This window comes from Streptomyces sp. Tu6071 (assembly GCF_000213055.1).
GTDB lineage: Bacteria > Actinomycetota > Actinomycetes > Streptomycetales > Streptomycetaceae > Streptomyces > Streptomyces evansiae.
The window spans coordinates 2,299,385-2,414,727 of the sequence record NZ_CM001165.1 but is presented as its reverse complement, the minus strand read 5'-3'; the positions used below and the strand labels follow the sequence as shown (position 1 = coordinate 2,414,727).

The window sequence follows — 115,343 nt, the reverse complement described above, 5'->3', positions numbered from 1 at the left end:
CACCTGTACGAGGTCCTGGACCATGAGCTGCCGGACTCCGAGTGCGTCAAGTACGAGGACCACTTCCAGGAGTGCGACCCCTGCCTGGAGAAGTACGGTCTGGAGCAGGCGGTGAAGAAGCTCGTCAAGCGCTGCTGCGGGCAGGACGACGTCCCCTCGGACCTGCGCGCCAAGGTGCTCGGACGGATCGAGCTGATCCGCTCGGGCCAGGCGGTGCCCGACGACGACATCTCACTGCCCGGCGCGGTCGAGAGCGGCGTACGGGAGAGCTGAGCGCCCCGGAGGGCGTACGGGAGGGGCCGCACGCCCGCCCGGAGGTGTACGGAGGCCGTGTCCCGAACGGGGCGCGGCCTCCGGCGTACCCGGCTCATCACCGTCCGTACCCTCCTTCACCCGTACGAGGGATACGGGCCCCCGCGCCCCGGCCCCGGGGCCAGGTCTGGATGCGTCCGGACGGGGTAACCCATGGGTAATGAGCGGGCGCCCGGAGGTCCGTGGTTGGATGCGAGAGCGGGAGCCGGGGGCTGCGACGCGCCCGGCTCGCCCGGCGCCGGCGGGGCATCCAGACCCGTGCGGCGGGACAGCGGGCCGCGGCCCCACCATCGACGGCAGCGGGGATGCAGGCGGGAATCGTGAGGATCTTCGGCAAGGGACGGCACCGGCCCTCCGCCTCCTGGCGGCAGGCCACCGATCGCGCGTTCACCCTCATCGGCGACGGCAGGTACGAGGACGCGGGGGCGCTGCTCACGCGCGCCGCCGACCTGGAGCCGTGGCTCTCCGAGTCCTGGTTCAACCTCGCCCTCCTCCACAAGTTCCGGCACGACTGGGAGGCCGCGCGGACCACCGGTCTGCGCGCCGTGGCCCTGCTCGACCGCTCGGCCGGGGCTCCCGACTGGTGGAACGTGGGGATCGCGGCGACCGCGCTCCAGGACTGGCCACTGGCCCGGCGCGCCTGGCAGGCGTACGGGCTGCGGCTCCCCGACGACGCGGAGCCCGGCGGCCCGCCCACCGGGATGGGCCTCGGCAGCGCCGCCGTGCGCCTCTCGCCCGAGGGCGAGGCCGAGGTGGTGTGGGGCAGGCGCATCGACCCCGCGCGGATCGAGGTCCTGTCGGTGCCGCTGCCGTCCTCGGGGCGGCGCTGGGGCGAGGTCGTGCTCCACGACGGGGTGCCGCACGGGGAGCGGATCACGCCCGAGGGGCAGTCCTTCCCCGTCTTCGACGAGATCGAGCTGTGGGCGCCCTCGCCCGTGCCGACGTGGGTCGTGCTGCTCGACGCGGCCACCGAGGACGACCGCGACGCCCTCGAACAGCTCGCCTCGGACGCGGGCTACGCGGCGGAGGACTGGACCTCCTCGGTGCGGCTGCTGTGCCGGAGCTGCTCCGAGAGCCGGATGGAGAGCGACGCGGGGGACGGGGAGCGGGCCGACCCGCACGACCACAGCGAGCCGGGGGCGCCGGGACCGCTCGGGCACGCGACCGCCGGGGGGCGGTGGGTGACGGAGCGGGAGTGCGGGGTGGCCGCGCCGGCCGAGCTGGTGCGGGGGATTCTGGAGACGTGGGTCGCGGACCGGCCGGAGGCCAGGGGGTGGCGGGACCTGGAGGAGGTCTGCTGACCCCGGCGGGGGATGTCCCGGGCTCCGTCCCGGGCCCGCTCCTCAAGCTCCCCCGGTCTTCGGCCGCAAGGTGCCTCCGGAGGGGCTGATTTCCGCGGCTGGGTGGGTTTCAGGGCTGGGCTTTCCAGGATTTCGGTCGCTGTAGGGTGGATCGGCACATCCTGCTGGTCGGTTGGCCGGCTCCCTGAAAGGACATTCCGGAGAAGATGGCGCAGCAGACGACCGGCCTCCCCGTCGACGACGAGGGCTACGTGATCGACACGGCCGACACCGAGGAGCGGGAGAGCGCCTACCGGGAGCGCGGGGAGGCGCTGCCGATCACCGTCGTCGGGAACCCCGTGCTGCACAAGGAGTGCGCGGACGTCACCGAGTTCGGGCCCGAGCTGGCGAAGCTCGTGGACGACATGTTCGCGAGCCAGCGCGCCGCCGAGGGCGTGGGGCTCGCCGCCAACCAGGTCGGCGTGGGCCTCAAGGTCTTCGTCTACGACTGCCAGGACGACCAGGGCGTCCGGCACGTCGGCGTCGTGTGCAACCCGAAGCTGCGCGACCTGCCCGCCGAGCTGCGCACCCTCGACGACTCCAACGAGGGCTGCCTCTCCGTCCCCGGCGCCTACGCCGCGACGCCGCGGACCGAGTACGCCGAGGTCACCGGGCAGGACGAGCACGGCAACGCGATCAAGGTGCGCGGCACCGGGTACTTCGCGCGCTGCCTCCAGCACGAGACCGACCACCTCTACGGCTACCTCTACCTGGACCGCCTCTCCAAGCGGGACCGCAAGGACGCGCTGAAGCAGATGGCCGAGGGGACCCCGCGCTACGCGACCGTCCCCAACGACTGAGCGCCGCACCTTTCCCCACGGCTGCGCTCCCCCCGCACTCGTGCGCCCGCTTGTGCGCCCAGCGGTTGCGCGGGCCGCGCGGCGCGACCTCAGGCGTCCCCCGCCGCCCGTCCGCCCCAGGACGGGCGGCGGGGCATATTCGGCCTCAATATGACATCCATAGATGATCGGATTCCGGACAAAAACGGGCCGGTTGTCGGCACACCTGAGCGATTCCTCGACGGTATCCATTCCCTTCCCGCCACTCCATAGGGCTGAATGGAATGCGCTGTCGATTTGCGACGCGGCGCCTGCCGGGGGACGGGGACCCGGTGCGCGCGCGTCCGGCTCCCGAAAGGGGTTCGCTCGTGCCTGCTTTCTCATCCCGGGCCACCGCCGCCAGGCCGGTGCTCGTGCCGCCCGCGCTGCAACTCCCGGTAGTCGAAAGGGATTTCGCCCGCCGACTCCACAATTATTGGCCAAAGCTTCAGGTGAAGTCGAAGCTGTGGCTCCAGGAGAAACGGCTCATGGCCCCCGCCGCCGCCGAGGCCCTCGCCGACGAGCTGCGCTACACCGACCTCGTCGCCGGCTACTACCTCGGCGCCACCGACGCGATGCTCGGCGCCATCGCCGACTTCAGCAGCTGGTTCTTCGCCTGGGACGACCGGCACGACCGGGACGTCGCCCACGCCCGTACCGCCTCCTGGCGCGACCTGTGCGCGGACCTGCACGCCGCCCTGCGCGACCCCGGCGCCCATCTGCACCACGAGGAGCCGCTGGTGGCGGCCTTCGCCGACTGCCTGCTGCGGATGGGCCAGCCGATGCCCCCCTCGTGGCGCCGTCGCTTCGCCCGCCACATGGGCCCCGTCATCGACGCCTACGACCAGGAGTTCGGCAACCGCCTCAGCCGTACGGTCCCGACCGTCGCCGAGTACCTGGAGCTGCGGCGCCTGACCTTCGCCCACGACATCTGGCTCGACCTCCTCGAAGCCGTCGCCGGGGCCGAACTCCCCGCGACCGTGCGGGAAAGCACCGCGTACCGCACCGCGGGGCTCGCCTGTCAGGATTTCGCCGCCTGGTACAACGACCTCTGCTCGCTGCCGAAGGAAATAGCGGGGGACGAGCTGCACAACCTCGGGATAAGCCTCATCAGGCACGAGGGAATGGAACTCGCGGAAGCCGTTTCCGTCGTGCACGAGAAAGTCGCGGGACGCGTCACCGCATTCCTTGAGGCGGAAAAGGAGTTGCGCGCTCTCGCGGATTCCCTCGCCGAGGGTGAAAACGGTAACGAGGGCGACGGCGACGGAATCGACAGGGAGAGGACGCGGGACGTCCTGATTTCCTGCACGGACAACATGCGGAACTGGTTTCCGTCGGTCTACTGGTTCCACCACGAATCCGGCCGCTATCGCGTCGAACAATGGGAGGACCCCGCGTGCCCCCCGTACCTCCAGGACAACGCACCGGCGCGCACCACCCCGCCCGTGCGCCCCACCGAGACCCCCAGGGTCGGCCGCCAGCGCGGCCCGCACGAGCAGGAGGGCACCGTATGAGCCCGCGTACGCCCCCCACCGCGCCCCCCGAGGGAACCCCGCGCACCGCGCCCCTCGCCGCCGGAGCCCTCCCGCTCCTCGGCCACGCCCCCGCCCTCGCGCGCGGCCCGCTGCCCTTCCTCGAAGGGCTGCGCGCGCACGGCGAGGTCGTACGGATCGCCCTCGGGCCCAAGCAGGTGCTCGCCGTCTGCGCCCCCGACCTCGTCGGCACCCTCCTGACCCGCCCCGAGTTCACCGTCGGCGGGCCGCTGTGGGACACCCTGGAGATCCTGCTCGGCAAGGGGGTGGCGACGAGCAACGGCCCCCGCCACCGCCGCCAGCGCCGCACCATCCAGCCGGCCTTCCGCCCCGAGCGGATCGCCTCCTACGCGCGCGTCATGACCGAGGAGGCGGTACGAACCGCCGGCTCGTGGCGGGACGGGGAGATCACCGACGTGGGCGCGGAGATGTTCCGCACCGGCGTCCGGATCGTCTCCCGCTCCCTCCTGGAGGTCGACGCGACGGGCACCGAACTCGCCGACCGGATCGCGCACGCCCTGCACACCGTCTTCGGCGGCCTCTACCAGCGGATGATCCTCTCCTTCGGGCCCCTGCACCGCCTGCCGACCCCCGCCAATCGCCGCTTCAACGCGGCCCTCGCGGAACTGCACACGCTTGTCCGCCAGTTGGTGCGGGAAGCACGCGCGCACGATTCCGGCGAGGCCGCGCCCGACGACGACCTGCTCTCCGTACTGCTTCACGCCACCGGCGAGAACGGCGCCCCGCTGCCCGACGAGGAGATTCACGACAACGTCGTATCCCTTGTCGTCGCGGCGGCCGAAAATGTCGCGGCGACACTCGCCTGGACCTTTCACCTCCTCGCCCAGCACCCCGAGTGGGAACGCGGGCTGCGGGAGGAAGTGGAATCGGTCGCGCCGGACCGGCCCGTCGATTTCGAGGATCTTCCGAAACTCACCCTCACCCGGAATCTCGTGAGCGAATCCATGCGGATACGCCCGGCGGCATGGATATTCACCCGCAGGGCCGCGAGCGACACCGAACTCGGCGGCTATCGCGTCCCGGCGGGGACCGACGTGCTCTACAGTCCCTGGGCCCTCCAGCACGACCCCAGGTCCTTCCCCGAGCCGCACCGCTTCGACCCCGACCGCTGGCTCCCCGAACGCGCCGCCGAGATCCCCCGGCACGCCTTCATCCCCTTCGGCATCGGCAACCGCAAATGCCCCGGCGACATCTACAGCCTCACCGAACTCGCCCTCGTCCTCGCCAACACGGTCAGGGACTGGCACGTCGAGAACGTCCCCGGGCGCACCGACCCGCGCCCCCGCATCGGCATCACGCTCCAGCCCCGTGCCACGGTGCTCCGCGTCCGCCGCGCCTGAGCCCGCGAGCACGCGAAGGGGCCGGGTCCCGTACGGAACCCGGCCCCCTCTGGGAGCGCGCCCGTCGCGGACGCGGCCTCTCTAGAAGTCGTCGTCGAAGGAGACCGAACCCTCGACCGCGACCTGATAGGCGGACGGCCGCCGCTCGAAGAAGTTCGTCAGCTCCTGCACACCCTGCAACTCCATGAAGGAGAAGGGGTTGCTGGAGCCGTACACCGGCGAGAAGCCGAGGCGCACGAGGCGCTGGTCGGCGACACACTGGAGGTACTCGCGCATCGACTCGGTGTTCATGCCGGGCAGGCCGTCACCGCACAGGTCGCGCGCGAACTGGAGCTCCGCGTCGACCGCCCCGGCGAGCATCTCCTTGACCTCGGCCTCCAGCTTGTCGTCGAACAGCTCCGGCTCCTCCTTGCGGACCGTGTCGACGACGTCGAAGGCGAAGCTCATGTGCATCGTCTCGTCGCGGAAGACCCAGTTGGTGCCGGTCGCGAGGCCGTGCAGCAGGCCGCGCGAGCGGAACCAGTACACGTACGCGAAGGCGCCGTAGAAGAAGAGGCCCTCGATGCACGCCGCGAAGCAGATGAGGTTGAGCAGGAACCGCCGCCGGTCGGACCGCGACTCCAGGCGGTCGATCTTCTCGACCTCGTCGATCCACTTGAAGCAGAACTCGGCCTTCGCGCGGATGGACGGGATGTTCTCCACGGCCGCGAAGGCGGCGGCGCGGTCGTCCGGGTCGGGCAGGTACGTGTCGAGCAGCGTCAGGTAGAACTGCACGTGCACGGCCTCCTCGAAGAGCTGCCGGCTCAGGTAGAGCCGCGCCTCCGGGGAGTTGATGTGCTTGTACAGCGTCAGCACGAGGTTGTTCGACACGATCGAGTCGCCCGTCGCGAAGAACGCGACGAGACGGCCGATGAGGTGCTGCTCGCCGGGCGTGAGCTTCGCGAGGTCGGAGACGTCCGAGTGGAGGTCGACCTCCTCGACGGTCCACGTGTTCTTGATCGCGTCCCGGTAGCGCTCGTAGAAGTCCGGGTAGCGCATGGGGCGCAGGGTCAGCTCGAAGCCGGGGTCCAGGAGGTTCTGGTTGCGCTTCTTCTGCTCGGGCAGGGTGGGGTCGGACATTACTGGCAGGCCTCGCAGGACTCGGGGTTCTCCAGGGAGCAGGCGATCGCCTCGGCGTCGGGCACGCTCTGCTGCACCGGGATGGGTGCGGCCTCGGCGGCCGGGGCACCGGCCGCGCGGGCGATGCGCGTCGCGGGACGCGAGCGCAGGTAGTACGTCGTCTTCAGGCCCTTGTTCCAGGCGTGCGCGTACATCGAGGAGAGCTTGCCGATCGTCGGCGTCTCCATGAACAGGTTGAGCGACTGGCTCTGGTCGAGGAAGGCGGTGCGCTCGGCGGCCATGTCGATGAGCCCGCGCTGCGGCAGCTCCCACGCGGTGCGGTACAGCGCGCGGACCTCTTCGGGAATCCAGTTGAAGCCCTGGACTGAGCCGTTCGCCTCGCGCAGCGCCTCACGGGTGCGCGCGTCCCACACGCCGAGCTTCTTCAGGTCCTCGACGAGGTAGCCGTTGACCTGGAGGAACTCGCCGCTGAGCGTCTCGCGCTTGAAGAGGTTGGAGACCTGCGGCTCGACGCACTCGTAGACACCGGCGATCGAGGCGATCGTCGCGGTCGGCGCGATCGCGAGGAGCAGCGAGTTGCGCATGCCGCTCCTGGCGATACGGGCGCGCAGCGCCTCCCAGCGCTCGGGCCAGGTCCGCTCCACGTCGTAGTGGTCGGGGTGCAGGACGCCGCGCGCGGTCCGCGTCTTCTCCCAGGCGGGGACCGGGCCGTGCTTCTCGGCGAGGTCGACGGACGCCTCGTAGGCGGCGAGCATGATGCGCTCGGCGATACGGGTCGACACGGCCTTCGCCTCGGCCGAGTCGAAGGGCAGCCGCAGCTTGAAGAAGACGTCCTGGAGGCCCATCGCGCCCAGGCCCACGGGCCGCCAGCGGGCGTTGGAGTTCGCCGCCTCGTCGGTCGGGTAGAAGTTGATGTCCACGACGCGGTCGAGGAAGGTGACGGCCGTGCGGACGGTCTCGTCCAGGCGCTCCCAGTCGATCGTGCCGTTGTCGACGAACGCGCCGAGGTTGATCGAGCCGAGGTTGCACACGGCGGTCTCGCCGTCGTCGGTGACCTCGATGATCTCGGTGCACAGGTTCGAGGAGTGGACGACGCTGCCGGGCTCGGCGGTCTGGTTCGCGGTGCGGTTGGAGTGGTCCTTGAAGGTCATCCAGCCCTGGCCGGTCTGCGCGAGGGTGCGCATCATGCGGCCGTACAGCTCGCGCGCCGGGATCGTCTTGCGGGCCAGGCCCTTCGCCTCGGCGGCGCGGTACGCGGCCTCGAACTCCTCGCCCCACAGGTCGGTCAGCTCGGGCACGTCGGCCGGCGAGAAGAGCGACCACTCGGCGTCGGCGGCGACGCGGCGCATGAACTCGTCGGGAATCCAGTGCGCGAGGTTGAGGTGGTGCGTGCGGCGCTGGTCCTCGCCCGTGTTGTCGCGCAGCTCCAGGAACTCCTCGATGTCCGAGTGCCACGTCTCCAGGTAGACGGCCGCGGCGCCCTTGCGGCGCCCGCCCTGGTTGACGGCGGCGACGGAGGAGTCGAGCGTCTTGAGGAAGGGGACGATGCCGTTCGAGTGCCCGTTGGTGCCGCGGATCAGCGAACCGCGCGAGCGGATGCGGGAGTACGCGATGCCGATGCCGCCCGCGTGCTTGGAGAGCCGGGCGACCTGGAGGTAGCGCTCGTAGATCGAGTCCAGCTCGTCCTTCGGCGAGTCCAGGAGGTAGCACGAGGACATCTGCGGGTGCCGCGTACCGGAGTTGAAGAGCGTCGGCGAGGAGGGCAGGTAGTCCAGGCGGCTCATGAGCCGGTACAGGCTCGCGACCTCGTCGACGGCCGGGAGGCTGTCGTCGGCGGCGAGCCCGGCCGCGACGCGCAGCAGGAAGTACTGCGGGGTCTCGACGACCTTGCGCGTGATCGGGTGGCGCAGGAGGTAGCGGCTGTAGAGGGTGCGCAGGCCGAAGTAGCCGAAGCGGTCGTCGCCCCCGGTGTCGACGAGCGCGTCCAGGCGGGCGGCGTGCGCGGCGACGAACTCCGCCGTGCGGTCGCCGATGAGGCCCTCGCGGTGGCCCACGGCGACGGAGGCCGCGAAGCCGCTCGCGCCCTGCCCCGCGGCCTCCTCGACGATCGCGAGGGCCAGCAGGCGGGCGGCGAGCCGGGAGTAGGCGGGGTCCTCGGAGATGAGCCCGGCGGCGGCCTCGGTGGCCAGCTCGCGCAGCTCCGCCTCGTCGGCGTGGGCGCTGCGACCGCGCAGGGCGGCGGCGGCGACCCGGCCGGGGTCGGTGTCGGGGAGGTCGGCGGTGAGTTCCGTGAGGGTCCGCAACAAGGCGGTCCCGGGAAGGTCCTGCTCGGCCGCGACCGATGAGGCGGGATCTGCTGGCGCGATGGTCACTGGGGTGGCTCTCCCTCGCTCGGCTGGGGGCCTCGGGTGCGGGGCGGCGACGGGACGACGGCAGCGCTTTCGGGCACACCGCGTCACGTCCCCGGCCCTTTCCGCGGGGCCCGGACGTCTGGCACCGCGCCCGGGTGGGACGGCGGCGCGCTTTCGGCAGGTCATCGGACTCGCAACACGCCACGGGGCGCGTCGCACACCGTTGCGGGACAGTCCCGGACTCGCACCGGATTCCCCTGCCGACAGCGAGGAAGAGCATACATCTGGGGGGCGGGCGGGAAAGGAGGCCCCAGATGTTGTGTCGGGGGCGGGGACTGTTACGTGCGGGTCAACGGTTGTGGGGTGCCGACAAGGCGTCCTGTGCCCGGTGGGGTGACGGGGGGCGGTGGGGGCGGCGGCGTCGATCGTATGGCTTGAGGGGACCCCACAAGCGAGGTGGGGCGGAGTTTTTACCGGGGGGAGCGGGGCGTGCGCGTGTTCGCATTTCGGTTGCGCAAAGTGAGGAGATGTCAGGGGCATACGAACGCCGGGAGGGGCTGAAAGAATCAGCCCCTCCCGGCGGCCCCCGGCCGAAGGCTGGGGGAGTCCGAGGAGCGGGGTCCGGGGCGGAGCCCCGCGCGAACCCCCGCCCGGGGAGTCAGTGCCCCGCGGTCTCCGGCACCGCCGGCGGAAGCTCCTGCTTCACGCCGGGGTCGCCCGCGTCGGCCACGTAGTCCGAGGGCCGCGTCTCGTCCACGCCCTCCGGCGCCTTGAAGGCCCGCAGGACGAAGGTGAGCACGACCGTGACCACGAGGTTCAGGACGATGGCCGTCATCCCGATGTACCCGATCTCGCCGAGCCCCGGGATCTCCTTCGACGAGCCCCCGAAGTGGTCCTGCGTCGGCGAGGACGTCGACCAGGCCGCCCACGTCCCGTACGCCATCCCGGCCGCCCAGCCGGCGAGCAGCGCCCAGCGGTGGAACCAGCGCGTGAAGAGGCCGCCGACGAGCGCGGGGAGCGTCTGGAGAATCCAGATGCCGCCGAGGAGCTGGAAGTTGATCGCGACTGTCTTGTCCATGCCGAGCACGAAGATCAGCGCGCCGACCTTCACGAGCAGCGAGACGAGCTTGGAGATCCGCGCCTCCTGCGCCGGGGTCGCGTCCGGCTTCAGGAAGTCCTTGTAGATGTTGCGCGTGAAGAGGTTCGCCGCGGCGATCGACATGATCGCCGCCGGGACGAGCGCGCCGATGCCGATCGCGGCGAAGGCGACCCCGGCGAACCAGTCCGGGAACATGTTCTCGAAGAGCTGCGGGATCGCGAGCTGGCCGTTGCTCACCTTGACGCCGCTCGCGATCGCCATGAAGCCGAGGAGCGCGAGCAGCCCCAGCATGAGCGAGTAGAGCGGCAGGATCGTGGTGTTGCGCCGGATCACGTTCCGCTTGCTCGACGAGAGCGTCGCCGTCACCGAGTGCGGGTACATGAAGAGCGCGAGCGCCGAGCCGAGGGCGAGCGTCGCGTACCCCCACTGCCCGGCCTCGCCGGGCGCGAGCGCGCCCTTCGGCTGTCCCGTCGCGGGGTTCTTCTGCGAGAGCGCGTCGCCGGCCTTCGCGAAGATGTCGTCGAAACCGCCGAGCTTGATCGGGATGTAGATGATCGCGACCGCGATGACGAGGTAGATCAGCCCGTCCTTGACGAAGGCGATCAGCGCCGGGGCCCGCAGCCCCGAGGAGTACGTGTACGCGGCGAGTACGGCGAAAGCGATCAGAAGTGGCAGGTCCTTGACAAACCAGTTCGTGTCGTCGCCGCCGCCCACGCCCATGACGTCCAGGACGGCCTGGATGCCGACGAGTTGCAGCGCGATGTACGGCATCGTGGCGAGGATGCCGGTGAGCGCGACGGCGAGCGAGAGTCCCTTGGAGCCGAAGCGGCCCCGTACGAAGTCCGAGGTCGTCACGTACCCGTGCCGGTGCGAGACCGACCACAGGCGCGGCAGGAAGGTGAAGATGAGCGGGTAGACGAGGATCGTGTACGGCACGGCGTAGAACCCGGCCGCGCCGCCCGCGTAGATCGCCGCGGGGACCGCGACGAAGGTGTACGCGGTGTAGAGGTCGCCGCCGAGCAGGAACCAGGTCACCCAGGTGCCGAAGGAACGACCGCCGAGGCCCCATTCGTCGAGGCTCTCCACGCCGGAGCGCCGCCAGCGCGCCGCGAGGAAGCCCATGACGGTGACGACGACGAAGAAGAAGATGAAGACCGCGAGCGCGATCCCGTTGACGCCGTCCTTCACTTGACCTCACCGCCCCGCGGGGCGCGCCGCACGCGCTGGTCGTGCTGCCACAACTTGTAGGCGAGGAAGGTCAGTCCGCTGGAGATGAAGACCCACAGCATCTGGTACCAGTAGAAGAACGGAATCCCGATGAAGGTCGGGTCGATCTTCGCGTACGAACCCACCCACAGCATCGCCACGAAGGGCGCGACGAGACAGAGCCCGACCACGATCCGCAAAGGGGTCACGACCGGCAGCGTCCCGTCACCTCCCCCCGGCTCCGCCGTCGTTCCCGCGTCCCGTGCCATGTTCCGGCTCCCCTCGTTCCCCCGCGCACCTCGGTGTGCGCGGGCACGCGTCGCCGCACGCGACGCGACGGCGGAAATGTAGGGCAGTTACCGGCCAGGCAACACCCCTGTACCGCATAGCGGACGCGTTCGGGCGGTCGCCCGCGCCCGGGGTGTCCGGGGTGTGCGCGGGCGGGGGTTTTTGTCCTTCGGGAGGTATCGGACTTACGGCCGGCGCAGGTTGGCCACGAACTTGTAACGGTCGCCCCGGTAGACGGAGCGCACCCACTCCACCGGTTCCCCGCGCCCGTCCACCGAGTGCCGCGAGAGCAGCAGCATCGGCAGGCCCACGTCGGTGCCGAGCAGGGACGCCTCGCGCGGGGTCGCGAGCGAGGTCTCGATCGTCTCCTCGGCCTCGGCGAGCCGCACGTCGTAGACCTCGGAGAGCGCGGTGTAGAGCGAGGTGTACTTGACGAGCGAACGGCGCAGCGCGGGAAAGCGCTTGGCCGCCAGGTGGGTCGTCTCGATCGCCATCGGCTCCCCGCTCGCGAGGCGCAGCCGCTCGATGCGCAGCACCCTGCCGCCCGAGTCGATGTCGAGCAGCCCGGCGAGGCGCTCGTCGGCCGTGACGTAGCCGATGTCCAGGAGCTGGGACGTCGGTTCCAGCCCCTGGGCGCGCATGTCCTCGGTGTACGAGGTCAGTTGCAGCGCCTGCGAGACCTTCGGCTTCGCGACGAAGGTGCCCTTGCCCTGGATGCGTTCGAGCCGGCCCTCGACGACGAGTTCCTGGAGCGCCTGGCGCACGGTCGTGCGGGACGTGTCGAACTCGGCGGCGAGCGCGCGTTCGGGCGGCACCGGGCTGCCGGGGGGCAGGGTGCGCGTCATGTCCTGGAGGTGGCGTTTGAGGTGGTAGTACTTCGGCACCCGGGCGGTGCGCGCGGGTGCCGAAGGGCCCGCGCCGGCCTTGGTCGCGGCGGCCTTGGTGTCCGGGCCGGATCGCGTCCTGCCCCCGTCGGTGCCCATTGTTCGCGCTCGCCTCTCCGGCTCGGCGGCCGTCATGGGGACCGGCCGCTCCTGGGTGCTTGTGGTGCCGTATCGCTTGTGGTGCGGTGGTGCTTGTGGCGCCGCCCATCGTGGCACGGCTCGCTGGGTACGCTGCCCGCGCGCCCCCCGCGGACCGCCTTCGCGTACGAGCAGGTGTCGGTCCGATAACGGAGCGGACAGCCCCTCTTATACACCCTTGACACCCCTAAAGGTCTAGGCCAAGCTCCGGGGTACTGGTCTACACCATTAACGACCAGGTCCCAGTCCCGCGAGTGCTGCCTTTCGTGTGCCGTCGCTGTGGGTGGGGGGTTGCTGGAATCCCTGAGGAGGGTGGCGTGAAGCGCAAGCTCATAGCGGCGATCGGCGCTGTCGTGATGATCGGTTCGGTCGCGGCGTGTGGCTCGGACGACGACTCGTCGTCGAAGGCGTCGTCGGGCAAGGACGGCTACAAGGGCCAGTCCCTGACGGTCTGGGTCATGGACGGCTCGGCCCCCGACCAGTGGCAGAAGGACCTCACCGCGGCCTTCGAGAAGAAGACCAAGGCCAAGGTCAAGTTCGAGATCCAGCAGTGGAACGGCATCCAGCAGAAGCTGACCACCGCCCTCTCGGAGTCGAACCCGCCGGACGTCTTCGAGGTCGGCAACACCCAGACCCCCTCGTACGCCCAGAGCGGCGGCCTGGCGGACCTCGGTGACCTCAAGTCCTCGGTCGGCTCCGACTGGACCGAGTCGATCAACAAGTCGGCGATCGTGGACGGCAAGCAGTACGCCGCCCCGTGGTACGTCGCCAACCGCGTCGTCCTCTACAACAAGAAGATCTGGAAGGACGCGGGGATCACCGACACCCCGAAGACGCGGGACGAGTTCTACAAGGATCTCCAGCAGATCGGCGAGAAGACCAAGGCCGAGCCGATCTACCTGCCGGGCCAGAACTGGTACCACTTCGTCGGCCTCACCATCGGCGAGGGCGCCGAGCTGGTCAAGAAGGACGGCGACAAGTACGTCTCCAACCTGGCCGACCCGAAGATCACCGCCGCCATGGAGACCTACAAGAAGTTCCAGGCGCTCTCCAAGGCCCCCAAGGACAAGGACGAGGCGACCCCGCAGCAGGGCGAGGTCTTCGCCAAGGGCAAGACCGGCGCCTTCATCGGCATGGGCTGGGAGGCCGGCATCGCCATCAAGGCGAACCCGGCGATCGAGAAGGAGATCGGTTACTTCACGATCCCCGGCGCCACCGCCGACAAGCCCGAGGGCGTCTTCCTCGGCGGCTCGAACCTCGCCGTCGCCGAGGGCAGCAAGAAGCAGGCCCTCGCCAAGGAGTTCCTGAAGCTCGCGCTCTCCGACAAGTTCGAGGGCCAGCTCGCCAAGGAAGGCGGGGTCATCCCCAACAAGACCTCCTTGGAGAGCAACCTCGACGGCAACCCGGCCGCGCAGGCCGCCGCGCCCGCCGCCGCCGGTGGTGGCACCACGCCGCTCATCCCCGCGTGGGCCCCGGTCGAGAACGCCCCGAACCCGATCAGGACCTACATGACGGCCGTCCTCAAGGGGAAGTCCCCGGCGGACGCGGCCAAGCAGGTCGAGGCCGAGTTCAACAAGCGCCTCGCGCAGCAGCAGTAAGCAGCACCCCGGCCGGGGGCCGGGCGGGGGACACCGCACGGACGGTGCGCCCCGCCCCGGCCCCCGGCCCCGCCGCGTACGGGTCCAGGCCGTGCCCGGCGCCGCGTACGTACGAGCCCGGACCCCCCGGACCCCGAGCGGTCCGCGCCGGTCCGCCCCCGTACCCGTAGAGCGGGACACGCCCGTACGAGCAGGACGGCCCCCACGAGCGGGCGCGCGGGCGGCAGGCCCAGAAAGCGAAGGCGAGCATGACAGTGGAGACCCCGCTCCCGGGCACGGACCCGGGACCGGTCAAGGTGAAGACCGGGGGCGGACCCGAAATCCCCTCGGCCAGAGCGGCGAAGGCCGCGCGGCGCAAGGCCCTGACCCCGTACCTCCTGCTGCTGCCCGCCGTGGTGGCGACGCTGGTGCTCCTCGGGTGGCCGCTGGTCAAGAACCTGGTGCTGTCCTTCCAGAACCTCAACATGCGCCAGTTCATCCAGCGCGTGACCGAGTGGACGGGCTTCCACAACTACCAGGACGTGCTCGGCGGCGAGGAGTTCTGGCGCGTCACCCTGCGCTCGGTGCTCTTCACCGGCGTCAACGTCATCCTGATCATGGCGCTCGGCTCGCTGATCGGGCTGCTCCTCGCGCGCCTCGGCCGCCGGATGCGCGTCTTCCTCCTCATCGGCCTCGTCCTCGCCTGGGCGATGCCGGTCATCGCGGCGACCACCGTGTACCAGTGGCTCTTCGCCGAGCGCTTCGGCGTCGTCAACTACGTGCTCGACAAGCTCGGCTGGCACTCGATGGCCGACTTCTCCTGGACGAGCAGCCAGTTCTCGACCTTCTTCGTGATCACCTGGCTCATCGTCTGGCAGTCGATCCCCTTCGTCGCGATCAACCTCTACGCCGCGACGACGACGATCCCGAAGGAGCTGTACGAGGCCGCCTCGCTCGACGGCGCCGGGGCCTGGAAGTCCTTCAAGAACGTGACCTTCCCGTTCCTGCGGCCCTTCCTCTTCGCCACGACCTTCCTCGAAGTCATCTGGGTCTTCAAGGCCTTCGCCCAGGTCTTCGCCTTCAACCAGGGCGGCCCGGACCGGCTCACCGAGATCCTGCCCGTCTACGCCTACATCGAGGGCATGGGCAACCAGCACTTCGGCATGGGCGCCGCGATCTCCTTCCTGACGCTGCTCATCCTGCTCGGCCTCACCTCGTACTACCTCCGGATCGTTCTGAAGCAAGGGGAGGACGAGCTGTGAAGCGCTCACTCTTCGGCCGCGTGTGGCCCAACGTCGTCGCCGTCCTGCTGTTCATCGGCTTCGTCTTCCCCGTCTACTGGATGTTCTCGACGGCCTTCAAGCCGACCGGGGACATCATCAGCGAGACACCCGTCTGGTTCCCGACCGACTTCACCTTCGAGCACTTCAAGACCGCGGTGCACGCCGAGAACTTCGGCCACCTCGTCGTCAACTCGCTCACCGTGACGATTCTCGCCGTCGTCGGCTCCCTGGTCCTCGCGCTCGCCGGGGCCTTCGCCCTGAGCCGGATGCGCTTCAAGGGCCGCAAGGGCTTCGTCATCGGCTTCATGATCGCCCAGATGGCGCCCTGGGAAGTCATGGTCATCGCGATCTACATGATCGTGCGCGACGCGGACATGCTCAACAGCCTCGTCCCGCTCACGCTCTTCTACCTCGTGATGATCCTGCCGTTCACGCTCCTGACCCTGCGCGGCTTCGTCGGGGCGATCCCGGCCGAGCTGGAGGAGTCCGCGATGGTCGACGGCTGCACCCGCCCGCAGGCGTTCCGCCGCGTGATCCTGCCGCTCCTCGCGCCCGGACTCATGTCCACCTCGCTCTTCGGCTTCATCACCGCGTGGAACGAGTTCCCGCTCGTCCTGGTCCTCAACAAGGAGCAGGAGGCGCAGACCCTCCCGCTGTGGCTCTCCTCCTTCCAGACCAACTTCGGTGACGACTGGGGCGCCACGATGGCCGCCTCCTCGCTCTTCGCGGTGCCGATCCTCGTCCTCTTCGTCTTCCTCCAGCGCAAGGCCGTGTCCGGCCTCACCGACGGCGCCGTGAAGGGATAACACCCCATGACCACGCTCACCAGCGCCCCCGACACCCTCACCCGCGACGCCCTCGCCGTCCTCCAGCCCGGCTTCGCCGGCACCACGGCCCCCGACTGGCTGCTGCGCCGCATCGGCGAGGGCCTCGCCTCCGTCGGCCTCTTCGGCCGCAACGTCGCCGGGGACGGACAACTCACCGCGCTCACCGCCCAGCTCCGCGCCGAGCGCGAGGACATCCTCGTCGCGATCGACGAGGAGGGCGGCGACGTCACGCGCCTCGACGTCAACACGGGCTCCTTCATCCCCGGCAACCTCGCGCTCGGTACCGTCGACGACCCGGAGCTGACCCGCTCCGTCGCCGCCGAACTCGGCCGCCGCCTCGCCGCCTGCGGCGTCCGCTTCAACTGGGCGCCCTCCGCCGACGTCAACTCCGACCCGGACAACCCCGTCATCGGCGTCCGCTCCTTCGGCGCCGACCCCGCCCTCGTCGCCCGGCACACCGCCGCCTACGTCGAGGGGCTCCAGTCCGCCGGGGTCATCGCCTGCGTCAAGCACTTCCCCGGGCACGGCGACACCAACGTCGACTCGCACCTCGCGCTGCCCCGCATCGACGCGAGCGCCGAGGTCCTGCGCGCCCGTGAACTCGCCCCCTTCCGCGCCGCGATCGCGGGCGGGACCCTGGCCGTCATGAGCGCCCACATCGTCGTCCCCGCGCTCGACGCCGAGGTCCCCGCGACGCTCAGCCGCCGCATCCTCACCGGGCTCCTGCGCGAGGAGCTGGGCTACGAGGGCCTCATCGTCACCGACGGCATGGAGATGCGCGCGATCGCCGGTACGTACGGCATCGAGCGCGGCACGGTCCTCGCGATCGCCGCCGGGGCCGACGCCATCTGCGTCGGCGGCGGGCTCCACGACGAGGGCACCGTCCTCGCGCTGCGCGACGCGCTCGTCGCGGCCGTACGGGACGGCTCGCTGCCCGAGGAACGCCTCGCCGACGCCGCCGAGCGCGTCCGCGCGCTGGCCCGCTGGACCCGCACCACCCCCGCCGCGCCCCTCGCGCCGCGCCCCGCCGTCGGCCTGGAGGCCGCCCGCCGCGCGGTGCGCGTCCACGGCGACTTCGCGCCGCTGGACACCGCGCCGTACGTGGCGCTCCTGAGCGACGAGGCGAACATCGCCGTGGGCACGGAGACCCCGTGGGGGCCGGCGGAGGCGCTGGCCCGCCGGCTGCCCGGCACGACGGGCGACGCGTACGGGCCGCAGGCGGACGGCACGCTCGTCGCGGACGTGCTCGGCGCCGCCGGGGACCGCCGCCTCGTCCTCGCCGTGCGCGACGCGCACCGCCACCCGTGGATGGCCGCGGCGCGCGACGCCCTGCTCGCGGCGCGCCCGGACACGGCAGTGGTCGAGATGGGCGTTCCGCAGGAGACCCCCGCGGGCAGCCCCTACATCGTCACGCACGGGGCGGCACGCGTGTGCGGCGAGGCGGCGGCCGAAGTGCTCGTCGGGGCGTAGCGGCCTCCGCGTACGCAGAAGGGCCCGGATTCCCCGCGGGGGGAGGAATCCGGGCCCTTCGGCGTACGGGTGCCGCTTCTCAGATGCCCTGCCAGTCCGGCTTCGCCGCCCATGTCGCGCGGAAGTACCCGGCGAGCTTGAGCTTCGAGGCCGCCGCCTCGTCCACGACGACCGTCGCGTGCGGGTGGAGCTGGAGCGCGGAGGCGGGCACGAGCGAGGCGACCGGGCCCTCGACGGACTGCGCGACCGCCTCGGCCTTGTTCTCGCCCGTCGCGAGGAGCACGAGGTGGCGCGCCTCCAGGATCGTGCCGATGCCCTGCGTGATGACGTGGTGCGGGACCTGCGCGATGTCGTCGTCGAAGAACCGCGCGTTGTCGACCCGGGTCTGCTCGGTGAGCGTCTTGATGCGGGTGCGGGAGGCGAGCGAGGAGCACGGCTCGTTGAAGCCGATGTGCCCGTCCGTGCCGATGCCGAGGAGCTGGAGGTCGACGCCGCCCGCGTCCTTCAGCGCCCGGTCGTACTCCTCGCAGGCGGCCTGCACGTCGGCGGCCGAGCCGTCGGGGCCGAGGAAGGCGGAGGGGTCGAGCCCGAGCGGCTCGACGACCTCGCGCAGGACGACGGCGCGGTACGACTCGGGGTGCCCGGCCGGGAGCCCCACGTACTCGTCGAGCTGCGCGATCCGCGCCCGCGAGACGTCCGCGTCGCCGGAGCGCACGAGGCCGGTGAGCGCCTGGTAGACGGGCAGCGGCGTCGACCCGGTGGCCACCCCGAGCAGGGCTTCGGGCTTGCGCCGCAGCAGCCGCGCGATCGCGTCGGCGACAAGCCTGCCGCCGGCTTGCGCGTCCGGGACGATGACAACTTCCACGCTGGGGCCTGCCGATCTGAAAGAGACACGTGTGGTATAGACCAATTTATCAGATCGGGTCGCGGGGCAGAAGGGGCGTCCGGATGGCGAGCGGCACGGTCTCCCGTCGTCCGGATGGCGGGCGACGCGTTCTCCCGTGCCGCGCCGCCCGCCCGCTCCGGCGTCCCCGTGATCCGTCCCGCCAATTCCCGCCCAGGCATGGACAGCGGCGGGGTGCGCCCCTGAAAATGGTCTAGTCCGCGCCTCGCGCGGAATCGGCTTCCGCTCTCCCCGCACAGGAGGGCGGACCGGGGGAACCGCGCTCTCTGCCCTGACCGCGCGGACTTCCCCCAGGGCCACCGGGCACCGCACACCCGGCGGCTCGCGGTCCCGCGTCCTCAGGGGCGTGCGGGCACGCCTTCGGGCTGCGGTGCCGGAGGGGTCGAGGGTCCCCTCGCGGCGCCGCGGCCCCTGGGGGCCGAGCGGGGCACGCGTTCGCGCGGGGCCCGGGTACGCTCGCCGGGTGCCCTCCATGAACGACCTCGTACGCCGGCACACGGCGCTCAGCGACTCCGATCTCGAATGGCTCCACCTGCTGGTCTCGGAGTGGCAGCTGTTGTCCGACCTCTCCTTCGCCGACCTCGTCCTGTGGGTCCCGACCCGGGACGGCACGCGGTACGTCTCGGTCGCGCAGATGCGCCCCAACACGGGCCCCACCTCGTACCAGGACGACATGGTCGGCCACCTCGTGCCGCGTGGCCGCCGCCCCATGCTCGACGCCGCGCTCGACGAGGGCCGCATCGTGCGCGAGGGCGACCCGGAGTGGCGCGAGGAGGTGCCCGTCCGCGTCGAGTCGATCCCCGTGCGCCGCGAGGGCCGCGTCCTCGGCGTCATCGGCCGCAACACCAACCTGCTCACCGTGCGCACCCCGAGCCGCCTGGAGCTGAGCTATCTCCAGAGCGCCTCCGACCTCGCGCAGATGATCGCGGCGGGCGCCTTCCCCTTCCCGGACCAGCAGGTCGACATGGACGCCTCGCCGCGCGTCGGTGACGGGCTCATCCGCCTCGACGCCGAGGGCATGGTCCAGTACGCCTCGCCCAACGCCCTCTCCGCGTACCACCGCCTCGGCCTCGCCACCGACTTCGTCGGCGTGCACCTCGGCCAGGCCACCGCCGAACTCGCGCCCTCCAAGGGCCCGGTGGACGAGGCCCTCGTGAAACTCGCGAGCGGCTGGGCGCCGCGCGAGACCGAGGTCGAGGGAAATGACGCGGTCATTCAGATGCGCGCCATTCCGCTCAAACCCAAAGGCACGCACATCGGTTCCCTCGTCCTGCTCCGAGATGTGACGGAATTGCGCCGCCGCGAACAGGAGTTGATGACGAAGAACGCCACCATCCGGGAAATCCACCACCGGGTGAAGAACAATCTCCAGACGGTGGCGGCGCTGTTGCGTCTCCAGGCCCGCCGCATCGACTCCGAAAGCGGCCGGGCCGCGCTCGAAGAGGCGGTGCGCCGCGTCGGCTCCATCGCGATCGTCCACGAGACGCTGTCCCAGAACCTGGACGAGCAGGTGGAGTTCGACGAGATCGCCGACCGTGTGCTCACGATGGTCGCGGAGATCTCCCCGGGCACCGTCACGGGGCGCCGTACGGGCCGTTTCGGGATACTGGCCGCCGAGGTCGCGACGCCGCTCTCGATGGTCCTCACGGAGGTCATCCAGAACGCCCTGGAGCACGGCTTCGGCCCGGGCGACACGGGCACGGTCGAGGTCGGCGCGGTGCGCGGCGGCGGTACGGGCCGGGACGGCCACCGGCTGCTCATCACCGTGCAGGACGACGGCGTGGGCCTCCCCGAAGGCTTCGACCCGCACCGCTCGGGCAACCTCGGCCTCCAGATCGTCCGCACCCTCGTGGAGGGCGAACTCGGCGGCACGTTCGACATGGTCCCGGCGCCGGAGCGCGGGACACGGGTCGTCCTGGACATCCCGGTGGAGGGCGAGAAGGCGTGAACGGGCCCGCGCCACGGGTGGGTTCACCCGTGAGTGGGGGCGCGGTGGGGGAGTGGTGTTGACGGACGGGGCGGGGAGCGGTGTTGACGTACGGGCGTGCGCGGGGGCTTACGGGGCGCGGGGGTTGACGTAGAGGCTCGCGCGGAGGCGTACGGGGGACGGGGTTGTCGTATGCGCTCGCCCGGACGTGCCCGGGGCGCGGGGGTCGGCGGACGGGCTCGCGCGGAGGCGTACGGCGGACGCGGTTGACGTACGCGGGCCTGCGGCACGGGGGTTGAGCCGTGCGGGCAAGACGAAGGGCCCGGCCGGTCGTCGCTGACCGGGCCGGGCCCTTCGTCGTTCACGCTATGGGGGTCTTGCTGTGGGGTACCGCTTGCGGTGATCGCCTCAAGGGCGTCGACCGCGAACTGCGCGCTGCGGCTCGGGGGCGGGACGTGCGTACACGCTGTACGCGCCGCCAAGCGCCAGGCTCTTGGGGGGCTTTGCTCAGGCGGTCGCGTTGCGCGCCCGGTTGCGAGCGGCGCGGCGCTTCATCGCGCGGCGCTCGTCCTCGCTGAGGCCACCCCAGACGCCCGAGTCCTGGCCGGACTCAAGCGCCCACTGCAGACACTGCTCGATAACCGGGCAGCGACGGCAGACGGCCTTGGCTTCCTCGATCTGCAGCAGCGCAGGACCGGTGTTGCCGATGGGGAAGAAGAGCTCGGGGTCTTCCTCGCGGCAAACGGCGTTGTGACGCCAGTCCATGGCTGCTACCTCTCCTTGGTATTACATGCACGTTGCTTGTGAATGTGAACGCTTTCACGAATCCCACCCGAAGGAAGGGCCGACCAGCCAGTTCTAACCCTGGCGGGGTCCTGGGGAGGGAGGGATTCTGGCTCTCTGTGGGGGCCGCTTGTGGGGCCCGTCCCGATCGCCAAGTAGAGATTCCCAAACCTCCGGGCGGGATACAACCCCTTCCGGAAAGTTTTTTTTGATTCTTTGGTGTCGACTAGGTCACAGCCGTACTTCTATGGGGTGGATCGTGCTCTAAACGTTCGAGTGCAAGGTCTTTGCCTGCTTCCACTCACACAATCACACGCAGTGCACGGCGAACGCCTGTGAACGTCACGCTCGTCCGGAGCCCCAGGTGGTCACCGTCCATCTGAAAGGGCAAAGGGACCTTGGAATGCAAGGTGAACTCACTGAGGTCGTGGAGCGACACCGCGTGTCTGCCCTGCGGGCCGCGTTCGGGCGAGGACCTCAGCAACTGCGTCCCGTACTTCGTGACGGCGGCGGTCGAGAGCCGGCTCAGGCCGAGCACGTCGAGCCCGGTGTCGAAGGAGGCTCCGGGGGAGGCGTAGAGGGGCTTGTTGCCCAGGTAGGTCCACGGGTTGGTGTTGCTGACTATCGACAGGACCAGGTCCTCGATCGGGTCCTCGCCGGTCCGCTCCAGCGTGATCCGGCCTGCCCGGCGCGAGGGCTCGTCCACGAACTGGCGGAGCAACTGCCGTACGTACAGAGCGTGTGTGGAGCGCTTGCCGCGTTCCCGCTTCTGTTCGACCCGGCCCACGACGCCCGCGTCGAAACCGAGCCCCGCGTTGAAGGTGAACCAGCGCGAGGGAACCGACTCGTCCTCGCTGCCGCGCGTCCCGGAGGCGAGTCCGAGGCCGACCGTGCGCTCGGAGCGCTCGTGCAGCGCGTGCAGGATCGCGCCCGTCGCCTCCACCGGGTGGTTCGGCAGCCCGAGCGCCCGCGCGAAGACGTTCGTCGAACCGCCCGGCACGACGGCGAGTCCGGGCAGCGCCTCCGGGGCCGGGCCCTCGTGCAGCAGCCCGTTGACGACCTCGTTGACGGTGCCGTCCCCGCCGAGCGCCACGACGAGGTCGATGTCCTCCGCCTCGGCCGCCTCGCGCGCCAGATCCCGCGCGTGCCCCCGGTACTCGGTGGTCACGGCCTCCAGCTTCATCTCGCTGGCCAGCGCGTGGATCAGCACGTCGCGCGTGCGCGCACTGGTGGTGGTAGCCGCCGGATTGACCACGAGAAGAGCACGCATGAAAGGCAGAGTACCCATCGGTAGCGCCCCCCGCCCCCACGCACCCACCCTCACGCCTGCGGGTGGGTGGGGGAGGGGTGAGGGGGAGGGGTGAGGGGGCGAGGGAGGGGGTGCGAAGAGGAAGGCGGTGCGTGGAGGGAGGGGGCGCGAGGAGGGAGGCGGTTCGGCTTGGCCCTGGTTGAACCCCTGTGCTGAGCCCCTGTGCCCCCCCGCCCCACCGCCGGGAACTCCGCCGCCGCGTTGCGCGTTGTGGGCCCCAGGGGGAGAAACCCGCATGTAAGGGACACCCCTAGGGGGCATCCCCCACACCCGCCCCGCTACCCTGGCACCGTGAGCAGCGAGCAGACTTCCACCGAACCCGCGCACCGCCCCCGGCGTCTCTTCCTCGCCACCCTCGTCTGCGTCCTGGAAGCCCTCGCCCTCGTCGTCGGCGGCCTCTACATCCTCGTCCGGGGCCTGGCCGGCTCCGGCGACCAGGGCGACACGGCGACGGTCGGCCTCATGCTCGTCGTCCTCGGCGCCATCCCGGGGATCGCCGCGCGCGGCCTGTGGCGCCTGCGCCGCTGGAGCCGCGGTCCGGCGGTCATCACGCAGCTCATGGGCCTCCCGGTCGCCTGGACGCTGCTCAAGACCGACAGCATGTTCATCCCGGGCGGCATCGCACTCGCCGCCGCCTCGATCGCGGGCCTCGTCTGCCTCCTCAACAAGGAGACCACCGAGACTCTCGGCATCCGCGCCCCGAGCGACGCCGCGTCCTGAGCGATGCCGCGACCTGAGCGATGCTGCGTCCTGAGTGATGCCGCGACCTGAGGGGCGTCGCGATCCGAGCGAGGCCGCCTCCTGAGCGACGCCGCGACCTGAGCGACGCCGCGACCTGAGGGGCGTCGCCCCCCGAGCGAGGCCGCGTCCTGAGCGATGCCGCGACCTGGGCGGGCGCCCTTCCCGGGTCCTGCCGCGTACCGGGCGACGCACTGTCCTAAGCAGTCCTTCGCCGGACCCCAGCGGTCTTCCCGCCGACCCCGGGCAGCCCTCCCGCCGCCCCCGAGCGGCATCCGTACGGCCTCCAGCGCCCCCCACCGGGCCCCCTACGGAAACACCCCCGCCGCCACCGCGCGAAAGCACTCCACCGGATCGCGCCCGCCCAGCGCCGCGTCCAGGCCGCCCGAGAGGGTCAGCGCCGCGAATCCGTGCGCGAGTGACCATGCCGCGAGGCGGCGTCCCTCCTGCTCGTGCTCCCCGCCCCCGCGCTCCGCGACGCTCGACCGCAGCACGTCCGCCAGTCGCCCGCGTTCCGTGCTCAGCTCCGCGTCGTCCTCGTGCAGCAGCCCCGGCGTGAACATGACGCGGAAGTGCCCGGGATGCTCGCGCGCGAACCGTACGTACCCGGCGCCGCGGGCGAGCAGCCCCTCCTCGGCCGCGAGCGCGTCGGCGAGCAGCCGGTATCCCTCGGTCGCCACGGCGGTGAGCAGCCCCGCGCGGTCGGTGAAGTGGTGCGCGGGCGCGGCGTGCGAGACCCCTGCCCGCCGCGCGAGCGCCCGCATGCTCAGCGCCTCTGGCCCCTGCTCCGCGAGCGTGTCGACGGCGGCCGTCATGATCGCCCGCCGCAGATCGCCGTGGTGGTACTGCTCGCGTTGGCTCATGCGGACACCCTGCCCGGCCCATCTGGCCATTGACAAGTTCCACACCCACTTGGCATCTTGACGGTGACAAGATGCCAAGCCCGTACGGGGGTACGAGATGACGACGCGACCGCACACCACGAAGGACGACCTCCCGCCGGAACCCGCCCGGGTGCGCCAGCTCTGGCACCTCCTGGAGCCCCTGCACGCGGTCGTCTACTACGCCCCCGAGTCCTACGCGGAGGCCGGGGCGCTCGGGCTCGGCACCGACGAGCGCTGGCCGCTCTACTTCGCCTGGCGCGCCGCACCGCTCGGCGCCGTCTCCCCGGCCGTCCTGAGCGCCGTCTTCCACAGCTTCGAACCGGGAATGGTCGAGCGCTACGCGACCGGGACGGACGTGACGCCCGAGGAGGCCCTGGACGGGCGGCTGCGCGCGGTGGACCGGACGTGGCGGGCCCTGCTCGGTGACGCCGTGGACAGCGCCGACCTCGCGGAGGCGGCCCGCCTGGCCCGTACCGCGGCGCAGGCCGCCGTCACCACGACGCACGGCGCCGCCGCGGGCCGTCCGCTCGCCGCCGCGAACGGCGCGCTGCCCTGGCCCGAGGCCCCGCACCTCCAGCTCTGGCAGGCCGCGACGATCCTGCGCGAGCACCGGGGCGACGGCCACGTGGCCGCCCTCGTGGCGGCGGGCCTCGACGGTATCGAAACGCTCGTCACCTTCGCCTCGATCGGGGCGGCGCCCCGCGCGGTCTTCGCCTCGCGCGGCTGGAGCGAGTCGGCGTGGCAGGAGGCGACGACCCGCCTGAGGGACCGCGGCCTCGTCACCCCTGACGGCACGGCGACCGACCAGGGCCGTGCCCTGCGCGCGGAGATCGAACACCGCACCGACACCCTCGCCGCAGCTCCCTGGCAGGCGCTCGGCACCGCGGCCACGACCCGTCTGACCGACCTGCTGGCGACCCCGTGGCTCACGATGATCGGCTCCGGACTGCTGCCGACGGAGAACACGCTGGGCATCGGAAAGGTGTGAGGGCCCCGCCGCCTCGGCGGGCCCCACGGCGGCCCCACGGAACTGGGCTCCGGGCAACCGGGCCCTCGGCGACCGGGCCCTGCGGCGGCCCCACGGCGGTCCTCCGTCAACCAGCCCCGTCGCGCTTCCGGTTGTCTTCTCCGCCTCGGGGCGTCCCGTGGGCGGTCGTCGGGCGACCGCCCCCAGCCGTACCCCTGCGCCGCGCTCCGCTCACTCCTCCACGAGGAGCTTGTCGCGGAGCTGGGCCAGCGTGCGGGCGAGCAGGCGCGAGACGTGCATCTGGGAGATGCCGACCTCCTGCGCGATCTGCGACTGCGTCATGTTCCCGAAGAACCGCAGCAGCAGAATCCGCTTCTCGCGCGGCGGCAGGTCCTCCAGGAGCGGCTTGAGCGACTCCCGGTACTCGACACCCTCCAGCGCCTCGTCCTCCGCGCCGAGCGTGTCGGCGACAGCGGGCGACTCGTCGTCGGTGTCGGGGACGTCGAGCGAGAGTGTGCTGTAGGCGTTCGCGGACTCCAGGCCCTCCAGCACCTCCTCCTCGGAGATGGAGAGCCGCTGCGCCAGCTCGTGCACGGTCGGCGAACGGCCGTGCTGCTGCGACAGCTCCGCCGTCGCGGAGGTGAGCGAGAGCCGCAGCTCCTGGAGCCGGCGCGGTACCCGTACCGCCCAGCCCTTGTCCCTGAAGTGCCGCTTGATCTCGCCGACGACGGTCGGGGTCGCGTAGGTGGAGAACTCGACGCCGCGCTCCGGGTCGAACCGGTCCACCGACTTGATCAGGCCGATCGTCGCGACCTGCGTCAGGTCGTCGAGCGGCTCCCCGCGATTGCGGAATCGCCGCGCGAGGTGCTCCACGAGCGGCAGGTGCATCCGTACGAGCCGGTTGCGCAGCTCCGCGTACGCCGCCGACTCCGGCTCCAGCGTCCGCAGCTGGACGAAGAGCGCCCGCGCCTCGCTGCGGTCCTCGTTCTCCCGCGCGCTGCGGACACGGTGGTGCCCCGCCCGCCCGGGGGCGGCCTCGTCGGGCACGGCCTGCTCGTCGTCCGGCGCGGTGTCCGCGTGAGGTGCGGTGTCCGCGTCCGGCGCGGTGTCGTCGTGCGGTGGGGTGTTCTCGGGTACGGGTGGGGCCGCGTCGATGGCGGCTTCGTCCCGTACGGGCCGTGCGGGCGCCTCGCCCCGTACCGTCGACGGCTCCCCGCCGTGCACCGGCTCTCCGGCCGACGACGGGGCCCGATCCGCGTCGTCCGGCGTGCGCTCCCCCTGCGGGTGCTCCTGCTCGCTCATTCGTCCCGCCCGCTCCACCGCGTCCCTGGGGTCAGGAAGACCCCCTCGCTCGTTCCCCCGTCCGCGGTCGCCCGCCCCGGGCGCTTTCGCGCCGGAGCCGCCCGCCGGGCCCGGAGCCCCACCGGTCCGCGGGGGACCGGCCGGCGTGACCGGTCCGGTCCCGCCCGCGCCGGTCTCGCGCGAACGGTCCCGGGCATCCCGCTTCTTCTCACGCACCGGCCCGCCCCCGTCCCTCTCAGACCGGACCAGGTCCGGCACCACGCTGTTTGTAGAGGGAGATGGACACCGTCTTGTCCTCGGACACCGACGACTCCACCTTCCCCGCGAGCGCGGACAGCACCGTCCACGCGAAGGTGTCCCGCTCCGGAGCCCGTCCGTCCGTGGTCGGCGCCGAGACGATCACCTCCAGGGCCTCACCGATCAGCCGGAACACGCAACGGAGCACGGAGCCCCGCACCGCCTGCTGCAGCAGGATCGCGCATGCCTCGTCGACCGCGATCCGCAGATCCTCGATCTCGTCGAGGGTGAAGTCCAAACGCGCCGCGAGACCGGCCGTCGCCGTCCGCAGCACCGACAGGTAGGCACCCGCAGCCGGCAGCCGGACTTCCACGAAGTCCTCGGTCCCGGGCTCGCCTGCGATAGGGGACACCCTCACCTCCAAGGTGGTACAAGCTCTTTCGGGGCTCCAGGGGTGTGCACCCCCGGATCGCATGCCTCGTCGTTCAGCCGTGACGCTACCGCGCACCCGGGCCCCCTGTCCCGGGGACCCCCGGCCCTCGCGTCACTCATCGTAAGACCGTGGGCACGATCGGTGGGGCGGTGCGGCGCCCTCGATCCGCGCGACGCGATGCCGGGGTGACGTACCCAGCCCCCACCCCATCGAACCTTCCCCGCCCTCTCGCGCTCAGACCTCGTCCGCGCGGGGCGGTCTCGGACAGGTGTTCAGACCAGCGAGTTGTCCACGTAGCACCAGCGCCATTCCTCGCCCGGCTCGAACGAGCGCATCACCGCGTGGCCCGTCTCGTCGAAGTGCGCGGTGGCGTGCCGGTACGGCGAGGAATCGCAGCAGCTCACCCGGCCGCACACGAGGCACTTGCGCAGCTGCACCGGGTGGCTGCCCACCGCCAGGCATTCGAGGCAGGTCTCGCTCAGCGCCTCGGGCTCCGGCTCCGGCAGCCCGGGGAGGTGGGGGCAGTCCTTCAACACCACGTGCTCCTCGTCCGGCGCCCGGCCCCTGCCGGGACGCCACCGACACTCCCGCGGCCACCCGGTGACACCCGCCATTTCGCGCGGACACCTACGTGGAGTGATGCAGGGGGGTCAAGATTGTCAGACTACGACAGACCCGCCCGCCCTGCCCCGCCCGCCACGGCTCCATCACCCGCCCCGTCCCCGGGACGCCTTCGCCTTCGCGTTCCTTCCCCGTCCGCCCCCCTGCCCGCCCCGCCCCCGCGCGCGACACGCACGCCGAACACGCCCGCGCCGCGTTCAGCCCGCCGCGTCCCGCCCCCCTCGCCCGTACCGTTCCCGTCCGTTCCCCCGCCCGCACCGTTCCCGTCCGCCTCCCGCCTCCCCGCTCCCTCCCGCCCCCGCCCCCCTCCCTCCCGAAGGAGAAACCCCGCGCCCATGGACGCCCTGCCCGTGCTGCTCCTCGTCGCCGGAAGCGCCGCCGTGGCGGGAGCCGCGCGCCGCACCCCGATCCCGGCCCCGCTGCTGATCGTCACGGTGGGGCTCGCCGTCTCCTACCTGCCGGGCGTCCCGGACTACGACCTCGACCCCGAGATCGTCCTGCCGCTCCTGCTGCCCCCGCTGCTCTACACCGCCGCCGCCGACAGCTCCTACCTCGGCCTGCGCGCGCACGCCCGCGCCATCGGCCTCCTCTCCGTGGGCTACGTCCTCTTCGCGACCCTCGCCGTGGGCTACGTCATCTACCTCCTGGTCCCCGAACTCCCCCTCACGGCGGCCCTCGTCCTCGGCGCCGTGATCGCCCCGCCGGACGCCGTCGCCGCGACCGCCGTGGCGCGCAGGGTGGGGTTGCCGGCGCGGATCACGACGATCCTCCAGGGCGAGTCCCTCGTGAACGACGCCACCGCCATCACCGCCTACAAGGTCGCCGTCGCCGCGGCGGTCGGCGAGGGCGCGAGCTGGGGCAAGGGGATCGGCGAGTTCCTCCTCGCCTCCGTCGGCGGCATCGCCGTCGGGCTGGTCCTGATGGTCCCCCTGCACTGGCTGCGCACCCACCTCACGGAGGCGCTGCTCCAGAACAGCCTGTCCCTGCTCACCCCCTTCTTCGCCTACGCCGTCGCCGAGAAGTTCGGCGGCTCCGGTGTGCTCGCCGTGGTCGTCGTCGCCCTGTACCTCGCGCACCGCTCCTGGCAGGTCGACTTCGCCACACGGCTTCAGGAGGACGCCGTCTGGCGGATGGTCGCCTTCATCCTGGAGTCCGCCGTCTTCGCCCTCATCGGTCTCCAGCTCCCCGTCGTCCTCGACGACCTCGGTCAGTACGACAGCCCGATCGTCATCTGGTACGCGCTCGCCCTCTTCCTCACCGTCGTCGCCGCCCGCTTCGTCTGGGTCTACCCGGCCACCTACCTGCCCCGCTTCTTCTCCGCCCGCGTGCGCCGCCGCGAACCCGAACCCACGTGGAAGGGGCCCTTCGTCATCGGCTGGGCCGGGATGCGGGGTGTCGTCTCGCTCGCCATCGCCTTCTCCATCCCGGTGAGCGTCCACGACGGCTCGGACTTCCCCGCCCGCAGCCTGATCCTCTTCCTCACCTTCACGACCGTCATCGGCACCCTCGTCGTGCAGGGCGTCTCGCTGCCCCCGATCATCCGGCTGCTCCGGCTCCCGCAACGCGACACCCGCCGCGACACGCTCATCGAGGCACAGGCCCAGAGCGAGGCGTCCACCGCCGCCGAGAAACGCCTCGAAGCGCTCCTCACCGAGGAGACCAACACCCTCCCCGGCCCTCTCCTGGACCGCCTGCGCACCGTCCTGGAACGCCGCAAGAACGCCCCCTGGGAGCGGCTGGGCGCCGTCAACGACGAGGGCGAGTCCGCCGACGACACCTACCGGCGCCTCTCCCGCGAGATGATCGGTGCCGAACGAGCCGTTTTCGTCGAACTCCGCGACCACCGCCGTATCGACGACGAAATGCTCCGCACCCTCCTGCACCGGCTGGATCTGGAGGAGGCGGCGGCGTACCGCGAGGAGACGGGGGACTGACGGCGCGTGAGGACGCCGTGGGTGGGCGGGGGACAGGGGCTGGTGCGGGGACGTGGCAGAGCGGAGCGGCGGGGCGGTGCTCCTTCCGGGCGCCGGGCAAGCGGGCCCGACACCGCGTGGTGGGACGTCGCGCCAGCGCGGACTCAGGACCCCGCCCTCGGTCCCTGGCGGAGCATTGGGCGTCGGCGGAGCGCTGGACCACCGGACCTCCTGAGCCCGTCGCCATGCCCTATCCGGCCGTCAGGTCGTCCAGCTGCCCGGTCGGCGGCTTTCCGCTGTTCACTGCCCCCTGTCCGGCGTTCGGCGGCGGTCCTGGCCGAGCGCGAGGCGTCCCCGTTCGCGCACGGCCCCGACCGCCGTTCGCGCAGGTCCCGACCGCCCCCGGCCCACGACTCAATCGCTCCGCAGGCCGGAACTCCCCAGGCCGGAGCTGAGTCCCGGCCCCGGAACACCTGTGATGACGGCTGCCACGCGGGTGCCCGGGGAGAAGGCGCCCTCCTCGGCGAGGCATGTGAGGGCGTGGAGGAGCTTGGCGACGTAGAGGCGCTCCACCGGGAGGCCGTGGCGGTCCTCGAAGTCCAGGGCGAAGCGGTCGAGCGCGTCCGGCAGGCGGCCGTAGCCCCCGGCGTGGAAGCGCTCGTCCAGGGACCACGTGCCCTGGGCGGAGCCGAAGGCCGTGCTCTGCAGGGACCGCACCTCGTCCGCGAGGAAGCCGCCTTTCACGACCGGGATGCCCAGCGCCCGGCTCCTCGGCCCCAGCCCGGCCGCGATCCCCGCCAGCGTGCCGCCGGTGCCAGAGGCGACCGCGACCACGTCCGCCTGCCCCCGCAGCTCCCGGCCCAGCTCCGCGCACCCCCGTACGGCCGCGGGGCTGCTCCCGCCCTCCGGTACGACGTAGGGACGAGTGACACCCGCCTCGCCCAGCAGCGAGCGCAGCGTCTCCGGTTCCCGTTTGCGCCGGTAGCGGGAGCGGTCCACGAAGTGGAGGCGCATTCCGTCCGCACGGCAGCGCTCCAGCGCGGCGTTGAACGGCCGCGAGGCCAGCTCGTCGCCCCGCACCAGGCCCACCGTCGGCACCCCGAGCAGCCGGCCGACGGCGGCCGTGGCCCGCAGGTGACTGGACCAGGCTCCGCCGAAGGTCACGAGCGTCTGCCCAGGGACCAGCCCCGCGAGAGCCGGGACCAGCTTGCGCCATTTGTTGCCCGGTATCTCGGGGTGCACAAGATCGTCCCGCTTCAGGAAGAGACGCACTCCCCGGCGGGCGAAGGGCGCGTCCACGACCTCCCGCAAGGGAGAGGGCAGGGCGGGCGAGCCCAGCCGCTCGACGAGCGAGTTGGGAACCTCCGGCTGCGAGGCACCGGTGAAGACTGTGGACGGCATCCGTCCATTGTCGTACCCGAATCGCTCGCTTGTACGGACGGGCCGTGCGGAGCCCGCCCCGGCTCAGCGGGGCAGGAAACCGTCGCCGTGCGTGACTATGTGGGACTCCACGGCCTCCAGGGCGCGCTGCGTGGCCGCCGGGTCACCGCTGCCCCTGCGCTCCGCGTAGTACGCGGCGCCGAGCTTCTTCAGCAGCTCGCTGCCCGTGCGCTGGGTCTGCACGTCGTCGTACTTCTGCTTGCCCTGTGCGAGGCCGCGCTGCGCCTGTTCCTTCGCCCGGTCGAGAAAACCCGCCATGAGAAAGACCCCCTTCTGCTTCCGGCGCACCCCGTCCGTGACCTGTCGGCCGGAGTGATCCGACCTTTCACGCCACTTGTCCACGAGTGCGCCATGTGTGTCTGTGTGTGTTCGTGTGTCCGGTCCAACGGCCGCCGGACCGGGCGAGTTCCCGGCCCGTGAAAAAGATCCGCACGAGATGCGGAGGGATGCGTTCCGCATCTCGTGCGAGTTTTTTCGCGCGTCAGGGTTCGAAGGGTTGTTGGGCGGGAAGCACCTCGATAGTTGTTCGCATAGCTTGCGAATAAGTCGTACGGAGCGGAGCCGCACAAGGCGGCCCGCGGTACGACACGAGAGGAGCGAGAGGTGTACGGGGGACACGGGGCCGAGGGGCCGGACAGGAACGGGACGGCCGGGCCGCCGGGTACGGGCGGAGGGGCGGGTACCAGCCGGGGAGGCACCCAGTGGCCGGGTGTGCTGCTCGAAGCGGCGCCGTTCGTCGTCGGGCTCGCTGTCACCGTCGCTATCTTCCTGGGGACGCGGGACAAGCTCGGCGACCGCATCGCCACTCACTTCTCCGGCGGTGGGACGGCCGACGACTGGGCCGCCACGAGCAGTTATCCGTGGGTGTGCCTCGCCCTTTTCGGCGGTCTCGCGCTCCTCTTCGGACTCGGCACCGCCCTCCCCGGCGCAAGCCTTGCCGCCCGGAGCGCGTGGACGGCGACGGGGTGGGGGACGGCCGGCCTGCTCGGTTATCTGCTGAGCGCGGTGCTTGTCGTGAACGCGGGCGCGGTCGCTGACGGGACGGAAGCCCAACTGCCCTGGGTGCAGTTGGTGGCAGGGCTGGGCGCCGCTCTCCTGGCCGCCGCGGCGGGGACGCTGGTGCGGCGTCTGATGCCCTCGGCCTGGCGTGGGCCGGAGCGCGGTCCGCTGCCCAGCGCCGCTGAGCGGTTGACGCTGCGCCCCGGGGAGCGGGCCGGTTGGTCGGCGCACAACACCTCGGCGGTGCTTACCGGGATCGGCGCGGGCACGTTCCTTCTCGGCACGGGGCTGCTCGCCGCCGGACTGGTCAGCGCGGGGCTGCCGCTCCTGCTCGCGGGGCTGCTGACCTTCGCCCTGAGCGCGGTGCGCGTCACCGTCGACCGGCACGGCCTGACGGTCGCCGCCGGCTATCTCCCCTGGCCCCGTACGCGTATCGCCCTCGACCAGGTCGCCACGGCTCGCGCGCAGCACGTGAGGGCGCTGGAGTGGGGCGGCTGGGGATACCGGGTGAGTCCCCGGGGAACGGGAGTCATCCTGCACTCGGGGGAGGCGCTCGTGGTGCGCCGGGAGGACGGGCGGGACTTCGCGGTGACGACGCGGGACGCCCGTACGGCAGCGGCGCTCCTCAATACCCTCGCGGCGGACGCGGACGGCTCCCCACGACCAGGCGGCGGCTGATGCTCTTCCGTACCGATCCCTCGTCACCGGTCCCGCTCGGGGAGCAGATCGCGTCATCGGTCCGCGCGGCCCTCGCGGAGGGCTCCCTCACTCCGGGCGAGCGGCTCCCGGCGGCGCGAGCGCTGGCTGACTCCCTCGACATCAACGTGCACACCGTGCTCCGGGGCTACCAACGGTTGCGGGACGAGGGCCTGATCGAGTTGCGCAGAGGCCGCGGGGCCGTCGTCGTGGAAATGGAAGGCGCCCGCTTCCGCGCCGGCCTCCTCACCCGCGCCGCGGAACTCGCCGCCGAGGCCCGCCGCCTCGGCGTCTCGGAGGAAGAACTCCTCACGCTGGTCCGCCAGTCCTTCGCCCTCGGCCCCGCGCCGGCGAGCGGGGGGTGACGCGCGGAGGCGACGGCAGAGAGGCGAGCGAACCGACGACCGGGCGGGCGCGTCCAGGGAAGGCCCCGCTTTCCCTTCCGCCCTCGGCTCCCGGCATCCGCAGGAGCCGCCGAGGGCCCGGCGCGGAGGTGCCCGCCGGTCGGCTGATTGTTCGCCCGGGAGCGGAACGGCCCAGCCGACCAGCGGTTCGTCGCCGAGCGCCGAGCGCCGAGCGCCGAGCGCCGAGCGCCGAGCGCCGAGCGCGAAGACTGGAGTCCGGGACCCGGGTGCGAGGCTCGACTCGCCGGGGGCCTGGGCCGGGGGCCGAAGCCCGGGAGCGACGGGCGACTCTGCCGGAGCCGGAGCCGGAGCCGGAGCCGGAGCCGGAGCCGGAGCCGAAGCCGAAGCCGGAGCCGGAGCCCGCGCCAGGACCGGGACGGATGCCGGGAGCCGAAGCCGAAGCCCGCACCAGGCCCGGGACCGATGCCGGGAGCCGAAGCCCACGCCTGGCCCGTGACGGGTGCCAATCGCTGGCGGCCAATCACTGCGGGTTGGGCACCGGGCTCCGGGCTCCGGGCACGGGGCCGCCGTCAGCGTCGGATCGTGCGCAGGGACACCGCGTCCTGTTGTTCCACGCTGCTGTCCGTCGCGACGTGGAGGGGGACGAAGACGATCATCCAGTAGAAGCCGAAGAGCCAGCGGCCGATGAGGCGGAAGAAGCCGGGGCGGCGGCCGTCGCTCGCGCGGACCACGCGCAGGCCGGTTAGGAGCTTCCCGAGGCTGGCGCGGACCGCGTAGGTGAGCAGGACGTGGTTGAGGAAGGAGAGGCCGAAGGCCGCGACGAGCGCGGTTCCCCATACGGCGGGGGAGCCGGGGCGGAGCTGTGCGACCCCGTCGACCACCTCCACGCCGGCCGCCACCCCGGCCGCGAGGCCGCAGAGCAGGGCGACGAGGGCGTCGACGACCGAAGCGGAGACGCGGCGCGCCTGCGTGGGGGCCGGGGACAACCGAGGGCCGATTGTGCGTTGTTGGTCAACCACCGTGCTGCTTCCCTACTTCCCCGCTCCGGACTTCTTCTTCTCCGCCTCTTCCTGCTCCACGCGTTTGAGCGCGCGGTCCATCGCCGCGCGCGCGGCGGCCAGGGCGTCTTTTATCTGCTTCTTGTGGCCGGTGAATTCGCCCCGGAAGCGCTCGCTCTTGGGGCCCTTCCAGGTGTCCGTGCCGCAGAGCTTCCCGACGTTGTCGACGGAGTTCTCCAACTGGTCCGCGTACTGCTTGAGCCGGCGCAGATCCTCGCGGCATTCGCTCTCTCGTGACATGGTGTCGGTTCTCTCAGCTCGGGCTGATCAGCTTGGTGATCAGCGCGCGCAAGGTGTTCTTGCCGACCGGGCGCGCTTCGATCCCGGTCAGGGCGTGGGGCTTCTCGACGTAGACCGTCCACAGGGCCTGGTCGGTCGCGTACGTCGTCAGGAGCGGGCCGGGGGTGTCGGCGAGGAGGACGGTCTGCCCGACGACAAGGGCGTTGTCGATGGCCTCGCCGAGCGCCCTGCCCACGTTCTGCTGGCTGATCTGTTCGGGGGTCAGGTGCTGGACGGGGCCGTCCTTGGCGGCGACCTCGAAGGGGTCGACGAAGAGGAGCGCCATGTCCGCGGCGTCCTGCGCGGAGGCGGCGAGGGTGAACATGTGCAGGCCGCCCGAGGTGACGCGTTCCACGAGGTGGAGGTCGTCGGCGTGCACGTAGACGAGCAGGTGGGTCCGGCCGCTCGACGTGTGCTGCTCGACGGCGAGGGCGCGGGCGGCGGTGCGGCGGAGCGTCAGGACCAGGCTCACCTCGGGGGTGATGCGCAGATCGAGATCGACGCCGGAGGGCCGGGAGCCCGGGTCCGTGCCCTCCGCAGGGGTCTCCCCGGACTCCCGCCGTGCCTCGGCGGCGCGGAGCACGGCGTCGAGTTCCTCGATGTTGGCGACCTCGACGGCTTCGCGCGAGACGAGGGAGCGCAGCGCGGTGGCGTAGACCCACTCCCGTTCCTGGCCGGAGAGTTCCGCGATGCGCGGGGTCGGGGCGACGCACTCGGTCAGCGATTCGGGATCGAGGACCGCTATCTCCTCGTCGGTGAGCCGCAGCAGGGGCTGCGTGCCGCCTTCCGCGAGAGCCTCGGCAAGGATTCCGCGAAACTCGTCGAGGTCTATGTCGATTTCAGGGTTCGGCATGATGGCGCGTCCGATTCTCGGTTACCAGAACTTGTATTTCTTGATGGTATTGGGGACCAGATTGGTGACCGCGTTCTTCGCCCCGTCGACAATCTCCTTGCCTTTGTCCACGACATCGCCGCCCCATTCCTTGGTGGCGTTCCACGCCTTCTTGGTGCCGGCCTTGATGTCGTCCCCCCACTTGTCCCACGCCCAGCTGCCGAGGAAGTACGTGCCCGCCACGCCGAGGGCGACCCAGCCGACGACGGGGACGGCCGCGGCGACGGCTGCTGACGCGCCGAGCGCGCCGGCCATCCCCGCGCCCCCGAGCACGGCCACCGCCCCACCCGCTTCGAGGAACCCCATGGTCCGGTCGGCCGCGCCGTACGCGCCCGAGTGCGTCGGGAGGAACATCTGCTTGACGCCGTCCACGACGCTCAGCGGCAGCAGGACCTTGCGCGCGAGGAACCCGGCGCCGGGCGCGTTGCCGAAGAGCTTCGCCGCGTAGGGGATCTTCAGGCGCATCGCGAGCTTGCGGACGCTCTGCTGCCACTTCCAGGGCTCCTTGTACCAGTTGCGGATCTTCTGGTCCTTGAGGAGTTCCCGCAGCAGTTCGCCCCGCTTCGCCGTGATGCGGGCGTCCGGGGAGCCGAAGTACTTGTTCAGTTCCCACACCGCGCGGGCGCCCGCGACGTTCTGGCCCTGCTTCCAGCGCTCGTAGAGGTGGATCGACGCCTCGATGGCCGTGGGGATCTTGAGCAGCTTGAGGGGGGTCTTGATGTCCTTGAGGGTGCCCTCCTTGAACTCCTTCCACGTCTCCAGGGCGCCGGACAGGCTCGCGAAGGTCAGGACCGCCTCGGGGTCGTCCTTGGCCATGCCGAGGCGGCGCCGGATGTCCTTGGCCTCGTCCGTCGCCCAGGAAGCCTTCCTGGGAAATGCGGAAGTCCCCTCGGCCCGCGCGTCCCATTTGGCGAGAATTCCGTTGATCAATCCGCCTTGAATGGTGAGCGTCCCGCCCATGACGTCGACAGCGGCGGCCAGCTTCGGCGCCTGGACGTCGTCCATTCCCTTGAAGCCCACGGTCCTGCTCCTTGAGATTCTCGAGCGCGACGAGGAGAGGGCATCCCCCGGTCAGCCGACGATATCCGCGGAGCGATCGGTTCCACCACGAGAAATATGGGGGCAATCGGTGCGCAGAGCGGGGACGGCTTGCACGAGCCGGGTGATTCGGGCGCTCGGCACGGAGCCCGGCCTGGCCTGCCCGCGTCTCCCACGCCCGCGCCTCCCACACCCGCGCTTCCCACGCCCGCGCTTCCCGCGCCCACGCCTACTCGCGCCCGTCACGCCCGCTCCGCGCCCAACCCCCGCCGCGCCTGCACCCATCACCCGCCGCGCCTGCACCCACCACCCGCCACGCCTGCGCCCGCCACGCCCGCCCCCGTCCAGCCGTGACCCACGACGCCGAACCGCCGCCCCTCCTCCCGCCCCCTCGCCCGACAAAAAACCGCACCCGGCCCCCACGGCCTCAAGGCCGTGCGGAACCGGGTGCGGCTCAATCTCTTCCCTTCGTCCGCCGCCGGGCGGGCCAGGGGTCGAGGGGTGGCTGAGCGGGGGCTCAGGCCTTCTTGGTCTCCCAGAAGATCCTGTCGATCTGGGCGATCAGGTCGAGCGCCTTCTGGCCGGTGGCAGGGTCGTTCGAGCCCTTGGCGGCCGAGAGGGCCTTGAGGGTGTCGTTGACGAGCTGGTGCAGCTCCGGGTACTTCTCGAAGTGCGGGGCCTTGAAGTAGTCGCTCCACAGGACCGAGACGTGGTGCTTGGCCAGTTCGGCGCGCTGCTCCTTGATGATGATGCAGCGCGTGCGGTAGTCGGCGTCCTCGTTGGCCTGGTACTTCTCCTGGACGGCCTTGACCGATTCGGCCTCGATCCTGGCCTGCGCCGGGTCGTAGACGCCGCAGGGCAGGTCGCAGTGGGCGCTGACCGTGACCTTGGGGGCAAACAGGCGGGAGAGCATGAAGCTGTCCTTCCTCGTGATCGTCTTCTCAGGTGGGACATTACTCCGTGAGGACCTGGTTTTCTCGGGTGCCCCCGGGGGCCTAGGCCAAAAGTCCGGGGTGAGACTGGGAGCCGGCCGGTCCTGAGGACGGTGCCGGACGGGCACGAGAGTGGGAGGTTGGCCGATGTCGGAGGCGGAAGGGCGCGTGCGCATAGGGGAATCGAGGATTCCGCTCGGCGTCGCCGAGGTGCGGGGGCCCTCGATGCTGCCCACGCTGCGTCACGGGGACCGCTTGCTCGTCCGGTACGGGGCACGGGTCAGACCGGGTGACGTCGTGGTGCTGCGGCACCCGTTCCAGCAGGACCTGCTCATCGTCAAGCGGGTGGCGGAGCGCCGGGGCGCGGGCTGGTGGGTGCTCGCCGACAACCCCTGGGCCGGGGGTGACAGCAACGACTACGGCGTGGTGCCGCAGGAGCTCGTGCTCGGGCGGGTGCTCGGGCGCTACCGGCCGCGCATGCCGGAGGGCGAGGACGGCCTCGTCGCCGCGACGGCGGGCGGCGCGGAAGTGGTTGGTCCGGGAGCGGGCGGTGCCGAGGCGGGCGGTACGGGGGACTCCGGCCAGGACGCCGCGGGCCTGGACTCCACCGTTCAGGGCCCCCAAGCTCAAGGCCCTCAGGCGCAGGCTTCCCCGGCTCAGGCCTCCTCGGGGCGGCTCGCGACCGCCGTCTCCTTCGTGCGCTGGGGGTTCGGCTCCGTGCGCTCCGTGTCGGGCCCGGTGGCGGCGCGGCGTTTGCGGGCGCGGTAGGCGGCGACGTTGGCGCGGGTCGCGCAGCGGTCGGAGCAGTAGCGGCGGGAGCGGTTGGTGGAGGTGTCCAGGTAGGCGTTGCGGCAGGGCTCGGCCTCGCAGATGCCGAGGCGGTCGACGCCGTACTCGGTGAGGTGGAAGGCGAGGCCCATCGCGGCGACGGCCGCGTACCCGGCGGTCGCGTTCGAGGGGTGCTCGGCGAGGTGCATGTGCCAGCGCGGGCGGCCCGAGGCGTCGAGGTACTCGTGGCCGGAGATCTGCGGCGAGACGGGGTATTCGAGGAGCAGCGAGTTGAGCAGGTGCACCGCCTCGTGCTCCTCGCCGCCGTCGGCCGCCTCGAAGATCGCGCGCAGCCGGGCGCGCACCCCCCGGAAGCGGGTCACGTCCGCCTCGCCCGCGCGCCGGGCCGCCTGCGTGTCCGCGCCGATGAGCGCGCGTACCGCGTCGACCGAGGTCAGCGTGTCCTTGCGGCGTCCCGGTTCCTCGGTGTTCACGAGACGTACGGCGTAGTCCGAGTAATAGGCCAGTTCCACTTGTTGTCCTTACAGGGGCGGACTAGGGTGCGCATGTCGACCGGCCGTAATGGTCGGACATGTGTAGAGGGTATTACTACTTCTGGTGCGGGGCCCGCGCGGATCGCTGCGCGGGTCCCGCGCGGACGCGGTGGAGGCGTAGATGGGTACGGGCGGCGGTGGCACCGACTTCGGGGCCTGGCAGGAGAGCTGGGACCGTCAGCAGGAGTGGTACATGCCGGACCGTGAGGAGCGGTTCCGCATCATGCTCGACATGACCGAGGCGCTCGTCGGCACCGCGCCGCGCGTCCTCGACCTCGCCTGCGGTACGGGAAGTATCACCGACCGGGTGCTGCGGAGGTTCCCCGAGGCCCGCTCGACGGCCGTCGACCGCGACCCGGCGCTGCTCGCGCTCGCGCGCGGCACCTTCGCCGCTGACGCGCGCGTCGACGTCGTGGACGCGGACCTGACGGCGCCGGACTGGTCCGAGGCGCTTCCGCACGCGACGTACGATGTCGTGCTCACCGCGACGGCGCTGCACTGGATGCCCACCGAGGCGCTGCGGACGCTGTACGGGCAGCTCGCGCCGCTCGTGCGCGAGGGCGGCGCCTTCATGAACGCCGACCACATGCCCGACCCCGGGACGCCCCGTGTCAACGCCGCCGAGCGGGCGTTGCGGCACGCCGTGATGGACCGGGCGCGCGAGGCGGGGGCGCAGGACTGGGACGCGTGGTGGGCGGCGCTCGCCGAGGAGCCCGAGCTGGCCGGGCCCGTCGCCGCGCGCATGAAGCTCTTCGGCGCCCACTCCGAGGGCGATACGCAGCCGCCCTCGTGGCACGCGGCGACCCTGCGCGAGGCGGGCTTCGCGGAGGCCCGCACGGTGTGGGCCTCGCCCTCCGACGCGCTGGTGCTCGGCCTGCGCTGAGCGCGCGGGCAGGGGGCAGGGGCAGGGACGGGGGTACGTGGCGGAGCCGGGTGGTGCGGGGCTCGGCGCCTCGGCGTGCGGCCTGCCCCGTACCCGTACTGCCTTTGGCGCTCCGCGCCCCGTGCCACCTACGGCCTCGGGCACCCCGCGCCCCGTGCCACGTACCGTCTCAGGCGCCCCGCGCCCCGTCCCCCGTACCGTCCCGGGCGCCCCGCGCCCCGTCCGTCCCCCGTGCCGCCTCATCCTCCCGTCTGCCGCCTCACAGCACCTTCGAGAGGAAGGCGCGGGTGCGTTCGTGCCGGGGGGCGGTGAGGACCTCGCGGGGGTGGCCCGATTCGACGACGACGCCGCCGTCCATGAAGACGAGCGAGTCGCCGACCTCGCGGGCGAAGCCCATCTCGTGCGTCACGACGATCATCGTCATGCCGCTCTCGGCGAGGTCGCGCATGACGTCGAGGACGTCGCCGACCAGCTCGGGGTCGAGCGCCGAGGTCGGCTCGTCGAAGAGCATCAGCTTCGGCTCCATCGCGAGCGCGCGGGCGATCGCCACGCGCTGCTGCTGGCCGCCGGAGAGCTGCGCCGGGTAGCTGTCGGCCTTGTCCGCGAGGCCGACGCGCTCCAGGAGGGCGCGGGCCTGTTCGCGCGCCGCCGCCTTCGGGACGCCCTTGACCTGCGTGGGCGCCTCGATGATGTTCTCCAGCGCGGTCTTGTGCGGGAAGAGGTTGAAGCGCTGGAAGACCATGCCGATGTCGCGGCGGCGCAGCGCGACCTCGCTGTCCTTCAGCTCGTGGAGCTTCTCGCCGCGCTGCCGGTAGCCGACGAGTTCGCCGTCGACGTACAGGCGGCCCGCGTTGATCTTCTCCAGGTGGTTGATGCAGCGCAGGAACGTCGACTTGCCGGAGCCGGAGGGGCCGATGAGGCAGAAGACCTCGCCCTGCCGGACGTCGAGGTCGATGCCCTTGAGGACCTCGACGGGACCGAAGGACTTGTGGACGGCTTCGGCGCGGACCATGGGCACCTGGCCGCCGGTCGTCATCGTGGGGACGCTGTCGCTCATGCCATGCCTCCGTTCGGGCGGCCCATGGCCAGGACGCTCGCCCTGACCTTCTGCCAGGGGGTCGCGGCCAGGGCGCGGCTGGAGCCGCGCGCGTAGTACCGCTCGATGTAGAACTGCCCGATGCTCAGGACCGAGGTGAGGATCAGGTACCAGGCGGCGGCGAGGAAGAGCATCTCGACGGGCGCGCCCGAGACCTGGCCGATGTCCTGGGCGGCGCGCAGGAGTTCCGGGTACTGCACGGCGGCGACGAGCGAGGTCGTCTTGAGCATGTTGATGACCTCGTTGCCCGTCGGCGGCACGATGACGCGCATGGCCTGCGGGATCACGATGCGGCGCAGGGTCTTCGCGTGGCTCATGCCGAGCGCGTGCGCGGCCTCGGTCTGGCCCTCGTCGACCGCGAGCAGTCCGGCGCGGCAGATCTCCGCCATGTACGCGGCCTCGTTGAGGCCGAGGCCGAGGAGCGCGGTGAGCAGCGGGGTCATGAAGGAGGACCAGTAGTCCTTGTAGAGCGGCCCGAGATTGATGTACTCGAAGACGAGCCCCAGGTTGAACCACACCATGAGCTGCACGAGGACCGGGGTGCCGCGGAAGAACCAGATGTAGAACCAGGCGATCGAGGAGGTCACCGGGTTCTTCGACAGGCGCATGACAGCGAGGACCACGCCGCCGGCGATGCCGATGACCATCGCGACGACGGTCAGGAGCATCGTCTTGCCGAGACCGCTCAGGATGCGGTCGTCGAAGAAGTAGTCGGGGACGGCGCCCCAGTTGATCTTTCCCTGCGAGAAGGCGTAGATCAGCGCGGCGAGGGCGGCGAGCGAGACAAGCGCGGCGACCCAGCGGCCGTAGTGGCGCACGGGGACGGCGCGGATGGCCTCGGCGGGGGCGGTCTTCGTGACGGGGGCCGGTGGGGTGGCCCCGGCCGCGGGTTTGCCCAGGCCGGTGGGCCTGGCGTCCGGGGACCCGGACGCGCGGTCCGGCTCCGGGGGAGTGGTGGGGTCGTCGGGGGACACGAGTGCTGCCTTCGCTCCGGGGGTGGGGTCGGGCGCGGGCGGGGCCCGCGCGGGGCCGGGGTGGCGGGGTCCCGCGTACGGGGACGGCGGCCCGTCCTCGTACGGGGAACCCCGCGCCCCGTCAGGTCACTTGCCCGCGTTGACGGCGGCCTCGGTGACCTTGCCGTCCTCGACGCCCCACTTGGAAATGACCTTGTCGTACTCGCCGTTCGCGATGATCGCGTCCATCGCGGCCTTGATCGCGTCGCGGAGCTGGGTGTTCGACTTGGCGATCGCGATGCCGTACGGGGCGGCCTCGACCTGCTCGCCGACGAGCTCGAAGTCCTTGCCGCCGCCGGAGGTCTTGACGGCCCAGGCCGCGACGGGGAAGTCGGAGGAACCGGCGTCGCCGCCGCCCGCGCGCAGGCGGGTCTGGGCCTGCTGGTCGTTGTCGTACGCCTCGATGGCGATCTTCTTGCCGCCCGCGCACTTCTTCGACTCGGCCTTGGCGAGGTCGTGCGAGACGGTGCCGCGCTGGAGGACGATCTTCTTGCCGCACAGGTCGGACCAGGTCTTGATGCCCTGGGTCTTGCCCTTCGGCGTGTAGATCGAGACGCCGGCCGTGAAGTAGTCGACGAAGTCGACGCCTTCGCCGACCTTCTTGCCCGTGTCGCCGTCCACGCCGTTCTGGCGGTCCGCCGTGTCGGTCATCGCGGACATCGCGAGGTCGTAGCGCTTGGAGCGCAGTCCGGTCAGGAGCGTGTCGAAGGTCGCGTTCTGGAACTCGAACTTGACGCCCAGCTCCTTGCCGAGTGCCTCGGCGAGGTCGACGTCGATGCCGACGACCTTGCCGGACTTGTCCTTGTACTCGACGGGCGGGTACGCGATGTCCGAGCCGACCTTGATGACGCCCTTGTCGCGGATCTCCGCGGGGAGCTTGTCCTTGAGCGAGGAATCGGCGGCCTTCGAGGAACCGGCCGAGGCGGCGGGCTCCTTCTTGTCGTCGTCCTTCGTCTGGTCGCCGCAGGCGCCGAGGAGCAGGGCACCCGCGACCACGACAGCGGCGGCCGTCGCTGCACGGGGCTTCACGGCGAACAGGCGACGCGGGGAGTTGGTGGTCATGAGGGTCCCTCCGGCGGAAGTCTGGAATTGCCGACGGGGGTCACGGTGAACGCGTCTTCGAGTGTCGTGACCCAGTGCGATGCACGGCATCTTGCCATTCGGACAAGACCGCTCAGGGGGTCACCGATGTCAAAATCGGATAACGGGATCGGTCCGGGGGCTTGTGGCCAGGTAACAAGTCGGATGCGCGGATGAGTTGACGGCACATCGATCCGGCACGAATTTTCCGGGTGCGCGGGGGCGCGGAGGTCTGACCTGGGCGGGTATTCCGGGATGCGAGACGCTATGCCGGTTCTCGGCGGGCCCGCGCGGCTTGACGCGTTGTGGGTTCCTTGGGGATTTCCTCGCGTCTTGGGGGGTCTTGAGCGGGCGTGAGGCGGTTCGCGGCGCCGGGCGAGGGGGCCGGGGCGGGTCGCGCGAGGCGGCGGGCCGGGCGGGCGCGGACCGCGTGTGACCCGGCCCTCGTCCGAAAGGACTCGTACGAGGCGGGCGCGATCCGGTAGAAAAGACGGCTACACCCCTCATCAGGGGCCCAGGACGCGTGTGCGGCGCGTCCGCGCGCACGTGCCCGTACCCGTGGCCTATTCCTTCGCGGAAGCGTTTCCCCTCCCGGAAGTGTTCCGCGGAAGCGTGGAAGCCGTGGTTCCCGACCGGGGACCCGGGCCGCCGGCGGGCTGCGCGGTGCCCGCCCGCCCTCCTCACCAGGGGGCGGACACCCTCAACTGACGATGAACGAACAAAGGGGTTCCTCCCATGTCAGCTCAAGCGGACATTGCCGAAGCCACGCCCGGTACCGACGCCAGTGCGGGCGTCGCGGGCTCGGGCGACGGTGCCGCGGACCACCCGGCCGAGGCGGACGCCGCGCGTGCGGACGCGGCCCGCCCGGACGCCGGCCTCCATCCGGCCTTCGCCCTGCACCGGGGCGGCAAGATGGAGATCGCGGCGACCGTCCCGGTGCGGAACCGCGACGACCTCTCCCTCGCCTACACGCCCGGCGTCGCCGAGGTGTGCACGGCCATCGCCGAGCGCCCCGAACTCGCCCACGAGTACACGTGGACCTCGAAGGCCGTCGCCGTCGTCACCGACGGCACGGCGGTCCTCGGCCTCGGCGACATCGGCCCGGCCGCCTCGATGCCGGTCATGGAGGGCAAGGCGATCCTCTTCAAGCAGTTCGCGGGTGTCGACGCGGTGCCGCTCGCGCTCGGCACGACCGACACGGACGAGATCGTCGAGACCGTGGCACGGCTCGCGCCCTCCTTCGGCGGCATCAACCTGGAGGACATCTCCGCGCCGCGCTGCTTCGAGATCGAGCGGCGCCTCAAGGAGCGGCTCGACATCCCCGTCTTCCACGACGACCAGCACGGCACCGCCGTCGTGACCCTCGCCGCGCTCCGCAACGCCGCGAAGCTGACGGGGCGGGAGATCGGGGAGCTGCGCGCCGTCATCTCGGGCGCGGGCGCGGCGGGCGCCGCCATCGCGAAGTTCCTCCTCGCGGCGGGGATCGGGGACGTCGCGGTGTGCGACCGCAAGGGCGTCCTGAGCACCGGTCGCTCCGACCTGACACCGGTCAAGCGGGAGATCGCCGAGCTGACCAACCTGGCGGGGCTGAGCGGTTCGCTGGAGGCCGCGCTGGAGGGCGCCGACGTCTTCATCGGCGTCTCGGGCGGCACGGTGCCGGAGGCGGCGGTCGCGACGATGGCGAAGGACTCCTTCGTCTTCGCGATGGCCAATCCCGACCCGGAGATCCACCCCGACGTCGCGCACAAGTACGCGGCCGTCGTCGCGACCGGGCGCAGCGACTACCCGAACCAGATCAACAACGTGCTCGCCTTCCCCGGCATCTTCGCGGGCGCGCTCCGGGTCCGGGCCTCGGACATCACGGAGCACATGAAGATCGCGGCGGCCGAGGCGCTCGCCGACGTGGTCGGCGCGGAACTCGCCGCCGACTACGTCATCCCCTCGCCCTTCGACGAGCGCGTCGCCCCCGCGGTGACGGAGGCGGTCGCGCGCGCGGCCCGCGAGGACGGCGTCGCACGACGCTGAGGTGAGCGGGGGCGCGGACGCGCGGTGCGCGGACGCGGTGCGCGGGTCGGCGTGGGCGGTGCGCGAATGCGGTGTGCGCGCGGCTCGCGTGTGCGGCGCGCGTGCGTGGCGAAGGGCTCCCGTACGGGTGCGGGTGCGGTCGCGCCGCTACGAGGGGCCCGTCACCGCCGGTGTACGGGCGGACGCCCGCGCCCGCCGGTCCCGGCCCGGTTCAGGCGGATGCCCGTACCGTGCCCGGTTCCTGCTGGGGCGGGTTTCTCGGGGTGCGGGCCGCGTGGTGGGCGGTGGCGGCGGTACGGGGACGGGGCGCCCGGACCGTGCGGGCGGGACCGATCTCGGGGGCGCGGGTGGCCGCGGGCGGCTCCTGCGTCGTACGTACGCGGCCGGGCGCTTCCGTACGTACGGCGTCCGCCGGTTCGGTACGTACGGCGTCCGCCGGTCCGGTACGTACGGCGTCCGCCGGTTCCGTCGGGACGTACCGCGCCGCGCGGGGCGACTCCTTCGCCTCCAGCGCCGCCAAGTGCATGACCGCCCGCCAGAGGGGGGCCCGGCCCAGCGGGCCCCAGGCGATGGTGGTCATTCAGCGGACGGCTCCCCGAGGACGGCCGCGATGCGCGCCGCCGCCCGCGCGAGCTGCTCGCGGGCCGCGTGGAGCTGGGCGGACGTGACGCCGCCGTCGCGTGCCGAGTCCCTGACGTCGTCGCGGAACCGGTCGAGCAGCCGCTCCAGTTCACGCACCGGATCACCCTCGGCGAGCGGCTCCGTGGCCCACGGCGGCGGTACGGGCCCGGGGCCCTCGCCCGTCAGGTCGGCCGCCTCCTCGTCCAGGTCGTCCGCGAGGTGCTTTCCCAGGTCCGGGGACTCCTCGCGGGACTTCTCCGCCCGCGCCTCCCACGGCGCACGGCCACCGCCCCACGCCCCCCAGTGGCCGCCGCCCGACCCCTGGCCGAAGCCGCCCTCGCGCCCGAAGCGGCCGAACTCGCGCGTCAGCTCGCTCAGTCCCTCGCGCAACCCGGTGGGCCAGTCGCCCCGGCTGAAGTGCTCCTGCATCTGCTGCTGGACCTGGCGCGCCATGTGCTGGAAGTGCTCCTGCGCCTCCTTGGCCTGCGCCTTCGCCTTGGCCTGCGCGTCGCGCGCCTGACGGCGGGCCCGCTGCGCGTCCTCACGCGCGCGGCGGCTCTCGTCGCGCGCCTGGCGCGCCTGTTCGCGCCACTCCTGCTTCGCCCGGCGCAGCTCCTCCTTCGCGGCGCGCCACGCCTCGCGCTCGCCCTCGCCGCGCCCCGCTCCCGTACCGCCCGCCGTCTCGGAGCGGCCCGTCTCGGCGCGTACCTCGCGGCGCAGCTCGCCCGCCGCGCCCCGTACGTCGTCGCGGATCTCGGCGGCCAGCTCGGCGACCGACTCGCGGATCTCCAGCTCCAGTTCGGCCAGCTCGCCCCCGCGCGCGGCGAGTTCCGCGCGGCCGGGAGCGGTGATCGCGTACACCTTCCTGCCGCCCTCGGTCGTGTGCGTGACGAGACCCTCGGACTCCAGCTTGGCGAGGCGCGGGTAGACCGTGCCGGCCGAGGGCGCGTACAGCCCCTCGAAGCGCTCCTGGAGGAGGCGGATGATCTCGTAGCCGTGGCGCGGGGCCTCGGCGAGGAGTTTGAGCAGGTACAGCCGCAGGCGGCCGTGGGCGAAGACGGGGGCCATCTCAGAGCACCTTCCTGTCGGGCTGGTCGGGCTGGTCGGGCTGGTCGGTGGGGGCCGGGGGGTCCGGCTCCTCGGTGGGCTCGGTCTCCTCCGTGCGGGGCGGCCTGCGCAGGAGCGCGAGGGAGCCGGAGACCGTCGTGGCCCTGAGCCTGCCATGCCCGGAACCGAGCCTTCCGGTCACCTTCTTGCTGCCCCACGCGCCGCTGACGCGCAGGTCCTCGAAGGCGTTGGAGACCGAACCGCTCGCCGTGTCCGCCTCGACGGTGGCGTCCCCCGGGTGCGGAAGGCGGATCGCGACCTGTCCCGACACGCTCGTGAGCCGGATGTCGGCGGGCGTCTCGCCGGGGGCCAGGTCCAGGATGATGTCGCCGCTCACCGAATCGGCGCGCACGGAGGGGCCCGTGCCGTCGACGACGGTGAGGGTCCCCGTGACCGAGGCGAAGCGGAGCGGGCCGCTCGTGGCCTGCGCCTCGAAGGCGCCCGAGACCGTCTCGGCCTCGACCGCGCCGCTCAGGCGCGTCAGCGTGGCGCCGCCCGAGACGCTGTGCACGACGAGCGGCGCGTCGAGCCCGGAGACCGTGACCCCCGCGCCCGCGACGTGCACCTCCACGTGGGTGTCGGCGGGCACGACGAGCGAGACCACCGCGTGCCGCTCGCGCACCCGCGAGGAGAGCCACTTGAGCGGGCCGCGCCACGGCACGTCCGGGTACTCGACCGTCAGCACCCCGTCCGCCGTGCTCACGTCGAGCGGCGGGCCGTCCACCTCCGCGACCTGGAGGCCGATCCCGGCCCCCGGGCCCGGACGCCCGACGACGTTGACCTCGCCGCCCATGAGCCCGACGCGCACGGTCCGCACCGGGTCCTCGATCCTCAGTTTCCGTGCTTCCGCCACGGACCACTCGGCCATGCCGAACCTCCCCGTTCTTCCCTCGTACGTGTGTCACTCGTACGTGTCTCGCGCGGTGCGTGCGGGCGCGGCGTACCGGCAGCACGCGACGGGCGCTTCGCGTCATATCGCGTTCTCTTCCGAACACGATATATCGCGGATCGCGGGCGTCAAGTGCGGGGCCGCCGCCATCCGGCGCGGGACCGGGAGGGGGCGGGGAGCCACGGAAGGACGCCGAAGGCGGGCCGTGCGGGGAGGGCCGTCCTAGCGTGGATTCATGGCCAATCCCCCGGGCGGCTCCCGCCCCACGCCGCACGCCGCCGCCCCCTCCGACGCGACGGACGCCGAGCGGGCGGCCGGGGCGCTCCTGCTGTGCCGGGCGGAGCCGGACGAGGTGGCGCACGTGGCGCGGCTGCTGCGCAGGCCGCTCGTGCTGTGCCCGGCGGGGGAGCCGGGGCCCGGCGGCGCGGCGCGGTGGAGCGCCCTCGTACCGGAGGACAAGCCGTGGCTGCACGGCGGCGAGCCGGTCGACAGGGTCCTCACCGGGTGGGCGACGGCGCTCGCGGTCGGCGCCTCCTGGCCCGTCCTCGCGCTGTGGTGGGACCACGAGCGCGCCGGTCTCGTGCTCTGCTCCGGCTTCCGGCGCCCGGTCGGCTACGAGTGGGCCGCGGACGGGACGCCGCTCGGCGAGGACGAGGCGATGCGCACCTTCGTGCTCCGTCTCGGCCTCGACCCCGTGCTCGACCTCCAGGAACTCGGGCCGCTCACGCGCGAGGACCCGGAGAGCGACGCGCGCGCCCGGCTGCGCGGCGTGCTCGCGGTGCTCGCGCGCGCCGGACTGCGCCTGCCCGCCGGGCTGCTGCCGGGCGAGCCCGCCGACCGCCTCCGCTCGGTCGCCGCCGTCGTACCGGGCAACCGCCTCCTGTCCTGGGCGGGCTGGCGCGACGCGGTACGGGGCGAGATCGACGCGGTCGAGCACGGCGCCCTGGGCCCGTGGCTGCGCGGCCCGGGAGCGCGCTTCCTGGCGGGCGCGCAGTGCGCGGTGGGGCTCCCGCTGCTGGCGTACGGGCTGCGGCGCCGGGACCACGACTGGAGCTGCGCGGGCACGCTGCTGGTCGCCCACGGTCTGTCCGCGCTGGCGTACGACCGGATGCGGGCGGGGCGGGGGTGGGGGTGAGGGGGACCGGGGGTGGGGGAGGGCGGTAGCGGGGGGTGGCGGTGGCGGGGCCGGGGGCGGCCGGTTCGGGGTGACCGGGCGGCTCGGGGTGGCGGTCCGTGGCGGGGGCCGGGGCGCTTGGTTCTGGGGTGGCTCCGGGTGGGGGCGTCGGGGTGGCCGGGTCGGCGGAGGGGGGGGGTGTTCCGGGGGCCCGTGCGCGCTGTGGGACGGTCTCGCGGTTCGTCGCCCGGGTCCGGTCCGTCGCTGGGCACGATCCGACGGTGGGCTGGATTCGTTCGCCAGGTGGGGCGGGCCGGTCAGCGGAGTGCGGCAGAGGGGAGCCGACGGGTCCGGGCAGGGCGCGGGGTCTCGGGCGAGGGGTCCCCGGGGCGCGGGGCCCGGCGGGGCGCGCGCTCGTTCCGCAGGTCGGTCCGCGCCGGGGGCGGGGGCGGCTCGGTGCCGGGTTCGCTCCGGCGCCGGGTGGTCCGGTGCCGGGTTCCGTCAGGCGGCGGCGAGCGTCAGCGGAGTCCGGTGGCGGGGCAACGACCGGTCCGGGTGGCGCCCGGGGCCAGGGGGGCGGGGGGCCTTTCCCCTCCGGCGTCAGCCCCCGTCCCTGCCCGCGGACGTGTCGCCCGGTGTCAGTCCTCGTCCTCGTCGTCGAGGCGGGCGAGCCAGGTCGCCAGGCGCTCGACGGGGACCTCGAAGTCCGGGTTGAGGTCGACGAAGACGCGGAACTGCTCGGCGAGCCACTCGAAGCTCACCTCTTCCTCGCCGCGCCGCCGCTCCAGCTCCTCGATACCGCGGTCGGTGAAGTACATGTCGCGTGCTCCGTCTGATGGGGCCGGTGGCCGAAGGGGTACGGGCGGCGGGCAGAGGCCCGGGACGTCCGAGGCACAGGATAGGCGGGCCGGGTGTCCCGTTTCCTCCTCGCCCCCGCACCGCACACGGGCTAATCTGCTCTGCCCGCGCGCCACGACCGAACGGCGGCCCATCGGCCCCCGCCAGGCACGCGGAAGAAGGAACGGGGGACACACCATGGGGGACCACGCGACCCGCGGAACAGGCGGGACGACGCGACGCGGCACGGAGCGCCCGGGGGCCACGGGGCCAAGGGGCCGGGAGACGCACACGGAGCGCGCACGGAGCGACGCGCGCGTCCGGGGCGTCACTCGTGCGGGGGACGGGGCGGTACGAGGGACGGGAACGGGCCGGACGGCCCCGAGCCGGACCGTCACAGACCGGGCGCCCTTCAGCCAGGCCATCGCAGGCCGGGCGTCCCTGAGCCACGCCCATGCAGACGCGGACCCGGCGATCCCGAGCCGTACAGCCGCAGGCCCGGCGCCCCTCCACCCGGCAACCCCCCACCCGCCAGCCTCCCACCCCGCAACCCCCCACCCCGCAACCACCACCCCGCCCCCCAGGGACCGGGGCGGGAGCCCCGTCGTCGGGGGTGAGGTGCGATGAACGGCGGTGGGGAAGGGCAGCCGGTGTGGAAGATCCTGGAGGATCTGACGAAGGCGGCCACGGTCCGCATCCACGTTCCCCGAGCCGGGTATAGCCCTCTCGACACGGTCCAGGAGGCCGGGCTGTTTCTCGGCAGCGGTTTTCTCGCCGCGCCGCAGTGGGTCCTGACCTGCGCGCATGTCCTCTTCGACGGGGCGGCGCAGCGGCCGGTCGGGAAGGGGGAGCGGGTGATCGTCTGCCAGGTGGGCCCCAGCGGTCTCCCCTTCGCCCTCGAAGGCGAGGTCGCCGCCGTGCTCCCCGAGCACGTCCCCGCGACCGGTTCCTGGCCCGCCCCCGACCTCGCTCTCGTACGGTTGCGCCGGCCCGCCCCGTACACGTGCGCCTACCTCTCCGACCGCCCCGCGGGCACACAGCTCGACGGCAGCGGGCTCTACCAGGTCGGCTGGATCGACAACGGCGGGCAACTGACCCTGCGCGGCGGCGCCGTGACCGTCGCGGGGACCCTCGGCGGGCCGGGCGAGGCCGAGCAGCTCCTCCTCAAGGGGGAGGGGTTCATCGCGGGGTCGTCGGGCGGCCCCGTCGTCGACCTGCGGCGCGGCGAGGTCGTCGCCGTCGTCAAGTCCCGGCTGCGTGAAGGCGGCAGCGGCTCCGCCGTCGACCTCGCCTGCCTGCGCTCCCTCGCGGTGCCCGGCCTGACCGCCGAGCGGGCCACCCCGCCCTTCGGCACGATGCTCCCCGACGGGCCCTGGTGGGAGGGCGCGACGACGGGACGCGCCGGGACCGGCCTCGCGGCGCCCGCCCCCGCCGCGGTCCTGCCCGAGCCCCGCGCGCGGGACGCCGCCGCGTACGGGGACGCGCCCGGTCCCGTACCGGAGCCCCCGGAGCCCGAGGAGGACCTCTACCAGGCCCTCTACCGCGATCACGACCGCTACCACGCCTCCCAGCTCGCGGGCGCCGCGCCCACCTGGACCGACGCGCAGCGCTCCCTGTGGGGCCCCGGGGCCCGCCCCGGCCCCCTCGACCGCACCCGCCTCTACGGCCTCTTCGCCGGGCTCCCGCACCCCGCCGCGCCTGCCGAACTCGCGACGCTCCTGCGCGCCCTGCCTCTCGACCTCTACGGTGCCGACCGCCCGCACCCGCCGCGCGCCTGGCGCGACGGCTTCGGCGTGCTGCGCGACCGCGCGGGCGGCACGCGCGACCCGTACGCGCTCGCGCTGCGCTACGTCCTCGCGGTCCTCCACGCGGCGACCCCCGCCCCCGCGGCGGCCCCCCTCCACGCCGCCGCCCCGGTGGCCGCCGCGCTCCCGCCCGCCGACGACCTCCTCGCCGCCGAAACCCGCGAGGCCGCGCACGCGCTGCGGAAGCTGCGCGACTGGGCCGCCGACGCCGCCGACGAACTGCCCCCGGAGATCCGCGCCGTCTACCACACCGAACTCGCCGACTGGTGGCGCGCCCACGAGCGCCCCGCGCCCGCGTCCCCCCGCCCGCGCCGCCGCGCCGCGCGCCGCGCCGTCGTGCTCCGCGTCGACGCCCTCGGCTGGCAGCCCGGACACGTCACGTGGGGCCTCGCCGTCGAGGAGGGCGGGACGGACGCCCCCGAACCGCTCACCGAGTCCGTCCACGAGAGCGCCGACGCCGTACCGCTGCGCGCCCTGCCCGCCGCGCTCGCCGGGCCCCTCGCCGACGCCTTCCGGCGCTGCGACGAGCCGGGCGCCCCCGCGATGCTCCACGTCGCGCTGCCGCACGACCTGCTCGGCCTGGAGGTCGACACGTGGCCTGACCCGTCGGGGGGCGGCCCGCTCGGCGCCGTACGGCCCGTCGTCGTACGGTGCGCGAGCCGCGAGCAGTTCGGCCCCGGGGCCGAGGTCGACCCCGTGCGCTGGGCGGCGCTGCACCCGCGCGGCCCCGGGGCGGAGGGCGTGCACGGCAGCGTCCTCGACTGCGCGGGCGGCACCCCGCGCGCCCTCGCCGACGACCTCGTCACGCTCCCCGCCGAGATCCCGGTCCTGTGCCAGTACCGGGGCGCGGCGCACCCCGTCACGGGCGACGCGCTGCCGCGCCTCGTGCGCGCCGGGTACGGGGTCGCGCTGTGGCGGCGCAGGGGGGAGTTCTCGCGCACGTACGGGATGGTTCCGGGGTACGCGTACGACGGGAACTGCTCCGGCTTCCACACCCGGGTCGGACAGGAGGTGCGCGCGGCGCACAGCGCGGCGCAACTGCCCTACGCGCTGCACGACTGGCGGCGCGCGGCCGAGCACGGGCAGGGCTGGTCGGAGGGCGTCGTGCTGATGTACGACCCACCGCGCGCCGCCCCCGCGCTGCTTGCTCCCCCGTGAAAGACCTGACGGGGCGTCGGGCCGCTCGCTACCGTGTGGCCCGTGCCCCGTACGGCCGGGGCGCCCCGCACCCGGGGCACCCGGCGGGCCCGACGACGAGACGAGACGACCGAGCGCCGCAGACCAGTGACGAGGGAGCCGATCATGAGTGAGGCCGCAGTGTCCGAGGAACCCGGTCCCGTGGCCGGGGAGTGGCTCGTCTACCGGGGCGCGGGGGAACCCCACGACGGGATCGACCGGCTCCCCGCGCCGCCGCCGTGGCGCGACTTCCGGCACCGCGCGAGCGAGACGCCCGGCGGCGCCGAGACCCGCAGGCTCGGCGCGCACCGCGCCCACACCGTCTCGCTGCGCCCCGGCGCCGAGGAACTCGAAGTGATCAACGCCGCGCTCTACCTGCGCCGCCCCCTCCTCGTCACGGGCGGCCCCGGCGTCGGCAAGAGTTCGCTCGCGCACTCCGTGGCCGACGAACTGCGCCTCGGCGACGTCCTGCGCTGGCCCATCGTCAGCCGCACCTCGCTCCAGGACGGCCTCTACCACTACGACGCGATAGCGCGCCTCCAGGACGTGCAGATCGCCGCGCACGACCCGGAGGCCGCGGCCGGGGGCCCCGGCGCCCCCGAGCGCATCGGCGACTACATCAGGCTCGGCCCGCTCGGCACCGCGCTGCTCCCCTCCGCGCGCCCCCGCGTCCTCCTCGTCGACGAGCTGGACAAGAGCGACATAGACCTCCCGAACGACCTCCTCAACATCCTGGAGGAGGGCGAGTTCGTCATCCCCGAACTCCAGCGGCTCGCCGACCGGCTCCCGGGCAACGAGGCCGAGGTGCTCACCTCGGACGGCCGCAAGGTGCGGATCAAGGACGGCAGGGTCGCCTGCACCCACTTCCCCTTCGTCGTGCTCACGAGCAACGAGGAACGCGACTTCCCCGCGCCGCTCCTGCGCCGCTGCATCCACCTGGAACTGGGCCGCCCCGACCACGAACGCCTCGCCAACTTCGTCCGCGCCCACCTCGGCCGCGAGCGCGAGCGCGACGCGGACGACCTCATCGCGCGCTTCCTGGAGCGCTCGCAGACCGAACTCCTCGCCGCCGACCAGCTCCTCAACGCGATCCACCTGACCGGCGCGGCCCCCGGGCTCGACCGCGACCGCCTCGCCGAACTCCTCATCCAGCGACTCGACCGCCCGAGGTGACCCCGATGCGCGACTTCGCCATGCCGCACCACGGGGACGACCGCGCCGAGGGCCCCGCCGACCCCGGCCCCCTCCCGCGCCCGCTCCCCGGTCGCGGCACGGCACGGGGGTACGGGGCGGGCCCCGGGCCGAGGGAGGCGCACGGGGCGGGGTCCGGGCTGGAGGACGAGCCGGGGAACGCGCACGGAACGGGGGCCGGGGCGGCGGGGCGTCACAGGACGGGGGACGCGCCGGAAGCCGGGGAGACCGGGTGGGGCACGGGGTCCGCGGCCGGTGCACCGGGAGCGGCAGACGCGCCGGGGGGCGCTGGCGAACCGGGGACCGCTGACGCGTCGCGGGGCGCTGACGCGTCGCGGGGCGCTCACGAACAGCGCGCCGCCCACGAACAGCGCGCCGCCCACGAACAAGGCGCCCACGAAGAGCGCGCCGCTCACGATCAGCGCCCCGCCCACGACCAAGGCCCCGCCCCCGCCCCGCGCGCTCCCTTCGCCCCGCCGGGGTTCGCGGGCCCGCCGGGCCAGGCGGACGGCACACCCCGGGCACCGCGCGCCGCCCCGCCGTCCCCCCTCTCCTCCTTCGTCCTCACCCTGCGCACCGCCGGACTCGACCCCGACGCCGAACAACTCGGCGACGCGCTGTGGCTCGCGGGCCGCATCGGCGGGCCCCCGGGCGAGGACGGTACGGGGGAGCGGGGCGCCCCGGAGAGCGACGTACCGCCCGCACCGCTGCCCCCGGGACCCGTACCGCCCGCGCCGCCCTCGCCGCCCGAGGAGCCGCCGTCGCACGAAGTGGGCCGGACCGGCGGGACCGTCGGGCTCTACGCCGGGCGCACCGGGCCGGCGGACGGCTCCGGGGCGCGTGTCGGCCCGGCCGAGGGCTCCGCCTACGCCGTCGGCGACCTCGTGCCCGGCCGCGGGCTGCGCATCGGCGTGCCCGCCGCGCCCGCCTTCGGCTCCACGCTCGACCTCCAGCGCGCCCTGCGCCCCCTCCAGCGCTTCCGCACGGCGGGCACCCGGCGGCGCAAGGTGCTCGACGAGACCGCGACCGCCGAACTCTCCGCCCGCGCCGGCGGCCTCGTCCTCCCCGTCTACCGCACCGTCGAGCGCCGCGAGGCGACCCTCCACCTCGTCCTCGAGGCCTCCCCCTCGATGCGCGTGTGGGAGCGCATGTTCGAGGAGCTGCGGCAGGTCTTCTCGCAGCTCGGCGCCTTCGCCGGTATCCGCTGCCACTACCTCCACGAGGGTCCCGGTCCGGGCGCGCCGCTCGCCCTCGCCGCCGCGCCCGGCGCGGGCCCCCGCTACGCCCCCGAACGCCTCGCCGACCCCACCGGGCGCAGCCTCACCCTCGTCGTGAGCGACTGCGCGGGCGAGCTGTGGCGCACCGGGCAGGGCCACCGGCTCCTGCACCGCCTCGCCCGCTCCGGACCGGTCTCCGTCCTCCAGCCGCTCCCGCAACGCCTGTGGAACCGCACGCGGCTCCCCGTCGTCTTCGGCCGCCTCACCCGCACGGGCACCGGGCGGCTCCAGGTCGCCGAAGGCACCATGCGCCCCTCGCCCGAGGCCCTGCCCGTGCCCGTCGTCCCGCCGGTGCCAGCCGCGCTCGCCTCCTGGGCGCGGCTCATGACGGGACGCGGCGGCGGCGCCGTCACCGGGGCCATCGGCTGGGTGCGCCCCGACCAGCCCGCCGGGGCCGCCCCGGAGCGCAGCGCCGAGGTGCCCGCGCTCCAGCGCGTCAGCCGCTTCCGCGCCGCCGCCTCGCCGCTCGCGGGCCGCCTCGCGACCCACCTCGCCGCCGCCCCGCTCTCGCTGCCCGTCATGCAGCTCGTGCAGCGCACCATGCTCCCCGGCTCCGGGCCCGCCGAACTCGCCGAAGTCCTCCTCGGCGGACTCCTCAGGCAGAGCGACGAGGACCCCGCGACGGGGCCCTGGTACGCCTTCGCGCCCGGCGTGCGCGAGGCGCTCCTCGGCCCGCTCGGCAGGGACGAGGCCGCGCTCATCCTGAAGCACTGCTCCGAGTACGTCACCCAGCACTTCGGCAAGGGCGGCCCCAACTTCCCCGCGCTCGCCCTCGCCCAGCTCGACGGGGGCCCCGCCCTGCCGCCCCCCGCCGAGCGGGACCGGCTCCCGGTCACCGGCGGCGAGGGGTACGAGGACGCGGCGGACGCGCCGTACGAGGGTCCGGACGGCGCGGGGGACGAGGAGGAGTCCGCCGCGCGCGGCCCCGAGGGCGTACCGCAGCCCTTCGCCGAGGTCGCCGCCGAGGTGCTGCGGCGGTTCCTGCCCGTGTCGCCCCTGCCCGCGGGCGACGGCGGCCTCCCGCACCCCGCGCTCGGCGCCGCGGACGGCCTCGTCGCCGAGTACGAGCGGCACGGCATGGTCCAGTCCCTCATGGACGCCGCCCAGCTCCTGCGCAGCGCCGTGCGCCAGCAGCAACAGCCCGCGCCCGAACTCCTCGCCACGTGCGCGGCGACCCTGCTGCGGCTGTGGCGCGTCGAACGCGGCGAGGCGATGCTCCAGGAGGCGCGCGGCCACGCCGAGGCCGCCGTCGCCGCGTCGCACGCGCCCGCGCACCGCGCCGTCCTCGCCCAGGTCCTCGCCGCGCTCGCCGAGGACGCGCGCCGCCAGGGCTCCCGGGCCGAGGCGCTCGACCTGCTGCGCGCCGCCGAACGCGAGTACGCCGCCGCCTGCGCCGCGCCCGGGCTCGACCCCGCGCACGCCCTGCGGCTCACCCTGGAGCGCGTCGGCGTCCTGGAGAGCCAGTTCCGCATCAGCGGGGACAGCTCGCTGCTCCAGAGCGGCGTCGGAATGCTCGAAGCGCTCGCCGACGCGCGCGAGGGCGAGGAGAACGAGGTCCCCGCCCTGCTCGCCCTCGCCCACGGACGGCTCCTCCTGCGCCTCGCCGGGCTCGCGGGCGCCGGTGCCGACGCCCGCGTCCGGGCCCGGCGCGCCGCGCATTCGCTGCGCACCGCGCTCGACGTCACGCCCCCGGCGCACGACGAGTCGGCGCTGCGCCCCGAGGACCGGCCCGCCGTCGTCCTCGACCTCGTCGACGCCCTCCTCGCCTCGGGCCCCGAGGGGCTCGCCGAGGCGGCCCGCAGGCTCGCCACCGCCCTCCCCGGCGCCCGCGCCCGCCACCGCAGCGAACTCCTCGCCCGCACCGCGCGCCTGCACCGCGCCCGCTACACCGAGAACGCCGACCCGGCCGAACTCGACGCCGCCGCCGAGCACTTCGACCAGGCGCTGCCCGGCATCCCGCGCGACAGCGCGGCGCACACCCGCCTCCTCGCCGAGTACGGCCAGACCCTCCTGGACCGCGCCCGCCTCGGCGACGGCGATCCCGCCGCCCGGCTCGCCCGCGCCACCCGCGCCGTCCAGGTGCTGCGCACCTGCCTCACCGAGACGGGCAGCCGCCACAGCGCGGCACCGCACCGCGAACTCCTCCTCGGCCGCGCCCTCGTCCACCGCCACCACCTCACGGGCGACCGCGTCGACCTGCGCGAGGCCGAGTTCCACCTCGGCCTCGCCGCCCGCCGCACCCGCGAACCGCTGCCGGCGGCGACCGCGCACCTGGAGTGGGGGCAGTGCCTCCTGCGCGCGGCGACCGGCGCGAGCCGCCTCGCCCGGTACGGGGAGGCGGCCGACGTCTTCCGCGCCGCGGCCCGCGCCGGGCGCCGCGCCCAGGAGGAGGCCACGACCGACCGCGAGCGCGCCACGGCCGTCTCGCGCACCGCGCAGGCCCACCACTGGCTGGGCCGCGACTACGCGGGCGCCGCCCAGCCGCGCGCGGCCCGTACCGCCTACCTCGCCGCGCTGGAGGAATGGAAACGCTTGCCAACGGGCATGGAGGCCATGGGCGAACCCACCCCCCGGCAGACCGCCCAGGAGCTGGAGGACCTAGCGAACCGGCCCGCGAACTGACCGGCGCGCGCCGCCTCGACGGACGCGCGAGCGGGACCGTGCCGCACGCCGCCGCCGTCCGCGGGGGCCGGGGCGGGCAGGGCGCCCGGGTCCGGGACAGCGCCGTCCCGCTCCGCACCGAGCCGCATCGACGAGGGGGAACCCCATGACGCACGACAGCAGCGGAGCACCCGGCCAGGACGAGGCGCTCCCCGACCTCACCGCACTCGACCTGCGCGCCCTGCGCGCCCTCGACCACCCGGTCCTGAGCGAAGTGCTCGACGGGCTCCGGGAGCGGGCGGGGAGTTCGAGCGAGATGCTGTGGGGGTTCAACAACGCGATGTGAGCGGCCCGTCCGCCCTCGCGGGCGGCGGGGACCCGCCCGGACGGGGCACCTGGCCCGGAAGGGACGTGGCCCGGAGGGGAGTGGCCCGGAGGGGACGTGGCCCGGAAGGGCACCTGCTCCGGAAGGGCGCGTGCTCAGTAAAGGCATCCGCTCCCGGCCCCGCCCCCCGCACCCGCGCGGGCGCGCCCGCTCCCGCCCTGGCACCCGCTCCCGCCCTGGCACCCGCTCCCACGCGGGCTCCCGGTTTCGGACGGGCGGCGCGGCGAACAGGACATCGGGCCCGTACGAGGTTTCGCCCCGTACAGCGAGCGGGAGACCCACCACACGGGGCGCGGGACCGCCCCTCGACCGGACCTGGGGGAGCGAGCAGTGCGAGCGACGACCCCCTCCGCGCCGGGCCACGAGCACCGGGACGGCAGCGGGGGAGCGGGCGAAGCCCCGTATCCCTTCCGGCAGTTCATCCTCAAGACGCACAGCAGGTGCAATCTCGCCTGCCGCTACTGCTACCTCTACGAGGGCCCCGACACGAGCTGGCGCGCCCGCCCCGCCACCGCCTCGCCCGAGGTGCGCGCCCACACCGCGCGGCGCATCGGCGAGCACGCGGCGGCGCACGCGCTGCCCGCCGTCTCGCTCGTGCTGCACGGCGGGGAGCCGCTCCTCGGCGGCGCGGGACCGCTCGCCGCCTTGGCGGAGCAGGTCCGCGCCGCCGTCCCCGCCGGGTGCGAGGTGCACGTCACCGTGCAGACCAACGGCACCCTCCTCAGCGAGGCCGCCCTGCGCACGCTCGGCGCGGCGGGCATCCGCGTCGGGCTGAGCCTCGACGGCGGCAGGGCCGCGCACAACAGGCAGCGCGTCGACCACGCCGGGCGCCCCTCCTTCCGCGCCGCGCGCGGCGCGGCCCGCCTCCTCGCCGCGCACCCCGACGCGTACGCGGGCATCCTCACAGTCGTCGACCCGCTCACGGACCCCGTGGAGCTGTACACCTCGCTCCTCGCCCTGGGCCCGCCCGCGCTCGACCTGCTCCTCCCGCACGGCAACTGGTCCAGCCCGCCGCCCGGTATCGACGCCGCGCGGGGCCCCGACGGCGGGCCGACGCCGTACGCCGACTGGCTGTGCGCCGTCTTCGACGCCTGGTGGCAGGCCCCGCGCCGCACCACCCGGATACGGCTCTTCGAGGAGTGCCTCGCCCTCCTCCTCGGCCGCCCCGCCGCGACCGAGTCCCTCGGCCTCGACCCCTTCACCGCCGTCGTCGTCGAGACGGACGGCGCGATCGAGCAGGTCGACTCCCTCAAGTCCGCCTACGAGGGCGCCGCGGCCACCGGGCTCGACGTCTTCGCCCACTCCTTCGACACGGCCCTCGGCCACCCCGGTGTCCGCGCCCGCCAGTCCGGCGCCGCCGCGCTCGCCGCCGAGTGCCGCGCCTGCCCGCTGCTCACCGTCTGCGGCGGCGGGCACTACGCGCACCGCTACCGCGAGGGCGGCGGCTTCGCCCACCCCTCCGTGTACTGCGCCGACCTGAAGAAGTTCATCCGCCACGTGGCGGTCGCCCTGGACCGGGCGGCGCGGGGAGCGCCCGGCGAGCCGCGGCCGGCACCCGTCCCAGGAGCCAGCCGATGACGCGCGCCGTCCCGCCGTCCGTACCGCCCTCCGGTCCGTCCGTCCTCCCGTCCGTCGTGCCGCCGTCGGTGCTGGGCGAACTCGCCAGGACCGAGGGCGGCGAGGCGACCCTCGACCACCTCGTCCACGACCAGGCCAACCGCAGGCTCCTGCTGCTGCGGGCGCTGCTCGACACCGTCACCGATGCCGCCCCGGCCCGCGTCGCGCCCGCCGAAGGGCGCCGCGCCGCGGCCGACTGGGCCCTCCTGGAGGCGGCCGAGGCCGAGAGTCCCGAGGCCGCCGCGCACGTCCGCGCCCTGCTCCTCCACCCCCTCACGGGCCCCTGGGCCCGCCAGACCCTCGCCGCCGTCACCGCCCGCGAGCCCGCCCCGGGCGACCGCGAGCGCGGCCTCGCGCACTTCAGCGCCCTCGCCTTCGCCGCCGCCGTCGCCGCCGGACTCCCCGTCACGACGGAACTCACGGCGTACGACGGCGCCCTCGCCCTCCCCGGGATGGGCACCCTGCGCGTCCCCGGCCCGCACCCCCTGCGCGTCATGGCCGCGCACACCGAGGGCGCGATACGGCTCACACCCCGCGGCGAACGGCGCGTCACCGTCTTCACCCGCCCGGGGCACAGCACCTGGTCGGCCGACGCCGACTGGCTCCCGCCGCACGCCCTGCCCCCGCTCGTCCCCGGCGCCCGCCCCGTACCGCTCGACGACACCGGGCCCTACCGCGCCGCGCCGGGAGTGCGCCACCACTCCCTGAGCGAGCCCGTGACCCTCGACGACGCGAGCCGCAAGCCCTGGTACGAGAGCTGGGCGGGCACCGCGCCGCTCCTCGCGCTCGGCGGACCGCACCGCCTCGCCGAGGCCACGCGGCTGCTCCACTCCCTCGTCCCGCTGCGCACCCCGACGAGCCGCGCGGGCGACCCCGCCGGGGGCAGTTGCAGCGCGACCCGCAAGGACGCCTTCGGCGTGGTCCTCGCGAGCGTCCCGCCGAGCCCCGTCGCCTTCGCCGCGCTCCTCGTCCACGAACTCGGGCACGCCAAGCTCTCCGCGCTCGGCGAGCTGACCCACCTGCACGAGGCGGGCCCCGCCGCCGTCTACTTCGCCCCCTGGCGCCCCGACCCCCGCCCCTTCGACGGCCTCCTGCAGGGCATCTACAGCCACCTCGCCCTCGCCCACTGGTGGCAGGCGTACGCGCTCGGCGGCCCCGAGGGACCCGAACGCGAGCACGCCTGGGCGGAGCACGCGCGCTGCCACGAGATGGTGGCCGCCGCGCTGCCCCAGCTCGTGGGCTCCGAGGTGCTCACCCCGGAGGGCCGGGCCTTCGCCGACGGCATGGTCGCCGTGCACCTCGAGCTGTCCCGCACCGCACCTCCCGCCGGGCACCTCGCGCGGGCCCGCGCGTACGTCGACACGAAGCGCGGCGCGTGGCGCAGGGAGCGGGACAGGAGTGCCTTTCACGCGTTCGGGCGAACAGCGGGGAAAGGTGCTCACGAAGCCTTCTGACGACTCGTGAAAAAGCTTCACCGCACGGTACGTTGAGTGGAATCGAACCACTCGCGGTGTGACCACCGCGAGGCAGGCGAAGGGCCCGGCGCCGCGGGGCCGGGACGCAGCCGGGAGGGTGTCGTATGACAACGGGGACAGGCACGAGCGGTGGTGCCGGCCGGCCGCCGGTCACGGAGCCGATCACGATCAGCTTCGCCGGCTTCAACCGCGCCTGGGCGGCCTGGATCGGTCACCGCCTCAACCTGCGCGGGTACCAGGTGTCCTTCCAGCGCTGGGACCCGCCGGTCTCCGAGAGCCTGGAGACGAGCTTCGCCGACCTGGTGCTCGCGCCGGGCAAGGTCCTCCTGATCCTCAGCGACTGGTACTTCCAGCTCGGCCCCCGCACCGTGCCCGAGTGGAACACCGCGCTGCGCAACGTCGTCCCGCCGCACCGCGCGCGCTTCGCCGCCGTGAGCGTCGCGAGCGGCGCCCTGCCCACCGCGACCACGGCGCTCGCCCCCTCCGAGCTGACCGGCATCGGCGAGCGCGAGGCCGAGCGCCGCGTGCTGCTCGCCCTCGGCCTGCCCACCGACCGCCTCCCCGCCCGCGTCAACGCGACCCCGGGACCCCGGTTCCCCCTCGACACCCCCGAGGTCTGGGGCGCCGTCCCGCGCCGCAACACCCGCTTCACGGGCCGCGAGACCTTGCTGAACGAGGCGTACCACTACCTCTCGGAGGCCGGTGAGGGCGCGGGCGTCCTTACCCTCAACGGCATGTCGGGCGTCGGCAAGACACAGCTCGCCGCCGAGTACGTCTACCGCTTCGGCTCCGAGTACGACGTCGTGTGGTGGATCAGCGCGGAGAACCGCGGCACCTACCGGCGCGGCCTCGCCGAGCTGTCCACCGCCCTCGGCCTGCGCACGGGCGACGAGTACGGCGAGCGGCTGCGCGCCGCGCTCGACGCGCTGCGGCGCGGCGACCCGTACGCCAAGTGGCTCATCGTCGTGGACGGGGCCGACGAGCCCGAGGAGGTCTGGGACCTGCTCCCGACCGGCCCCGGACACGTCCTGATCAGCTCCCGCAACACCGACTGGAGCCAGCACAACAGCCGGCTGCTCGACGTGCCGGTCTACGCGCGCGACGAGTCCGTCGCCTTCATCCGCCGCCGGGCACCGCGCCTCGACGAGGCGGAGGCCGACCGGCTCGCCGAGGCCCTCGGCGACATGCCGCTCGTCCTCGACCAGGCCGCCGGCTGGCTCAACGACTCGGACATCTCCATCGAGCAGTACATCGCACTGCTGGAGGAGGGCGGTGACACGAGCGTCGTCAAGGTCTCCGCCGACTTCCCCGCGGCCTTCCAGACCGCGTGGAGCATACTGCTCAACCGGCTCAGGGACACCGTGCCCGAGTCCATCGACCTGCTGCGCCTGTGCACGTACTTCGCCCCCGGCCTCATCCCCGTGTGGTTCCTGCGGGACCTGCCCGCGAAGGGCGTGCCGGAACAGCTCGTCGGCCTGCTCAACGACCCGCTCCGCTGGAACAGGGCCGTCAACCAGTTGCGCCAGTACTCCGTCGTCCGCCTGGAGTCCCACGAAGGGGCCACCGAGGACGCCCAGTCCGGAGAATCCCTCTACCTGCACCGAATGGTCCATCAAATCGTGCACAGCGACATCTCGGCGGAGGAGGGCGTCGGTCTCGCCGACACCGTGCGGCGCGCCCTCGCGCTCGCCGACCCCGGCCGCCCCACCGACACCCGCAACTGGCCCCGCTACGCCGAGATCGTCCCGCACCTCAAGTACGCCGACGTCCTGCACAGCACGGACGCCGACGTGCAGCGCCTCGTCCTCAACTGCCTGCGGTACATGTACCTCTCGGGCGAGTACGACGCCGGGCGGACCTTCGGGCAGCGCGCCCTGGAGACCTGGCGCGAGGTCCTCGGCGCCGAGCACCCCCGGGTCTGGGACGTCACCCACCACTACGCCAACGTGCTGCGCACCCTCGGCGAGTACGGTCCCACCGAGCGGATCGAGCGCCCGGCCGTCGAGTTCCTGCGCCGCACCAAGGGCGAGGAGGACCTCGACCACCTGCGCGCGGCCGGCGGACTCGCCGCCGACCTGCGCGGGCTCGGCCGCTTCGAGGAGGCCAAGGAGCTGTCGGTGTGGCTCGCCGACACCTACCGCGAACTCGTCGGCCCCGAGGACTCCCGCTACCTCAGCGCCCAGAACAACGTCGCCGCCTCGCTCCGCCTCCTCGGCGACTACGAGGGCGCGCTCGCGATCGACCGGCGCATCCTGGAGGACCGCCGCAGGCTGCTCGCCCGGCGCCACCCCTGGACCCTGTTCTCCGAGATCTCCTACGCGACCGACCTGCGCCTGCTCGGGCGCAACGAGGAAGCGTGCTCCAACCTGGAGATGAGCGTCCGCGAGAACCAGCTCGTCATGGGGAGCGACCACCCGCAGACCCTGCGCGCCGAGTTCGGGCTCGCGATGGGCCGCTACCGCCAGGGCCAGCGGCAGGAGGCCGGGATCGCGCTCGCCTCCGTCGTCGAACGCTGCGAACGCGTCATCGGCGGCCGGCACCCCACGACGCTCCTCTTCCTCGCGAGCCTCAGCTCCTTCCTGCGCGAGCACGGGGACATCGACGAGGCGCGCAGGACCGGCGAGCGCGTCGACCTCTCGTACCGCAGGACCCTCGGCGACGCGCACCCCTACACCGCCGGGGTGCGCGGCAACCTCGCCCTCATCCTGCGCAACCTCGGCGAGCGCGAACAGGCCCTGGAGATGAGCGAGGAAGCGCTCGTCACGATGGAGCGCGCGGTCGGCGCCTGGCACCCGTGGTCCCTCGGCTGCGCCGTCAACACCGCCGCGATCCGCAACGTCCTCGGCGACGTGGAGAGCGCGGAACGCCTCACGGCGAAGACGGCGGTGCAGGCCGCCGAGTCCCTCGGCCGTACGCACCCGCTCACGCTCAGCGCCCGGATCGCGCACGCCGCCGACCTGCGCGCCCTGCGCAAGCGCGAGGCCGCCGACAAGGAGGAGTCGGCCGCGCTCGACGACCTCGCCCAGACGCTCGGCCCGCAGCACGTCCACACCGTCTCGGCCCGCTCCCGGCAGCGCCCCTTCTGGGACTTCGAGCCGCAGACGACCTGACGGAGCGCGGCGGGGACCCCGGGGCCGCGGAGAGCGGCCCCGGGGACCGGCCGTCGCCGCCCGGTGAATTCCGCACTCCGACACGAAAAGCAACTCCCTCGCGGAATAATGGAGTTGAGGCACGTGCCGGGGTGCGAGGCGAGGGGGAGAGCATGGCGGAAGCGGCCGGGCAGGGGAGCGCGCCGGACGAGGACATCCCGATCTTCGTCGACACCGGGCTGCCCGCGCAGCGCGAGAACGACGGCCTGTGGGACGACGTACGGGCCCGGGGCAACGGCGCGCAACGGGTCGGCACCATCGTCCGCGACTCCTACGGCGACGCTCTCGACCTCGCCGAACGCTGCGCCCGCCAGGCCGCCGCCCGCTTCAACGCCCTCGGCCGCGCGGTGCGCCCCGAGGAGGTCGAGCTGCAACTCGCCATCCGCGTCGAGGCCGGAGGCACGATCGGCCTCGCCAAGTCCACGGCGGAGGCTCAGCTCCAGCTCACCTTCCGCTGGGCCCCGGGCCGCACACCCCCCACCCTCACCGACGCGGAGCCCCCCACCCCGACACCCGCCCCACCCCCACCGGAAACCCCCTGATGCCCGCCCCACAACCCCCCGCCCCACGCGACCCCGGGCCGGAAATCCTGCCGTACGGCCTCGTGGTGGGGCAGGAGGCGGCGAAACGCGCCCTGGAACTCCAGTACGTGGAGCCCGCGATCCGCGGCGTGCTGCTCAGCGGCCAGCGCGGCACCGCCAAGTCCACCGTCGTACGCGCCTTCGGCCTCATGACCGAGGGACTCCTCCCGGTCACCCTCCCCATCAACGCCACGGACGACCGCGTACTCGGCGGCTGGGAACTCGACGCGCTGCTGCGCAGCAGGGCGAGCAAGCAGCCGGGCCTGCTCGCCGAGGCGGGCGAACGCGGCCTCCTCTACATCGACGAGGTCAACCTCCTCGACGACCACATCGTGAACCTCATACTCGACGCGGCGGCGACCGGCGTGCTCTCGGTGCAGCGCGAGGGCAGGAACGACGTCAGCGCCGTCTCCTTCGCCCTGTGCGGCACCATGAACCCGGAGGAGGGCGGCCTGCGCCCCCAGCTTCTCGACCGTTTCGGGCTCCTCGTGCCCGTCGCGGAACTCGACGCGGCCGAGCGCCAGGCCATGGTCCGCACGGTACTGCGCTTCGACACCGAGCGCGCCGTCGAACGCGCGGGCGGGACTTCGCCGTGGCTCGCCGAGGCCCGCGCCGCCGACGCCGAGCGGCGCGCCGCGCTCGGCCGGGCCCGCGCGGCACTCCCTCACATCGATGTCCCCGAGGAACTGCTCTCGCTGTGCGCGCAGGCCGCGAGCCGCCTGGAGGTGTACGGGCACCGGGGCGACCTCACGGCGATACGGGCCGCCCGCGCGCTCGCCGCACTCGAAGGCGCCATCACGACGAGCCCCGCGCACCTGCGTGCCGTCCTCCCGATGGCCTTCCGCCACCGCCGCCCCGACACCACCCAGGAGGGCGGCCACCGCTGGACCCCGGCCGAGGAAGCGGTCCTCGACGAACTCCTGGGCACGACCGGCGCATGACGAGGGAGGAGGGGACGGGGGCGGCCCCATCCGAGGCGAAGGGGGCGGTGCTGTCCGGGGGAGCGGCGGGGGCGTGGCGGGACGGGATGCCCGGCTCCGCCGAGGCACTGCGGACGCTCCTCGTCTGCGCCGCCGCCGACCCCGGACTCGGCGGGCTCCTCCTCCTCGACCCGCCGCCAGGACTGCTGCCCGTCGTCACCACCGTGCTCCGCGACCTCCTCGGCGACGGGGCGGGGCCCGCGCCCGTCGTCCACCTCGGCGCGGGCGCGCGGGACGCCGACCTGTGGACGAGACTCAGCGCCGGCCCCGGCGGCGAGGGGACCCCGCTCCTCGCCCCCGGCGCCCTCCTCTCCGCCGAGCTGGCCCCGGGGCCACCGCCGCTGGTCGTCGTCCCCGAACTGAGCCGCCTCAGCACGGCCGGGCTGCGCGCGGCGCTCCAGTTCCTCGGCAGTGAGGACACCGTCGTCGAACGCCCCGGCCTGCGCCTGCGACTGCGCCCGCGCGCATGCTGGCTCGCCTGCTGCTCCACCGAGGACGCGGCCCAGCTCTCCGCCCATCTCCTCGACCGCTTCCCGCTCCGCTGCGCGGCGCGTGCCCTGCGGTCCGTGACGCCGACCGCACTCGCGGGGCACGGGACGCGGGTGCCCGGCAGAGGCCGCGCCCTGCCCGACCCCGCCCGCGTACCGCTCGACGAGGCCGCCCTCGCCCGGATCGTGGAGCTGGGCGGGGAACGGGCCACAGGGCGGCGGCTGCTCGCCCTCGGGCGCCTCGCACGCGGCCTCGCGCGGCTCGACGGCGACCCGGCGGCCGGGAGGGCGCACGCCGAGCGGGCCGCCGCCGTGCTCGGGCTCCACGCCCCGTTGCCCTCCGCCCCCGTACCCGCCGAGAGCGCCCCGCGCCGGGACCCGGCCGGCGAGCCCGCGTCCGGACCCACGCCGCCCGTGGCGGGAAACACGCCGGGCCCCGTGGAACGCGTCAGCAGACCGTCGCCGCCCCGGGCGATCGGCACCGCGCCGGTCGAGGCCGAGCGCGCCGCGGAGGCCCCGTACCCGGAGGACACCGAGCAGCCGACCGCCGCCCGCACCGCGCTCGGACCGCGTGCGCGCACCGAGCCGGGCGGCGAGCACGGCGCGGTCATCGGCACCCGGCGCGCGCGCACCGTGCGCGAGGTGGCCCCGGTGCCGACCGTCGTCGAGGCGGCGCGCCTCGCGGCGCTGCGCGGGACGGCGGGGTGGCTGCGCATCGACCCGGCGGACCTGCGCGCCTACGTACGCGCCCCCGTCCCCGAGCGGCTGCTCGTCCTGCTCCTCGACCACACCGCCCGCCCCGGCGGCGACTGGAGCGCGAGCCTGCGGCCCTTCCTCGACTGGGCCTACAGCGAACGCGCCGGGCTCTGCGTCGTGGAGGCGGGCGCGGCGGGTGCCGCGCACGAACTGCGCGCCGAGGTCTTCGCCGCGCGCCGTGTGCTCGACCCGCGCCTCGCCGCGGCGCTGCGCCGCCCGGCGGGCCGCGCCACCCCTCTGCCGCACGCCCTCTCGCTTGCCGCCGCCGAACTGCGCCATGCCTTCGGCCAGTACGGCGGCAGGCTCGTGGAGGCATGGCTCGTCGTCGCGAGCGACGGGCGCGCCAACGTCCCGCTCGACAGCAGCCTCTCGGGCCGCTTCCCGCCCGTGCCCGTGGGCGACCGGGCGGTACGGGACAGCCTGGCGCAGGCCGCGCGCCTCACCGCGCTCGACCGCACCCGGCTGCGCGTCACGCTCCTCGTCCCCGGGAACGCGGCGGCGCTGACCCCCGCGTTCGCCGAGGCGCTGCGCGCGGAGCGGCTGGCGCTGCCCGCGCCGGCGGCTCCGGCCGGCGCGGGGAATGCGCCGGGTTCTGCGGGCGCGGCGGGGGAGGAGGCGTGGTGACGGACGACGAGCTTCCCGACGCCCACCGTCCCGGCCCCGCGATGCGGGCCGCGTTGCGTCGCCTCCACCCCTTGCCCCGGCAGGCGGGCGAGGTGGCCAGGCACGTCGCCGAGGCCGCGCGGACGCGACGCCCGGTCCGGCTCGGCGCGGTCGGGATCGACGTGCGGCACCGGCTGCCGTCCGGGCTGAGCCTCATGCATGTCCAGCGCGAGCGCAGCGGGGACCTGACCTCGTACCGGGTGCGGGCCTGGTGCTGGTGCGGCGCGCACCCGCCGCTCGACCTGCCGCCGCACCCGGAGCGGCTCATTGCCCCGGACCTGACGCTCGCCCGGCTTCACTCCGAGGGCGAGGACCCCTCCGAACTCCTCCTCGCCGTCGCCGAGTGGTCCGCGCGCCACGAACGCCTCACCGACTGGCTCGCGCGCCTCGCCGACGCCCACGGCCCCGGGCACGGCCTCGTCATCCGCGACGACACGGGCTCCGAACTCCCGTGGGAACTCCTGTGGCTCCCCGGCCGCCCGGCACGACCCACCGCCCAGCGGACCGAGCACGCCGAGCACGCGGGTTCGCCGCCCCCGCGTCTGCTCGGCGCCACGCTCCGTACGACGCGCTGGATCGTCCGGGACCCGCGGGAACGGCTGCCCGAGCCGGCGCCGCCGAGGCCCGGCCGCGTGCTGAGCTACACCGAGGCGGGGATGAGCGGGGACACCGAGGCGTTCCGGCCCTTCGCGCACACCTCGCACACCCGTTTCCCCGTCTTCCTGGACCAGTTGGAAGACGTCGCCGAGGAGACCGGGCTCGTCTACGTCGCCTGCCATGGCACGTTCGGCGAGCGCCTCGGCGAGCTGCGGCTCGGCAACACCACCTGGCGCGAACTCAACACCCGGCCGATGCGCGCGCTCGCCGGACAGCACCCCGTCGTGTACCTCAACGCCTGCCACTCGGGGCGGTCCGTCGACAACAGCGCGCAGGGCGAGGCCCGGCTGCGCGGCTTCACGGAACTCTTCCTGCGCAAGGGCGCGGCCGGCTGCGTCGTGGCGATGGGCGCGGTCAACGACGCGGAGGCGCGCGAGACGGTGCACGCGGTCATGGCCATGCTCGCTGCGGCGCCCCGCATCTCGCTCGCCGAGGCCCTGCGCAGGCATCGCGCCGAGGTGACCGCCGCCTTCCCCGACCTGCGCCGCCTGCCGACGCTCTACGACGGCGACGCCTTCGACGTCCCCGGTCAACGGCGGGTCAGGCGGCTCCTGTACACGTACATGTTCCACCACTACGGTCACCCGCACGGGCTCCTCGGCCTGCGCGAGCAGGAAGCGGGGGCGTCCGCGCCGGGGGAGGAGGCGGGCGGGGCGTGAGCGAGCAGCGGTACCTCCCCGAGCTGATCACCGAACCGCTCGTCGCCTGGCCGGAGGAGGCCGAGCCCGGCAGCCACCACCTCGTCACCGTCGACCTCCTCGGCCCCTACGGCACCGACCCCGCCGACTGGCCTTATCCGGCCGAGGAGTTCGCCTTCACGGTCGGCCTCGACGGGGAGCCCTTCCTCCGGTGCACGGCGCTCGACGAACCCGTCCTCGTCCTGCACCGCTTCGGCGGCACCTACGGGCCCGCGCGCTTCCTCCTCGACATCGGCGACCTCACCGGCGAACTCACGCTGTGGCTCACTCTCGCCAACGAACACGGCGTCCCGGTGCACAGCGCGGCTCTGCCGGTGACGGTCCGGACGGGAGCCGGGGGCGGCGAGGACCCGCCCGACGACACGGTGCGCCTCCCGGCGGTCCCGTACGAGGACCCGCGCCAGGACGCCGGGGAAGCCCCGCCCCCCGGGTGCGACGTGCTCGTCGCCCACACCGCGCGGGACAGGCCCTGGGCCGCCTGGGCCGGGGCGTGGACCGCCCGGCACGGTCTGGACACCGGCCTGCGGGGCCTGCCGGTGGGGCCGCCGCCGGAACCCGGGGCGCTGCGCGCGCTCGCGGGGGAGGCGGGGCGGGTCCTGCTCGTGCTCGGCGCGGAACAGCTCGGGGCGGACACCGCACCTGTGTGGGCCGCCGCCCTGGACCGGGCCGAGGCGGAGCGCCCCGGCGCCTTCGCCGTCCTCGCCGTCGGGCCCGTCCCCCCGCTCGCGGAGCACGCGTGGCCGCTGCTGGACCTCGCGGAGGAGCCGCCCGAGTCCGCCGGGCGGCTGCTCGGCGCGCTCCTCGGCCTTCCCGCCGAACCCCCGCCGCCCGCACCGGGAGAGACACCCGGACCCCGCCACCCGGCCGAACCCGGCACCGCCTGGGGTGGGGTGCCCGCGCGCAACCCGCGCTTCACCGGACGCGCCGGGTCCCTGGACGCGATGCGCCACGCGCTGACGCGGGCGGACGCGCGCGGGACCGGGCTGGTCCTGTGGGGCCTGTCGGGCATCGGGAAGACGCAGCTCGCCACCGAGTACGCGCACCGCTACGGCAACGAGTACGACGTGGTCTGGTGGACCGGCGGCGAGAGCCGCAGCGCCTGCCGCCGCGGGCTCGCCGAACTCGCCGACGCCCTCGGGACCCGTACGGCGGGAGCCGAGTACGGGACCCGGCTGCGCACCGCGCTGGACCGGCTGCGCCGGGGCGGGACCGCCCGGCCCTGGCTCCTCGTCGTGGACGGGGCCGACGAACCCGAGCGGATCAGGGATCTGCTCCCCGAGGGGCCGGGACACGTACTCGTCACCTCGCGCGACCGCGACTGGGCGAGCCATCTGCCCCACCTCTTCGACGTGCCCACGTTCAGCCGGGAGGAGTCCGTGGCCTTCGTCGCGCGCCGGGCCCCGCGCCTGAGCGCCGAAGACGCGGACGCGCTCGCGGAGGCGGTCGGCGACTTCCCGCTCGTCCTCGACCAGGTGGCGGGCTGGCTCGCCGGCTCGCGCGCGAGCGTGTCCGAGTACCTCGCACGCCTGGAATCGGCCGCCGCGACCGGCGACGTCTCGCTCTCCGCCGACTTCCCCGTGACCTTCCACAGCGCGTGGACCCTGCTCATCAACCGGCTCAGGGACACCGGAACCGGCGCGCTCGACCTGCTCCGCCTGTGCACCCGCTTCGCCCCCGGGCGCATCCCGGTCCACGTGCTGCGCGACATGCCCGGGGACCGGGTCCCGCCGGAACTGGAGAGCCTCCTCGGCGACCGCCGGGCCTGGCACACGGCGGCCGAGGAGTTGCTCCGCTACTCCGTCGTCCTCACGGCGGCGGACAGGACCGGGGAAGCGGACGGAACCGGGGAGGCGGACACGTTCTATCTGCACCGGATGGTGCATCAGATCGCCCGTGCCGGGGTGCCCGCCGACACAGCGGAACGGCTGGACACGACCGTTCGCGCCGCCCTCGCCGCCGCGGACCCCGAGGCCCCTTCCGCCACCGCGCACTGGCCTCATTACGCCGAACTCGTCCCGCACCTCATTCACGCCGGGGCCCATGAGGACACCGACGAGGACGTCCAGCGTCTCGTCCTCAACTGCCTGCGGTACACGTACCTTTCGGGCGATGATGAGGTGGGGCGGGAGCTGGGGAGGGAGACCTTTGCCGCCTGGGAACGTCTCCTCGGTGCCGAGCACCCCCGCTTCTGGGATCTGACCCACCACTACGCCAACGTGCTGCGCGCCCGGGGGGAGTACACCGCGACGGAGCAAATGGACCGCGCGGCGGTGGACCACCTGCGCCGGGCAGGCGTCGCGGACGAGCGCTACCCGCGCGCCCTCGGCGGCCTCGCCGCCGACCTGCGCGGCCTCGGCCGCTACGACGAGGCGTACGCGCTCTCGACGGACGTCGCGCGCACGTACCGCGCGCTGTTCGGCGAGCGCGCGAGCCAGACGCTCACCGCGGACAACAACATCGCCGCGACGCTGTGCCTGCTCGGCGACTACGAGGGCGCCCGCGCCCTGGACGAACGGACCCTCGCGGCGCGCCGCGCCGTGCACGGCCCCGCCCATCCCTGGACGCTCTTCTCCGGCCTCTCGCACGCCCTGGACCTGCGCCTGCTCGGCCGTTACGAGGAGGCCCGCGGGCTCCTGACGGAGAGCGTGGCCGCACACGCACGCCACCTCGGGCCCGAGCACCTCCAGACCCTGCGCGCCGAGCAGAACCTCGCGCTGTGCCGGTCCCGGCTCGGCGAGACGGAGGAGGCGGGCGCCGCGCTCGCCTCCGTCGCCAGCCGTGCGGCGCGCTACTACGGCGAACGGCACCCGTTGACACTGCTCTGCCGCGACAGCCTCGCATGCCACCTGCGCGAGCACGGGGACCTGGACGAGGCGGGGGCGCTCGTGGAGGGCGTCGCGGCCGCGTACACGCGCGCGTTCGGCCCGGGGCACCCCTTCACGGCGGGCTCGCGCGGGAACGTCGCGCTGGTGGCGTACCGGCGCGGTGACACGGGAACAGCGCTGACCCTTGCCGAGGCGGCCCGCGCGGACCTGGAGGCCGCCGTGGGGCCCGCGCACCCCTGGGCGCTCGCCGCCGCCCTCGACACAGCCGCCTGCCAGGCGGCCTGTGGGGAGCCGGAGGCGGCGGAGCGGCTCCGGGCGCGCGCGGAGGCGGGCGCGGCGCGGACGCTCGGACCCGGCCATCCCCTCACCCTTGCCGCCCACGAGGGACGCCTGTGGGACTTCGAGGCGTACACGACCTGAGCGGCACAGCCGTGCGGGAACGCGCGAGCGCCGTAGGCGGGCATCGGAGCCGTACGGAGACGCGCGAACCCCGCTGAGACGCCAGAAGGCCCCGCCCCCACCGTTTCCGGTGGGGGCGGGGCCTTCCCCGTTCAGGCGTCGGCTGTCGGCGTGGCTCGGCGCCTCAGGCGTCGAAGACCTCCGCCACGAGCTGTGCCTGCTCCTGCTGGTGCCGCTTCGCCGAGCCCACCGCCGGGGAGGAGGAGTGCGGGCGGGAGATGCGGCGCAGTCGCTGGCCGTGGGGGATCGCCGCGCCGACCGAGAGGTCGATGTGGTCGATCAGGTTGAGCGCGATGAAGGGCCAGGCGCCCTGGTTCGCCGGCTCCTCCTGGGCCCAGAGGAACTTCTCCGCGTTCGGGTACTTCGCGAACTCGGCCTGGATCTCCGCGCCGGGCAGCGGGTAGAGCCGCTCCAGGCGGATGATCGCGGTGTCGTCCGCGCCCCGCTTGGTCCGCTCGGCCTCCAGGTCGTAGTAGACCTTCCCGGAGCACAGGACGATCTTGCGGACCTTCGCCGCGTCCACCGTCGAGTCGCCGATGACGGGCCGGAACTGGCCCGAGGTGAACTCCTCGGCCTTCGAGGTCGCCGCCTTCAGGCGCAGCATCGACTTCGGCGTGAAGACGACGAGCGGCTTGTGGTGCGGGTTGTGGACCTGCCAGCGCAGCAGGTGGAAGTAGTTCGACGGGAGCGTCGGCATCGCGACCGTCATGCTCTTCTGCGCGCACAGCTGGAGGAAGCGCTCGATGCGGGCCGAGGAGTGGTCCGGGCCCTGGCCCTCGTAGCCGTGCGGCAGGAGCAGCGTGACGCCGGAGGTCTGGCCCCACTTCTGCTCGGCCGCGGAGATGTACTCGTCGATGATCGTCTGCGCGCCGTTGATGAAGTCGCCGAACTGCGCCTCCCACAGCACGAGCGCCTCGGGGCGGGCGAGCGAGTAGCCGTACTCGAAGCCCATCGCCGCGTACTCGCTCAGGAGCGAGTCGTAGACGTTGAAGCGCGCCTGGTCCTCGGAGAGGTACTGGAGCGGGGTGTAGTCCTCGCCCGTGACGCGGTCGACGAGGACGGCGTGCCGCTGGCCGAAGGTGCCGCGGCGCGAGTCCTGGCCCGCGAGGCGGACCGGGGTGCCCTCCATGAGCAGGGAGCCGAAGGCGAGCATCTCGCCGGTGCCCCAGTCGATGGCGCCTTCCTCGATCTGGGCCGCGCGCCGCTGGAGCTGCGGGAGCAGCCGGGGGTGCACGGTGACCCGCTCGGGCATGTTGACCTGCGAGTCGGCGATGCGCTTGACGACCTCGGTGGAGATCGCGGTGTCCACGTTGACCGGGAACTCGGCCTGCGGCTGCGCGACCTCGGTCTCGCCGGGTGTCGTGGTGGCCTCGCGGACCTCCGTGAAGACCTTCTCCAGCTGGCCCTGGAAGTCCTGGAGCGCCTGCTCCGCCTCTTCCAGCGTGATGTCGCCCCGGCCGATGAGGGACTCGGTGTACAGCTTGCGCACCGAGCGCTTCTTGTCGATGAGGTCGTACATGAGCGGCTGCGTGAAGCCGGGGTTGTCCGACTCGTTGTGGCCGCGGCGGCGGTAGCAGATGAGGTCGATCACGACGTCCTTGTTGAACGCCTGACGGAACTCGAAGGCGAGCCGCGCGACGCGGACGACGGCCTCGGGGTCGTCGCCGTTCACGTGGAAGACCGGCGCCTCGATCATGCGGGCCACGTCGGTGGCGTACATCGAGGAGCGCGCGGACTCCGGGGGAGCGGTGAAGCCCACCTGGTTGTTGATGACGACGTGCACGGTGCCGCCGGTGCGGTAGCCGCGCAGCTGCGACATGTTGAGCGTCTCGGCGACGACGCCCTGGCCCGCGAAGGCCGCGTCGCCGTGGAGCGCGACGGGGAGCACGGTGAAGTCGGTGCCGCCCTTGTTGATGATGTCCTGCTTGGCGCGCGCGATGCCCTCGATGACCGGGTCGACGGTCTCCAGGTGCGAGGGGTTCGCGGCGAGGTTGACCTTGATCTGCTCGCCGTCCAGGCCCGTGAAGGTGCCCTCGGCGCCCAGGTGGTACTTGACGTCGCCCGAGCCGTGCATCGACTTCGGGTCGAGGTTGCCCTCGAACTCGCGGAAGATCTGCGCGTACGACTTGCCGACGATGTTGGCGAGGACGTTGAGGCGACCGCGGTGGGCCATGCCGATGACGACCTCGTCGAGCCGCGACTCGGCGGCGGCGTCGAGCACGGCGTCGAGCAGCGGGATGACGGACTCGCCGCCTTCGAGCGAGAAGCGCTTCTGGCCGACGTACTTGGTCTGCAGGAAGGTCTCGAACGCCTCGGCCGCGTTGAGGCGGCGCAGGATGCGGAGCTGCTCCTCGCGCTCGGGCTTGGCGGTCGTGGCACCGCGCTCGACGCGGTCCTGGATCCAGTTGCGCTGCTTCGGGTCCTGGATGTGCATGAACTCGATGCCGATGGTGCGGCAGTACGAGTCGCGCAGGACGCCCAGGACGTCGCGCAGCCGCATCATCGTCTTGCCCGCGAAGCCGCCGACGGCGAACTCGCGCTCCAGGTCCCACAGCGTCAGCCCGTGCTCGGTGATGTCGAGGTCGGGGTGCTTGCGCTGGTGGTACTCCAGCGGGTCGGTGTCGGCCATGACGTGGCCGCGGACCCGGTAGGAGTGGATCAGCTCGAAGACGCGGGCGGCCTTGGTGACGTCGTCGTCGTGCGAGGCGTCGATGTCGCGGTTCCAGCGGATCGGCTCGTACGGGATGCGCAGCGCCTTGAAGACCTCGTCGTAGAAGTCGTTCTCGCCGAGCAGCAGGTTCGCGACGATGCGCAGGAACTCGCCCGAGGCCGCGCCCTGGATGACGCGGTGGTCGTACGTCGAGGTGAGGGTCATCACCTTGGAGATGCCCAGCTTGTTCAGGGTGTCCTGCGAGGTGCCCTGGAACTCGGCCGGGTACTCCATGGCGCCGACGCCCATGATCACCGCCTGGCCGGGCATGAGGCGCGGCACCGAGTGGACGGTGCCGATGCCGCCGGGGTTGGTGAGCGAGACGGTGACGCCGGAGAAGTCGTCCATCGTCAGCTTGTTGTCCCGGGCGCGGCGGACGATGTCCTCGTACGCCTGCCAGAACTCGAAGAAGTTGAGCTGCTCGGCCTTCTTGATCGCCGCGACCACGAGCTGCCGGTCGCCGTTCGGCTTGACCAGGTCGATGGCGAGACCGAGGTTGACGTGCTCGGGCTTGACGAGGGTGGGCTTGCCGTCCTTCGTCGTGAACGAGTTGTTCATCGACGGCATCGCCTTGATCGCCTGCACCATCGCGTAGCCGATGAGGTGCGTGAAGGAGATCTTCCCGCCCCGGGCCCGCTTGAGGTGGTTGTTGATCACGATGCGGTTGTCGAAGAGCAGCTTCACGGGCACCGCGCGCACCGAGGTGGCGGTCGGCAGCTCCAGCGAGGCGTTCATGTTCTTCGCCACGGCGGCGGAGGGGCCGCGCAGCGTCACGAACTCGGGGCCCGCCGCGGCGGACTCGGCCGGCTTCGCGGAGGGCTGCGGCTGCGCCGGGGTCTTCGCGGCGGGCGCGGGCTTCGCCGCGGCCGGCTTCGGCTGCGCGGGAGCAGGGGCGGCCTGCGCGGGAGCCGGGGCCGCCGGGGCGGCCTGCGCCTGCGGGGCGGGGGCCTGCTGCGGCGCGGGGGCGGCCTGGGGGGCTGGCGCCGGTGCCGGGGTCGCGGGCGCCGCGGCGCCGTCCGTGCTCGTACGCGCCGGGGCACTGCCCGGCTTGTAGTCGGCGAAGAAGTCCCACCAGGCACGATCGACCGAATTCGGGTCCTGGAGGTACTGCTGGTAGATCTCGTCCACGAGCCATTCGTTCGCGCCGAAGGCAGCGGCAGGGTCGGAGCCCTGCTTGCCTTGGCCGACCGGCTCGGTCGAGATGCTCGTCGAGTTACTGGGGGACTGTGGCGACACGGCGGTAACCGCCCTCTTCCGCTTCTCACAAGGTGATGGACAGCGGGAATAAAGGCTACGCCTCCGGGACCCGCGGATGCAGGCCGGGCCGGTCATCCGTCGCGTAAGTCACATCGAAGAAGGTGTTTCGCCGTGGTGATTGGCGGGAAACAACCGTGGATTTGACCTGCGCCTCCGGCCCCCGCGACTTCGTTGGCGCGCCGGCGGCGGGCCTTCCCGCCGGGGGCTGGGCAACCCGGCGCCGCTACGTGCCCCGGCACGGGCCCGGAACCGGGTGATCGACCCGGCGCGAGGCCCCTGACCTGTTCACATACGGAAGGACGGGCTCCCCTGGCAGCCTACGTCAACTGCTCGTTCAACGGCTTCCCCGGAAGTGTGACGTGCATGCGGCAGCCCCGTGCCGATTCGGCCACCCGGATACGCCCGCCGTGCAGATCCACCGCCCAGCGCGCGATCGCGAGGCCGAGCCCCGTACCGCCGTCACCGCCCGGCGAGCCCGCCTTCTGCACGTGCGGCAGCGCGCCCCGGTTGAAGCGCTCGAAGACGCGGTGCCACTCGGAGCGCGGGATGCCGGGGCCCTCGTCCATGATCTCCAGCTCCAGCGAGTCGGGTCCCGCCCCGGCGCGCGCCCGCACCGTGACCTTCCCGGCCGCCGGGCTGTGCTTGACCGCGTTGTCGATGAGGTTGGCCACGACCTGGTGGAGCCGCTCGGGGTCCGCGTACGCCGTCAGCTCGGGCGGCGAGACGTCGAGCGCGAGGGCGACGTCGCTGCGCGTGTGGCTCCCCGAGTCGGAGGCGAGCTTGCGGCGCGCGACGGCCGCCCCGGTGAGCTGCGCCTCCTTGAGGACGCCCGAGAGGTACGGCCACACCTCGAAGTGCCGCGCGCGCAGCGGCACCGCGCCGTGGTCGAGCCGCGAGAGGTCGAGCAGCGTCTCGACGAGCCGCCCGAGCCGCTCCGTCTGCTTGAGCGCCGTGCGCATCGTCTCGGGGTCGGCGGCCGAGACGCCGTCCACGACGTTCTCCAGGACCGCGCGCAGCGCCGCGATCGGGGTGCGCAGCTCGTGCGAGACGTTCGCCACCAGCTCCTTGCGGTGGTGGTCCTGCGCCTCCAGGTCGTCCGCCATGCGGTTGATCGTCTCGGCGAGCGAGCCCAGCTCGTCGCCCCGGTCCGCGCCCGAGACCCGGCGCGTGTAGTCGCCGTGCGAGATCGCCCGCGCGACCGTCGTCATCTCGGCGAGCGGGGACGCGAGGCCGTGCGCGACGAACTGCGTGATCAGGAGCGTCGCGATGACCGAGAAGACCGTGATGAACCTCAGCTCGGTGTCGGTGCGCAGTGCCACGAGCAGCAGCCCGGTGGTGATGAAGACCGAGAGCACGACGAGCGTGCCGAGCTTCGCCTTGATCGGGAACGGCCGCATCCGCGTCCCGGCCCCGTCCTGGTACTCCGCCATCACGTTCCTCCCCCTCGCGCGTCCAGGGAACCCGCCCCCGTTCACCGCGTCACGGCCGCGCACCGCGTCACGGCGCCGGGGTCTCCAGCGCGTAGCCCACGCCGTGCACGGTCCTGATCCGCTCCGCGCCGATCTTCCGGCGCAGCGCCTTGATGTGGCTGTCGACGGTACGGGTCCCGGAGGCGTCCGCCCAGTCCCAGACCTCGGCGAGGAGCTGCTCGCGCGAGAGCACCGCGCGCGGTGTCCCCGCCAGGCACACGAGCAGGTCGAACTCCGTCGGCGTCAGGTGCACGTCCTCGCCGCGCACCCGTACCCGCCGCTGCGCGTGGTCCACCTCCAGCTCGCCGAGGCGCAGCACCCCGCTGCGCGGCGTCGAGGCGGCGAGCGCGGCCCGCTCGACGCGGCGCAGCAGCACGTGCACGCGCGCCGCGACCTCGCGCATCGAGAAGGGCTTCGTCATGTAGTCGTCCGCGCCCACGCCGAGCCCGACGAGCATGTCCGTCTCGTCGTCGCGCGCGGTGAGCATGAGGACGGGCACCGGGCGGTGCGCCTGCACGCGGCGGCACACCTCCAGCCCGTCGAATCCGGGCAGCATGACGTCGAGGACCAGGAGGTCCGGCTGCCACGCCTCGGCGGTCTCCACAGCCGAGGGCCCGTCCTGCGCGGTCTGCACGAGGAAGCCCTCGGCGCGCAGCCGGGCCGCGACGGCGTCCACGATCGTCGGGTCGTCCTCGACGACGAGTACGCGCCGCTGTGCCCCGGCGGCCGGTGCCGTGCCGCTGTGGGAGGTCTGTGTCTGCTCCATCGCCCCGCCCTGAAGGTACGTGTGTCGTCCGGTCCGCTTCTGCCCCGAGCCCACGAGCCCAGACATGAGCCTGCTCACTCGCGGGAACACGCACGGGAACACGTCCGTCCGACGCGCGCGCCCGGCCGACAACGCGGGGGCCGGGAGGTGGGGGGTCCGCGGTCCGTCAGAGCGTACGGGCACCGGGCGCCGCTTAGCTATGCGGGCCGCAGGGCGAGATGCACGACGTCCGGAACGCCCCGGGCAACAGGGACTTCTTCGGTACGCACCCCCTGGAACCCGGCATTCCGCAGGGCTTCGCCGAAGGCGGGCGAGGGTTGCGCCGACCACACGGCGAGCACCCCGCCGGGCGTCAGGCGCTCCCGGCAGGCGGCGAGCCCGGCCGCGTCGTACAGCCCGCCGTTGCCCGCGTCGACCGTCCAGCCGGGCCCGTTGTCGATGTCGAGGCACAGCGCGTCGAAGCGCTCCCCGGGGCCGCGCAGGTACGCGACGAGGTCGGTGCGCAGGATCTCGGTACGGGGATCGGCGAGCGCCCGCGCGGTGTACGCGCCGAGCGGGCCCGTACGGTGCCACTCCACGATCGCGTCCTCGCGCTCGGCGACCGCGATCCGCCCCCAGCGCTCCTGCCCCGCCGCGCGCACGAGCGAGAAGCCGACCCCGAGCCCGCCGACGAGCACCGAGGGCGCGGGCCTCCCGTCGAGCGCGCCGAGCGCGGCGTCGACGAGCAGCCGCTCGGAGCGCCCGTCCGAAGTGTCCATGAGGAACGTGCCGTTGGCGATGATCTGGAGCAGGTCCCCGTGCCGCCGCAGCACCACCTCGCCGTACGGCCCCTCGCGCCGGTCGAGCACCTCCGGCGGGGTGCCGGGGCCGGGGCCGAAGCGGGCGCCGGGGAACTCCTCGTCCGGCAGAGCGGTGCTCATCGCACGTACCTCCTGGATCGATCACGCCCCGCCATCCTCCGGCGGCGGCCCCCGCCCCGGCAAACCGATTCGCTCCCGCACGGGCCGCGCCCCCATCGCGGCGTGCAGCACGTTGTCCACGGCGAAGAGCGCGAGGGCGAGCGCGAGGCGGTCCCCGACGGGCCGACCGAGCCACGCCCGAGGACGCGCCGCCGTGACGGACGGCGTGCGTCGCGTACGGGCGCGGGTGACGGCTTCCCGCGGGCCGGGAACAGCCCGACCGCCGGGGGCGCTTGGCTACGGCGGAGGCGTTCTCCCGCCGGTCGTCCGAGGTGATCGCTGTGGGCGAACAAGGAAGTGGGAACACCTGCGGCTCGCCAGGCATTGAGTCGGTACAGCTCAACTTGACTGCCTAAGGGGAGATCATGGCTCTGACGTCCGCACCGCTCACCCTGCCCGTGCTGCCGCTCGACGACGAGGTCGTCCTGCCCGGCATGGTCGTGCCGCTCGACCTCTCGGACGGCGAGGTGCGCGCGGCCGTGGAGGCCGCCCAGGCCGCCGCCCGCTCCAGTGGTTCCGCGGGCAAGCCGGAGGTGCTGCTCGTGCCGCGCGTCGACGGGGACTACGCCGGTACGGGCGTGCTCGGCACCGTCGAACAGGTCGGCAGGCTCGCCGACGGCCACTCCGGGGCTCTCGTCCGGGGCCGCGCCCGCGTCCGCATCGGCGCGGGGACCACGGGACCCGGCGCCGCGCTGTGGGTCGAGGGGACCCGGCTCGAGGAGACCGTGCCCGAGCCGCTGCCGGGCGCGGTGACCGAACTCGTCACCGAGTACAAGGCGCTTGCCACCGAGTGGCTCAAGAAGCGCGGCGCCTGGCAGGTCGTGGACCGCGTCCAGCAGATCGACGACGTGTCCGCGCTCGCCGACAACTCCGGCTACTCGCCGTTCCTCACCACCGCCCAGAAGACCGAACTCCTGGAGACGGCCGACCCCGTCGCGCGCCTCAAGCTCGCCACGCTCCAGCTCCGCGAGCACCTGGCGGAGCAGGAGATCGCCGAGACGATCGCCAAGGACGTCCAGGACGGCGTGGACAAGCAGCAGCGCGAGTTCCTGCTCCGCCGTCAGCTCGAAGCGGTCCGCAAGGAGCTGCGCGAGCTGAGCGGCGAGGACGGCGAGGACGAGAGCGACGACTACCGGGCCCGCGTCGAGGCCGCGGACCTGCCCGGGAAGGTCCGCGAGGCCGCGCTCAAGGAGGTCGAGAAGCTGGAGCGCGCGAGCGACCAGAGCCCCGAGGGCGCCTGGATACGCACGTGGCTCGACACGGTTCTCGGCCTCCCGTGGAACGAGCGCTCCGAGGACGCGTACGACATCCGCGGCGCCCGCGCGGTGCTCGACGCCGAGCACGCGGGACTCGACGACGTGAAGGACCGCATCACCGAGTACCTCGCCGTGCGCAAGCGCCGCGCGGACCGGGGCCTCGGCGTCGTCGGCGGCCGGCGCGGCGGAGCGGTGCTCGCGCTCGTCGGGCCTCCCGGGGTCGGCAAGACGTCGCTGGGCGAGAGCGTCGCGCACGCGATGGGCCGCTCCTTCGTCCGCGTCGCGCTCGGCGGCGTACGCGACGAGGCCGAGATCAGGGGCCACCGGCGCACGTACGTGGGCGCCCAGGCCGGTCGCATCGTGCGCGCCATCAAGGAGGCCGGGTCGATGAACCCGGTGGTCCTGCTCGACGAGATCGACAAGGTCGGCTCCGATTTCCGGGGCGACCCGGCGGCGGCCCTCCTCGAAGTGCTCGACCCCGCGCAGAACCACACCTTCCGCGACCACTACCTGGAGGTCGAACTCGACCTCAGCGACGTCGTCTTCCTCGCGACGGCGAACGTCCTCGAAGCGATCCCCGAGGCCCTCCTCGACCGCATGGAGCTGGTCCGCCTCGACGGCTACACCGAGGACGAGAAGGTCGTCATCGCGCGCGACCACCTGCTGCCCAGGCAGCGCGAGCGGGCCGGGCTCACGGAGGACGAGCTGACCGTGGAGGAGAGCGCGCTGCGCAAGCTCGCGGGCGAGTACACGCGCGAGGCGGGCGTACGGAACCTGGAGCGGGCCCTCGCGCGGCTCCTGCGCAAGCTCGCCGCCCAGCACGAACTGGGCGAGCGCGAACTGCCCCTCACGGTGACGGAGGCGGAGCTGCGCCCGCTGCTCGGGCGGCCCCACCACGTACCGGAGGCCGCGCAGGACCCCGCCGAGCGGCGCACGGCGGTGCCGGGGGTCGCGACCGGGCTCGCGGTGACGGGCGCGGGCGGCGACGTCCTCTACGTGGAGGCCTCGCTCGCCGACCCGGAGACGGGCGGCGCGGGGCTCACGCTGACCGGTCAGCTCGGCGACGTCATGAAGGAGTCCGCGCGGATCGCGCTCTCGTTCCTGCGCTCGCACGGTGCGGAGCTGGAGCTGCCGGTCGGCGACCTCAAGGAGCGGGGCGTGCACATCCACTTCCCGGCCGGGGCGGTCCCGAAGGACGGGCCGAGCGCGGGCATCACGATGACGACGGCGCTCGCCTCGCTCCTGAGCGGGCGCCAGGTACGGCCCGAGGTCGCGATGACCGGGGAGGTCTCGCTCACCGGGCGCGTGCTGCCGATCGGCGGGCTCAAGCAGAAGCTGCTCGCGGCCCAGCGCGCCGGGATCACGACCGTCGTGATCCCCAAGCGCAACGAGCCGGACCTCGACGACGTCCCCGCCGAGATCCTCGCGAAGCTCGACGTCCACCCGGTCACGGACGTCCGCCAGGTCCTGGAGCTGGCTCTCGCCCCGGCGGGGGCCGGGGAGCGGGAGGCGGTGGCCGCCTGACGGGCCGGTGGCCGGGACCCGCGTCGGCGCGCGGGTCCCGGCCACCGGGGTGCGGGGTCAGCCGTTGGCGAGGGCCTGGACGCGGTCCAGGGCGCCGTTGAACTTGTTGTGGTCGCCCACCGTCGGGCCTGTCGAGGTGTACTGCCACATCGTGTAGAAGCCCCAGCCGGCCGGCAGGGCCCCCACCGAGGAGGCGTAGCGGGCCACCCAGAGCGGGTTCGTCGAGCCGAAGGCGGCGGAGTTGCCCGTGCAGCTCTGCCACCAGCTCGTCGCCGTGTAGATCACGACGTCGCGCCCGGTGCGGGACTTGTACGTGTTCGCGAAGTCCCTGATCCAGCTGACCATCGCGGAGGCGGACTTGCCGTAGCACTGGGCGCCGTACGGGTTCCACTCGATGTCGAGGACACCGGGCAGGGTCTTGCCGTCCTTCGACCAGCCGCCCCCGTGGTCCACGAAGTAGTTGGCCTGCGCGGCGCCGCTCGTGGTGTCGGGGGTCGCGAAGTGGTACGCGCCCCGGATCATGCCGACGTTGTAGGAGCCGTTGTACTGCTGGGCGAAGGAGGGGTTGGTGTAGTACGTCCCTTCGGTGGCCTTCGAGTACGCCCACTTGACGCCGCTGTTCCACAGCGCGCTCCAGTTGACGTTCCCCTGGTAGCTCGCGACGTCGACGCCCTCGGTCTGGGCGGCGCGGGTGTCGCGGGGGAGACCGCCGACCCCGTCGTGGGCGGCGACGCCCATGCCGAGGTAGGCGCTGCCGCGCTCGGGGACGGAGGGTGTGTCGGCGGCCTGGGCGGCCACCGGCAGGGCGAGGAGGAGGGACAGGGCTGCGAGGAGAGGTCCGGCCGCTCTGAAGCGAGAGCGGCGGGATGATCGGATCGTATGCACGGACATAGCGTGCCTCCGAGAAGTCCGGCTTGTGGGGAACCTGGCGATATGTGCCGCGGCCGGGTCGGGCGCCGTGGCCATGTCAAAAACGGAAGCTACGCGAGTAGAGCGGGGGTGGGGTAGGGCACCTTTTGGCCGTCACTGGTCCAGTCCTGGGAAATACTGGGCACGCTGCGGTTTCACCCCCGAGAGAGGGCTGTTTTTCAGCCGCCAGGAACGGACGCCATGACCGAGAACGCCTTTCTCGCCCTGGAGCGCGAACTGAGCCTCCTCCTGCGCCGGGCAAGGGCCACGTCGACCGAACTCGCGGGCGAGGTCCACCCCGGCCTGGAGTCGGCCGCGTACGGCTTCCTGGTCCGCCTGGAGGGCGGTGGACCCCAGCGCGCCACGGACCTCGCGCTGTACTTCGGCGTCGGCAAAGCGACCGTCAGCCGCCAGATCCGCGCCCTCGAACGCCTCGGCCTCGTCACCCGCGCCCCCGACCCCGACGACGGCCGCGCGAGCCTCGTACGTCTCACCCCCGAGGGTGAGGCCCGCTTCCGCCAAGTGCGCGAACGCCGCCGCGCCGGCTACGTCGAGGCGATGTCCGGCTGGCCCCCCGGCGAGGTCGCGGAACTGGCCCGCCTCCTCCACCGCCTGAACCGGCTGTGAGCCCGGCCCCTCCCGCGTCACCTCCCCCCGCCCGCCACCTCCGCCAGGATCACGCTCGCGTCGTCGTGCCGCTTGCCGCGCTTCGCGCCACCCTCCGGGGAGCGTTCCAGGCGGCGGACCTCGGCGAGCAGGGCGCGGGGGCCGCGGTTGCGGAGGAGGGTCGCGAGGGCGGTCCAGTCGCCCTGGTGGAAGCGCTCGGTCCAGCGGGTCGCCCCGTCGCTCAGGGCGATGAGGCAGTGCAGCCCCGTCAGGGGGGTCTCCCCGGTCACGGCGCGCGCCGCGACGTCCGGGTCCGCCGCCGCCGTGAAGAAGCCGCCCTCGGCGTTGCGCAGGGACTCCACCGCGCTCACGTACGCGGCCCGCGCCGCCGCGCGCTCCCCGTCCGCCGCGTCCCGCACGGCCGCCCGCTCCGCGGCGAGCGGCAGGTGGTCGAGGCGGTCGTCGAGCACGGCCCGTACCGCCCCGTCCTGCCCCACCAGCAGCAGCACCGAGTCCGACAGGACGAGGTGTTCGGCCCGGGTGCCGTCCCAGCGGGCGAGCACGACGGTGGCCTGCGGGGTGCGGGGGTGAGAAAGGTCACAGGTCGCCCGATGGAGTTCCGCCGTACGCCGGATGGACAGGGCCAGGATCTCGCGGAGCGTCAGATCGGGGCGCGAAACGGACAGTTCGTTGAGGGCGCCCCCGAGCCGCGACACGTACCAGGGCACGCTGTGTGCACAGCCCGTCGCTCCTTCGGGTGGTGTGACCCCGTCAAGAAGGACGAGGCAACCGCCCTGTCCGGATGCGGGGAGCGAGACACAGGTGAAGTCCTCGTCGGCCCGGTCGCTCCCGCCGGGCTCGGTGACCAGTTCGGCGCGCATCACGACAGTCTGCACGAGCCCTTCACAGAGGCCCCGTCAGACCCCGCCGCGGGTGAATTCTGGCTGGTCAGCGCCTGATTTGGGGCGGAATGATCAGTTCCGTGGCGGCTGCGGCGCGGTATCTTGCCAAAGCCCGTCGTGCGCGTCCAACCGGCGCACCACGCACGCGGCCGTCCGGGGAATGGGAGACTTGCCCACCAACTCCCCGGGGCGGTTCACTCCTTCGGGTGGCGGGGCAGGCGATGCGCGCGACCGCCTTCCGAAAGCACTGGAATGGTCGCGAACGCAACGCGGGGGCGCCTGCGCTGACAACCCGTCACCCAGGCGCAGGGGCAGGACGAGTCAGGAATGTGAGCACCGGTGCAGAAAACGCGGCCTCGGGGCAAGGGCGGAGCACGGAGCGAGGAGGAGGTGGCCACGGCGCGGGACCAGCCGATCCCCGGTCAGGTCGCGGGGCGCGACGCCACGCGCCCCCGTGAGGACACGCCGGCCTCCGCCCAGGACGAGCCGGCCCGGGACGGCGCAAAGGACGGCCAGGGAGTATCCGCCGCCCCCGCGCTCCGCATCCCCGGCCCGAGGCAGCCCGAGGGCTCGGTGCCCCCGCCCGCGCCGCCCGCCGGACGCCGCAAGCGCGTCCGCTCCCGCCTCGTGATCGCCGTCGCCGTGGTCGCGGCGGCCGTCGCGGGCGCCGGTGCCCCGGCCCTCGCCGACGCCACCGACCGGGCGCACGAGGCGCAGCGGCTCGTGGACGACGCGGGCGTCGCGCAGCAGTCCACCGCGCTCGCCCAGGCCCTCGCCGACGAGCGCGACGAGGTCACCTCGTACATCGCCTCCGGCCGCCCGCGCGGCGACGGGCTCAGCGAGCAGCGCAGCGCCCGCGTCGACCGGGGGGTGCAGGAGCTGGAGGCCGCCGACATCCCGAAGGGGCTGCGCGACCAGCTCGACGCGATCAGCGGCGTGCGGCGCCAGGCGCTCACGGGCAAGGGCACGGCACTGGCCGCGCACACCTCGTACAGCCGGATCATCGAGCACCTGCACGCCCGCGTCGCCCTGCTCGCCGACGCGCTCCCGCAGGACGCCGCCGAGGCCCCGCACGCGCTCGTCGACCTCGACACCGCGGTGACCGAGGCGGGCGCGGTACGGGGGCTGCTCCTCGCGGCGCTCGCCGTGCCCCGCCCCACTGGCACCGAGACCCGCGTCGACCCCATGACGGGGATCGCCACCACCGTCCCCGTGTCCGACCCGGCGGGCGACCGGCAGCGCGACGCGCTCAGCCGCGCGGCCCACGAGGCGCAGATCCGCTCCGAGGCCGCGCTCGCCGCCTTCCGCGCCACCGCGCGCGAGGCCGACCTCTCCGCGTACACCTCCACCGTCACCGGCGCCGACGTCAACAACGCCGAGAAGTACCTCGCGCGGCTCACCGACGAGCCGACGCTCGACGACGGCGACCTCGGCCTCAAGACGTCCAAGGTCTCCGCCGCGCTCGGCGCCCGCATCGAGCTGATGCGCTCGGCCGACGCGGCGCTCGCCGTGGACCGCTCGCACCGCACCGAGGCGCTGCGCGACGACGAGGTGCAGTCCCTGGAGCTGCGGGTCGTCCTCGTCGGCGTCCTGCTGCTCGCCGCGGCCGGTGTGGGCATGGCCACCGCGCGCTCCCTGACCCGCCCGCTCGCCGCGCTGCGCCTCGGCGCGAAGCGGCTCGCGGAGGCGGATGACCCGGCGGCCGAGGAGCCGGTCCGCTTCACGGGCCGCAACGACGAGTTCGCGCAGGTCGTGCACTCCGTCAACGTCCTGCACGCGCACGCCGTGTCGCTCCACGAGCGGCTCGGGACGCTGGAGGGCGACCGCAAGCACCTCGTCGGGCAGCGGCAGTCCGTCGCCGCGGACCGCGACCGGCTCCGCGCCGAACTGGCCGGGGTCCAGGAGCAACTGGACCTCGCGAAGGGCTCGATCAACGGGACCTTCGTCAACCTCGCGCTGCGCACCCTGGGCCTCGTCGAGCGCCAGCTCGGCGTCATCGAGAACCTGGAGGAGCGCGAGCAGGACCCCGACCGCCTCGCGACCCTCTTCAAGCTCGACCACCTCGCGACCGTCATGCGCCGCCACAGCGAGAACCTGCTCGTCCTCGCGGGCGCCGAGCACGGCGTGCAGAACCCGAACCCGGTCCCGCTCGTGGACGTGCTGCGCGCGGCGGTCAGCGAGATCGAGCGGTACGAGCGCGTGCGCATCGCCGCGCTGCCCCCGCACGCGCACATCGCGGGTTTCTCCGCCGACGACCTGAGCCACCTCGTCGCCGAACTCCTGGAGAACGCGACGTCGTTCTCGCCGCCCGACGCGCAGGTCGAGGTCTCGGCCTGGCTCCTGGAGAACGGCGAGGTGATGCTCTCGGTGCAGGACGAGGGCATCGGCATGTCCGCCGCGCGCCTCGACGAGGTCAACGAACTCCTCACCTCCTTCCAGCCGGGCGACACCCTCGGCGAGGAGCAGGAGGGGCTCGGGCTCGGCCTCTACGTCGTCGCGCGCCTCTCCTCGCGGCACGGCATCAGGGTCCGCCTGCGCGAGCAGAAGCAGGGCGGCATCGCCGCCGTCGTGGTCCTGCCGCCGCCGATACTCGCGACCCCGGCCGCCGGGGTCGTCACCCCCCACGCCGGAGGCCACCTCGCGGGCCCGGCCCCCACGGTGGCCCTCCCCGGCTCCGAGGCCGAGGCCAACTCCAACGAACTCCCCGGCAGGGAGGCCGCCGAGCCGTCCGCGAGCGGGACGGGGACGGCCGCCTCGGGTACGGGCCAGGAGGCAGCCGCCGCCGGTACGGGCGAAGAGGCCCCTGCCGCCGGTACGGGTCAGGACGCTCCTGCCGCCGGTACGGAGCAGGACGCTCCTGCCGCCGGTACGGAGCAGCGCAACCCGGTCGCCGAGGATCGCGTCACCCCCGCCGCCCCCGGCCCGGACCCGCTCATCGCGGCGGCCGAGGCGAGCGTCGCGGCGGCCCACGGCACGGAGGACGCGAACCCCGCCGGCGAGGCGGCCCCCGCCGCGAGCACCCCCGCCGAGGACGTCCCCGCCGAGCGGCCCGCGCCCGCCAAGCCCGCCGCCTCGGGCCCCGGTGTGGCCCCCGCCCCCACGGTCGAGCCGTCGAGCGAGACCACGATGATCCTGCACCTCCCGCCCGCCCCGGGCGGCGAGGGCACCACGGGCACGGACGGCACCCCGCCCGCGCGGGACGACGCGCCCGCCCCCGTACCGGAGCAGCGCCGCCCCACCACCGAGCGGCCCCCCGTACCCGAGGAGGCGGCCCCCGCCCCCGCGGAACCGGTCGCCCCCCAGGAACTGACCGCCCCCCAGGAACCGCCCGCCGCAGCCGCGTCCCCCGCGTCCCCCGCCTCCCCCTACGCCATAGGGCCCGACGCCCACGCGCGCATCCCGGACACCGCCGAGGCGGAGGCCGCAGAGGCGGAGCGGGTGGAGAGCTGGGACCGCGTCACCGACAAGGGCCTGCCCAAGCGCACGCCGAAGATCTCAGCGCCCGCCCCCGCACCCCGCACGGCCACCCCTGGCGTGGACGCCGAGGCCCTGCGCCGCAGGCTCGGCGGCTTCCACCAGGGGGCCACCCAGGGCCGCAAGGACGTGGAGGCCGCCCTCGCCGAGGAGTCCGGGAGCCTGACCCTTCCCGGTACCGAGGACGAGGAACCCGCCCGGGGGAGCGCGTCGGCGCGCCCCGGGAGCACCCGACCGCCGGCCGCCCCGACCACGGCGGACGCGCGCGAGGTATCAGCCGAGGGGGACTCAGCCGAGGAGGAACGCAGGTGACTGCGCCCGGCCGTACCGCAGGTACGGCACGCACCGACGACTCAACCACGCCGGGCGGCGACCGGACCGGTTACGGCCTCAGCAAAGAGGCCCGTAACCTCCAGTGGCTGCTCACCAATCTCGTCGAGGAGGTGCCAGGGCTCCTCTCGGTCGCTGTCGTCTCCTCGGACGGACTGCTGCTGCTCTCCTCCGACCCCGCCCACCAGCGCGCCGCCGCCGAGGCGGACCGCCCGCAGGGGCCGCGCGGCTCCAGCGCGGACCTCGCCACGATCGTCTCCGGGCTCGGGAGCCTGTGCGTCGGCGCGGCGCGGCTCATGGACGCGGGCGGGGTCAAGCAGACCATGGTCGCGATGGCCGACGGGGCGCTCTTCGTCATGGCGATCAGCGACGGCTCGCTCCTCGGGGTGCACGCCGCCGCCGACTGCGACATGAGTGTCGTCGCCTACCACATGGCCCTCTTCGTGGGCCGCGCCGGACACGTCCTGACGCCCGCGCTCCGCAGCGAGCTGCGGCAGTCGATGGAGGGCGAGGCTCCCGGCGAGGTGCCGGGAGCGAGTGCGGCGAAGGGAGCCGGTCAGTGAGCGAGCCCAAGAGTCCGAAGCTCCCGACCAGGGGAGCCGACCGCAAACCCTCGCGCGTGCGCCCCTACTCGCTCACCGGGGGCCGCACCCGTTTCGGGCACGTGCTGCTCGTGGAGACCTTCGTCGCCGCGCTCGAAGCGCCGCCGGAGCGCCCCGAGCTGGTCAACGGCGGCCTGCGCACCAAGGTCATGCCGGAGATGCGCGCGATCGTCGAACTGTGCCGCAGGATGCGCACGGTCGCCGAGATCGCGGCGCTGCTGCGCATGCCGCTCGGCGTCGTCCGCGTGCTCCTCAGCGACCTCGCCGACCAGGGAAAGATCCGCGTCTACGGCACCGGGCAGCAGCCCGGCCAGCCCGACCGCGCACTGCTGGAAAGGGTGCTGAGTGGACTCCGCCGCCTCTGATCTCCTCGGCCGCCCCGCCTACGTGGGCACGCCCGGCCCGGCGCCCGCGCCCGGCGAGGAGGATCTCAAACCCTGGCAGCTCGACACGAGCCGCGCCCCCGCCTCGACGAAGATCGTGGTCGCGGGCGGCTTCGGCGTCGGCAAGACGACGCTCGTCGCCGCCGTCTCGGAGATCGTGCCGCTCCAGACCGAGGCCGTCATGACCCGCGCGAGCGAGGACACCGACGACCTCTCGGCGACGCCGGAGAAGTCGACGACGACGGTCGCGATGGACTTCGGGCGCATCACGCTCGACGACGACCTCGTGCTCTACCTCTTCGGTACGCCGGGGCAGCAGCGTTTCTGGTTCATGTGGGACGACATCGTGCGCGGCGCGGTCGGCGCCGTCGTGCTCGCCGACACCCGCAGGCTCGGGGACTGTTTCCCGGCGCTCGACTACTTCGAGAGCTGCGGGCTCCCGTACGTCGTCGCCGTCAACCACTTCGACGGCTCGGACCGGTTCGAGCCCGACGACGTGCGGGAGGCGCTGACGATCCCCGCGCACGTACCTGTGATGATCATGGATGCGCGGCGCAGGATATCGGTCGTCGAGACCCTGCTCGCGCTCGTCGGTCACGCGCTCGACGCCCTGCCCGAGTAGGCGGCGTGACGGTCTCCGTACGGGGGTAGGACGCCCCGTACGGAGACCGGGCCGGCGACGACGTCCCGTACACCCAGGGCGCCCCGCCTCGCGGCCCGCGGACGCCCGCCCAGGCAAGGAGAACCGCAAGGCATGCGGAAGGTACTCATCGTGGGGGCCGGGCAGTCCGGTCTCCAGATCGCTCTCGGCCTCCAGTCCCACGGCTACGAGGTCACCCTCATGTCGAACCGCACGGCGGACGAGATCCGTTCCGGGCGGGTCATGTCGACGCAGTGCATGTTCCACACCGCCCTCCAGCACGAGCGCGACCTCGAACTGAACTTCTGGGAGAACCAGGCCCCGCGCATCGCGGGCCTCGGGGTCTCCGTCGCGGCGCCCGACTCCAGCCGCGCGGTGGACTGGGTGGGCAGGCTCGACGGCTTCGCGCAGTCCGTGGACCAGCGCGTGAAGATGGCCGGCTGGATGGAGACCTTCGCGCAGCGCGGCGGCCAGGTCGTGATCCACGGCGCGGCGGTCGGGGACCTCGACTACTTCTCGCGCACGTACGACCTCGTGCTCGTCGCGGCGGGCAAGGGCGAGCTGGTCTCGATGTTCGAGCGGGACGCCTCGCGCTCCGTCTTCGACGCCCCGCAGCGCGCCCTCGCCGTCGCGTACGTGCACGGTCTCGGCCCGCGCCCGGAGCACCCGGACTTCGACGCGGTGCGCTGCAACCTCGTGCCCGGCGTCGGCGAGCTGTTCGTCATGCCGACCTTCACCAACACGGGCCGCGCCGACATCCTCTTCTGGGAGGGCGTCCCCGGCGGCCCGCTCGACGCCTTCAAGGGCGTCAAGGACCCCTCCGAGCACCTGGCGCTGACGCTGGAGCTGATGGAGAAGTTCGTGCCGTGGGAGTACGCGCGCGCCACGAAGGTCGAGCTGACGGACGCGAACGGGACCCTCGCGGGCCGGTACGCGCCCACCGTCCGCAAGCCGATAGGGCGCCTGCCCGGCGGCGGGGCCGTGCTCGGCGTCGCGGACGTCGTCGTGGCCAACGACCCGATAACGGGGCAGGGTTCGAACTCGGCGTCCAAGTGCGCGGCGAGCTACCTGTCCGCGATCGTCGAGCACGGCGACCGGCCCTTCGACGAGGCGTGGATGCAGTCCGCCTTCGACCGCTACTGGGACACCGCCCAGCACGTCGTCAAGTGGACCAACGCGATGCTCGGCGTCCCCCCGGAGCACGTCCTCAACCTGATAGGCGCGGCAGGCCAGTCGCAGCCCGTCGCCGACCGCTTCGCCAACGGCTTCAACGACCCGGCGGACTTCGAGAACTTCTTCTACGACCCCGAGAAGACAGCCGCCTACCTGGACTCGGTCCAGCCGGTGGCCTGACCCGCTCGCCGGTGCGGGCCCGCCCGGGGAACCGGCGCGGGCCCGCACGCGTGCGGAGGGCGGGCGGGTGGCGGGAGAGCGCGGTACTGCTCGCGCGAGTGCGCGCGCCGGGCTTCGGCCGCGTCCTCGGACCTTCGGGCCGCAGACGCCGAATCCTGCCGCGCCTCACGCCTCCTTCGGCCGGAACTGCCACGGCCAGCGGCGGCGGGCGACCAGGCCCTCCGGGTCGTACACGTACCGCCAGCCGCGTGGCATGCCGAGTCTGCTGCCCGGACGCAGCAGGGGCTCGCGGTTGTAGACGAGCAGCGTCTCCCCGGTCGCGGCGGGGACGGGGACCTTGTACTGCTTGGGGGGCTGGCCCGTGGGGCCGGTCAGTACCGGCAGGGTGCGGCCGTCCAGGGGGCCGCCCACGAACACGACGTTCTCGGTCTTCACGCGTCCAGTGTCGCCGAGCGGCCCGGCTGGTGCCCCCGCGAGGTGGGTGAGTGCTCACTCACCTCGCGGAGGGGTCTCTCAGGCCAGCAGCCCCGAGGAGCGCCACAGGGGTCGGCCCACGCCCTCCATCAGGCCGATGTCGTCCAGGAAGTCCGTCAGCCGCTTCGCGCCGTTCTGCATGACCTCGCGGCGGTGCGCGCTCGCCTTCACCTGCCGCAGCGCCTCGCGCCTGTCGAGCCCCGCGTTCGTGTAGACGTCCGGGTTGACGAAGGCGACGGAGAAGATCCGCGCCGCCTCACCGGCCGAGAGCCGCGTCAGGTGCCGCTCCCACTTCGGCGCCGTCACCATCTGCCGCCGCAGCTCCTCGCGCGCGTAGCGCACGTGCCGCGCCTCCTCGATGACGTGGATACGGGTCACGCCGCGCACGAGCGGCTGCACGCGCTCGTCGGGGAAGGTGAGCCGCTGCATCCAGTCGAGGATCTCCTCGCCGAGGAGCGTGCAGGCGAAGGAACCGGGCGTCGTCGAGACCGTCTTGAGGATGCGTCCCAGGTTGTGGTTGAAGCGCGTGACCGGGTACGCCGGGATGCCGCCCGTCTTGATCATCCGCGCGAACATCATCGAGTGCCGGCACTCGTCGGCGATCTCGGTGAGCGCGTACCGCGTGTGGGCGCTCGTGATGTCCTTGTCGTAGATGTGCCGCACGAGCAGCTGCATGAGGATGATCTCGAACCACACGCCGAGCGAGGCGAGCGAGGCCGCCTCGTGCATCGACAGCGTCATGCGCTGCTCCTCGCTCATCCCCTCCCACATCGGCGTCCCGTAGAGCGAGACCAGCTCGGGGGGCCAGAACCACTTGCCCGGCTCGAAGGGCGCGTCCCAGTCCAGCTCCTTGTCCGGGTCGAAGGAGTGCTTCGCCGAGGACTCCAGGAGCCGCTCGGCCACCGATTCCCTGTTCTTGAGCGTCCCCAGCGCGTCACGGAGGAGCTCGAAGTCCGTCACCGTCGCCATGTCCTGCCACCCTCGTTCTCCGTCGTGCCGGCTCCGGCCGCGTTACCGGCGGTCACACCACTATGAGACTCCGTGTCAGTAAGGGCGTCAATCCCCTTGCCGGAACTTTGCGTTGAGGCGCGCGGCGGGGGATGTGTGTCCCGGCGGCCCCGCACATCGCCTACCGTTTGGCCATGTCCACGCCTCCGCCGCCGCAGCACCCGTACGGAGATCCCCACGGAGATCCCCACGGCGCCCCCTACGGCGAGCCGCCCGCGCAGCCCCCGTACCCCTACGAGCAGCAGCAGCCCTACCCGCAGCAGGAGGCGGGCTACGGCTACCCGGCCCAGGACCCGTACGGAAACCAGCAGCCCCCACAGCCCTACGGGGGACAGGCGTACGGGGAGCAGGCGTACGGGGGACAGGCGCCCTACGGGGGCCCGTACGCGGAGCAGGCGCCCGCGCCGTACGGCGAGCAGCCCTACCCGGCTCCCGACGCCTACGGGAACTGGCCCCAGAGCGCGCAACCCGGCTACGGCACCCCCGAACCGGCCCCGCAGCCCGCCCCGTACGCGACCCCGTACGGCACCCCCGAGCCCCCGCCCGCCGCGCAGGAGACGCCGAACCCGCAGGCCCCGGGCCCCCAGCCGTCCGGCCCCCCGTCCTCGTCGGGCCCGCAGCCCTCGTACGGGACCGCCTACGACTCCCTGTACGGCCCCGGCGCGGCGCCCGGCGCCGCCACGACTGCGGTACCCGCCTTCGGCGACCCCGCCCCGGCGCCCCCGCGCAAGTCGAAGCGCACGCTGTTCCTCGGCATCGGCGCGGGTGCCGCCGTCCTCGTCGTGGTCGGCGCGCTGCTCGCCTTCCGGGGTGGTGGCGGCGACTCCGACCCGGACGCGGGCTTCCCGCGGGTCCACCAGCGCCTCGCGCCCCCGGCCGCCCTCCTCGACGGCGCCTACACGCGCGACCAGGACCTCTCGCGGAACGAGGGCGCGAAGATCAACACCGAGGCGCGCGGGGCACGCGACGTGCGCGACGCCTCGGCCGTCGTCGTCACGTACGTCGGCGAACCGGCGGACGGCGGGGGCGGTTCGCTCGTCGTCTCGGGCTTCAACGGCCGTATCCGCAACCCCGGGGACACCCGCGCCGCGATGCTCAAGGGCGCGGCGGGCGCGAAGGGCGCCGAGCTGCTCGCGCCCGCGAAGAGCTTCGGCGGCGCGGAGGGCGCCGCGAAGGGGAACGGGGCCGTGAGCTGCCAGACGATGTCCACGACGCAGGGGTCCGTCACCGTCGTCTTCCCCATGTGCGCGTGGGCGGACGACAACACGGCGGCGACGGTCGCCGAGATCACCCCGAAGAGCGTCGCGGCGAAGGCCGCCGACGTGGACCTCGCGGCGGCGGCGAAGCGCGTCGCGCAGGTGCGCTCGGAGATGACGAAGCCCTACTGCCCGGGGGGCAAGGGCGTGTGCTGACGGGGGCGGCGCCCGGGACGGTGGAGGGCGGGCCCCGGGCGTCAGCGCTTCTTCTCCCCCACCACCGCCGCCATCACCGCGCGCGCGATCGGGGCCGCGTTCCCGCCCCCGCTGATCTCGCCCCGGTCCGCCGACGCGTCCTCGACGACGACCGCCACGGCGACCTGCGGCGAGGGCTCGTCACGCGCCTGCGCCCAGGAGACGAACCACGCGTACGGGGTCCCCTTGTTGCCGACGCCATGCTGCGCGGTGCCCGTCTTGCCGCCCACCGTCGCGCCCTTGATCGCCGCGCGCCGCCCGGTCCCCTTCTCGACCGCGTCCACCATGAGGTCCCGCAGCCGCGCCGCCGTCGACGCGGTCATGGCCTGCCGCAGCGTGCGCGCGGGCGGCGCGTCCACGAGGCGCCCGCCGTGCGTCGTGGTGCGCTCCACCAGCCGCGGGAGCGGCACCGAGCCGCCCGAGGCGACGGCCGAGGCGACCAGCGCCATCTGGAGCGGCGTGGCGCGCGTGTCGTACTGGCCGATCGAGGAGAGCGCGAGCTGCGCCTTGTCGAGCCGGGTGCCGAAGGCGGAGCGCACGACGGGCGAGGGGATGCCGGGCCCCACCTCGTCGAAGCCGAAACGCCCGGCCGCGCGCACCATGTCGGCGAGCCCCGTCCTCACCCCGAGCGCCGCGAACACCGTGTTGCACGACCACCGGAAGGCGTACCGCAGGCTCGCGTCCCCGCACCCCTCCACCTCGTTCGCGAGCCTCGTCCCGCTCCCCGGCAGGCGGTACGGGTCGGGCGCGTCCGTCGCGTCGTCCACGTCGCGCACCGTGCCCGAGTCCAGCGCGGCGGCCGCCGTCACGATCTTGAACGTCGAGCCGGGCGGATAGGTCTGCCGCAGCGCGCGGTTGAGGAGCGGCTGCGCCGGATCGGCCGTGAGCCGCGCCCACGCCGCCGTCACGGCGCGGCTCGTGCCCGACAGCTCGCCGGGGTCGTACGAGGGCGAGCTGACCAGTGCGAGGACGCGACCCGTGGACGGGTCGAGCGCGGCGACCGCGCCCGTGCGGCCCGCGAGGCCCTCGTACGCGGCGCGCTGCGCCGCGGGGTCGATCGTCGTGACGACGTCCCCGCCGCCGGGCCGCGCGCGCACGAGGTCGTCCCACAGCGGGAAGGCGCTCAGGCCGGGGTCGGTGCCGGTCAGGAGCCCGTCCTCGGAGCGCTCCAGGAGCGTGCTCCCGTACACCTGCGAGGCGAAGCCCGTGACGGGCGCGTAGAGCGGGCCCTCGGTGTACGTGCGCTCGTAGCGCAGTTGTTCGTGCGTGTCCCGCGAGCCCGTGACCGGGTGCCCGCCGACGAGGATGTCCCCGCGCGGGCGGTCCCAACGGGCGATCGCCGCACGGCGGTTGGCGGGGTTGTGGTCGTAGGCGGAGGCGCGGACGAGCTGGACGCGGACCGCGTTGAGCACGAGGGCGACCAGGAGCAGGAGGCAGAAGAAGGCGGCGCGCCGCTGGTAGCGGCTCACGCCCCGCCCCCGTCCCGCGCGTCCCCCGCCCACGCCGTCGCCCCCGGGAGCGACGGTACGTCCCCGAGGCGCGCCGCCCGGTCGCTCATGAGCAGCAGCAGCGCCACGATGACCCAGTTCGTGACGACCGAGGAGCCGCCCTGCGCGAGGAAGGGCATCGCCATGCCCGTGAGCGGGATGAGGCCCGTCACGCCGCCCGCGATGACGAAGACCTGGAGCGCGACGATCGAGGCGAGCCCGGTCGCGAGCAGCCGCCCGAAGGTGTCGGGGAGTTCGAGACCCGTACGGAAGCCGCGCGCCACGAGCAGCGCGTAGAGGAGGAAGAGCGCCGTGAGGCCCGCGAGGCCCAGTTCCTCGCCCGCCGTCGCGAGGATGAAGTCGGACTTCGTCGCGAAGCCGATGAGGATCGAGTGGCCCGCGCCGAGCCCCGTGCCGGTGAAGCCCCCGGCGGCGAAGGCGAAGAGGGACTGCGCGAGCTGCCCGGGGCCCTCGCCCGCGTTGATCGAGGCGAAGGGGTGCAGCCAGTCCTCGACGCGCTGGTGCACGTGCGGCTCCAGGGTCCCCACCGCCCACGCCCCGAGCGAGGCCAGGACGAGCCCGGCGGCGATCCAGCCCGTGCGCCCCGTCGCGACGTACAGCAGCACGACGAAGAGCCCGAAGAAGAGCAGCGAGGTCCCGAGGTCGCGCTCCAGGACGAGGACGCCGACGCTCAGCAGCCACACCGTCAGGACGGGCCCGATGACGCGCGCGCTCGGCAGCCGCGTCCACAGCAGCCTGCGGCCGGTGTGGCGCAGCGCCTCGCGGTTCGCGGCGAGGTAGCTCGCGAAGAAGACGGCGAGCAGCACCTTCGCGAACTCGCCCGGCTGGAGCGAGAAGTCCCCGAACCGCAGCCAGATCCGCGCCCCGTTCACGGCCGGGAAGAAGATCGGCACGATCATCAGGACGAGCGCGGCGACCATCGCGACGTAGGCGAAGCGCTGGAGGAGGCGGTAGTCGGGCAGCAGCGCCACGACGGCGAGGAAGAGCGCGAAACCGGTCATCGACCACACGAGCTGCGCGGGCGCCGCGCGGTCGCCCGGGGTCTGGAGGTCCAGGCGGTAGATGAGGACGAGGCCGATGCCGTTGAGCAGGACGCCGATCGGCAGCGGGAGCGGGTCGGCGTACGGGGCGCGGAGCCGCACGACGAGGTGCGCGAGGAGCGCGAGGCCCGCGAGCCCGGCGAGGTTGCGCAGCGCGTCGGGCGGGACGCGGTCCTCGCGCGTGAGCCCCACGGCGACGTACCCGAGCAGTACGAGCCCCACCGCGAGCACGAGCAGCCCCAGCTCGACCCCCCGCCGGCGGACGGGCGGCACGGCGTGCGCCGAGAGGCCCGCCCCCGCGTCGGCCGTCCTGGTTCCGGTCATGCCGGGAACGTAGCAAGCGGGGTACGGAATGTCCCGTTATGCGAGGCGGAGTCGGCAGGGGGCGGGTCCGCGCGGGCGGGGAGGGCCCGCGCGGGCGCGGAGGACTCGGGTGGGCGGGGAGGGTCCGCGCGGTCGAGGAGGGTTCAGCAGGGGCGCGGGACGCCCTCGGTCTCGATCGACCTGCTCGGTGTCGCGACCCAGGTCCCGTCCGTCAGGAGGTACCAGCGGTCCTCGCCCCGAACGCGCTCGCCGAGCATGGCGCAGTGGATCGCGACGCTGCCGCCGTACGGGCGGCGCCCGACCTCGGTGCCCGCGCGGCGCGGGGCGTCGCGCAGGGTCAGCCCCTCGCGCGCGACGACGCGGCCGTGGGCGCTGGCGGGCGTCTCGCCGAAGGCGGTGCGGGGGGCCGTGCCGGTCTGCGGGGTCGTGTCGGCGGGGGGAGCCGCGTCGGCGCGGGCCGCCGCGTCGGGCCGGGGGGCCGGGTCGGCGTGGGCCGCGGCGGCGGGGGAGAGGAGGGCGGCGGTGACGGCGAGGAGGGCGAGCGCGACGGGTTTCCGGTGCGGCATGGAGAGACTCCCTGAAGTGCGATGAAGTGACCACAGATGGTCACGAATCAACGTAAAAGGCCCACGGAGAGATCGCAAAAGACCACAAGGCGTTACGGCCCCGCGCTCACTCGCCGGGCCCGCCCCGGAAGCGCACCGCCTCCACGGTCCCCTGCCGCGTCGTCTCCTGCCGCACCTCGACGACCCCGCCGGGCCGCACCGCCGTGTACGGGACCTCGCCGACCCCGGCGGCGGTGACCAGCGCCTCGGCCGCCCCCTCCTCGTCGGCGGGCAGCGCGCCCGCGGCCCCGGCCCGCAGCGCGGGGGCGAGCGGCCGGGAGGCGACGGGGGTGCCGTCACCCGGCAGGGCGAGCACGAGCAGCCGCGGAGCGCGCCGCGTCCCCACGTACCCGAGGACGAGCGCGTCCTTCGTGTCGCGGTGCCGCACCTTGCGCCACGCGCGCCGCCCGCCCGGGTACGCCTGCCGCGCCCGCTTGGCGACGATGCCCTCGACGCCCGTCCCGGCGAGCGCCTCGTACCACTGGAGGGCCGTCTCGCGCTCCTCCGTGGCGGGCACGGCCTGGAGCGGGGGACCGAGCGGCGCGAGCAGCTCGACGAGCCGGGCGCGGCGCTCCTCGTACGGGCGCGGGCGCAGGTCCTCGCCGTCGGACGCGAGGAGGTCGAAGGCGGCGTACGAGGCGGGCAGCGCCCGCGCGAGCACCGGGGCCCGCGCGGCCGTCGCCGCCGCCCGCCGCTGCACGGCGGCGAAATCGGTGCGCCCCGCGGTCCACACCACCACCTCCCCGTCGAGCACGGTCCCCTCGGGCAGCCGCTCCGCCGCCTCCAGGAGATCGGGGAAGGCCCCGGTCACCCGCCGCCCCGACCGCGCCTGGAGCACGACGTGCTCCCCCCGCACCACGAGCAGCCGGTGCCCGTCGAACTTCGGCTCGTACACCCACCCGGCCCCGGCGGGCAGCCGGTCGACGGCTTCGGCGAGGGCGGTACGGAGCGGCAGCCGGAACCCGGGAGGCAGACCGTTCACGACACGCGCCCCGCCCGGCGGCCCGGCCCGGGACACCGCACGGCCGGTCCCGGTCCCGCCCCCGCGGACCCGCCGCCGCGAACGCTTTCCCCGCGCGCGCTCGCGGCACTTCTCCCGCTGCTCCCGCGCCCGCTCGCGGCGCTTCGCCCGCTGCTCCCGCGCCCGGTCACGGCGCTTCCCCCGCTGCTCCCGCGCCCCCTCACGGCAGTTCTCCCGCGCCCTCGCCGGTCACCAGGGGCGCGAGCAGTTCGCCGTGCTTCTCGAGGCGGGACGGGACGTCCTGGGCCAGTACGACCAGGTCCTCCGGGGCCTCGCACTGCTCGACCTCCGCCCAGGTCAGCGGCGCCGAGACGGTGGGGTAGTCGCGGGCGCGGAGGGTGTACGGGGTCGCCGTCGTCTTCGCGGCGGCGTTCTGGCTGAAGTCGACGAAGACCTTGCCCGCGCGGAGCTTCTTGGTCATGCGGTGCAGCGCGAGGTTCGGGAGTTCCTGCTCCGCCTCCACGGCGAGCCTCCTCGCGTACGCCGTGACCTCGGACGACGGCGCGGGAACGAGCGGCGCGAGCAGGTGCAGGCCCTTGGATCCGGACGTCTTCACGTACGCGGTCAGCCCGTCCGCCGCGAGCCGGTCCCGCAGCCACCGTGCGACGACCCCGCACTCCACGATCGTCGCGGGTTCGCCGGGGTCGAGATCGAGCACGAGCCGGTCGGCACGCCCCTGCGCGTCGAGCCGCCACTGCGGTGTGTGGAACTCCGTCACCAGATTGGCCGCCCACATGAGCGAGGGCAGGTCGTCGATCACCACCTGCTCACCGGCGCCGTCCGAGCGCTCGACCCGGGCGACCCGCACCCACTCGGGCGTACCGGGAGGCGGGTTCTTGGAGAAGAAACGCTGGCCCGAGGGCCCGTCCGGATACCGCAGGAAGGAGACGGGCCGGTCCCGCAGGTGCGGCAGCATGACCTCTGCGACCCCCGCGTAGTAGTGCAGCACCTCCCCTTTCGTGAAGCCGTCGCCCGGGTACAGCACCTTCTCCAGATTGCTCAGCGCGAGCCGTCGCCCCGCCACATGCGTGATCGGCGTCATACGATAAGAATTCCACGCAAAGCGGGCGATCACTCTTCCCGGCGCGAGTCCACGGCGGGAGCCCTCCGGCGAAAGGCAGCGACGTGCGATCGATCTGGAACGGCGCGGTCTCCTTCGGCCTGGTCAGCATCCCGGTGAAACTCGTCAACGCCACCGAGAACCACACCGTCTCCTTCCGCCAGATCCACACCGAGGACGGCGGCCGGGTCCGCTACCGCAAGGTGTGCGAGCTGGAGGACAAGGAGGTCTCGGGCGACGAGATCGGCAAGGCGTACGAGGACGCGGACGGCAGCCTCATCCCCATCACCGACGAGGACCTCGCCTCGCTCCCGCTGCCGACGACCAAGACGATCGACATCGTCGCCTTCGTCCCCGCGGACAGCATCGACCCGCTCCAGATGGACGCCGCCTACTACCTCGCCTCGGGCGGCTCGAACGCCGCGAAGCCGTACACGCTGCTGCGCGAGGCGCTCAAGCGCGGCAACCGCGTCGCGCTCGCGAAGTTCGCGCTGCGCGGCAAGGAACGGCTCGGGATGCTCCGCGTCGTCGGCGACGTCATCGTCCTGCACGGACTGCACTGGCCCGACGAGATCCGTGTCCCCGAGGGCGTGGCCCCGACCGAGGACGTCAAGGTCCGCGACAAGGAACTCGACCTCGCCGAGTCCCTCATGGACACCCTCGGCGAGGCCGACGTGAACGACCTGCACGACGACTACCGGCAGGCCGTCGAGGAGATGATCGCCGCGAAGACCGAGGGCCACGAACTCCCGGCCCCGGAACGCCCGGCGGGCGGCGGCAAGGTCATCGACCTGATGGCGGCCCTGGAGAACAGCGTGAAGGCGGCCCAGGAGTCGCGCGGCGGCGACCCCTCGGACGAGGAGGTCGCGGAGGTCCACCAACTGGAGGACAGGAAGAAGAAGGCGCCCCCGAAGAAGAAGACGACATCAGCGAAGAAGACCGCCCCGGCGAAGAAGACATCCCCGGCGAAAAAGACGGCGGCGAAGAAGACACCACCAAAAAAGAAAACAACTCCGCCCCGCAAAAAGGCGTCCTAGCCCCGGGCCGGGCAAAGATCCCGGCCGAGCAAAGATCCCGGCCGAGCAAAGATCCGGGCCGGGAAAACTCCAGCCCCTCCGGCGTTTGAGGAGCGGGGCCCGGGGCGGAGCCCCGAATCCGCCCGCCCGGCCGGCACTAGGCCCCCGCGAACCGCCGGAAAACCCCGTCCCCCCGCGCGAACCCCACCCCCCGCGCAAGCGTCGCCGCCATCCCCTCCACCACCCACCCCGGCGTGAACGGAAAATCACTCCCGTACAGCACATGCTCCTCGTCCGTGAGCGTCAACAACGCGGGGAGCTGACGCGGCAGAGGGAACCCGGCGAGGTCGTAGTACAGCCGCCGCAGATGCCCGTACACGTCCACGTCGTTCCCGGACGCGAGCGCGAACGCCGCGATCCGGTCGGTCAGTACGGGCAGCGCGCCTCCCGCGTGCGGCACCACGAAGCGGATGCCCGGATGCCGGTCGAGGGCGCCGCCGAGCACGAGCCCGGCCACGGCCCGCGCGGTCTCGAAGGGGAACTCCAGCATGGGCCGGGGGAACCCGTCCGCGACCGCCTCGAAGCACGCGGGCGAGGTCGGGTGGAGCACGACGACGGCCCCGCGCGCGGAGAGGTCGCCGAGCAGCGGCTCGAAGGCCGCGTCGCCGATGTGCCGCCCCCCGTACTGCGTCTGGAGCGCGATGCCGTCCGCGCCGAGTGCGTCGAGCGCGTACCGCGCCTCCTCGCGCGCCCCCGCGAGATCGGGCAGCGGCAGCGAGGCGAGGAGCCCGAAGCGGCCCGGGTGCGCGGCGACGAGCGCGGCGCCCTCCTCGTTGACCCGCCGCGCGAGCGCCCGCGCCGCCGCGTCGTCACCGAAGTGCACGCCGGGCGAGGACACGGAGAGCAGCGCGGCGGCGACCCCCGTACGGTCCATGAGCGCCAGGGCCTCCTCGGGCGACCAGTCCGGGATGGCGGGCATCCCGTCCGGCCGCCCGTGCCCGGCCGCCTCCAGGGCGGCACGGAGCGCGGGCGTCACGTAGTGCGCGTGCACGTCCAGGACACCGGGCAAGGGCGGTACGGGCTCGTTCCCCGCCCCCTCCGTACGCTCCGTACGCTCCGTCGCGCTCACGAGGCACCCCCGGCCCGCCGCCGCACCGCACGGCGTTCCTCACCCAGACGAGCGAAGAACTCCAGCAGTTCAGGAGCGTCCACCGTCATCGGATTGACGGTCGCCGCCAGGTCGGCCCCCTGCAACAGCCGCTTCACGGGAACCTCCAGCTTCTTGCCCGTCCGCGTGTGCGGCACCCCCGGCACCTCGATCACCTCGTCCGGTACGTGCCGGGGCGAGGCCCCCTCGCGGATCGCGTCCCGTATCCGCCCGCGCAAGGCGTCGTCGAGCACCGCGCCGGGCGCGAGCCGCACGAACAGCGGCATCCAGTACCCGCCGTCCTCCTCCTCCGCCCCGATCACGAGCGCTTCGGCGATCTCCGGCCGCCGTTCCACGACGTCGTGGATGTCCGCGCTGCCGAGCCGCACCCCGTTGCGGTTGAGCGTCGCGTCCGAGCGGCCGTGCACGACGACGGAGCCGTGCGAGGTGAGCGTGATCCAGTCGCCGTGCCGCCACACGCCCGGGTACACGCCGAAGTACGCGGCGCGGTGGCGCTCCCCCTCCGGGTCGTTCCAGAAGTACAGCGGCATCGACGGCAGGGGCCGCGTCACGACCAGCTCACCGACCCGGTCCACGACCGCGTTCCCCTCCGGGTCGTAGGCCGCGAGCGCCACCCCCAGGTTCGGCACCGACAGCTCGCCCGCCCACACCGGCGTCGTCGGCGCGCCCCCCGCGAAGCCCGAGACGATGTCGGTCCCGCCGCTCGTCGAGACGAGCTGTACGTGGGCGCCGACGTGGTCCCGTACCCACGGATAGGCCGAGGCGGGCAGCGTCGAGCCCGTGCAGCCGATGCCGCGCACGCCCGATAGGTCGTGCGCGGCCCCCGGCTCGATGCCGAGCTTCTCCATGCCGAGCAGGTACTGCGGACTCGTCCCGAAGAACGTCACGCCGTGCCGCGCCGCCAGCTCCCACAGCACGTCGGGCCGCGCCGCCGGCACCGGACTGCCGTCGTACACGCAGATCGAGGCCCCCGTCAGGAGCGCGGAGACGACGAGGTTCCACATCATCCAGTGCGTCGTCGTGTACCACAGGAGCCGCTCGCCGGGCCCGAGGTCGCAGTGCAGGCCCAGCGTCTTGAGGTGCTCGACGAGCACGCCGCCGTGCCCGTGCACGATGCCCTTCGGCAGCCCCGTCGTGCCGGACGAGAACACGATCCACAGCGGGTGGTCGAAGGCGACGGGGACGGGCGCGATCCCGGGCCCGCTCACCGCCTCGGCCCAGGCCACGGCCGGTACGGGCAGCGCCGGCCCGTCCCCGTCCAGGCCCAGGTGGTCCACGCGCACGACCGCCTTGAGCGTGGGCAGCGCGGCGGCGAGGCGCGCGGTCGCCTCGCGACGGTCGTGCGCGGTGCCGTTGAAGCGGTAGCCGTCGGCGGCGAGGAGCACGACAGGTTCGAGCTGCGCGAAGCGGTCGGCGGCGGCCTTCGGCGCGTAGTCCTGCCCGCACACCGACCACACCGCGCCGAGACTCGCGCTCGCGAGCAGCCCGATCACGGCGTGCTCCGTGTGCGGCAGGTACGCGACGACGCGGTCGCCCTCGCCGACCCCGAGCCCGCGCAGTGTCGCGGCCAGCGCCCCGACGCGCGCCCGCAGCCCGGCCCCGCTCAGCTCACGCGCCGCGCCCGTCTCGTCGAGCGCGACGATCGCGGTGCGCTCCGGGTCGAGCGCGTCGAGCAGGTGCCGCGCGTAGTTGAGACGGGCCCCGGGGAACCACTCGGCGCCTGGCATCGCGTCCGCGCCGAGCACCCGCTCGTACGGCGTCTCGGCCCGTATCCCGAAGTACTCCCACACCGCCCCCCAGAAGCCCTCGGCATCCGCCACCGACCAGCGGTGCAGGGCCGCGTAGTCGCTCGCGTCGGGCAGCGGGGCGCCGTGCGAGGCGGCGGCGTGGCGGGCGAAATCGGCGATACGGCTCCCGGCGGCCACCTGCGGGTCCGGGGACCAGAAGGGGGCGGGCGTGGTGCTCATGAAGTGCGGCTCCTGAACGAGTCGAAGACGGTCAGTGGATGAGGGAGAAGGGCTCGGCGGGCGACGGGGCGCGCGCGTCGACGTCCGTACGCGCCGCCCGCCCCGTCCTGAGCAGCGGCGCCCACCCCGCGATCCCCGTGAACTCCCGCCCGCCGCGCGGCACGGCGTCGAGCACGACGCGGTCGGGCCGGACGAGCACGGCGTCCGCGCCGCCCGCGCGCAGCCAGGCGGCGAGCGCCCCGCCGTCGCCGAGCCCGTGCGCGGGGACGAGCCGCGCGCCGAGCGCGGCGGCGAGCGGACGCAGGGCGGGGGTGAGGGCGGGCGCGCCGCTCACGAGCGCGAAGGAGGGCCCGAGCACGTCGTCGAACGTCCCGTCCCGCATCCCGGGCTGCGGACAGAAACGCCCCCCGAGCCGTCCCGCGCTCAGCACCCCGCGTCGCAGCGGTGGCGCGAGCCCGTTCCCCGCGAGCCGCGTCACACCCGGCACCCGGCACACGGCCCCCACGGCGGCCCGCCGCAGCGCCGCCGCGCGGTCCTGCCCGCCGGTCATCGCCCACCCGGTGGCGACGGCTGCCAGGATCAACTTCCGCGCGTGCGGCCTGCGTTCACTCTCGTACGTGTCGAGCAGCCGCTCGTCCGCACCGCCGCCGAGCACGCGCGCGAGCTTCCAGCTCAGGTTCGCCGCGTCGCGCATTCCCGCGCACAGCCCCTGCCCGACGAACGGCGGCGTCTGGTGCGCGGCGTCGCCGAGGAGGAAGACACGCCCGTGCCGCCAGCGCTCGGCGAGCCGGGCCCTGAAGGTGTACCGCGCCGTGCGCAGCACCTCGAACTCCTCGCCGGGCGCGGGCTCCACCCACGGCGCGACGAGCGCGCGCACGCCCGCCTCGTCCGGGTCCTCGTCCGCGCCGAGCCGGAACTCCCAGCGGTAGCGGTCCTCGCCGATCCGCATGAAGGTCGCGGGCCGGCGCGGGTCGCACACCTGGTCCACGCCCTCCCAGGTCCGCACGGCGGCCGGGGTCCGCACGTCGAGCACCGTCCAGCTCTCCTCGAACCGCAGGTCCTCGAAGCCGATCCCGCACGCTTCGCGCAGCGGGCTCCCGGCCCCGTCGCACGCGAGGACGTACGAGGCGCGGACCTCGCCCGCGCGCCCCGCGGCGTCGCGGAACCGCACGCGGGAACCGCCCTCCTCCTCCTGTACGGAGACGACCTCGACCCCGCCCCACAGCTCGGCCTCCCGCCGGTCCGCCAGCGCGTCCCGCAACAGCCGCTCCAGGACCGGCTGATCGAACATCCGGGTCTGCGCGAACCCGTGCGAGCCCCGCTCGGTACGCCGGAACTCGGCGATCACGTCGTGCCCCGCGTCGAGCAGCCGCAGTCCGCGCGCGGGCCGCGACACCGCCGCGAAGGACTCGTACACGCCGACCGCCTGGAGGATGCGGCACACCTCGTCGTCGGTCGCGACGGCGCGGGGCAAGGGGTACACGTCGCGGTGCCGTTCGAGCACCACACTGCGCACGCCGTACCGCGCGAGCAGCAGCGCGGTCGTGACCCCGACGGGCCCGGCCCCGACGATGACGACGGGAACGGAGCGCCCGCGGAGGGCGTCGACGGGGCCGGGTCCGCGCGGCGCCCCGACGGGGCCGGGTCCGCGCGGCGCCTTGACGGGGCCGGGTCCGTGCGGCGCCTCGACGGGGGCGGGTCCCCGCGGCGCCTCGACGGGGCCGGGGGCGTGAGGGGGCTTGGTGGCTCCGGGTTCGTGCGGCGTCTCTATGGTGCCGGGCTCGGACACGGTCTCTACCAGGCCGGGTCCGCGAGGGGTCTCGGCGCCGGGTTCACGCGGCGTCTCCACAGCGCCGGGTTCGCGCACCGCCGCTCCGTCCCCGGTGCGCCCGCGCGGGCTCCCGCCCTCGCCGTCCTCCTCGCTCACGCCTCGCCCTCCGCCGCCGCGACCACGTTCCGCTGCTCCCCGAGGTCGATCCGCCCGTCCGGCGTCCGGATCGAGGCGGTGACGACGTCCCCGGGCCGCAGATAGGCGTCGTTGCGCGCCTGGCTCTTGAAGAAGACCTTCCACTTCACCTCGGCGGGCAGCAGCGCCCCGAGCTTCTCGACCGCCTTCGCGGGGGCCTTGAGCGCGGTCCCGCCCGGCGTCCCGGTGAGCAGCAGGTCGCCGGGGTCGAGCGCCTGGAACCGGGCGAGCAGGCTCAGCGCCCGCGCGGGCCGCACGATCATGTCGGCCACGGTGCGGTCCTGGCGCACCTCGCCGTTGACGGAGAGCCGCAGCCGCAGATTGCCGAAGTGGGCGAAGTCCTCGGGTTCGAGGAGCGCGAGGCAGGGCCCGGTCGGCGTGAACCCGGGGTACGACTTGCTTTCGTAGAACTGCGTCTTGGTGAGCTGGACGTCGCGCGCGCTCACGTCGTCGGCGACGACGAACCCCGCGACATATCGCGACAGTTCGCCTTCCTCCACGACGTCCCCGACGCGCAGCGGGGCGCCCATCACGAGCCCCAGCTCGACCTCGTAGTCGAGGAAGCGCACGTGGGCGGGCCGCACGATGGCGTCCCGTGCCCCGCTCACCGAGCCGGACGCCTTGCGGAAGAAGGCCGGAGGAACCTCGCCCGTGAACCCGGAATCACGGGCGTGCGAGCGATAGTTGACCATCTGCGCGACGACGCGGCAGGGCGTCGTGACGGGGGAGAGGGGGGTGAGCCCGGCGAGGGCCACGGATTCGCCGCCCCCGGCCGCCGCCCCCACTGCCGCCTCCCGTACCGCGTCGCGCGCGGCGAGCAGCTCGGCGGTGGTGCGGGCGCCGGTCGCGACCCGTACGGCGGACTCCCCCCGTACGACCCACCAGCCGTCAACGGTCCGCAGAACATTCGTCGTCATGAGTTCATCGCTTTCAGGAGGGCGAGGAGCCGGGGCGGATCGAGTTCGGTGTCGTCGCGCAGGGCGCGCACGACCTCGCGCAGGCGGGCGGGCGAGGGACTGGCGCCGAGGAAGTCGCGCGTCACGGGCGGCCCCCACTGCGCGAGGCCGCTGCCCGACATGGGCGCCCAGCCGGCCTCGACGTCGCAGGTGAAGAGGTCGCCGTCGGCGAAGTGCTCCAGCATGAAACGGTCGGGATCGCGCCAGTAGTCGAAGAGCTGGCTGCCCTGGATGTGCCGCCCGATGCCCCAACTGCGCTGGTAACCGCGCTCGGTGAGGTACTCGCCCCCGGCGGCGAGCGCGTCGAGGTCGGTCACCTGGTACGCCGAGTGCACGTAGCCGGTCCCGGGCCCGAGGTGCAGCGCGAGCGTGTGGTGATCGGCGGGCACCCCGCCCCGGTCGCAGCGGATGAAGGCCATCGTGGGCCCGCGCTCGCGCTGCCCGTCGAGGAAGAGGAAGTCGCTCACGATCAGCCCGAGCGTGTCGAGGTACCAGTCGAGCGTGCGCCGGAAGACCCGCGTCTCCAGGACGACGTGCCCGAGCCGCTGCACCCGCGCGGGCTCGCGGGGCGCCCGCTGCGTGACGTCGACGCGGGGGGCGGTACGGGTACGGGGCGCGGCGCCCGTGTTGAGCGTGAGCGCCCGCTGTCCGGGCAGCGCCGCGAGCGGCTCCGCGCAGTGCGCGACCCGTACCGGGAACCCGGAGGGATCGAGCAGCGCGACGGCCTCGCCGCCCCCCGGCACGTCCGAGGGGACGACCGAGGTCCCCGTGACCCGCGCGAGCCGCGCGAGGTCGGCACGCTCGGCGGCCCGGAAGACGGGCCCGACGAAGCGCGAGACGGGAGCGGCGCGGATCACCATGCACGGCGGCCCCCCGAAGACCCCGCGCAGCCACAGGGCGTCCGGCGTCCGGGCCGCGACGCCGAACCCGAAATCGCGGGCGAAGACCTCGGCCCGGTCGAGATCGGGCTTCTCGAACTCCAGCCAGGCGAGATCGGCGGCTTTGATCACGGGATTGCGCGAGCGCCCGGGATGCTCCCCCCGCAGCGCTCCGCGCTCGCTGTGCAGATCCTGGTGCGGTGTGACGAGGTCCGGCATGGGGGTCCTCCTGGCGTCGGTGCCGACTGATGAAATCATCAACATTGATGAAGTCCCACGTCAATGGGTCGGCGTCCGCTCGTCATGAGAAATTGATGAAATCATCAACTCTGTGACCGGCCGTTGCTAGACTTCCCCGCATGCCGACCCCAGCCCCCACAGGCGACGACCGCAACACCCGCCGCCGGGCCAGGACCCGGCAGGCGCTCCTGCGCGCCGCCCGCCAGGTCCTCGCGGAGGACGGGGACACGAGCGTGAGCATCCAGGAGATCGCCCAGCGCGCCGACGTCGGCTTCGGCTCCTTCTACAACCACTTCTCGTCGAAGACGGAACTCTTCGAGGCGGCGGTCGAGGACGCGCTGGAGGAGTTCGGCAGCACCTTCGATGCCCGGCTGGCCTCCGTCGACGACCCCGCCGAACTCCTCGCCGCCGGTTTCCGCCTCAGCGTCCGCATGGCCGACTCGCACCCCGAACTGATGCGCGTCCTGCGCCACCGCGCCCTCGCCTACCTCCACTCCGACCAGGGCCTGGCCCCCCGCGCCCGCCGCGACATCGAACTGGGCATCACCACGGGCCGCTTCACCACCACCGACCCCCTGGCCGCCCTCACGGCGGTGGGCGGCTCCCTCCTCGCCCTGATCGACCTCCGCTTCGCCCGCCCCGACCTCCCCCCCGACCAAACCGCCACCACCCTCGCCACGATGGTCCTCCGCATGCTGGGCCTCCCGGAGGAAGAGGCAAAGGAAGTGGCGACACGACCGCTGCCGGAGGTGGGGCGGTGACCACTCCGCGCGAGGTGCCGAGCTTTTCGGCGTGGCAGGTGCCGGTGACCCGTCCGGCGTAGTTCCGTGGCGCCCGTGGAAAGTCGGGTAGCCGGAGTGGACGCCCAACGGGCAAGAGGAGTCAGGGCATTGTCGTACCGTCCTATTACTGTTTCGGGCATGGGATTGAGTGGCGTATCACGGCCGAGCGTGCTGGCGGCTGTGGCGGAATACGAGCAACTGGGGCACGAGGGGCTGCGTGAGCACTACGGCTTCGGCCTGGCGGGGTTTTCGCGGATGGTTCTCGACAACAAGCGCTACGACGCGCACACGATCGCCTCGCTGGCTCAGCGCTACGGGGCGGGCCACTGGCCCCTGCCCGAGGAACTGACCGGCGGCGAGGAGGCGATCGCGGAGCGGTTGGAACAGGCGGGGTTCGTCGTGGAGCGCGGCGCCGCCGCGGAGGCGGATGTGCCCGCCCGGGCTCCTCAGTTGGTTCTCCAGCCGCGTGGCCTGAAGGCCGGCGCCCCTCGCCACTTCACCGACACCGTGCGTGACGGCGTCGCGCTGGCGGACATCGAGAAGTACCTCGGCGAAGACGCCGGACTGATGCGAGAGCTGTACCCCGGGGGGACTGTCTGGCTCTGGGGCAGCACCCCGTGCTCCGTGCCCTGGCACGCGAAGACGAAAGCGCTGGAGGGGCGTCGGGTCGGGGACGACGTGTTCTTCTACCACAGCCATCATTTCATCGCCCGCGCGCGCATCCTGCACCTCATGCGCAATTCTGAACTGGCCAGGAATGTGTGGGGCGCTGACGAGGAGGGCGAGACCTGGGAGCACGTGATGGCTCTGGGGAACGTGGAGCACTTCACGCCCGCTGTATCGGCGAAGCCGGTGCTGAGCCACTTCGCCCTGGGGAGCAGCCTGAGGAGCCTCACCCTCAAATCGGCGAGCGACTACGCGAACGCCGCCTCCCTTTTCCCGGGCGGCGGTGAAGGCCCCGGAGGCGCGGGTGTGAGGCCGACGACCGCCACGGCCCCTGGAGGCTCCACCCTGCGTGACCGCATCGCGGCGCTGAACATTCCGGGCGAGGCGAAGCGCGTAGCCGCCGATCGGCCCGAATCGCTCGCGCTCCTGTGGGCGTCTTCGCGGATCGCGAAGGAAAAGCCGCGCCTGTTGCCCTTGCCCCGCCTCCGGGAGGAGATGGGCCCGCTCCTGGCCGATTTCAGCGAGCGGGAGGCCGAGGACGCCTCGAACGGCTCCTCTTTCGAGTGGCTGCGCCACGACGAACTCTGGGAAGTACGGGGAAGTTTCGAAGACCTCTCGCTCGAAGGGGCGCCCGAGGAATCCGACGAGGCACCGCCGATCGTCGGCCTCAGCCTTCCCGCAGCCGAAAAGCTGAAGAATGCCACCACCCGGCTGGAGACCGTCGCCACGCTGTGCCGGGGTGCGCTTGGCGGCATCGACCAGCGCGAGTTGCTTCAGCGGGTCGGGCTCGGTGGCTACGAGAACGCCCAGGGCGAAACGAGCGACACACGCCCGGACGGCGCTGCTCTCCTCCCGGGGCAGCGTGAGGCGGAACACGAAGAAACGGCAGGGCCCGCTGGACGCCGGAAGGGCGGCTACTCCAGAATCATCCGGAATTCCGCGTACGCGCAGCAGGTGAAGGAACTGCATGGGGGACGCTGCCAGGTGTGCGGCACCCAACTGGAGCACGGAGGCAGGTCCTTCGTCCAAGCAGCGCACATCCGGGGCCTCGGCGCCCCGCACAATGGTCCGGATGTGCTGGGCAACCTGCTCTGCCTGTGCCCCAACGACCACGCGCTGTTCGACGGGTTCGCGATCTACGTCGACGAGCACTGGGTGGTGCGGCGGATGGACGGAGGGGCCTCGCCCGGAGAGCTCCGCCGCGTGTCCGAGCACACCATCGACGCGTCACAGGTCGCCTACCACCGAGCGCTGTGCATGCTGTCCGCCCCCGCACACCAGTAGCCCCCGCGACCGGGCTGCCCCCCACCCTCGCGCGCAGGCGCGGCGGCGCAGCCCGCTTTCCGGCCTCTCGGCCCGCTCCGGCCGAACGCGAAAAGACCCCGCATCCAGCTTCCGCTGGCGGCGGGGTCTTCATCGGCACCTCGTCCAAGGTGCCCCCGGCAGGATTCGAACCTGCGCACACGGCTCCGGAGAGGATGCGGGGTTAGGGCGTCGAACGGGCGTTGACCTGCGGTCGAGTGGGGAGCGGGCCCGTCGAGGAGGGGGCCTGTGTCTGGGGTGTGTCGCGGGGAGCCTTGGGGGCCCGGTGTCCTATCTCTGATCCACGGTCGCAGACCGATATTTCCGGCGGGGGATCGGCTTGCCTCAGGAGTCGAGTTGAGCTGGGGGATTACGACGTGTACCCCCCGATGTCATCGGGGGGTACACGAGTTGCGCACGATCCTCATAGGCTCGGCAGGCCCGTTTGGCTAGTTGGTGCGGCGGCTGATCACGATGTACGCCATCGGCAGCAAGGCCGCCAAAGTAAGCAGGCCACTCTGGAGCTGCCAGGGCGTTCCAGTGCCAACCACGTCCAATGCGCGCGCCATCAGGTAGGGGCCCAAAGCAGACCCCAACACCCCAGTGACCGTCGGCACAGTCGCCAACATCAGGTGCGACTGCCCCGAGGGGACGCTCATGGTGACCGAAGGGCCATCGGGGGTGGTACTGAAGGTGACGTAGGCAGCCGAAGTCGGCTGATCCAAGTTGTCGTTCTGACGCGCGTCAGGGCGCTCGATCATTAGGTCTCCCGACGGAGGCCCAGCCCTAGGTTTCATCCCCCAGGCGGTAACTGAGCCTTGGCTGCTGCACTTCTCCACCTCGCTCTGCGCTCGTTGCGGTCACTCGAATGCGCGAGGGTGCGTCTATCCCCCTCGCGCATCAGACAGTAGCATTTTAGGTGCGTAGACGCACCAGCTTCGCGCGGCTATGGTGTTCATGACCGCGCGAGACCTGCCACGGCCCAACTCCGCCCGAAGCCGCATGCGGCGTTCATAAGGAAGGGGGACCAGATGTCCCATACCTCGGGCGTAACTCGCCCTCCGTCCAGCGAGCGATACTCCGTAACCCTGGTCCCGCCCGCTGTAAAGGCAATCGCAGAACTAGTCGATCAGACCGGTCTCTCGAAGACAGACGTGATCAACCGTGCCGTCCAGATCTATGCGTACCTTGAGTCCCAGAAAGGAGAAGGGTCCGACCTTCTGTTGCGCGGACCAGATGGTGCTTACGAGCGGGTGCACATCGTTTGAGCTGACGGCATGTCCAGGTGACCCTGTCAGGGGGCCGCGACATCGTCTACTGCGGCGCTCGGCCTACCGCCAGAAGGTGCGAACTAGCGGCGAGCAGTTCGGGGTAGGGCTCTGCCATCCTGGCCGCTTCCAGAGCGGAGGCGATCAGGTCGTCAGTGGGGCCGCTGCCCGGTTGCTGCTCGGCGGCCTTCACGAGCGACCAGGCGGGCCCCTCAATCCCGAAGACCTGTACGCCTGTGAGGCCGGCGCCGCTCAGCTCCGCCGCCAGTTCCTCGGCCCTGTGGAAGTAGGCCAGGGTGAAGCCCCTGGCCCCGTCGTGCACCGCCGTCGCCAGGATCTTCGAGACGGAGGCGCGCATCCGGTCCGTGTGCAGGTGCGCGTACGTGACGTGCTCGAAGAGGGAGGCGTAGCGGTTGATAGCAGCCGCCGCGATCAGGCCCCCAGGCTTCACGACGCGGCAGGCTTCCGCGAGCGCCTTGCGCCGGTCCTCTTCGGCCGGCAGATGGTAGAGGGGGCCAAGGAGCTGCACGGCGTCGAAGGTCTCATCCGGCTCCGGCAGGGACCTCGCGTCCCCCACGACGGCACGACACACGGCGGATGCTTGCTCCACGTGACGGGGCACGGGGTCCACCACCGTGACTTCGTAGCCGTCCTTGACCAGCCACTCCGCGTGAATGCCGGTTGCCCCGCCTACGTCCAGGACTCGGGCCGGCGCATCGGGGAGAAAACGACGCAGAAGCTCCTGCGTGCGCACCAGCTCCATGCGCCCGTCCGCCGTGGCGCGCAGGCGTGCGTCCTCGTTCACCGTCTCGCCGTAGAACCGCATCACGGAGGGAGCCAATTCGAGATTCGACATGACCGCAGTATCGTTGCGTACCGGTGGACCAGTCCAGCGCGCGAGGTAAGGGAAACCATGGCTGTCCTGAAATACGAAGAGATCGCGGAATCGCTGCGCGCACGCATTGCCGCAGGTGAGTACGGTCCCGGCGACACCATCCCTTCGGGGCGAGAGTTGGCCGAGCAGTGGAATGTGTCACGAGCCACTGCCATCAAGGCGGTGGACGTGCTGCGCGGCGACGGCATCGTCGTGGCCAAGCAGGGAACGGGGTTCGTCGTGACCGAGACGCCCGTCGCGCGGCCGGCTGGCGCTCGCCGAGCCGGGTCTGCGCGCGTCCTCGGCGGGATGCCGTTCCTTCGGGTCGGTGAGCCGGATTGGGCGGAGCCGCCTCCGCATATCGCCGAGGCGCTACGTGCCGAGCCGGGCGAACTCGCCCTCCGGCGGATTCGGGTCCTCCAGTTGCCGGACGGCAGCCCGAACAGCTACGTGGAAGCGTGGTTCCCCCGGTCGATCGGCGAAGCGGCGCCGCGCTTGTCTGACGCGGCGCCCATCGCCGAAGGCACCACGCGCTACGTTCGCCGGCAGACTGGGCGGTTTCCGGTGGAGGGCGTGGACGTCACTACGGTCCGCCTGGCGACCGAGGTCGAAGGCGAGCGGCTGAACGTCGCCAAGGGGAGCGCGGTCGCTGTTCTGCTCCACACCGCGTACGACCAAGAGGGCCGCCCCCTCGTGTGCGAGGAGGGGGTCACTCCCGCCGCCCTCTTCGAGCAGGTGGACACCTACGCCATGTAGGCGTTCACCCCCTCGGGCAAGCTGGACCGGTCAGCCGGTCCAGCTTTTTTGACGTCTTTTTAGGTCGCCTGAGCTGCGGAAACGTCGCTTGTTCGCTGGCAAGTCTGTGTTTGACGCTTGACTGGACCGGTCCACCGGTCCAGTCTGGGTCTCGTGAACGCCGCTCCTGAACATCGGGGGCTTCGGTTCGGGATAGCTCGTGCAGTTGGGGCCCCGAGTTGATCGTTCCTTGACAACTGAATCCATGGGCCACCGCCTCCCGAAGACATAAAGGCGGTCAGCGCGGCTCAGGTTCGCGCAGCAACTTGCACTTCGACCTCAGGGAGCCCCTGTGTTCCTTCGATTGCCCTCGGCGCCGCTCGTGCTGGACCGGTACGAGCGGTAACGCCCTTCGCGTCATCCCGCCGCACACACAGCCTTCCGGTCGCGGCGGCCGGCTGCCTCTCCCCCTCGTCCCGTCCGCTGCGGCGATACGAGGGGGAGCGCGGGGAGCCGGAGTTTCCGATCCCAACGGCGTGAGCCCCCGGTGCTGGAACACCGGGGGCTCTGTTCGGGCCGTTGCCCACCTGCAAGGGAGATCACGACCCATGGATCACATCGTTACTGTTCAGGACGCCGTTACGGCGTTCGCGGACTGGCTGGAGCCGACGGCCGCCGAGCTGGACGCGGTCGAGGTGGAGATGCCCGCGATCCTCGCGGACGTTGACCTCCTCGACGCGCAGATCCTCACCCTTGACCGCGTTCCGAACGAGCTGGACACCGCGCGGCTGCGCCGGGCGCAGCGGCGGGTGCTGCGGGAGCGGGCCGCCCTGGCGAACGTCGCCTTCGGGCGGCAGTCGGGCGGTGCGGCATGAGTGCCCCGGACGCGTTCGTGAAGGCGGCGCACGCCGAGGTGAAGGCGGAGATCGCGCGGACGGACACGAAGACGGGGTTGCTGCTGGCTTTCCTCGGCGCGGTCCTCGCCGGTTCCTGGAGTCTGGCCAAGGATGCCCCGCTCACCGTCTCGGCCTGGGTGGCGGGCGGGCTGGGGACCGTGCTGCTGCTTGCGGCGGCCGGGCTGCTGCTGCGCTCGGTGCGCCCGAACCTGGGGGGCCGTCACGGCTTCCCGTTGTGGGCGACGCTCACGGCTGAGGAGATCGCCACCGCCGTGCGCGGCGACCTCGCGGCCGATGTCGCGGGGCTGTCCCGAATCCCGGTCGTGAAGTACACGGATCTGCGGCGCGCTGTGGACCTGACCGGGGTCGGCTGCGCCTTCCTCGTCCTCGCCGCGCTTCTGGCGCTGATCGGGGGTGCGTCGTGAGCGAGACCCTGACCGCTCTTGCCACGGCGGCCCCGCTCGTCGCCGGGTGGGCAGCCCACGTGCTCTCCCTGCGGCGGGGGCTGACCCGGGCCCGCCGCGACCCGCTCACCGGCTTGTGGACGCGGGACGCGTTCACCCGCAAGGCCCGGCGTCTGCTCCGCGATGAGCGTGCGGTGGTGGTGCTGGCGGACGTGGACCACTTCAAGCAGGTCAACGACCGCCACGGCCACGCCGCCGGTGACGCGCTCCTCGCCTCCGTCGCCCGCCGCCTCGCCCACGCCACGGGCCCGAACGGCGTGTGCGGGCGCCTCGGCGGGGACGAGTTCGCCGCCGTCCTGATCGACACGGACGGCACCGCCGCCGACCTCCTCACACTCCTTCACGGCGTCCTCGCCCGCCCCGCCGAGGGGCAGCCGTCCGAGGTCGCCGCGACCGTTTCCCTCGGGTGGGTGCGGGCCGCCGACCACCCCGGCGGCGACCT

The 115,343-nt window shown here is 73.3% G+C and carries 92 protein-coding genes, 1 pseudogene and 1 riboswitch (2 of these 94 running past the window's edge); of the genes and pseudogenes, 46 read left to right on the top strand and 47 right to left on the bottom strand.

The annotated features are described in order from the left end of the window. The 5 genes from rsrA to STTU_RS09725 form a co-directional block, all read left to right on the top strand. Nucleotides 1–273 carry the 3' portion of a mycothiol system anti-sigma-R factor gene (gene rsrA, locus STTU_RS09745; protein WP_043254705.1) on the top strand. It extends 48 nt beyond the left edge of the window, so only the last 273 of its 321 coding nucleotides appear in the window; its start codon lies beyond the left edge, outside the window; it ends in the stop codon at nt 271–273. A 359-nt stretch (nt 274–632) separates the two neighbouring features. Continuing rightward, complete coding sequence (locus tag STTU_RS09740; RefSeq protein WP_029397038.1) at nt 633–1,613, top strand: tetratricopeptide repeat protein; 981 nt, start codon at nt 633–635, stop codon at nt 1,611–1,613. A gap of 206 nt (nt 1,614–1,819) precedes the next feature. After that, on the top strand, nt 1,820–2,452 hold the full coding sequence (gene def, locus STTU_RS09735) for a peptide deformylase (protein WP_010271834.1): 633 nt from the start codon (nt 1,820–1,822) through the stop codon (nt 2,450–2,452). A 470-nt stretch (nt 2,453–2,922) separates the two neighbouring features. Next, nucleotides 2,923–3,984, top strand: coding sequence for a terpene synthase family protein (locus tag STTU_RS09730; protein WP_007822235.1), 1,062 nt, complete (start codon nt 2,923–2,925; stop codon nt 3,982–3,984). Further along, complete coding sequence (locus STTU_RS09725) at nt 3,981–5,363, top strand: cytochrome P450 (RefSeq protein WP_043254703.1); 1,383 nt, start codon at nt 3,981–3,983, stop codon at nt 5,361–5,363. The genes STTU_RS09730 and STTU_RS09725 overlap by 4 nt, the downstream gene beginning before the upstream one ends. Before the next feature lie 81 nt (nt 5,364–5,444). Here STTU_RS09725 and STTU_RS09720 read toward each other — a convergent pair whose 3' ends face one another. From STTU_RS09720 to STTU_RS09700, 5 genes are all read right to left on the bottom strand, one after another. Further along, nucleotides 5,445–6,482 (bottom strand): ribonucleotide-diphosphate reductase subunit beta, encoded by a 1,038-nt coding sequence (locus tag STTU_RS09720; protein ID WP_007822225.1) that lies wholly within the window; start codon nt 6,480–6,482, stop codon nt 5,445–5,447. After that, nucleotides 6,482–8,854 carry a ribonucleoside-diphosphate reductase subunit alpha gene (locus STTU_RS09715; protein ID WP_007822224.1) on the bottom strand — a complete coding sequence of 791 codons (2,373 nt, stop codon included), beginning with the start codon at nt 8,852–8,854 and terminating at the stop codon, nt 6,482–6,484. The genes STTU_RS09720 and STTU_RS09715 overlap by 1 nt, the downstream gene beginning before the upstream one ends. Nucleotides 8,855–8,991: 137 nt before the next feature. Next, a riboswitch (cobalamin riboswitch) is annotated at nt 8,992–9,113 on the bottom strand. A 378-nt stretch (nt 9,114–9,491) separates the two neighbouring features. Next, entirely contained in the window at nt 9,492–11,120 is a 1,629-nt protein-coding gene (gene mctP, locus STTU_RS09710) for a monocarboxylate uptake permease MctP (RefSeq protein ID WP_043254701.1), read from the bottom strand. Beyond that, on the bottom strand, nt 11,117–11,407 hold the full coding sequence (locus STTU_RS09705; RefSeq protein WP_007822222.1) for a DUF3311 domain-containing protein: 291 nt from the start codon (nt 11,405–11,407) through the stop codon (nt 11,117–11,119). Before STTU_RS09705 ends, mctP begins: the two co-directional genes overlap by 4 nt. Before the next feature lie 204 nt (nt 11,408–11,611). After that, complete coding sequence (locus STTU_RS09700) at nt 11,612–12,409, bottom strand: GntR family transcriptional regulator (RefSeq protein WP_007822221.1); 798 nt, start codon at nt 12,407–12,409, stop codon at nt 11,612–11,614. A 356-nt stretch (nt 12,410–12,765) separates the two neighbouring features. Here STTU_RS09700 and STTU_RS09695 point away from each other — a divergent pair, with 356 nt between their 5' ends. The 4 genes from STTU_RS09695 to STTU_RS09680 all read left to right on the top strand — a co-directional run bounded on the left by STTU_RS09695 (nt 12,766) and on the right by STTU_RS09680 (nt 17,605). Continuing rightward, a complete protein-coding gene (locus STTU_RS09695; RefSeq protein ID WP_043254700.1) occupies nt 12,766–14,046 on the top strand; it encodes an extracellular solute-binding protein in 1,281 nt (426 codons plus the stop codon). 248 nt (nt 14,047–14,294) lie between these two features. Beyond that, nucleotides 14,295–15,287, top strand: a complete 993-nt coding sequence (locus tag STTU_RS09690; RefSeq protein ID WP_043254698.1) for a carbohydrate ABC transporter permease — start codon at nt 14,295–14,297, stop codon at nt 15,285–15,287. Next, entirely contained in the window at nt 15,284–16,114 is an 831-nt protein-coding gene (locus STTU_RS09685; RefSeq protein ID WP_009068633.1) for a carbohydrate ABC transporter permease, read from the top strand. Before STTU_RS09690 ends, STTU_RS09685 begins: the two co-directional genes overlap by 4 nt. Nucleotides 16,115–16,120: 6 nt before the next feature. Continuing rightward, a complete protein-coding gene (locus tag STTU_RS09680; RefSeq protein ID WP_007822216.1) occupies nt 16,121–17,605 on the top strand; it encodes a glycoside hydrolase family 3 protein in 1,485 nt (494 codons plus the stop codon). Between the two features lie 79 nt (nt 17,606–17,684). On the opposite strand, the gene nagB is transcribed toward STTU_RS09680, so the two are convergent. Continuing rightward, nucleotides 17,685–18,470, bottom strand: a complete 786-nt coding sequence (gene nagB / locus STTU_RS09675; RefSeq protein WP_007822213.1) for a glucosamine-6-phosphate deaminase — start codon at nt 18,468–18,470, stop codon at nt 17,685–17,687. A 511-nt stretch (nt 18,471–18,981) separates the two neighbouring features. Here nagB and STTU_RS09670 point away from each other — a divergent pair. Further along, nucleotides 18,982–20,457 (top strand): sensor histidine kinase, encoded by a 1,476-nt coding sequence (locus tag STTU_RS09670; protein ID WP_007822211.1) that lies wholly within the window; start codon nt 18,982–18,984, stop codon nt 20,455–20,457. 486 nt (nt 20,458–20,943) lie between these two features. Here the strand turns inward: STTU_RS09670 and STTU_RS09665 are convergent, their stop codons facing one another. Further along, a complete protein-coding gene (locus tag STTU_RS09665; RefSeq protein WP_008745686.1) occupies nt 20,944–21,201 on the bottom strand; it encodes a WhiB family transcriptional regulator in 258 nt (85 codons plus the stop codon). 319 nt (nt 21,202–21,520) lie between these two features. Next, entirely contained in the window at nt 21,521–22,489 is a 969-nt protein-coding gene (locus tag STTU_RS09660) for a diacylglycerol/lipid kinase family protein (protein WP_029397036.1), read from the bottom strand. 330 nt (nt 22,490–22,819) lie between these two features. Between STTU_RS09660 and STTU_RS09655 the strand changes: the two genes are divergently transcribed. After that, nucleotides 22,820–23,248: a hypothetical protein gene (locus tag STTU_RS09655; protein ID WP_043254695.1), complete on the top strand. Its 429-nt coding sequence runs from the start codon at nt 22,820–22,822 to the stop codon at nt 23,246–23,248. Nucleotides 23,249–23,574: 326 nt separating this feature from the next. Here STTU_RS09655 and STTU_RS09650 read toward each other — a convergent pair whose 3' ends face one another. Then, a complete protein-coding gene (locus STTU_RS09650; protein ID WP_007822205.1) occupies nt 23,575–24,129 on the bottom strand; it encodes a TetR/AcrR family transcriptional regulator in 555 nt (184 codons plus the stop codon). Between the two features lie 97 nt (nt 24,130–24,226). On the opposite strand from STTU_RS09650, the gene STTU_RS09645 reads away from it, so the two are divergent. Beyond that, a complete protein-coding gene (locus tag STTU_RS09645) occupies nt 24,227–25,138 on the top strand; it encodes an SCO6745 family protein (protein ID WP_007822203.1) in 912 nt (303 codons plus the stop codon). A gap of 210 nt (nt 25,139–25,348) precedes the next feature. On the opposite strand, the gene STTU_RS09640 is transcribed toward STTU_RS09645, so the two are convergent. The 3 genes from STTU_RS09640 to STTU_RS09630 all read right to left on the bottom strand — a co-directional run bounded on the left by STTU_RS09640 (nt 25,349) and on the right by STTU_RS09630 (nt 27,622). Further along, a complete protein-coding gene (locus STTU_RS09640; protein WP_007822199.1) occupies nt 25,349–26,419 on the bottom strand; it encodes an RNA polymerase sigma factor SigF in 1,071 nt (356 codons plus the stop codon). Between the two features lie 235 nt (nt 26,420–26,654). After that, nucleotides 26,655–27,068, bottom strand: coding sequence for an anti-sigma regulatory factor (locus STTU_RS09635; RefSeq protein WP_009068641.1), 414 nt, complete (start codon nt 27,066–27,068; stop codon nt 26,655–26,657). 293 nt (nt 27,069–27,361) lie between these two features. After that, nucleotides 27,362–27,622, bottom strand: a complete 261-nt coding sequence (locus STTU_RS09630) for a UBP-type zinc finger domain-containing protein (protein ID WP_009068642.1) — start codon at nt 27,620–27,622, stop codon at nt 27,362–27,364. 423 nt (nt 27,623–28,045) lie between these two features. On the opposite strand from STTU_RS09630, the gene STTU_RS09625 reads away from it, so the two are divergent. Continuing rightward, a complete protein-coding gene (locus STTU_RS09625; protein WP_007822195.1) occupies nt 28,046–29,644 on the top strand; it encodes a Na+/H+ antiporter in 1,599 nt (532 codons plus the stop codon). A gap of 393 nt (nt 29,645–30,037) precedes the next feature. Here STTU_RS09625 and STTU_RS09620 read toward each other — a convergent pair whose 3' ends face one another. Both STTU_RS09620 and STTU_RS09615 read right to left on the bottom strand, forming a co-directional pair. Beyond that, nucleotides 30,038–31,024, bottom strand: a complete 987-nt coding sequence (locus STTU_RS09620; protein WP_234019198.1) for a 1-aminocyclopropane-1-carboxylate deaminase/D-cysteine desulfhydrase — start codon at nt 31,022–31,024, stop codon at nt 30,038–30,040. A gap of 63 nt (nt 31,025–31,087) precedes the next feature. Further along, nucleotides 31,088–31,321: a hypothetical protein gene (locus STTU_RS09615; protein WP_043257255.1), complete on the bottom strand. Its 234-nt coding sequence runs from the start codon at nt 31,319–31,321 to the stop codon at nt 31,088–31,090. Nucleotides 31,322–31,774: 453 nt separating this feature from the next. Here STTU_RS09615 and STTU_RS09610 point away from each other — a divergent pair, with 453 nt between their 5' ends. Both STTU_RS09610 and STTU_RS09605 read left to right on the top strand, forming a co-directional pair. After that, nucleotides 31,775–32,740 (top strand): hypothetical protein, encoded by a 966-nt coding sequence (locus STTU_RS09610; protein WP_007822192.1) that lies wholly within the window; start codon nt 31,775–31,777, stop codon nt 32,738–32,740. Beyond that, complete coding sequence (locus STTU_RS09605) at nt 32,740–33,123, top strand: GntR family transcriptional regulator (protein ID WP_007822191.1); 384 nt, start codon at nt 32,740–32,742, stop codon at nt 33,121–33,123. Before STTU_RS09610 ends, STTU_RS09605 begins: the two co-directional genes overlap by 1 nt. Nucleotides 33,124–33,692: 569 nt before the next feature. On the opposite strand, the gene STTU_RS09600 is transcribed toward STTU_RS09605, so the two are convergent. The 5 genes from STTU_RS09600 to sodN form a co-directional block, all read right to left on the bottom strand. Next, nucleotides 33,693–34,109 carry an RDD family protein gene (locus STTU_RS09600; RefSeq protein ID WP_007822190.1) on the bottom strand — a complete coding sequence of 139 codons (417 nt, stop codon included), beginning with the start codon at nt 34,107–34,109 and terminating at the stop codon, nt 33,693–33,695. Between the two features lie 45 nt (nt 34,110–34,154). Beyond that, nucleotides 34,155–34,421 carry a hypothetical protein gene (locus STTU_RS09595; RefSeq protein WP_007822189.1) on the bottom strand — a complete coding sequence of 89 codons (267 nt, stop codon included), beginning with the start codon at nt 34,419–34,421 and terminating at the stop codon, nt 34,155–34,157. A gap of 13 nt (nt 34,422–34,434) precedes the next feature. Further along, on the bottom strand, nt 34,435–35,313 hold the full coding sequence (locus STTU_RS09590; protein ID WP_007822188.1) for a hypothetical protein: 879 nt from the start codon (nt 35,311–35,313) through the stop codon (nt 34,435–34,437). 21 nt (nt 35,314–35,334) lie between these two features. Beyond that, on the bottom strand, nt 35,335–36,372 hold the full coding sequence (locus tag STTU_RS09585; RefSeq protein ID WP_043254692.1) for a hypothetical protein: 1,038 nt from the start codon (nt 36,370–36,372) through the stop codon (nt 35,335–35,337). Nucleotides 36,373–36,907: 535 nt separating this feature from the next. Then, nucleotides 36,908–37,303, bottom strand: coding sequence for a superoxide dismutase, Ni (gene sodN, locus STTU_RS09580; RefSeq protein ID WP_007822186.1), 396 nt, complete (start codon nt 37,301–37,303; stop codon nt 36,908–36,910). Nucleotides 37,304–37,469: 166 nt separating this feature from the next. Here sodN and sodX point away from each other — a divergent pair. Beyond that, nucleotides 37,470–37,805, top strand: a pseudogene (gene sodX, locus STTU_RS35325) (nickel-type superoxide dismutase maturation protease); the annotation flags it as partial. A gap of 173 nt (nt 37,806–37,978) precedes the next feature. On the opposite strand, the gene STTU_RS09570 reads toward sodX, so the two are convergent. Beyond that, nucleotides 37,979–38,623 (bottom strand): CGNR zinc finger domain-containing protein, encoded by a 645-nt coding sequence (locus STTU_RS09570; protein WP_007822184.1) that lies wholly within the window; start codon nt 38,621–38,623, stop codon nt 37,979–37,981. 142 nt (nt 38,624–38,765) lie between these two features. Between STTU_RS09570 and STTU_RS09565 the strand changes: the two genes are divergently transcribed. Then, a complete protein-coding gene (locus STTU_RS09565) occupies nt 38,766–39,527 on the top strand; it encodes a class I SAM-dependent methyltransferase (RefSeq protein WP_007822183.1) in 762 nt (253 codons plus the stop codon). Between the two features lie 259 nt (nt 39,528–39,786). Here STTU_RS09565 and STTU_RS09560 read toward each other — a convergent pair whose 3' ends face one another. The 3 genes from STTU_RS09560 to STTU_RS09550 all read right to left on the bottom strand — a co-directional run bounded on the left by STTU_RS09560 (nt 39,787) and on the right by STTU_RS09550 (nt 42,698). Further along, nucleotides 39,787–40,584 (bottom strand): amino acid ABC transporter ATP-binding protein, encoded by a 798-nt coding sequence (locus STTU_RS09560; protein WP_009068659.1) that lies wholly within the window; start codon nt 40,582–40,584, stop codon nt 39,787–39,789. Further along, nucleotides 40,581–41,522 carry an amino acid ABC transporter permease gene (locus STTU_RS09555; protein ID WP_052862480.1) on the bottom strand — a complete coding sequence of 314 codons (942 nt, stop codon included), beginning with the start codon at nt 41,520–41,522 and terminating at the stop codon, nt 40,581–40,583. Before STTU_RS09555 ends, STTU_RS09560 begins: the two co-directional genes overlap by 4 nt. 201 nt (nt 41,523–41,723) lie before the next feature. Continuing rightward, nucleotides 41,724–42,698: an ABC transporter substrate-binding protein gene (locus STTU_RS09550; protein ID WP_007822180.1), complete on the bottom strand. Its 975-nt coding sequence runs from the start codon at nt 42,696–42,698 to the stop codon at nt 41,724–41,726. Nucleotides 42,699–43,451: 753 nt separating this feature from the next. Here STTU_RS09550 and STTU_RS09545 point away from each other — a divergent pair. After that, entirely contained in the window at nt 43,452–44,741 is a 1,290-nt protein-coding gene (locus tag STTU_RS09545) for an NAD(P)-dependent malic enzyme (protein ID WP_007822177.1), read from the top strand. A gap of 211 nt (nt 44,742–44,952) precedes the next feature. Here STTU_RS09545 and STTU_RS09540 read toward each other — a convergent pair whose 3' ends face one another. The 3 genes from STTU_RS09540 to STTU_RS09530 are packed head-to-tail and all read right to left on the bottom strand — an operon-like array spanning nt 44,953 to nt 47,337. Next, a complete protein-coding gene (locus STTU_RS09540; RefSeq protein WP_043254687.1) occupies nt 44,953–45,321 on the bottom strand; it encodes a hypothetical protein in 369 nt (122 codons plus the stop codon). After that, nucleotides 45,318–46,430 carry a PadR family transcriptional regulator gene (locus STTU_RS09535; RefSeq protein WP_007822175.1) on the bottom strand — a complete coding sequence of 371 codons (1,113 nt, stop codon included), beginning with the start codon at nt 46,428–46,430 and terminating at the stop codon, nt 45,318–45,320. Before STTU_RS09535 ends, STTU_RS09540 begins: the two co-directional genes overlap by 4 nt. Nucleotide 46,431: 1 nt before the next feature. Beyond that, nucleotides 46,432–47,337 (bottom strand): DUF4097 family beta strand repeat-containing protein, encoded by a 906-nt coding sequence (locus STTU_RS09530; protein ID WP_007822173.1) that lies wholly within the window; start codon nt 47,335–47,337, stop codon nt 46,432–46,434. 256 nt (nt 47,338–47,593) lie between these two features. On the opposite strand from STTU_RS09530, the gene STTU_RS09525 reads away from it, so the two are divergent. Further along, nucleotides 47,594–48,493 carry a hypothetical protein gene (locus STTU_RS09525; protein ID WP_007822172.1) on the top strand — a complete coding sequence of 300 codons (900 nt, stop codon included), beginning with the start codon at nt 47,594–47,596 and terminating at the stop codon, nt 48,491–48,493. A gap of 617 nt (nt 48,494–49,110) precedes the next feature. Here STTU_RS09525 and STTU_RS09520 read toward each other — a convergent pair. Continuing rightward, a complete protein-coding gene (locus STTU_RS09520; protein ID WP_007822171.1) occupies nt 49,111–49,290 on the bottom strand; it encodes a DUF6104 family protein in 180 nt (59 codons plus the stop codon). Between the two features lie 642 nt (nt 49,291–49,932). Here STTU_RS09520 and STTU_RS09515 point away from each other — a divergent pair. The 12 genes from STTU_RS09515 to fxsT (STTU_RS09460) all read left to right on the top strand — a co-directional run bounded on the left by STTU_RS09515 (nt 49,933) and on the right by fxsT (STTU_RS09460) (nt 72,053). After that, entirely contained in the window at nt 49,933–52,272 is a 2,340-nt protein-coding gene (locus tag STTU_RS09515; RefSeq protein WP_007822170.1) for a trypsin-like peptidase domain-containing protein, read from the top strand. 144 nt (nt 52,273–52,416) lie between these two features. Beyond that, nucleotides 52,417–53,463 carry an AAA family ATPase gene (locus STTU_RS09510; RefSeq protein WP_052862344.1) on the top strand — a complete coding sequence of 349 codons (1,047 nt, stop codon included), beginning with the start codon at nt 52,417–52,419 and terminating at the stop codon, nt 53,461–53,463. A 5-nt stretch (nt 53,464–53,468) separates the two neighbouring features. Next, nucleotides 53,469–57,380: an SAV_2336 N-terminal domain-related protein gene (locus tag STTU_RS09505; protein ID WP_007822168.1), complete on the top strand. Its 3,912-nt coding sequence runs from the start codon at nt 53,469–53,471 to the stop codon at nt 57,378–57,380. A 145-nt stretch (nt 57,381–57,525) separates the two neighbouring features. Beyond that, nucleotides 57,526–57,705 carry an FxSxx-COOH cyclophane-containing RiPP peptide gene (gene fxsA / locus STTU_RS09500; protein ID WP_007822167.1) on the top strand — a complete coding sequence of 60 codons (180 nt, stop codon included), beginning with the start codon at nt 57,526–57,528 and terminating at the stop codon, nt 57,703–57,705. Between the two features lie 369 nt (nt 57,706–58,074). Then, nucleotides 58,075–59,322, top strand: coding sequence for an FxsB family cyclophane-forming radical SAM/SPASM peptide maturase (locus STTU_RS09495; RefSeq protein ID WP_007822165.1), 1,248 nt, complete (start codon nt 58,075–58,077; stop codon nt 59,320–59,322). After that, nucleotides 59,319–60,815, top strand: coding sequence for an aKG-HExxH-type peptide beta-hydroxylase (locus STTU_RS09490; RefSeq protein WP_052862343.1), 1,497 nt, complete (start codon nt 59,319–59,321; stop codon nt 60,813–60,815). Before STTU_RS09495 ends, STTU_RS09490 begins: the two co-directional genes overlap by 4 nt. A gap of 125 nt (nt 60,816–60,940) precedes the next feature. Then, entirely contained in the window at nt 60,941–63,946 is a 3,006-nt protein-coding gene (gene fxsT / locus STTU_RS09485) for an FxSxx-COOH system tetratricopeptide repeat protein (RefSeq protein ID WP_043254683.1), read from the top strand. 152 nt (nt 63,947–64,098) lie between these two features. Continuing rightward, nucleotides 64,099–64,527: a CU044_2847 family protein gene (locus STTU_RS09480; protein ID WP_007822157.1), complete on the top strand. Its 429-nt coding sequence runs from the start codon at nt 64,099–64,101 to the stop codon at nt 64,525–64,527. Beyond that, entirely contained in the window at nt 64,527–65,507 is a 981-nt protein-coding gene (locus tag STTU_RS09475) for an AAA family ATPase (RefSeq protein ID WP_007822155.1), read from the top strand. Before STTU_RS09480 ends, STTU_RS09475 begins: the two co-directional genes overlap by 1 nt. Continuing rightward, nucleotides 65,504–67,414 (top strand): hypothetical protein, encoded by a 1,911-nt coding sequence (locus tag STTU_RS09470; protein ID WP_052862342.1) that lies wholly within the window; start codon nt 65,504–65,506, stop codon nt 67,412–67,414. The genes STTU_RS09475 and STTU_RS09470 overlap by 4 nt, the downstream gene beginning before the upstream one ends. Then, a complete protein-coding gene (locus tag STTU_RS09465) occupies nt 67,411–68,769 on the top strand; it encodes a CHAT domain-containing protein (RefSeq protein WP_234019197.1) in 1,359 nt (452 codons plus the stop codon). The genes STTU_RS09470 and STTU_RS09465 overlap by 4 nt, the downstream gene beginning before the upstream one ends. Beyond that, nucleotides 68,766–72,053 carry an FxSxx-COOH system tetratricopeptide repeat protein gene (fxsT, locus tag STTU_RS09460; protein WP_106432123.1) on the top strand — a complete coding sequence of 1,096 codons (3,288 nt, stop codon included), beginning with the start codon at nt 68,766–68,768 and terminating at the stop codon, nt 72,051–72,053. The genes STTU_RS09465 and fxsT (STTU_RS09460) overlap by 4 nt, the downstream gene beginning before the upstream one ends. 163 nt (nt 72,054–72,216) lie before the next feature. Here the strand turns inward: fxsT (STTU_RS09460) and STTU_RS09455 are convergent, their stop codons facing one another. The 4 genes from STTU_RS09455 to STTU_RS09440 all read right to left on the bottom strand — a co-directional run bounded on the left by STTU_RS09455 (nt 72,217) and on the right by STTU_RS09440 (nt 79,214). Continuing rightward, nucleotides 72,217–76,038, bottom strand: a complete 3,822-nt coding sequence (locus STTU_RS09455; protein WP_007822143.1) for a multifunctional oxoglutarate decarboxylase/oxoglutarate dehydrogenase thiamine pyrophosphate-binding subunit/dihydrolipoyllysine-residue succinyltransferase subunit — start codon at nt 76,036–76,038, stop codon at nt 72,217–72,219. Between the two features lie 338 nt (nt 76,039–76,376). Then, the gene (locus STTU_RS09450; protein WP_009068675.1) at nt 76,377–77,489 is read right to left on the bottom strand and encodes a HAMP domain-containing sensor histidine kinase; all 1,113 of its coding nucleotides are present in this window, start codon (nt 77,487–77,489) and stop codon (nt 76,377–76,379) included. Nucleotides 77,490–77,556: 67 nt separating this feature from the next. Further along, nucleotides 77,557–78,294 carry a response regulator transcription factor gene (locus STTU_RS09445; protein ID WP_010286522.1) on the bottom strand — a complete coding sequence of 246 codons (738 nt, stop codon included), beginning with the start codon at nt 78,292–78,294 and terminating at the stop codon, nt 77,557–77,559. 197 nt (nt 78,295–78,491) lie between these two features. Continuing rightward, the gene (locus STTU_RS09440; RefSeq protein ID WP_007822137.1) at nt 78,492–79,214 is read right to left on the bottom strand and encodes a spermidine synthase; all 723 of its coding nucleotides are present in this window, start codon (nt 79,212–79,214) and stop codon (nt 78,492–78,494) included. Between the two features lie 404 nt (nt 79,215–79,618). Here STTU_RS09440 and lon point away from each other — a divergent pair, with 404 nt between their 5' ends. Then, nucleotides 79,619–82,033 carry an endopeptidase La gene (gene lon, locus STTU_RS09435; protein WP_007822131.1) on the top strand — a complete coding sequence of 805 codons (2,415 nt, stop codon included), beginning with the start codon at nt 79,619–79,621 and terminating at the stop codon, nt 82,031–82,033. A 57-nt stretch (nt 82,034–82,090) separates the two neighbouring features. Here lon and STTU_RS09430 read toward each other — a convergent pair whose 3' ends face one another. Then, the gene (locus STTU_RS09430) at nt 82,091–82,924 is read right to left on the bottom strand and encodes a lysozyme (protein WP_029397284.1); all 834 of its coding nucleotides are present in this window, start codon (nt 82,922–82,924) and stop codon (nt 82,091–82,093) included. A gap of 219 nt (nt 82,925–83,143) precedes the next feature. Between STTU_RS09430 and STTU_RS09425 the strand changes: the two genes are divergently transcribed. Further along, a complete protein-coding gene (locus STTU_RS09425) occupies nt 83,144–83,569 on the top strand; it encodes a MarR family winged helix-turn-helix transcriptional regulator (protein WP_007822129.1) in 426 nt (141 codons plus the stop codon). Between the two features lie 17 nt (nt 83,570–83,586). Here STTU_RS09425 and STTU_RS09420 read toward each other — a convergent pair whose 3' ends face one another. Then, nucleotides 83,587–84,429, bottom strand: a complete 843-nt coding sequence (locus STTU_RS09420; RefSeq protein ID WP_007822128.1) for a hypothetical protein — start codon at nt 84,427–84,429, stop codon at nt 83,587–83,589. A gap of 411 nt (nt 84,430–84,840) precedes the next feature. On the opposite strand from STTU_RS09420, the gene STTU_RS35855 reads away from it, so the two are divergent. The 5 genes from STTU_RS35855 to STTU_RS09395 all read left to right on the top strand — a co-directional run bounded on the left by STTU_RS35855 (nt 84,841) and on the right by STTU_RS09395 (nt 91,232). Then, nucleotides 84,841–88,236 (top strand): nitrate- and nitrite sensing domain-containing protein, encoded by a 3,396-nt coding sequence (locus tag STTU_RS35855; protein WP_063894606.1) that lies wholly within the window; start codon nt 84,841–84,843, stop codon nt 88,234–88,236. Beyond that, nucleotides 88,233–88,817, top strand: coding sequence for a roadblock/LC7 domain-containing protein (locus STTU_RS09410; protein ID WP_009068682.1), 585 nt, complete (start codon nt 88,233–88,235; stop codon nt 88,815–88,817). The genes STTU_RS35855 and STTU_RS09410 overlap by 4 nt, the downstream gene beginning before the upstream one ends. Further along, nucleotides 88,814–89,221: a DUF742 domain-containing protein gene (locus STTU_RS09405; RefSeq protein ID WP_009068683.1), complete on the top strand. Its 408-nt coding sequence runs from the start codon at nt 88,814–88,816 to the stop codon at nt 89,219–89,221. Before STTU_RS09410 ends, STTU_RS09405 begins: the two co-directional genes overlap by 4 nt. Next, nucleotides 89,202–89,861: a GTP-binding protein gene (locus STTU_RS09400; RefSeq protein ID WP_373564200.1), complete on the top strand. Its 660-nt coding sequence runs from the start codon at nt 89,202–89,204 to the stop codon at nt 89,859–89,861. The genes STTU_RS09405 and STTU_RS09400 overlap by 20 nt, the downstream gene beginning before the upstream one ends. 132 nt (nt 89,862–89,993) lie before the next feature. Beyond that, complete coding sequence (locus STTU_RS09395; RefSeq protein WP_007822119.1) at nt 89,994–91,232, top strand: styrene monooxygenase/indole monooxygenase family protein; 1,239 nt, start codon at nt 89,994–89,996, stop codon at nt 91,230–91,232. Between the two features lie 165 nt (nt 91,233–91,397). Here STTU_RS09395 and STTU_RS09390 read toward each other — a convergent pair whose 3' ends face one another. Together STTU_RS09390 and STTU_RS09385 are read right to left on the bottom strand one after the other, a co-directional pair. Further along, the gene (locus STTU_RS09390) at nt 91,398–91,667 is read right to left on the bottom strand and encodes a hypothetical protein (protein WP_007822118.1); all 270 of its coding nucleotides are present in this window, start codon (nt 91,665–91,667) and stop codon (nt 91,398–91,400) included. 78 nt (nt 91,668–91,745) lie between these two features. Continuing rightward, nucleotides 91,746–92,675, bottom strand: coding sequence for an AurF N-oxygenase family protein (locus tag STTU_RS09385; RefSeq protein ID WP_010275451.1), 930 nt, complete (start codon nt 92,673–92,675; stop codon nt 91,746–91,748). Between the two features lie 173 nt (nt 92,676–92,848). On the opposite strand from STTU_RS09385, the gene STTU_RS09380 reads away from it, so the two are divergent. After that, a complete protein-coding gene (locus STTU_RS09380) occupies nt 92,849–94,126 on the top strand; it encodes a hypothetical protein (RefSeq protein ID WP_234019196.1) in 1,278 nt (425 codons plus the stop codon). 41 nt (nt 94,127–94,167) lie between these two features. On the opposite strand, the gene STTU_RS09375 is transcribed toward STTU_RS09380, so the two are convergent. The 5 genes from STTU_RS09375 to ligD all read right to left on the bottom strand — a co-directional run bounded on the left by STTU_RS09375 (nt 94,168) and on the right by ligD (nt 99,705). Then, nucleotides 94,168–95,634 (bottom strand): penicillin-binding transpeptidase domain-containing protein, encoded by a 1,467-nt coding sequence (locus STTU_RS09375; protein ID WP_052862478.1) that lies wholly within the window; start codon nt 95,632–95,634, stop codon nt 94,168–94,170. After that, the gene (locus STTU_RS09370) at nt 95,631–97,037 is read right to left on the bottom strand and encodes an FtsW/RodA/SpoVE family cell cycle protein (protein ID WP_007822111.1); all 1,407 of its coding nucleotides are present in this window, start codon (nt 97,035–97,037) and stop codon (nt 95,631–95,633) included. The genes STTU_RS09375 and STTU_RS09370 overlap by 4 nt, the downstream gene beginning before the upstream one ends. Nucleotides 97,038–97,180: 143 nt before the next feature. Beyond that, on the bottom strand, nt 97,181–97,603 hold the full coding sequence (locus tag STTU_RS09365; protein ID WP_043254674.1) for a hypothetical protein: 423 nt from the start codon (nt 97,601–97,603) through the stop codon (nt 97,181–97,183). A 106-nt stretch (nt 97,604–97,709) separates the two neighbouring features. Beyond that, nucleotides 97,710–98,624 (bottom strand): DNA ligase, encoded by a 915-nt coding sequence (locus STTU_RS09360; protein WP_052862477.1) that lies wholly within the window; start codon nt 98,622–98,624, stop codon nt 97,710–97,712. Between the two features lie 199 nt (nt 98,625–98,823). Then, nucleotides 98,824–99,705 (bottom strand): non-homologous end-joining DNA ligase, encoded by an 882-nt coding sequence (ligD, locus tag STTU_RS09355; RefSeq protein ID WP_043254672.1) that lies wholly within the window; start codon nt 99,703–99,705, stop codon nt 98,824–98,826. 83 nt (nt 99,706–99,788) lie between these two features. On the opposite strand from ligD, the gene STTU_RS09350 reads away from it, so the two are divergent. Next, nucleotides 99,789–100,760, top strand: coding sequence for a Ku protein (locus STTU_RS09350; protein WP_007822105.1), 972 nt, complete (start codon nt 99,789–99,791; stop codon nt 100,758–100,760). A gap of 136 nt (nt 100,761–100,896) precedes the next feature. Here the strand turns inward: STTU_RS09350 and STTU_RS09345 are convergent, their stop codons facing one another. From STTU_RS09345 to STTU_RS09325, 5 genes are read right to left on the bottom strand one after another with little or no spacing between them, the layout of a single operon-like run. Next, complete coding sequence (locus STTU_RS09345) at nt 100,897–101,868, bottom strand: amidohydrolase family protein (RefSeq protein ID WP_234019195.1); 972 nt, start codon at nt 101,866–101,868, stop codon at nt 100,897–100,899. Next, entirely contained in the window at nt 101,865–103,874 is a 2,010-nt protein-coding gene (locus STTU_RS09340; protein ID WP_007822101.1) for an acetoacetate--CoA ligase, read from the bottom strand. Before STTU_RS09340 ends, STTU_RS09345 begins: the two co-directional genes overlap by 4 nt. A gap of 31 nt (nt 103,875–103,905) precedes the next feature. Then, nucleotides 103,906–105,801, bottom strand: coding sequence for a bifunctional 3-(3-hydroxy-phenyl)propionate/3-hydroxycinnamic acid hydroxylase (locus STTU_RS09335; RefSeq protein ID WP_063894605.1), 1,896 nt, complete (start codon nt 105,799–105,801; stop codon nt 103,906–103,908). After that, nucleotides 105,798–106,757, bottom strand: coding sequence for a fumarylacetoacetate hydrolase family protein (locus tag STTU_RS09330; RefSeq protein ID WP_043254671.1), 960 nt, complete (start codon nt 106,755–106,757; stop codon nt 105,798–105,800). Before STTU_RS09330 ends, STTU_RS09335 begins: the two co-directional genes overlap by 4 nt. Further along, a complete protein-coding gene (locus STTU_RS09325) occupies nt 106,754–107,893 on the bottom strand; it encodes a VOC family protein (protein ID WP_007822095.1) in 1,140 nt (379 codons plus the stop codon). The genes STTU_RS09330 and STTU_RS09325 overlap by 4 nt, the downstream gene beginning before the upstream one ends. 140 nt (nt 107,894–108,033) lie before the next feature. Between STTU_RS09325 and STTU_RS09320 the strand changes: the two genes are divergently transcribed. Both STTU_RS09320 and STTU_RS35310 read left to right on the top strand, forming a co-directional pair. Then, nucleotides 108,034–108,675 (top strand): TetR/AcrR family transcriptional regulator, encoded by a 642-nt coding sequence (locus STTU_RS09320; RefSeq protein WP_007822093.1) that lies wholly within the window; start codon nt 108,034–108,036, stop codon nt 108,673–108,675. 159 nt (nt 108,676–108,834) lie between these two features. Beyond that, a complete protein-coding gene (locus tag STTU_RS35310; protein WP_234019194.1) occupies nt 108,835–110,646 on the top strand; it encodes an HNH endonuclease in 1,812 nt (603 codons plus the stop codon). A 467-nt stretch (nt 110,647–111,113) separates the two neighbouring features. On the opposite strand, the gene STTU_RS09310 is transcribed toward STTU_RS35310, so the two are convergent. Then, the gene (locus STTU_RS09310; RefSeq protein WP_043254669.1) at nt 111,114–111,425 is read right to left on the bottom strand and encodes a hypothetical protein; all 312 of its coding nucleotides are present in this window, start codon (nt 111,423–111,425) and stop codon (nt 111,114–111,116) included. 553 nt (nt 111,426–111,978) lie between these two features. Then, a complete protein-coding gene (locus STTU_RS09305) occupies nt 111,979–112,788 on the bottom strand; it encodes a class I SAM-dependent methyltransferase (RefSeq protein WP_043254668.1) in 810 nt (269 codons plus the stop codon). Nucleotides 112,789–112,845: 57 nt separating this feature from the next. Here STTU_RS09305 and STTU_RS09300 point away from each other — a divergent pair, with 57 nt between their 5' ends. From STTU_RS09300 to STTU_RS09285, 4 genes are all read left to right on the top strand, one after another. Continuing rightward, entirely contained in the window at nt 112,846–113,562 is a 717-nt protein-coding gene (locus STTU_RS09300) for a GntR family transcriptional regulator (protein ID WP_043254666.1), read from the top strand. Between the two features lie 587 nt (nt 113,563–114,149). Continuing rightward, entirely contained in the window at nt 114,150–114,416 is a 267-nt protein-coding gene (locus STTU_RS09295; protein WP_007822082.1) for a DUF6284 family protein, read from the top strand. Beyond that, nucleotides 114,413–114,862 (top strand): Pycsar system effector family protein, encoded by a 450-nt coding sequence (locus STTU_RS09290; RefSeq protein WP_043254665.1) that lies wholly within the window; start codon nt 114,413–114,415, stop codon nt 114,860–114,862. The genes STTU_RS09295 and STTU_RS09290 overlap by 4 nt, the downstream gene beginning before the upstream one ends. Then, nucleotides 114,859–115,343: the 5' portion of a GGDEF domain-containing protein gene (locus STTU_RS09285; RefSeq protein WP_043254663.1), read on the top strand. Its footprint extends 148 nt past the window's final position; the window shows 485 of its 633 coding nt (coding positions 1–485); its start codon is at nt 114,859–114,861; its stop codon lies beyond the right edge, outside the window. The genes STTU_RS09290 and STTU_RS09285 overlap by 4 nt, the downstream gene beginning before the upstream one ends.

Bases quoted from the DNA above. Each gene is read 5' to 3' on its own strand.
- def (WP_010271834.1), top strand. From the start codon at position 1,820: ATGGCGCAGCAGACGACCGGCCTCCCCGTCGACGACGAGGGCTACGTG.
- STTU_RS09725 (WP_043254703.1), top strand. From the start codon at position 3,981: ATGAGCCCGCGTACGCCCCCCACCGCGCCCCCCGAGGGAACCCCGCGC.
- STTU_RS09720 (WP_007822225.1), bottom strand. From the start codon at position 6,482: ATGTCCGACCCCACCCTGCCCGAGCAGAAGAAGCGCAACCAGAACCTC.
- STTU_RS09705 (WP_007822222.1), bottom strand. From the start codon at position 11,407: ATGGCACGGGACGCGGGAACGACGGCGGAGCCGGGGGGAGGTGACGGG.
- STTU_RS09700 (WP_007822221.1), bottom strand. From the start codon at position 12,409: ATGGGCACCGACGGGGGCAGGACGCGATCCGGCCCGGACACCAAGGCC.
- STTU_RS09690 (WP_043254698.1), top strand. From the start codon at position 14,295: ATGACAGTGGAGACCCCGCTCCCGGGCACGGACCCGGGACCGGTCAAG.
- STTU_RS09680 (WP_007822216.1), top strand. From the start codon at position 16,121: ATGACCACGCTCACCAGCGCCCCCGACACCCTCACCCGCGACGCCCTC.
- STTU_RS09670 (WP_007822211.1), top strand. From the start codon at position 18,982: ATGAACGACCTCGTACGCCGGCACACGGCGCTCAGCGACTCCGATCTC.
- STTU_RS09665 (WP_008745686.1), bottom strand. From the start codon at position 21,201: ATGGACTGGCGTCACAACGCCGTTTGCCGCGAGGAAGACCCCGAGCTC.
- STTU_RS09660 (WP_029397036.1), bottom strand. From the start codon at position 22,489: ATGCGTGCTCTTCTCGTGGTCAATCCGGCGGCTACCACCACCAGTGCG.
- STTU_RS09650 (WP_007822205.1), bottom strand. From the start codon at position 24,129: ATGAGCCAACGCGAGCAGTACCACCACGGCGATCTGCGGCGGGCGATC.
- STTU_RS09645 (WP_007822203.1), top strand. From the start codon at position 24,227: ATGACGACGCGACCGCACACCACGAAGGACGACCTCCCGCCGGAACCC.
- STTU_RS09640 (WP_007822199.1), bottom strand. From the start codon at position 26,419: ATGAGCGAGCAGGAGCACCCGCAGGGGGAGCGCACGCCGGACGACGCG.
- STTU_RS09625 (WP_007822195.1), top strand. From the start codon at position 28,046: ATGGACGCCCTGCCCGTGCTGCTCCTCGTCGCCGGAAGCGCCGCCGTG.
- STTU_RS09620 (WP_234019198.1), bottom strand. From the start codon at position 31,024: ATGCCGTCCACAGTCTTCACCGGTGCCTCGCAGCCGGAGGTTCCCAAC.
- STTU_RS09615 (WP_043257255.1), bottom strand. From the start codon at position 31,321: ATGGCGGGTTTTCTCGACCGGGCGAAGGAACAGGCGCAGCGCGGCCTC.
- STTU_RS09605 (WP_007822191.1), top strand. From the start codon at position 32,740: ATGCTCTTCCGTACCGATCCCTCGTCACCGGTCCCGCTCGGGGAGCAG.
- STTU_RS09595 (WP_007822189.1), bottom strand. From the start codon at position 34,421: ATGTCACGAGAGAGCGAATGCCGCGAGGATCTGCGCCGGCTCAAGCAG.
- STTU_RS09590 (WP_007822188.1), bottom strand. From the start codon at position 35,313: ATGCCGAACCCTGAAATCGACATAGACCTCGACGAGTTTCGCGGAATC.
- sodN (WP_007822186.1), bottom strand. From the start codon at position 37,303: ATGCTCTCCCGCCTGTTTGCCCCCAAGGTCACGGTCAGCGCCCACTGC.
- STTU_RS09565 (WP_007822183.1), top strand. From the start codon at position 38,766: ATGGGTACGGGCGGCGGTGGCACCGACTTCGGGGCCTGGCAGGAGAGC.
- STTU_RS09560 (WP_009068659.1), bottom strand. From the start codon at position 40,584: ATGAGCGACAGCGTCCCCACGATGACGACCGGCGGCCAGGTGCCCATG.
- STTU_RS09550 (WP_007822180.1), bottom strand. From the start codon at position 42,698: ATGACCACCAACTCCCCGCGTCGCCTGTTCGCCGTGAAGCCCCGTGCA.
- STTU_RS09545 (WP_007822177.1), top strand. From the start codon at position 43,452: ATGTCAGCTCAAGCGGACATTGCCGAAGCCACGCCCGGTACCGACGCC.
- STTU_RS09540 (WP_043254687.1), bottom strand. From the start codon at position 45,321: ATGACCACCATCGCCTGGGGCCCGCTGGGCCGGGCCCCCCTCTGGCGG.
- STTU_RS09535 (WP_007822175.1), bottom strand. From the start codon at position 46,430: ATGGCCCCCGTCTTCGCCCACGGCCGCCTGCGGCTGTACCTGCTCAAA.
- STTU_RS09530 (WP_007822173.1), bottom strand. From the start codon at position 47,337: ATGGCCGAGTGGTCCGTGGCGGAAGCACGGAAACTGAGGATCGAGGAC.
- STTU_RS09525 (WP_007822172.1), top strand. From the start codon at position 47,594: ATGGCCAATCCCCCGGGCGGCTCCCGCCCCACGCCGCACGCCGCCGCC.
- STTU_RS09520 (WP_007822171.1), bottom strand. From the start codon at position 49,290: ATGTACTTCACCGACCGCGGTATCGAGGAGCTGGAGCGGCGGCGCGGC.
- STTU_RS09515 (WP_007822170.1), top strand. From the start codon at position 49,933: ATGAACGGCGGTGGGGAAGGGCAGCCGGTGTGGAAGATCCTGGAGGAT.
- STTU_RS09510 (WP_052862344.1), top strand. From the start codon at position 52,417: ATGAGTGAGGCCGCAGTGTCCGAGGAACCCGGTCCCGTGGCCGGGGAG.
- STTU_RS09505 (WP_007822168.1), top strand. From the start codon at position 53,469: ATGCGCGACTTCGCCATGCCGCACCACGGGGACGACCGCGCCGAGGGC.
- fxsA (WP_007822167.1), top strand. From the start codon at position 57,526: ATGACGCACGACAGCAGCGGAGCACCCGGCCAGGACGAGGCGCTCCCC.
- STTU_RS09490 (WP_052862343.1), top strand. From the start codon at position 59,319: ATGACGCGCGCCGTCCCGCCGTCCGTACCGCCCTCCGGTCCGTCCGTC.
- fxsT (WP_043254683.1), top strand. From the start codon at position 60,941: ATGACAACGGGGACAGGCACGAGCGGTGGTGCCGGCCGGCCGCCGGTC.
- STTU_RS09480 (WP_007822157.1), top strand. From the start codon at position 64,099: ATGGCGGAAGCGGCCGGGCAGGGGAGCGCGCCGGACGAGGACATCCCG.
- STTU_RS09475 (WP_007822155.1), top strand. From the start codon at position 64,527: ATGCCCGCCCCACAACCCCCCGCCCCACGCGACCCCGGGCCGGAAATC.
- STTU_RS09470 (WP_052862342.1), top strand. From the start codon at position 65,504: ATGACGAGGGAGGAGGGGACGGGGGCGGCCCCATCCGAGGCGAAGGGG.
- STTU_RS09450 (WP_009068675.1), bottom strand. From the start codon at position 77,489: ATGGCGGAGTACCAGGACGGGGCCGGGACGCGGATGCGGCCGTTCCCG.
- STTU_RS09445 (WP_010286522.1), bottom strand. From the start codon at position 78,294: ATGGAGCAGACACAGACCTCCCACAGCGGCACGGCACCGGCCGCCGGG.
- STTU_RS09440 (WP_007822137.1), bottom strand. From the start codon at position 79,214: ATGAGCACCGCTCTGCCGGACGAGGAGTTCCCCGGCGCCCGCTTCGGC.
- lon (WP_007822131.1), top strand. From the start codon at position 79,619: ATGGCTCTGACGTCCGCACCGCTCACCCTGCCCGTGCTGCCGCTCGAC.
- STTU_RS09430 (WP_029397284.1), bottom strand. From the start codon at position 82,924: ATGTCCGTGCATACGATCCGATCATCCCGCCGCTCTCGCTTCAGAGCG.
- STTU_RS09425 (WP_007822129.1), top strand. From the start codon at position 83,144: ATGACCGAGAACGCCTTTCTCGCCCTGGAGCGCGAACTGAGCCTCCTC.
- STTU_RS09420 (WP_007822128.1), bottom strand. From the start codon at position 84,429: ATGCGCGCCGAACTGGTCACCGAGCCCGGCGGGAGCGACCGGGCCGAC.
- STTU_RS09395 (WP_007822119.1), top strand. From the start codon at position 89,994: ATGCGGAAGGTACTCATCGTGGGGGCCGGGCAGTCCGGTCTCCAGATC.
- STTU_RS09385 (WP_010275451.1), bottom strand. From the start codon at position 92,675: ATGGCGACGGTGACGGACTTCGAGCTCCTCCGTGACGCGCTGGGGACG.
- STTU_RS09380 (WP_234019196.1), top strand. From the start codon at position 92,849: ATGTCCACGCCTCCGCCGCCGCAGCACCCGTACGGAGATCCCCACGGA.
- STTU_RS09370 (WP_007822111.1), bottom strand. From the start codon at position 97,037: ATGACCGGAACCAGGACGGCCGACGCGGGGGCGGGCCTCTCGGCGCAC.
- STTU_RS09365 (WP_043254674.1), bottom strand. From the start codon at position 97,603: ATGCCGCACCGGAAACCCGTCGCGCTCGCCCTCCTCGCCGTCACCGCC.
- ligD (WP_043254672.1), bottom strand. From the start codon at position 99,705: ATGACGCCGATCACGCATGTGGCGGGGCGACGGCTCGCGCTGAGCAAT.
- STTU_RS09340 (WP_007822101.1), bottom strand. From the start codon at position 103,874: ATGAGCACCACGCCCGCCCCCTTCTGGTCCCCGGACCCGCAGGTGGCC.
- STTU_RS09330 (WP_043254671.1), bottom strand. From the start codon at position 106,757: ATGACGACGAATGTTCTGCGGACCGTTGACGGCTGGTGGGTCGTACGG.
- STTU_RS09325 (WP_007822095.1), bottom strand. From the start codon at position 107,893: ATGCCGGACCTCGTCACACCGCACCAGGATCTGCACAGCGAGCGCGGA.
- STTU_RS09320 (WP_007822093.1), top strand. From the start codon at position 108,034: ATGCCGACCCCAGCCCCCACAGGCGACGACCGCAACACCCGCCGCCGG.
- STTU_RS35310 (WP_234019194.1), top strand. From the start codon at position 108,835: ATGGGATTGAGTGGCGTATCACGGCCGAGCGTGCTGGCGGCTGTGGCG.
- STTU_RS09310 (WP_043254669.1), bottom strand. From the start codon at position 111,425: ATGATCGAGCGCCCTGACGCGCGTCAGAACGACAACTTGGATCAGCCG.
- STTU_RS09305 (WP_043254668.1), bottom strand. From the start codon at position 112,788: ATGTCGAATCTCGAATTGGCTCCCTCCGTGATGCGGTTCTACGGCGAG.
- STTU_RS09300 (WP_043254666.1), top strand. From the start codon at position 112,846: ATGGCTGTCCTGAAATACGAAGAGATCGCGGAATCGCTGCGCGCACGC.
- STTU_RS09295 (WP_007822082.1), top strand. From the start codon at position 114,150: ATGGATCACATCGTTACTGTTCAGGACGCCGTTACGGCGTTCGCGGAC.
- STTU_RS09290 (WP_043254665.1), top strand. From the start codon at position 114,413: ATGAGTGCCCCGGACGCGTTCGTGAAGGCGGCGCACGCCGAGGTGAAG.